Genomic DNA, 112,719 nt, shown 5'->3' on the forward strand with positions numbered 1-112,719 from the left:
TACCCCTCACACACTCCTCAACCTTGGGAGTGTGTGAGGGGTAGCACCCTTCTCTCTTGGGGTGACCTTCGTCTCTAGAAGAAAAAGCAGAATGTCCCCATTAGAATGTCCGGCCTTCGCAAAGGAGATCCGATGGCGACCGTGGGGATCCTCACAGGGGGCGGCGACGCGCCGGGCTTGAACGCGGTGATTCGCGCCGTCGTGCGCCGGTCGCTGCCGCGCGGTTACCGGATGCTCGGCCTCCGGCACGGCTGGAAGGGTCTCCTCGAGAAGGACACGGTGGAGCTCGATTCGCACGCCGTCTCCGGCATCCTCCATCGCGGCGGCACGATCCTCGGCACGTCGCGGACGAACCCGTACAAGTCGCAGGACCAGGCGAAGAAGGCCGAGGAGAACTTCCGCGCGCTGAAGCTCGACGCGCTCGTCGCGATCGGCGGGGAGGACACCCTCGGCGTCGCGGCCAAGCTGTCGGCCGCGGGGTTCCCCGTCGTCGGCGTGCCGAAGACGATCGACAACGACCTGTCGGGCACCGACATGACGTTCGGGTTCGACACGGCGGTGGCGATCGCGACCGAGGCGATCGATCGCCTCCACTCGACCGCCGAGTCGCACGACCGCGTCATCGTCTGCGAGGTCATGGGTCGCCACGCCGGGTGGATCGCCCTGCACGCGGGGATGGCGGGCGGCGCCGACTACACGCTCGTCCCGGAGCGGCCGATCGATCTCGAGGCGGTGTGCGCCGCGATCCTGCGCCGCCGCGAGCGCGGACTGAACTTCTCGATCATCGTCGCCGCCGAAGGGGCGGAGATGGCCGAAGGGGCGGTGACGAAGGACGCCGAGAAGGACGCCTTCGGCCACGTGAAGCTCGGCGGGATCGGCGCGCGGCTCGCCGAGGCGATCGAGAGGAGGACCGGGTGCGAGACGAGGTCGGTCCAGCTCGGCCACGTGCAGCGCGGCGGCACGCCGACGGCGTTCGACCGCTGGCTCGGCTCGCGCTACGGCCTCCTCGCCGCCGACCTCGTCCACGAGAAGCGCTTCGGCATGATGGCGGCGTTCACGGGGGGCGAGTTCAAGGCCGTTCCGCTCGGCGTCGTCAAGGACTTGAAGACCGTGCCCGCGGAGACGATCGACCTCGCCGCCGCCCTCTTCGCCTGAAGGAGAACGGATGTCCGAGCTGCGTCACGACCCGCTGTCGAAGCGATGGGTGATCATCGCGGGGGAGCGGAGCCGCCGCCCCGAGGACCTTTCCGCGCCGGAGGCGGCGCCTCACGACCGTGGCTTCTGCCCGTTCTGCCCCGGAAATGAGGACAAGACCCCTCCCGAGATCGCCGCGCGCCGCCCGAACGGGGGCCCGGCGAACGGCTCGGGATGGACGGTCCGGATCATCCCGAACAAGTACCCCGCGCTTTCCATCGAAGGCGACCTCGCACGGCAGGGGATGGGGCTCTACGACAAGATGCGCGGGGTCGGGGCGCACGAGGTCGTCGTCGAGTCGCCCCAGCACGACCTCCACGTCGCCGACATGGACCTACCGCAGCTCGAGGACGTGCTCGCGATGTGCCAGGACCGTATCCGCGACCTGGCGCGCGATCCGAGATTCAAATACGTCCTGCTCTTCAAGAACCACGGGGTGGCGGCGGGCGCGACGGTCGCGCACCCCCACATGCAGCTCATCGCGACGCCGGTGACCCCGCGCGCGATCGCGGTCGAGCTCGAATCGGCCCGCGAGCACTTCCACCTGAAGGAGCGCTGCATCTTTTGCGACCTCATCCAGCAGGAGATCGACGCCCGCGAGCGGATCGTCTCGATGGACGAGCATTTCGTCGTCATGACGCCGTTCGCCTCGCGCTTCCCCTTCGAGCTCCTCGTCATCCCGCGCCCGCACAATCACGCCTTCACCGACGAGCCGCGCGACCGCATGGCGGCCTTGGCGAGGACCCTGAAGGAGACACTGGCGCGCCTGAAGAGCGTCCTCCGGGATCCTCCCTACAATTTCGTCCTCCACGCCGCGCCGAACACCGACACCCTCGTCAGGCGGCGCCATTTCTGGGACACGCTCGCCTTCGATTTCCACTGGCACATCGAGATCCTGCCCCGCCTGACCCGCGTCGCCGGCTTCGAGTGGGGGACCGGCTTCTATGTGAACCCGACCGCTCCGGAAGAGGCCGCCGCTTTCCTTCGCGATGCCGTGATCTGAGCGGGTGTCGCGGGTACAATCGTAGCTTCCGCAGGAGGGGGATCAGCCGTGGCCGCTACCGGCGCGCGATCGACGCGCAGGAGAGGCGATGGAGACCGGTCCGCAGCAGCTCGACGAGCATGCCCGCTTCGAGGCGTTCTTCCCCGGAAGCGCGGATGACTTCCTGCGGCTCCTCGGCGCGTGGTCGATCCCGTTCGCGCTCCTCGACGACCGCGGCGCGATCCTCTTCTGGAACCGAGGCGCCGCGCGCTTCTATGGGCGAGCCGAAGACGAGGTCCTGGGGCACCCGTTCGCGGAGATCGTCGCCGAGGTCGCGCGCGTGCCGCAGGCTCCGGTGCCGGGAGTCCGGACGCAGCGTTACGAGGCGTCGCACCGGAGGGCGTCGGGGGAAGATCTCGCCGTCATCGTGACCCGTACCGAGCTGTCGGCCCCCGACGGCACGGAGGGCGCGTTCGTCCTCGTCACCGACCTGACCGCGAACAAGCGGCTCGAGCGCGGGCTCGCGCGCCGCGTCGCGCAGCTCTCGGTCATCCGCGAGATCGGCGAGTGCCTTCAGTCGGCGATGGGCCTCGAGCAGATCCTGAGGACGATCCTCGTCGGCGCCACGGCGAGCCAGGGCCTGAGGTTCAACCGCGCGTTCCTGCTGCTCGTCGACGAGCGCCGGGGCGAGCTGCGCGGGCGGGAGGCGATCGGTCCCGCCGATGCCGGCGAGGCGCAGCGGATCTGGTCGCGCCTCGCGGCCTCCTCGCACACGCTCCGCGAGCTGGTCGATCAATTCGAGGGCGAGGTCGACGGCGCGCCGTCGCGGGTCCTGGCGATCGCGCGCCAGCTCGTCGCGAAGCTCGACGACGAGGACGCGTTCGTGATCCGGGCGCTCCGGCGCCACGCGACGACGCGGGTCGAGAGCGGCCGCGTGCTCGGCGTCGACGAGCCGGTCCCCGAGCGGATCACCCAGATTCTGGGCATCGACACCTTCGTCGCCGTCCCGCTGACCGCCGAGGGGAGGCCGGTCGGCCTCCTCCTCGCGGACAACGCGATCACGGGGCGCGGGATCGCCGGCGAGGACATCGCGATCCTCGAGCTCTTGGGCCTCCAGGCGGCGCACGCGATCGAGAGGGCGCGCCTCACCGACGAGCTGGCGCGCCAGGTCGCCTCGCTCGCCGCCGCGACGCAGGAGCTCCGCCAGAACCAGGAGCGGATGGTCCTGAACGAGCGCCTCTCGGCGATCGGCGAGATGGCGGCCCACGTCGCGCACGAGATCCGGAACCCGCTCGTCGCGATCGGCGGCTTCGCCCGCTCGCTGCTCGAGCGCGCCCCGCGGGACCGCGAGACGACGGACGCCCTGGCGATCATCGTCGACGAGGTCCGGCGCCTCGAGTCGATCGTCCGCGACGTCCTCGACTTCTCGCGCCCCGCGTCGCCGAAGATCGCTCCGGTCGACATGAGCCGCCTCGTCCTCGAGGCCTACGAGCTGCTCCGCGGCGAGATGGATCACGCCGGGATCCAGGCGTCGGTCGAGGACGCCGACGTGCCCGACGCGGCGGTCGACCGTGACCAGCTCTTCCAGGCGATCGTCAACCTGCTGAGGAACGCCGTCCACGCGATGCCGCGCGGCGGCTCGATCCGGGTGCGCCTCCGCCGGTTCCCGCACGGCGTCGAGGTGGCGATCGCGGACACCGGCATCGGCATGTCGGAGGAGATCCAGGCGCACGCCCTGGAGCCGTTCTACACCACGAAGCACGACGGATCGGGTCTCGGCCTGACGATCGCGTCGCGCATCGTCCGGGACCATCACGGCGAGATCCGGATCAAGAGCAAGGAAGGCGAGGGAACGACGGTCCTGCTGCGTCTCCCCGCCGTACCGGAGGGCGACGATGTCTAAGATTCTGGTCATCGAAGACGAGAAGAACTTGCGTATCCTGTACAAGCAGGACCTGGAGCGTGACGGGTTCGAGGTGGTGACCGCGGCGACGGCGCGGGAAGGACTGGCGATGATCGAGAGCGAGGAGCCCGATCTGGTCGTGATGGACATCCGCCTTCCGGGCATGGACGGCCTGGAGGCGATGAGCCATCTCCTCGACCGGCGGCCGAAGCTCCCGATCGTCCTCAACTCCGCCTACTCGTCCTACAAGGACAGCTTCATGAGCTGGTCGGCGGATGCGTACGTCGTCAAGTCGGCCGACACGGGGGATCTGCGCGCGCGCGTCCGAGAGCTCGTGACCGCGCGCGCCGGGGCTTGATGACGCATCGGCGGCGGACGATTCTGGGGGACGCGCTCGCGATCGTGATGGCCGGCGGCCAGGGCGAGCGCCTCTATCCGTTGACGCGCGACCGGGGGAAGCCCGCGGTGCCGTTCGGCGGCACCTACCGGGTCATCGACTTCACCCTGTCGAACTGCCTCAACTCGGGGCTCCGGAAGATCTACGTCCTGACGCAGTACAAGTCGGGGAGCCTCGAGCGCCACGTCCGCATCGGCTGGGGGCCGCTCTTTTCCGACGAGCTGGACGAGTACATCCAGTGCGTCCCCCCGCAGCTCCGCATCGGCCAGCGCTGGTACCAGGGGACCGCCGACGCGGTCTACCAGAACGTCTACCTGCTCGAGCAGGAGCGGCCTCGCTACGTCCTTATCCTCTCCGGCGACCACGTCTACAAGATGGACTACGCCAAGCTCATCGAGTTCCACGAGGAGAAGGGCGCGATCGCGACCGTGGCCGCCGTCGAGGTGCCGGTCGGCGACGCGTCGTCGTTCGGCGTCATCGCCGTCGACGAGGAGAACCGCATCACGCGCTTCGAGGAGAAGCCCGCGACCCCGACGCCGGTCCCCGGACGGCCCGACACGGCGCTCGTCAACATGGGCGTCTACGTCTTCGACACCGACACGCTCGTCCGCGCGCTCGCCGCCGACGCGCGCCAGGAGAGCCGGCACGACTTCGGCCACGACATCCTCCCCGGCCTCGTCCCCGGCGGCGGGCTCTTCGTCTACCCGTTCGTCGACGAGAACAAGAAGAGCGCGCGCTACTGGCGCGACATCGGCACGCTCGACTCGTACTACGAGGCGAGCATGGACCTCGTCGCCGTCGAGCCGGTGTTCAACCTCTACGACAAGGAGTGGCCGATCCGCACGATGGCGCGCTACCTGCCCCCGGCGAAGACCGTCTTCGCCCAGGAGGAGCCCGGCGGCCGTCTCGGCATCGTGCTCGACTCGCTCGTCTCGGGCGGCGTCATCGTGAGCGGCGGACGCGTGGAGCGGTCGGTCCTCGGCCCCGAGGTCCGCGTCAACTCCTACGCCAAGGTCGCCGACTGTGTGCTCATGGACGGCGTCGACGTCGGCCGCCACGCACGGTTGACGAAGGCGATCGTCGACAAGGGCGTCCGCGTCCCGCCGCACTTCGTCGTCGGCGAGAACGCGGAGGACGACAAGAAGCGCTTCCAGGTGACACCGTCAGGCGTCGTCGTGATCCCGCGCGAAGCGCTTCTGGACTAAGAGGGGACAGCTTCCGAAACTCCCTCCCTTACTTTGGGTGAGTTTCGGAAGCTGTCCCCTCTGCTCTGCTACCATCCTCGGCCGGTCGCACCGAGGAGACCCCATGGCGTTGCACGACGTCGTCATCATCGGATCCGGCCCCGCGGGCCTCACCGCGGCGCTCTACACGGCGCGCGCGAACCTGATGCCGGTCGTCGTCGAAGGGCTTCTCGCGGGCGGCCAGCTCATGCAGACGACCGAGGTCGAGAACTACCCCGGCTTCCCCGGCGGGATCATGGGCCCGGAGCTGATGGAAAAGTTCAAGCTCCAGGCCGCGCGCTTCGGCACGACGTTCATTCCGGGGGACGCCGAGAGCGTCGACTTCACCAAGCGCCCGTTCAAGATCGTCACCGAGAACGGCCCGATCGAAGCGAAGTCGGTCATCATCGCGACCGGCGCGTCACCGAAGACCCTCGACGTTCCCGGCGAGAAGGAGTACGCCGGCCGCGGCGTCTCGTACTGCGCGACCTGCGACGGCTTCTTCTTCCGCAACGAGGAGATCGTGGTCGTCGGCGGCGGCGACACCGCGATGGAAGAGGCGAACTTCCTCACACGCTTCGGCGCGCGAGTGACCGTCGTCCACCGGCGCGACAGCTTCCGCGCCTCGAAGATCATGGCCGAGCGCCTCCTCGCGAATCCGAAAGCTCGCGTCCTCTGGAACTCGGCGGTCGCCGAAGTCAAAGGCGACGGCAAGGTCGTCTCGACCGTCGCGGTGAAGAATCTGAAGACGGGTGAGGTCTCCGACGAACCGTGCAAGGGATTCTTCGTCGCGATCGGCCACATGCCGAACACCGCGATCGTGAAGACGATCCTCCCGCTCGACGCCGAGGGCTACATCGAGCTCGACGGGCCGTCGTCCTACACGAACATCGAAGGTGTCTTCGCCGCCGGCGACGTGCACGACCACGTCTACCGCCAGGCCGTCACCGCCGCCGGCGCCGGCTGCCGTGCCGCGATCGATTGCGAGCGCTGGCTCGCCCACGTGGCTGCGCACGCCGAGACGCGCTAGGACGAACGTACCACCGGTGGTACGCGGGGTTTCCTACCGCGTGCGACTCGCGGCCACGAGCCGCGGCAGCGCGCGCGCTCCCAGCGCAGTTGAAAGAAACGACATCGCGAGCGAAGCCGGCAACGCGTGCTGGAAGAGCCGGCCGATGAGACGGGTGCGCCGGGTCGCCGGAGCGAAGGCTCGGTGCCAAACGCGTTCCCATCCCCGCGCCGCGACGTCGTTCAAACCTCCTCTGGCCGCTGCGTCGAGGACGAACGGGAGCGCCATCTCGGCGCCCAGAAGCGCGTGGGACATCCCTTCGCCCGAGAAGGGATCGACGGTTCCCGCCGCGTCGCCGACGAAGAGGGCGCCCGATGACGCGGCGCGACGCGTCCCGAAACGAAGGGGCCCGACGGTCTTCCATCCCGAGATCGGGGAGAGTCCGCGCAGGCGCTCGGCGAGCAGCGGATTCGTCATCATACGCTCGCGCAGGAGGCGATCGGGCTTGCCGCCCGAGCGATGGAGCGCGCGCACCGTCGCGATGAGCGCGAGGTTCAGGCGGCCGCCCTCCACGGGACCTAGGCCCGCGTAGCCGCCTTCGAAGACGAAGAGCTCGATGCGGCCGCCGAGACCGCTCGTGGCGTCGGGAAAATGAGCTTGGAACCCGAACCACGATCGCGACGTCGTCTTGAGCGGATCGCCGTGACGCGGATGAAGGGCGCGTTGAAGCACCGATCGCCTTCCATCCGCGGCGACGACGATCGGCGCCCGGTAGCGCCCACGCTTCGTCGTCACTCCGCTCACGCGTCCACCGTCGACGATCGGCGCGGTCACCGCAGTCTCCTCGTGAACGGCTGCGCCGCGAGCCGCTGCGGTCCGGAGAAGAAGCTCGTCCATGACGGCACGTGTGATGCCGATCCCGGACTGCGGAAGTGGTGACGACGCCGAGCGTCCCGCGGCGTCGGCGAGGAGGCACGCGCTCATCGCGGCCGCGCCGGCCTTCTCGATCGTGGGCAGCACGCCGAGGCGGTCGAGGACGGTGCAGCCCTCCGCCGAGAGGAACTCGCCGCACACCTTGTCGCGGGGGAAGCGCTCGCGCTCGAGGACGATGACGCGCGCGCCCTTCGCGGCGGCGAGGGCCGCGAGCGTGCTCCCCGCGGGGCCTCCGCCGACGACGAGGACGTCGGCGTCGCTCACGCGGGCACCTCGAGGAGGAGCCGGTACGGCCAGCGGTCGCGCACGGCGGCACGCTCGCCGCCGGCGTCCTTCGCGATCGCCGCCAGCTCGGCCTTCGTGAACCCGCGGAGCACCGACAGGGGCGCGTCGTGCACGAACATCGGGTGGCGCCGCGTCAGGCGCGCGCCGAGCCAGATGAACGCCCACGGAATGCCGTGGCGCTCGAGATCGTTCACGAGGACGGCGCGGCGCGCGATCCGCCGGAACTCGCGGATGAGACGGACGGCGTCGGCGTGGACGAAATGGTGGAGGAACATCGACGCGGTGACGACGTCGAAGGCGCCGTCGGCGAACCCGGTCGCGAAGGCGTCGGCTTCGCGGATCGTGATCGAGGGCTCGCCGGCTGCGGCGCTCGCCGCCAGGGCCGCGGTCGATGGGTCGCGGTCGATCCCCACGATCTCGACGCGGCGGCCGAAACGCGCCGCGTCCTGGACGATCGCCATGGGGAGGTCGGCGCCGCCGGTGCCCACGTCGAGGATGCGCGTCGTGCCGTCGGCGCGCAGGTAGGGGCGCACGGCCTCGACGACGACGCGCGAGCCGCCGAGCCAACGGTTGACCTTGCGGATGTCCGCGAGCGCGCCGGCGAGGTCTTCCTTGCGGTTGTCCGGGCGGTCCATCCACTCGGGGTCGTGACGCCGCGCGGGGACGAGCACGGCGGGATCAGGCGGCGTCGGCGCGGAGGACGAGGGCGGCGTTCTTCGAGCCGAAGCCGATGCAGTTGCAGAGCACCGTCTCGGCTCGCCGCTCGCGTCCGGCGCCGGGGATGACGTCGAGATCGCACTCGGGATCGGGGACCTCGCGGTTGATCGTCGGCGGCAGGAACGAGTCGCGCATCGCGAGGATCGACACGGCGACGCCGCCCGCGCCGCACGCCCCCTGCGGATGGCCGATCATCGACTTCAGACTCGAGGCGGGGATGTCCGCCGCGCGCGCGCCGAAGACGCGCTTGACCGCGCGCGTCTCGATGCGGTCGTTGAGCTGCGTCGACGTGCCGTGGAGGTTCAGGTAGTCGACGTCGGAGGGCCCGATGCCGGCGTCTTCGAGAGCGAGGTTCATCGCGCGCGCGGGCTCCTCGCCGTTCTCGTCGAGGCGCACGCGGTGGAACGCCTCGCAGGTCGCGCCGTAGCCCAGGATCTCGGCGTAGACGCGGGCGCCGCGTGCGCGCGCGCGGTCGCGCTCCTCGAGGACGAGCATCCACGAGCCCTCGGCGAGGACGAAGCCGTCGCGGTCCTTCGAGAACGGACGCGAGGCGCGCGCCGGCTCGTCGTTCCACCCCGTCGACATGATCTTCATGAGGCAGAATCCGGTCACGATCCCCGGACCGATCGGCGAGTCGGAGCCGCCGACGAGCACGCGGTCGGAACGGCCGTAGCGGATGAGCGACATCGCGTGGCCGATCGCGTCGGTCGACGACGTGCAGCCGGTCGAGATGACGTGCGACGGGCCGCGCAGGGAGAACTTCATCGACAGCTCGCTCGACAGCGAGCCGGGCGTCGACGAGGGGATCGTGTAGAGGCTGACGCCCTTCGGGTCGTCGAGGTAGTACTGGCGGAACTGCCTCTCGATGAACTCGAGCCCCGCGCCCCCCGAGCCGATGACGACGCCGAAGCGGCGCCGCTCGGGCAGCTCCATCGCCAGCGGGTCGAGCCCCGCGTCCTCGAGCGCTTCGGACGACGCCTTGAGCGCGAGCGGCACGACGCGCGGCACGTGCTTGAGATCGTTCGATGAGAGGACGTCCGCGGGATCGAAGCCGTCGACGATCCCGGCGATGCGTGTGGGCAGATGCGAGACGTCGAAGGCGGTGATCGGTTTGACGCCGCTCACACCTCCGCGCACGGCGGACCAGAAGGCCTCGCGGCCGACGCCGTTGGGAGAGACCGCGCCGATGCCCGTGACGACGACTCGGCGGCCCTGAACGGGACGCTCGCTCTCTGATGGGACCATGCCGGGCCAGTCTATCAGGGGTGCGGCGCCCCGTCCGTCAGGGCGCCGGCGCGCAGGAGCTTCAAGTTCACGGCGGCGCGGACGAAGCCGGGATCGAGCGCGAGTGCGTGCACGAACGACGAGTCGGCGGAAATGGCGTCTCCCGCGAGCGCCTGCGCGTAGCCGAGGTTGCTCCACGCACGTGCGTTCTCCGGGCTCTTGCGGACGACGTCGCTCCAGAACGCCGTCTCGGACAGGTACACCTCGTTGCGCCGGGCCGTCGCCGTCCCCAGCACGATCGCGAGCGTCGCCGCGGCCGCGAGGCGCGCGCGATCGGACGCGATCCTCGCCAGCGCGACGCCGAGGATCCACGCCGGCCCGATGAGCGCGACGTAGATCTCCCGGTCATTCACGACGTCGAAGCGCGGCAGGAACGAGTTCGTCGGCGCGAGCCAGAGGAAGAACCAGAGGATGCCGAATGCGATTGCCGGACGGCGCCGGAGCGAGGCGATCCCGAGCGCGAGGAGGAGGACGATCGCGATCCCCACGATCCACGAGCCCGTCGCAGGGAGTCGCGGATCCGCGTTCAGGAGATCGGGGCGGACCGCTTGGCGCGCGAGGTACGGGATCGCGACCGATTGCGCGGCGAGGTTCGCGCCGATCGAGCGAATCGACATGCTCGTGGCGAGGAGGAGGCGATACGAGGGACTTGCGATGGCCGCGATGGCGGCGGCCACGACGATCGCGAGATGGGGGAGAAGTCGAGAGGCCCGTCCCGGGTTTCTGAAGCTGTCCCCTAGCACGATCGCCAGCGGGACGACGATGACGTACTCCTTCACGGCGAGGCCGAGCGCGAAGAGGAGAGGGGAGAGCACGTGCACGTGCCCGCGTTCCCAGGCGACGAGGCTTCCGAGCGCGAAGAGCGCGGCGAGCGAGGTCGATCGGCCAGACACGTACGTGACCGCCTCGGTCTGCACCGGGTCGAGCGCGAAGACGATCGCGGCGACCGCGGCGGCGAATTGGTTGCGCCGCTCCAGCAGCAGCCAGACCAGGACCGCGTTCGCCGCGTGGATCGCGACATTGAGAGCGTGGAACGAAGCGGGGCCGGAGCCGAGCGCGTTCTGGACGGCGAACGAGAGCTTGAGGAGCGGACGGATGCCGGGCATCGACGCCGCCCACGCGGCGAGCCCGTGCACGCGCGGGTCGTGGACGATGACCGTCCAGTCGTCGAACTGGAACGGGCCGGGAAGAGCGGTAGCGAAGGCGGCCGCGACCGCGGCGGCGAGGCACGCGGGGACGGCCCAGCGGGGAAGGCTCAGGGCCAGAGGCCCTTGAGCGCCTTCTTCGCCTTCTTGCCAGCCGACTCGGGCTTCTGGTCCTGGCCCTTGTCGGACTTGGCCGCTGTCATGACGTCCTTCGCGTAGGTTCCGCAGAACTGGCCGATCTCGGTCTGATAGAAGGTGGTGCCTTCACGTCCCGCGCACTCGGCCTTGGCGATCGCCGTCGTCTGCTCGGGGCAGTTCGGTCCGAGGAACTTCAGGTCGCGCGGGTTCATCGCTTCGGTGCAGAGCTTCGCGTGGATGTCGTCGAGCTTGACCGCGCAGTAGGACGCGATGTCGGCCTTGCCGTAGGGCGCCCCCATCGTGTTCTGGGCGACGGCTGTGAAACCCTCGCGGGTCTGGATGCGGTCGCAGAAGGCGGTCTTCTGGGCCGGGTCGGTGCAGAAGCTGCCCGGCATCGTCATGTACATGAGGTTCGAGGTCTGGATCGCGGTCTGGCAGGTCTGCGTCTTGGCGTCCGTCATCTGCTGGTTCGCGGCAGCGGCCTGCGCCTCAGCGTGCGCGATCGTGGCCGCCTGCTTCTGCTTCGCGGCCGCGACGTCGCACTCCCCGATCTTCTTGCCCGAGAGCTTCATCGTCATGTCGCCCTGCTTGGCGTGGAACCTCATCGAGCCTTGATAGCTGTCGGGGCTCGTGCGCGTGATCTCGCCCTCGCCGGTCATCGACTCGGAGTCGCACTTGATCTTCCACGACGTCTTGGTCGGCGTGTTGACGACGTCGTACATCGTGCAGCCGTGATCGTCGCCGCCGACCGGTGGCTTCGACCAGCCCCGGTCGGCGCAGACCTGCGCCGTGTGGGCCGGCATCGTCATGCCCTGCATCGACATCTCGGAGGTCGACTCCCAGAGGTCGCCCTTTTCGACGGGAGCGTCCGCCGCCGAAGCCGCGGCGGTTGCGAGCAGAAGTATGCCGGCGAGTGCGATCGCGCGCGTCATGAGACCACCTCCCCCTGAGTTGGGGAGGATTCTACTTGAAGTAGTCGGCGTTCTTCTGCGTGAAGTGCTTCCACTTCTCGGGGACGTTATCGGCCTCGAAGATCGCCTCGACAGGGCAGGCCGGCTCGCACGCGCCGCAGTCGATGCACTCGACCGGGTTGATGTAGAGCATCTCGGCGTTGGTGAAGGCGTCTTCCTTCTTGGTCGGGTGGATGCAATCGACCGGGCAGACGTCGACGCAGGCGCTGTCCTTGGTGCCGATGCACGGCTCGGTGATGACGAACGTCATGGACTCAGTCTCCCCTTACGACGACTTGCGGCCCTGATGGGCGACCGCCTCGGCCGCGCGCCTCGCCGCATCCTCGTCGCCGAGATAGTAATGCCGGATGGGGGCCAGGCTCCCGTCCAGCTCGTAGACCAGTGGGATCCCCGTCGGGATGTTGAGCTCGACGATCTCCGCGTCCGAGACGCCGTCGAGATACTTCACGAGGGCGCGGAGCGAGTTCCCGTGGGCCGCGATCAGCACCTTGCGGCCGGCCGCGACCTGGGGCGCGATGACGTCCTTCCACGCCGGCAGGAAGCGCTTCACCGTGTCGGCGAGCGACTCGGCGAGCGGGATCTCGGAGGCGGTGAGGGCGGCATAGCGCGGGTCGTTCCCGGGCCAGCGCGGGTCGCTCCGGGTCAACGCCGGCGGAGGCGTCGCGTAGCTCCGCCTCCAGATCTTGACCTGCTCGTCGCCGTACTTGGCCGCGGTCTCGGCCTTGTTCAGGCCCTGGAGCGCGCCGTAGTGACGCTCGTTCAGCCGCCAGTCGCGGTGGACCGGGATCCACATGAGGTCCATCGCGTCGAGCGTGAGCCAGAGGGTGCGGATCGCCCGCTTGAGGACCGAGGTGTAGGCGACGTCGAAGGTGTAGCCGCCGTCCCTCAGGAGCGCGGCGGCCCGCTTCGCCTCGTCGTACCCCTGGGGCGAGAGATCGACGTCGGTCCATCCGGTGAACCGGTTCTCGAGGTTCCAGGAGCTCTGGCCGTGGCGAAGGAGGACGACCTTATGCATGGGGCGCGCATTGTAGCGCTTGGCGCCCCTACCACTGCCTCTCGTAGCCGACCCCCCAGCCTTGCGTCGCGGGGTCGTAGACGGGGGTGAGATGCCGGTACCAGTCGTCGCGCTGGGCGCCGTCTCGGGCCATGACCATCTCGCCCATGCTGTGGCCGAGCGTCGCCCCGACGAGGACGTCCGACGGGTAGTGCTGGCCGACGGCGATGCGCGCGAGGCCGATCAGGGTGGCGGTGCTGTACGCGACCCAGGGGACCCACTTGTGCGTGTCGTGGTACTGCTCGGCGAAGACCGTCGCGACCGAGAACGCGACCGCGGCATGGCCCGAGGGGAATGAGCCCGATCGAGGCTTGCCCCATTGGAAGAACGCCCCCGTGCTCTGGGGCCCGGGGCGGGTCCGCGCGGCGACCTCCTTGATGACGATCGTCCAGAGACCGACGTCCAGGATCGCCTCGCTGGACAGGCTCGCGGCCGAGGCCAGATCGTCGTTGCCCGCCTTGCGGGACGCGAGATAGGTCACGCCGAGCATCGCGGCGACCACCGGCGCGTTCCCGAACGTCGTGAGATCGTGCGACGCGGAAATCTGCCAGGCGCTGCGGTCGCTGGCGAAGTCGCTCTGGCGGGTCGGGTCCAGGCCCCCGCCGTTGCCCTTCGAGTTCGCGCCGAGGAAGAGCCCGGCGAGGATCGGCGCGTAGAACTGCGGCCGGCGGACCTCGTTCGGGAGCCACTCCTTGAAGAGGAATTTCTGGTCGTAGGCGAACCGCTTGAAGAGATTCGTCCGCCAGTACGGGCGATCGGCCTCTTGAACGGGGTCCGCGGCCACGGCCGGCACGGCCGCCGCGATGGCGAGGAGGGCGGCGAGGAGGCCGGAGCGAACACGCACGTGGGGAATCTAGGGTCTTAACCCTAACAGAAGCTAACGCAGGGCCCGGAGCCGCTGTAATCGGCCCGCGCGTAGAATCGCGCCCATGGCCGATCCGCCCATCGAGGAATTCGAGCGAGCCCTCGTTTCCGGCCGATTCTTCGAGGCGCACGAGATCATGGAGGATTACTGGATCGCCTATCGCGGTGACGATCGCGATTTTTATAAAGGACTGATCCAGTCCGCGGCCGCCCTCCACCACGCGGCCAGGGGAAACGCCGCGGGGGCGAGCCGCGTCGCCGCTCGCGCCCGCGCTTATCTCACCCCGTATGCGCCCCGTCACGGCGGCGTCGACGTCGACACCCTCCTCGAGCGGCTCAAAAGGAGCGCGGCATGAACGCGCGTCTCGCCCGCAAGCTCGCGCGGCTGCTCACGCGCGAGCGGGAGCTGTGGGGTTCGGGAATCGAGCGCGTGGCCGGCGTCGACGAGGCGGGGGTCGGGCCGCTCGCGGGGCCGCTCGTCGCCGCCGCGGTCGTCTTCCCGCCGGGTGTCGGGATTCACGGCGTCGACGATTCGAAGAAGGTTCCCGCGGAGAAGCGGGCGGCCCTCGCCCTGGAGATCCGCAGGGCCGCCGCGTTCTTCGCGGTCGCGATCGTCGAGCCCGACGAGATCGACCGGATCAACGTCTACTGGGCGGGGCTCATCGCGATGGCGCGCGCGCTCGAATCGCTCCCCGAGGCGCCGCAGCACGTCCTCCTCGACGCGCGGCGCATCCCCGGGTGCAAGCTGCCGCAGGAGCCGATCGTCAAGGGCGACGCGAAGTGCCACGCGATCGCCGCCGCGTCGATCCTCGCCAAGACCGTCCGCGACGAGCTGATGGTCGGCTACGAGAGCACCTATCCCGGCTACGGGTTCGGCGCGCACAAGGGATACGGCACGGCCGGCCACCGTGACGCACTCAAGCGGCTCGGCCCGTGCCCCATCCACCGGCGGTCGTTCCTCCTCGTGCCGCCGCCGACCCTCTTCGACTGACCGGGACGATGGACCGTCGATCCTTCCGCGCGGCCTGGCCCGCGCTCGTCCTCGCGGCGGCGGTGCTCCTGCCGTTCCTCGGGAAGGCCTACACGATCGACGACCCGCTCTTCCTTTACCAGGCGCGCCACGTCCTCGAGGACCCGCTCCACCCGACGGCGTTCGACGTGGTGTGGTCGCTCGAGCCGCACCGGATGTCGGCGCTCATGGCGAGCGGCCCCGGGATGGCCTACCTCCTCGTGCCCACGCTCCTCGCGGGCGGTGCCGAGTGGGTGGCCCATCTCACGCAGCTCCTCCTGCTCGCGCTCGCGATCGTCGCGACGGCGTCGTTGGCGTTGACGCTGGACGGTGACGAGACGCAGGCGCGCCGCGCGTCGTTGCTCCTCGCTGCGACCCCGGCCGTCCTCGGGATGGCGGCCACCGCGATGCCCGACGTCGCGGCGATGGCGCTCGGGGTGCTCGGCCTCGAGCGGACCGCGGCGTTCGGCCGCGATGCGCGACGAGGACAGGCGGTCGTCGCCGCGCTGTACCTCGGGGCGGCGACACTCTGCCGCTCGCACCTCGCGGCGCTCGCGGTCGTCGCGTGGCTCCTGGGGCCGAACGATCGCCGCCGATGGATCGTCCCGGTCGCAGCGCTCCTCGCGGCCGCGGCGGCGTTCACGATCACGCGCGATCCGCAGTCCCACGCGGGTGCGGGCGCCGTCGCCGGCGCTGCGGCGACGTTCGTCTTCGCGCCCGCGGTGCTCCGCAATGTCGTCTCGTTCCCGGTGCACCTCGCGCTGGCCTTCCCGTTCGCGATTGCGTGGCTCCTCCTGTGCCCGATCGCGATCGTCAGGAGCCCGGTGCTCTACGTCGCCGGTGCCGGCGCCTGGGCGTACATCCGGCTGCATCCGGAAGTCGGCCCGCAGGTCGCGGCCATCGCCGCCGGACTCGGCGCGGCGGCGCTGTTCGATCTCGCTTGGCAAGCTTTCAAGAGACGGGATCGCATCGACGGCATGCTCGCCACGTGGTGCCTCACTCCGATCGCGGTCGTTCCGTACTTGCACCTTCCGTCCAAGTACCTCTTGGCGGCGGCACCCGCGATGGCGATCGCCGTGGCGCGGCAGAAGGGACGGCTTCCGAAACTCTCCCTGGCGGTGCCGGTCGTCTGCGGCACCCTCCTCGGTGTGCTCATCTTGCGTGCCGATGCGCGCTTCGCGGGGACGGGGCGCCGTGCCGCCGAGACGCTCGTCGCGCCGGCCGTGACATCCGGGAAGACCGTCTGGTTCAACGGACACTGGGGGTTCCAGTGGTACGCCGAGCGCGCGGGAGCGCGGCCGCTGACGCAAACGCCGCCGCACCCGCACTGGGGCGATCTCGTCATCGCGAGCGGTCACGCGGAAGGTGAGTTGATGGGTGCGATGCCGAACAAGCGCCTCGTCTCGTCTCTCGACGACACGCGCCCCGGGGGACGGATCATGAGCCGCGCGTGCGACGCCGGCTTTTTTTCGAACGGCTGGGGCTACCTCCCGTGGGCGTGGGGGAGCGATTCCGTCGATCGCTACGAGGTGTGGTCGATCGAACCGGGACAGTAACCAAGTTCTTCTTACACAGAGGGGACAGCTTCCGAAACTCTGCACGTCGAGTTTTGGAAGGTGTCCCCTCTGTGTAAGAAAAACTTGGTTACTGTCCCCTAGCTCGACGCCTTTCGAGCGGCTTCCTATAATCCCCGGCCGCTCGAGGAGGGAAGCCGTGAAGATCCACGAGTATCAAGCCAAGGCGGTGCTGAAGCGGTTCGGCGTTCCGGTGCCGGAGGGCGCTCCGGCGAAAGATGCCACGGAAGCCGGCGCGATCGCGGCGCGGCTCGGGACGCCGAAGGTCGTCGTCAAATCGCAGATCCACGCGGGCGGCCGCGGCAAGGGGCGGTTCACGAGCGACTCGAAGCTCGGTGGCGTCGTCGTCACCGACGCCGCGAAGGCCGAGCAGGTCGCGAAGGCGATGCTCGGCAACGTCCTCGTCACGAAGCAGAGCGGCCCCGAGGGGCGGACGGTGCGGCGCGTCCTCGTCGAAGAGGGGATGCAGATCGTCGCCGAGTACTACCTCGCGCTCCTCTTGGACCGCGCGCTCCAGGCGCCGATCTTCATCGCGAGCGCCGAGGGTGGTACGGAGATCGAGGAGGTCGCCGCCGAGCGGCCGGAGGCGATCCTCAAGCTCGCGGTGTCGCCGGTCACGGGGTTCCAGCCGTGGATGGGGCGCAAGCTCGCGTTCGGGCTCGGCCTCGGCGACCAGGCGGGGCCGTTCACGAAGCTCGCCGGCGCGCTCTACCAGGCGTTCCTCGGCACCGACGCGTCGATGATCGAGATCAACCCGCTCGTGAAGCTCGCCGACGGGCGCATCCTGGCGCTCGACGCGAAGGTGAGCTTCGATGACAACGCGCTCTTCCGCCATCCCGAGATCAAGGAGCTGCGTGACCTCGACGAGGAGGATCCGCTCGAGGTCGAGGCGTCGAAGTTCGGCCTCAATTACATCAAGCTCGACGGCAACATCGCGTGCATGGTCAACGGCGCGGGGCTCGCCATGGGGACGATGGACATCATCAAGCACCACGGCGGCTCGCCGGCGAACTTCCTCGACGTCGGAGGCGGCGCGACGAAGGAGATGGTGACGAACGCGTTCCGCATCCTGCTCGCCGACGCCGAGGTCCGCGCCGTCCTCATCAACATCTTCGGCGGGATCATGCGCTGCGACGTCGTCGCGGAAGGGGTCGTCGCCGCGGCCAAGGACGTCGGCGTCAAGGTGCCGGTCGTCGTGCGGCTCGAGGGGACGAACGTCGAGCGCGGCCGCGAGATCCTGAAGGAGTCGGGGCTCGCGTTCCGCGTCGCCGACGGGATGCGCGACGCCGCCGAGAAGGCCGTCGCGGCCGCGGCGGGGAGGTAACGATGGCGGTGCTCGTCGGGAAGGAGACGCGGCTTCTCGTCCAGGGGCTCACCGGGCGCGAGGGCGCGTTCCACACGAAGCAATCGATCGAGTACGGAACGAAGGTCGTCGCCGGCGTCACGCCCGGAAAGGGCGGCCAGACGCACGAGGGGATCCCGGTCTTCGACACGGTCGCGAAGGCGGTCGCGGAGACGGGTGCCAACGCGAGCGTCATCTTCGTGCCGCCGCCGTTCGCCGCCGACGCGATCCTCGAGGCGGCGGACGCGCGCCTGCCGCTCATCGTCGCGATCACCGAGGGCATTCCCGCGCTCGACATGATGCGCGTCATGGCGTTCCTGCGGACGGTCCCGGAGGTGCGCCTCATTGGACCGAACTGCCCGGGGATCATCACGCCTGGCCAGTGCAAGATCGGGATCATGCCCGGCCGCATCCACAAGCCGGGTCGCGTCGGCGTCGTCTCGCGCTCGGGCACGCTCACCTACGAGGCGGTCGATCAGCTCACGCGCCTCGGGATCGGGCAGTCGACCTGCATCGGCATCGGCGGCGATCCGATCAACGGCACGAACTTCATCGACTGCCTGCGCCTCTTCGAGGCCGACCCGGGCACCGAGGCGATCGTCATGATCGGCGAGATTGGCGGGACGGCGGAGGAAGAGGCCGCGGCGTTCGTGAAGGCGCACGTGAGGAAGCCGGTCGTCTCGTTCATCGCGGGGCAGACGGCGCCGCCCGGGCGCCGCATGGGTCACGCGGGCGCGATCATCGCCGGCGGCAAGGGGACCGCGGCCGAGAAGATGAAGGCGCTCACCGCGGCGGGGATCTACGTCGTCGACACCCCGGCGGGGATCGGCGAGTCCATTCAATCGGCGCTCGCGCGCTGACCAGGAGACGGGATGATGGAGCGGACGCTCGCGATCGTGAAGCCGGACGGGGTGAAGAACCGCGTCGCAGGGCAGGTGATCAGCCGCATCGAGAAGGAAGGGTTCCGGATCGTCGCGATGCGCCTGCACCACCTGTCGCGCGCGGAAGCCGAAGGGTTCTACGCCGTCCACCGCGAGCGCCCGTTCTTCAAGGACCTCGTCGCCTTCATGACCTCGGGTCCCGTGGTGCTCATGTGCCTCGAGCGTGACGGTGCGATCGTGCACTGGCGCGAGACGATGGGGGCGACCGACCCCGCCAAGGCCGCCGAGGGCACGATCCGCAAGCAGCTCGCCACGAACATCGAGCAGAACACCGTCCACGGCTCGGACGCGCCGGCGACCGCGGCCTTCGAGCTGGGTTGGTTCTTCCGGGGAAGCGAACTCGGCTAGACTCGCCGCATGAAGGAATTGCGCCGGATCTTCGGCTACATGCGCCCGTATCTGGGGCGCATGGTCGGCGCCGCCGTGCTGCTCGCGATCGCGGGCGCGCTCATGTCCGTCGTCCTCCTGACCCTCCAGCCGATCGTCGACGAGGTCTTCCTCGGCACCGCGCATCCGGTGGCGGCCGAGACGCACGGCCAGGCGCAGCACAAGTTCGACTTCCTCGACTCGGTCAAGAAGGCGCTCCCCAAGGAGCGCTTCCTCGAGTGGGCGAGGGACCGCGCCTACCTCGAGGTGCCGCTCCTCCTCGCCGCGATCGTCGGTCTCCAGGCGGTGTTCCTCTACTTCGGCCAGTACCTCGTCATGAAGGTCGGGACCTCGGTGATCCGCGATCTCAGGGCGGATCTCCACGAGGCGATCACCTACCAGTCGCTGCGCTTCTTCCAGGCCAACCCGACCGGCACGATCCTCTCGCGGATCCTCGCGGACGTCGCGCGGCTCCAGAAGGTGTCGACCGACGTCTTCGCCGACTTCGTCCGCGTCGGCGGGAGCATGCCGTTCACGATCGGCGCGGCGCTCCTCCTCGACTGGAAGCTGACTCTCGTGGCGATGATCGCGCTCCCGCTCCTCGCGTACCCGATGATCAAGCTGTCGAAGCGCCTGAGGAAAGCGTCGACGCGCAGCCAGGAGCGTCAGGGCGAGACGGCGAGCCTCCTCGCCGAGACCCTCGCCGGGGCGAAGGTCGTCCAGGGCTTCGTCATGGAGAAGTTCGAGATCGCGCGGTTCCGCGCGGCGCTCGACCGGATGCTGGCGGCCGATCTCAAGGCGGCGCGCGCGGTCGCGCTCGCCCCCGCGGTGATGCAGCTCTTCGGCGGGATCGCGGGTGGGCTGCTCTTCGCGTACGCCGGGCGGCAGGTCGCAAAGCAGAGGATCTCCGGCGGCGAAGTCACGACGATCCTTGCGCTCCTCGGCTACCTCTTCATGTCGATCCGGCGGATGAACACGATCAACACCGAGGCGCAGCAGGCGGTCGCCGCGGCGCGCCGGATCTTCGACGTCATGGACCGCGAGCGCGAGATCCGCGACCTGCCCGGCTCGACGGTCCTGCCGGCGTTCACGCGCGAGATCCGGTTCGAGCGCGTCGACTTCGCCTACGACGCGGAGAAGGTGCTCGACGGGATCGACGTCGCGATCCGGCGCGGCGAGACGGTCGCGCTCGTCGGCACGTCCGGGTCGGGCAAGTCGACGATCGCGAACCTCGTGCCACGCTTCTACGACCCGACCGCGGGACGGCTCACGATCGACGGCCACGACATCCGCAACGCGACCCTCGAATCGCTGCGAGGTCAGATCGGGCTCGTGACGCAGGAGACGGTGCTTTTCAACGACACCGTGCGCGCGAACATCGCCTACGGGCGCTCCGACATCCCCATGGAGCGGATCCTCGCCGCGGCGAAGGCGGCCCACGCCCACGAGTTCGTCGAGAACCTGCCCGAAGGCTACGACACCGTCCTCGGCGAGCGCGGGGCGCGCCTCTCGGTCGGTCAGCGGCAACGCCTGACGATCGCGCGCGCGCTCCTCAAGGACCCGCCGATCCTGATCCTCGACGAGGCCACGTCGGCGCTCGACTCGGAGTCCGAGCGGCTCGTGCAGGACGCCCTCGACGTGCTCATGAAGAACCGGACGTCGATCGTGATCGCGCACCGGCTCGCGACGATCCGCCGCGCCGACCGCATCCTCGTGGTCGAGCGCGGGCGGATCGTGGAGGAGGGAAGCCACCGCGACCTTCTCGCGAAGGACGGCATCTACGCGCGTCTCCACGCCCTGCAGGTCGAGGGGTCCCCCGCGTGACGGGCGCCGCGCGGCGCGACCTCCTTCTCCTCCTCGCCGGCTCGCTCCTCCTCTTCGGCGCCGCCCTCGGCGCTCACGACCTCTGGAACCCCAACGAGCCGATCTACGGCGAGGCGGTCAAGGAGATGCACGCGCGGGGCAGCCTCCTCGTGCCGTACGTGAACGGCCTGCCGTTCGGCGAGAAGCCGATCCTCTCGTTCTGGCTCGGGCTCGTCGCCTCGAGTCTCCTCGGCAGTGTGTCCGAGACGTCGGTGCGGATGCCGTCGGTCCTCGCGGGAACGTCGATCGTGATCCTCACCTATCTTCTCGTCTTGCCTTACGCCGGGCGAGGTCGCGCGCTCGCCGCCGCGACCTTCACCCTGACGACGTATCAGGTCTGGTGGGTCTCGACGACGCTCCAGATGGACGTCCTCGTCGCCGCGGCGACGATCGGCGTGATCGTTCCGCTGACGCGTGTCCTCGACTTCGGCCTCGCGCCGTGGAAAGGGTGGTCGCTCGCCGGGCTCGCCGCCGGGCTCGGCTTCCTCGCGAAGGGGCCGGTCGCCTGGATCTGTCCGGCGCTCGTGATCGGCACCTACGCGGCGTTCTCGAGCAAGCTTCGAGCGTTGATGACGCCCGCCATCGCTCTCGGGGCCGCGGTCGCCTTCGTGATCGCGGTGCCGTGGTTCCTGGCGCTCGCGATGACAGGCCACGCGGACGTCCTCCACGAGGTGCTCATCCGGCAGAACTTCCAGCGGTTCACGAACCCGTGGGACCACGTCGCGCCGTTCTGGTATTACGTTCCCTACGTCTTCATCGACATGGCGCCCTACGCCTTCTTCGCCGTCCTCGCCGTGCGGCTCCCGCGCGAGGACGACGGCGAGCGCCGCCTCGCGCGGCTCGCGTGGGTGTGGATCGCCGCCATCGTCGTGTTCTTCTCCTTCTCGAAGAGCAAGCGAGATCCCTACATCGTCCCGATCGCTCCCGCGGTCGCGGTCCTCGCCATGGAAGTCCTCTCCGGGACGAGGCGCAGGCGCGCTGTCACCGCGATCGCGCTCACGCTGGCGGCGGGGCTCATCGGGGCCGGCCTTTACCTCTCGGCACGCGTCGCGCCGAAGTACCCGGATGCCACGACGACCGGACGATGGCTCGCGGCGACCGCCGTCATCGGAGGCGTGTTCCTGGGCCTCAACGCCTTCCGCAATCGCCGGGTCGCGCTCGCACTCCCCGCCCTCTGCGCCGCGGTCTATCTCGTCGTCGCGGTCTTTGTCCTTCCCGCGCTCGACGTGTACAAGTCCGCGCGGCCCCTGACCGAGGCGATCGCCGCGATGGCCGGGGACTCCAAGGTCGCGTCGTACAACTTCTGGGAGTGGCGATCGGAGTACCGGTACTACCTCGACCGGCCGATCGAGAACCTGACGACGCTCGATGCGCTCCGCGAGGCGTGGTCGGCGCCGGAGCGCCTCGTCCTGCTCGTGGAAGGCAGCAGGCTCGCGATCGCGCGCACGGTGATCGGGGATCGCGCGCCGGCGCTCACACGCGCCGTCGGGTCGCAGACCCTCTACGTCTTCACGAACCGCTGACGGAGGGCGCCGGAGCCGCGACCGGAGCCGCCTCTTCGGGCGGCGGCAGGCGGTGCGAGCGGTAGAGCAGGAAGACCGACACCGCGAGGATCCCGACGACCATCCAGACCTCGCGATTCCGGAACATCCGATCGGACGACCAGCCGAGATTCGACGCGTTCTGGTATGGCCTGAGCGTCGGGATGAGCGCGGGCACCGCCTTGAAATAGCGGTCGTAGGCGTCGCCGTGGATCGCGCGGAGGCGTGCCGGCTCGACGCGCTCCTTCCGCGGCATGTAGTAGCCGAGGAAGATCGCGTAGCCGATCGCGAGGAGGATCAGGTTGGCGAAGTACGGCAGCCGGCACATGATGCAGAGGCCGGTCATGATGAGCATGCGCCCGAGGTAGAGCGGGTTCCGTGTGTAGCGGTACGGCCCCGACGTGATCAGCTCCTTCGTCTTCAGGAGGTGGCCGGCGGCCCAGAAGCGGATCCCCTCGCCGATCGCCGCGATGACGAAGCCGAGCGCGACCTCGAACGGGCGCGGCCGGGCGAAGACGACGATCGTGACGATGAACGCGAACGTCGCGAGCAAACGCACGGCGCCGAGCGCTCGGTTGTAGTTTCCTTCGCTCATCGGGGATCGCGAGGATAGCCTACGCGCCGCGCGAGGTCGAGATTCGCCTGCGCGCGGGCGAAGCCGGGCCGGAGCTTGACGGCGCGCTCGAGGAGGGGGATCGCCTCCGCCGTGCGCCCGGCGCGCGCGAGGAGGGTCCCGGCGTCACAGAGGATGTCGGGATCGTCGGGCCGCAGTCGCGCGGCCTCGACGGCGGGCGCGACCGCCTCGTCGAACCGTCCCGTCGCGATCAGGTCGCGGACGAGGTGGACCCGGAGGTCGGCGTCGCCGGGCCGGTCGGGCGCGGCGAGCGTCAGTGTCGCGGCCGCCTCCGCGGGCTTCCCCTGGAGCTCCTGGAGATACCCGAGATTCGCACGCGCGCCGGCGTGATCGGGCTTGAGCGCCAGGACGCGCGCGAACGCCGCGGCGGCCTCGTCGTTCCTTCCCTTCTCGGCGAGGAGGATCCCGAGGTTGTTGTGCGCGATCCACGCCGACGGGTTTCTCGCGATCGTGTCGCGCCAGAGCGTCTCCTCGTCGCGGTACGCCGTCGCCCGGACGGCGGTGAGGGAGGCGAGCGCGACGACGAGCGCCGCGGCGGCTTGAAGCGTCCAGCGTCGCTTGGCGAGAAACGCGGCGAAGAGAACGATCGGGGCGATGCTGGCGAGATACTGGAAGTGATCGGCGACGAACGCATAGCGCATCGGGTAGACGTCGAAGAAGCCGAGCGCGGGTGCGAGCGTCACGACGAAGAAGGCGAGCGCGGCGAACGCACCACGCGAGAGGCGCCGGCAGAGGACGAACGCCGCGCCGACCCCCACGATCCAGATCCAGGCGAGGATCGACGTCGCGTCGATCGTCCACCGCGGGTAGATGAAGATCAGCGGATACGGCCAGACGAGCTTCGCGAGATAGAACCAGACGATGCGCCCCGAGAGCGCGAGGCGCCCCAGGAGCGACAGCTCCCATTCCGCTCCGCTCGCGCCGACCTGCGTGCGCTCGAGGTGGTGCGTGATCCCGCCGAAGAGCGCGCCGAGCGCGAGCAGGGGAGCGAGCCACAGGGCGGCACGCCGCTCGACCGTTCCCGTCTTCCACCACAGCACGATCGCCATCGCGACCGGCCAACTCGCGGTGACCGTCTTCGAGAGCAGGGCGCAGGCGAACAACAGAGCCGCGAAGAGAGGACGCGCATCACCCCGCTCGCGTCCGAGCGCCCACCCGAGGAAGAGCCGCGACGCGCCGAGGTAGAGCACGCCCGACAGCGCGTTCTTCAGCTCGGACACCCACGCGACCGACTCGACGTGCACGGGGTGCACGCCGAAGATTGCCGCGGCGAGGAAGGCGCCGGGAATCTCGAGAAGAACCAGGATGCGAAAGAGGAGCACCGCCGAGAGAGCGTGGAGCAGCACGTTGACGAGGTGGTAGCCGGCGGGCGCGAACCCCCACAGCGCATGCTCGAGCCAGAACACGGTGTGCGTGAGCGGGTAGTACTGCGGCGTGGCGTCAAGCGTAATCCACGCGGCCGCCAAGCCGTGAGGCGCGGTCAACACCGCGTTCGCCGTCACGTGACGGTCGTCGTCCCAGACGTACCCCGCCGAGAGCACCGGGAGATACGCGGCGACGACGAGCGCGACGAGCCCCGCCGCGAGCCAGCGATCGCGCGTGCTCACCGCGAGCGCCCGCGTATAACGTCCCACGCGCCCTTGATCCGCCGCCCGATCCCCCAGAGCCGCACCGCGCCCGGATCGACACCGGCGAGCGCCTCGTGCTCGGGACGGCCGGTGAAGCGCGCCCGCATGCGCGCCGCGGCGAGGCGATCTTGCGCGGCGAACCGCGCGAAGAGGGACCGACGGATCGGACCCGGCGACTCGCCAAGCACGTACGCGGCGGCGAGATCGACGACGTGCACCTCGCCCTCGGGCGAGACGAGCACGTCACGGTGGTGAAGGTCCGCGATCGCGACGCCGCGCGCGTGGAGTCCCGAAAGGATCGTGTCGAGACGGTCGAACACCGCATCCTCGGCCTCTGGGAATGACGACAGCGGCGCGGCCTCGACCCAAGCGGTAGCCAAGGCGAACGGTCCACGGCGCCCGAGGAATGGAACGAGACCCGGAGCGCCCGCCGCCGCTGAATAGGCCCGGCACTCGCGCCGCACGAACATGCGCCCCAAGGTTTGCCTGACGAGGAGCGGACGCGTGCCGAAGTCCTTGAGCGCGATCGTCTCCCCCGAGGCGAGACGGTAGACGCAGAGGTCGGCTTTCGAGAGGTTGCGTCCGGGGAGCTTGCGCAGGAGCGTTCCGTCCCCGTCCCGCATGCTAGACTCCGCGTCGACCCGCGGCTCCGTAACTCGTTTCAATCGTTGAGATAACCCAAGTTGACGGCTTCGAGGTCGCCCAACATACCACGGTGCCCGACGAGGGACGAGATCGACACCGCCCCGCGGCAGTCGATCGTCGCCGGCACCGGAGGCAAGGCCGACGTCTTCTCGATCCCGGTCGACGGCGTGCGCGTCCTCGTCAAGGACTTCCGGCCCCGCGGCTTCGTCGCGCGCCAGCTCGGCCGCTTCCAGATCGGACGCGAATCGGCCGCCTATGCGACCCTCACAGGAATGGCCGGCGTCCCCGCCTTCGCCGGCCGCATCGACGCCTACGCGCTCGCGATCGAGTTCATCGAGGCCGAGCGCCTAGCGTTCGCCGAGGTCCGCCCCGCCGACGGTCCAACCTTGATCGCGAAGCTCCGCACGATCGTCGACGACCTCCACGCGCGCGGCATCATCCACAACGACCTGCGCGGCCGCGAGAACGTGCTCCTCACGAAGGACGGAAACCTCGTCGTCATCGACTTCGCCGCCGCGGTGCACCTGACACCAGGCGGTCTCACTCACCGGCTCTTCTTTCGCTTCCTCTCGATGGCCGACGAGGCCGCGTTCCTCAAGTGGAAGGGGATGATCGCCCCCGGCTCGTACACGAGCGAAGACGTCGCCTTCCTCGCGCGCTTCGAGCGCTGGCGCGCGCTCTGGCCGTTCAACCCCAAGCGCCGCAAGAGCGCGAGGGCCGCATGACGCCCGAAGTCTCCGTCGTCGCTCCGGTCTACAACGAGATCGAAAGCCTCGACGCCTTCGTCGACGAGCTCCTCGGCGTGATGCGGCCCACCGGGATCCCGTTCGAGATCGTGCTCGTCGACGACGGCAGCAAGGACGGCTCGGCGGAGAAGATCGCCGACCTCGCGCGCCGCAACCCCGAAGTGCGCGGCATTCACTTCAAGGCGAACCGCGGACAGACCGCAGCGTTCGACGCCGGCTTCAAGAACGCGCGCGGCAACGTCGTCGTCACGATCGACGCCGACATGCAAAACGACCCGAACGACATTCCGAAGCTGCTCACGGCGCTCGACGGCCACGACGCCGCCGTCGGCTACCGCGCCACGCGCCGCGACGACGCCGTGCGGCGACTGTCATCGAAGATCGCGAACGGGATCAGGAACCGCCTCTCCGGCGACGACATCATCGACACCGGCTGCTCGCTCAAAGCGTTCCGCGCCTCGGCGCTCGCACCGATCAAGCTCTACACCGGCATGCACCGCTTCCTCCCGACCCTCGTCAAGATCGAAGGCGGCACCGTCGTCCAGGTCCCCGTCGGCCACCGCCCGCGCCTCCAGGGAACAAGCAAGTACGGCGTCTGGAACCGCGTCTTTCGCGCCTTCGTCGATCTCCTCGCGGTGCGCTGGATGAAGAAGCGGCACCTCGGGTATGAGATTGCGAAGAGGGAACCGTAGCAACCGTGAATCGCGTCCATTGCTCCAGTGGCTCGGCCGGCCAATATTGTTTATTCCATGATCTGGTGGCAGCGTGTTCTTAATCGGATGTATGGCGAGCGCGTCTACATGCAAGATGGCACTCGGATCATCTACTTTCCGAGAGAGAGCCTCTTGCGATACATCGTGCCCGATCGGCCGAGCCAGTTCATGACCCGTCGCCCCAAGGCCGCCGTTTGGATCCCACTCTCCTACAGTCCCGAGTCAAAGCAACTTCACGTTCTGATTGACGCCGTGAAGGAATGGGAAATCCCCGCGGGCCAAGAGGTCTCTCAATCCGAACTGGATGACTTGCGAAGCAAGCTCAAGATCTATGTAGGATCTGCTTCCAATCGATTTGCAATGACGTAGCGCAAGTCGCGCCGCGTGCTGCGCCAACGAATGTTTCACTGCCAACTTCTTCGATGTGAGATGCCATGAGATCGCTGTTGTGGCTGCTGTGCGCGGCCCTTGCGACGAGTACATGCAGCGGCGAAACGCTCAGGCCTTCGACCCAGCGAGACTGGACATTCCCATTTGCCGACGGTCCGGTCATTGTCCGGCTCACATCGACACCTAGTGTCGAGGATGGGGCGGCGGTTTACACCGTTCAGCTCATCGCGGGAAAGGCTGCGCCCAGCGTTACCGATGAGGCCGCATTCTTGGCGGATGTGACGGCCGCGATGGGGCACGAAGGAATGTCTCCGACCAGAATCGTCTTGATCGTCTTGGAAATACGAGAGCCGGATGTGAGCAAACGGCTCTCGATCGCTGCGTACAGTTCAAAGGAGTGGCGCGACGCGACGCCCTCTGAGTCCGGGGCGGTGGTTGCCAAACTGCTGAATTCGATACACGCCTACGAGTCCTTCAATGTCTTGTTGCGGCGTTACGGAGTGGCGGTTGAGGTCGCTCACGCCGAGCACATTTCGACGGTGCGTGCGGAGCAACTTGGGCTAAAACCCAATGGCATCGCTGCACTTCCTTCGACTGCGACGTTGGAGCTTGTGGCGCGACGAGAGCCGGCCCGACCTGTTCCCTGAAAACTCGTCCGCTTGAATACGGACGAGAGCGGTCCAGTCGGCGAAACCTACTGCCCCCCCACGCCCGCCTTCTTCCTCGACGGAATCGGCAGATCCGACGGCGCGTAGTAGCCCTTGCGGTTCGTCATGGTCACGCCGGGGCGCGCAGCGGTGACCTTGATTCCGCGCCACGAACCGTCGTGCCTCGGATCGTCGGAGGTGTACGCGAGCATGTACTGGTGCCGGAGGTCGTCGGCGACCTGCTCGAAGCTCCGGCGGAGCTGGCCCGCGCCGGGGGAGAAGACGCTCGTGCCGCCGGTCGCGTCGGCGAAGCCGCGAAGGATCGTGACGAGCGGCTTTCGGCCGTAGAAGTCGAGCTCCTCGGCGCGCGCGGTCGGGTTGTTGTCGAGCGCCTTCGCGTCGCGCGCGATCGACTTGCCGACGCCGATCGCGAAGACCATGACCTCGTTCCGTAACGCGCGCTCCTGCGCCTCTTCGGCGGTGTGAAGGCTGCCTGGCTCGAGGCCGTTGTCCGCCTCGTCGCGGCCGTCGGAGAGGACGACCATGACGCGGCGCCCTTCAAACTGCGAGAGGCGGTCCGAGGCCTTCACGATCGCGTCGTAGAGCGCGGTGCCGCCCTTGGCCTGGACGCTCTTCACCGCGGCCTCGAGCTCGCCGACGTTCGACGTCAGGTCTTGCAGGATGTTGACCTTGTCGGAGAAGGCGATGACGAGGCCTTCGTCACCGGGCTGCACGATCTTGAGGAATTCGTCGGCGGCCGTCACGGCGGACTTGAGCTTCTCGCCTTCCATGCTGAGCGAGGTGTCGAGGACGATCGCGACGCGCAACGGGCGGCGATCGGCCGAGAAGCGGTCGAGCTTTTGCGGGCGATCGTTCTCGAAGATGTGGAAGTCTTCTTGCTTGAGGTCGGTGACGTACTTGCCGCCGGTGTCGCGCGCGATCGCGTAGACGTTGACGAGCGCGACCTCCTCGGTCTCGTTGACCTGGAGGCGGCTCGTCTCGACCGTTGTCTGGATGACCGTGCCGTCGGCGAATGCGGCCGTAGCCTCCAGCGTGTGGCCTTTCGAGCCGTCGCCGAAATCCCAGGTGAAGACCCAGGGTGGGGAGGTCTTCTCTCCGGCCGGGGCGTTGTCGACGAAGAGGGAGACCCTCATCACGGCGACGCCGTTCGGCGGGGTGACGGCCAGCTCCACCTTCGACGGACCGATCAACGTCTGATGGCGGCGGGGGGAGACGAACTTGAGCGAGGAGGGCTGGTCCTGCGAGAGCGCCGGGGCGGTGAGGGCGAGCGCGATCGTCAGTGCGAGGCACCCGGCCTTCATCCCGTCATCCTCCCGGCCGCGAGACGGTGCGGCGTACTTGGAAGACCACTAGGTTACCGGAATCGTCGAAACCCCACTCGACGATCCGTCCCGGACCGAGCGTACGGGCAGCGGCCGCCAGTGTTTCCAACTGGTCGGTCGTGAGGCTGGGGCGGCCCCGCAGCTCATCGGGGAGCGGCTCTTCGATCGTCCCGGGGTGGTTCGGATCGAGGACGATCCAGGTCGCAGCAGGCACGATCTCGGAGGAGAGGATTTCTCCGGTCGATGCTCGGAGCCGGAAGAGGTCGCCGGCGACTTCGCCTTGTGCGATCGCCTCGCCGAGCCCCCACGCGGCGTTGACGGTGACGGTATCTCCGTCCGTCTCGAATACGCCGGATGGGCTCGTCGGGACGACCGCCTGGACGAGGACGGCTTGGCAGGCGGCCGAGGGGAATCCTCCGAGGTAGGCGATGGCGCGCTCGTTCCACAGGGACGCCCAGGTCGCGCGGACCGATGAGACGAGCGAGGCGGGAGAGACACCGAGACGGGAATCGAAGAGGCCGGCCAGCGTTCCCTGCGGGCCGTCCTCGATCGTCGCCGACGAGCGGACGGCGAGGCGTGAGGCCGAGAGCTCACGGGAGGCGGCTTCGATCGAGTTGCGAACGTCGCCGGGAACGGGGCTCGCGAGGATCGCGGCGCGGGCGTGCCGGGAGTCGCTCGCGCGGCGAAGCTTTTCGTCGACCTCGCCTTCGATGTGCCGTCGGTAGGCAGCCGCGGTGACGACGAAGCCGGATGGGACGCGGCACTGGTTCATGACGGCGGAGAGGCCTGCGGCCTTTCCGCCGACGTCTTGGCGCGCGAGCCCGGGAGCGAGGGGGACGACGAATCTCGGGTCGATCGGCCCCGGGGGCGATGAGGGAAGAGGGGACAGCTTCCGAAACTCCGGGGTTCGAGTTTCGGAAGCTGTCCCCTCTGCGCCGTCGCCGATCACGACCACGCCGCGCGTGCCGTCGACGACCACGAAGGCTCCCTCGACGAGGAGGTCGAGCCGCGGCAACCCAACCGACGGCTTGCCCAGCTCGCGCGAGAGAAGGCCGACGTGCGAGAGGGGAGGCGCCATACCGGTGATCGTGCCGGCGGCGGCGACGATCCGCGGCACGTCGTCGGGGACCGCGCGCTCGGCGACGAGGATCGCGCCTTCCGCTTCCCGAGGCGTCAGGTCGGGCCGGTTCCGGACGATGCGGCCGCGCGCGACGCCGGGCGCGATCGCCCTTCCTGCGAGCTTCATCCGATCAGACTACAGGAGAGACCCCCGGATCGATCGCGGGCGGCGCGGCCGGAGGCGCCGGCGGCCGCACGACGACGAGGGGCGGGCTCCGCCGCGTGCCGACGCGCGTCAAGATCAACGCACCGAACGCCACGATCTCGATCAGGAACCACAGCAGGATTCCGAAGCAGGGGACGAGCCGGAGGAGGGCGAAGGGTGCCCAGCCGAGGACGAGCGCGCCGACGAGGCTCATGTCGCGCCCGAACGCGCGGCCGATGCGGAAGCCGACCTGGTGGAAGACGCCGCACATCGCGAGCCACTTGAGGACCGTGAAGACGAGGTAGAGGAGCGCCGCGACGGGGATGCCGATGATCGTCACCGCGAGGAACAGCTCGATCATCGCGAAGAGCATGTAGCCGATGAGGCCGGCGAGGATCGCGGTGAAGAGCCGGACGGGGATCTCCTCGCTGATGAGCTTGATCCGGTCGGGGACGATCGCGGCGAGGAGCAGCGCGCACACGAAGAACAGGAAGAGGAAGAGGAGCTTGACCCAGAGGAAGAGCCCGCGGAGCAGGCTCGATCCGAGGGCGCCGGCGCCGCTCAGGCCACCGTCGAGGAACGGCAGCGGGACCTTGGTGACCTGGCCGTTCACCGTGGCGCCGTTCCGCTCGAACGAGCCGCCGACGTGGACGAGATCGCCTTCGATGAGGGTCGAGGAGGCGAGCTTCGTCGGGGACATGACGCTGACGACGTTGCCCGACACGCTCCCCGAGACGTCGAGCGTGCCCATGACGACCGTCACGCTGCCGCTGACGTGCCCTTCGATCTTCGCGTGGCCCATGACGCAGACGACGTCGCCGCTGTAGTCCTCGTCGGGGCCGATCGTGACGTCCTCGTTGTAGCCGCCGCGATCGCCGCCGCCGTGGGTGTGGCGGCGATGGGAGTCGGAGGGCGGCTCGGGCGCGTCCGGCACGACCGGCGTCGCGGGGACCGACTTCGTCTCGGCGGGCGGAGCGGGAGCGGGCTGCGGGGCCGGCGGCTTCGCCGGGGAAGACGTGGCGCTCAGGAGGACGGCGAGGGCGCCGGCGAGGGCGAGCCGCGGGACGAGGGTCATGCCTGCTCCTTCTGGCGTGCGAAGCGGAGATCGCGTCCGACGACCCAGAGCGAGAACGCCGCCATCGCCGCGATCGCGGCGGTGAGGGTGAGCTGAGCCAGCGGACGGAACGCGGCGAGCGGCCGCGCGAGGGTCTGAAGGGCGGCGAGCAGCGTGGTGAGCGCGTGCGACCACTGCTGCGCCATCGTCTCCGCCGGGCGCGAGAGCTTGGCTGCGGTGTCGGCGGTGATCGCCGTCGTCTTCGAGACCTCGACGACGACCTGGTCGAGCGACGGGCCGTGCCAGAGGGCCGACGCGAGGAGCGCGACCCCGGCGAGCGCGGCGGCGATCGCCCAGCGGACGAGCTCCGCGCGGTGCTGCGGCCCGGCCTCGGCGATCCGCATCATGACGGCGTCGGCGACGTCGACCTCGAAGGGCGCGGGCGCGCCCGCGCCCTCGAGCGACTCCCTGAGGAGCGCGTCGAGCGCATCGTCGTTCCGGAGATCGATCGGCTCTCTCACTTGAAGTGCTCCGGGTTCCGGTGGACCAGGATCTTCTTGAGGGCCTCGCGGCCGCGCATGAGGCGCGTCTTCACGGTCCCCTCGGGGACGCCCAGGACCCGCGCGGTCTCGTCGACCTTCAGGCCCTCGACGTAGACCAGATGCATGACCTCGCGGTAACGATCGTCGATGTCGGCGAGCGCCGACCTCACGAGCGACTGCCGCTCGTCCGATTCCATGTCGTCTTCCGCGCCGGGGGTACGGTCGACGACCTGCTCGGGCATCTCGGTACGTCCGCGCTCCTTCTTCATGCGGCGGGAGCGATCGACGACGTGGTTGGCGGTGAGCTTGTAGAGCCAGGTCGAGAAGGCGTGATCCGGACGGAATTGGTGGAGATTCCGGTACACCTTGAAGAAGACCTCGCTCACCACGTCCTCCGTGTCTTCGCGGCGGCATCCCGACCGCCAGGCGATCCCGGCCACCAGGTTCTGGTACCGGGTGACGAGATCGCGGAATCGCTCGGTTTTTCCGGCGAGGACGGCCTGAACGGCCCTTAGATCCTCGGCGGCCCGCTCGTCCGCGGTCTCGCCCGACGCCTGGGTGTAACGCTCCATTTACTCGAAGGTTCCCAAGACTTCAGAACCCCGTTGAGGTTCTGGCGCGCAGAGTACACTAGCGAATCCCGATGAACGCAGATCCCAAGTCGTTCAAGCCAAGGAACATCGCCGTCTTCGGCCGCGAGCTGGCCCTGGCGTGGGCCGACGGCCACGAGTCGTATCTCCCCTTCGACGACCTGCGCCGCGCCTGTCCCTGCGCCATGTGCCGCGGAACGCACGAGCCGGCGGCGGCCCCCGACCCGCTCCGGATCGTGAAGGCTCCCGTCGCGGGGCAGGTCGCGATCGCCAAGCTCGTCCCGGTCGGATCGTACGCCGTCCAGATCGTCTGGAGCGACGGCCACGACACGGGGATCTACGCGTTCGAGTCGCTCCGGGAGGCCTGTCCCTGCCCCGATTGCCGCCGCCGCAACGGAGGAGCGTCGTGACCACTCGCATCGGTCTCATGGGCTTCGGCCGCATCGGCCGCAACGTCTTCAAGATCCTGCACGACCGCGACGATCTGCAGGTCGCGGCGATCGTCGACATCGCGGAGCCGCAGGCGCTCGAGTACCTGCTCAAGTACGACACGGTGCACGGCCGCTTCGAAGCGCCGGTGTGGGTCAAGGGGGATGCGCTCTACGCGCGCGGCCGCGCGATCCGCCTCCTCCACGAGAAGGCGCCGGGCGACGTCGACTGGGCCGCGCTCGGCGTCGACATCGTCGTCGAGGCGACCGGCAAGTATCGAACGCGCGCGCTCCTCCAGAAGCACCTCGACCGCGGGGCGAAGCGCGTCGTCCTCACGGTGCCGCCGCGCGATGACCTCGACGCGCTCGTCGTGATGGGCGTGAACGACGACGTCCTCACCCCCGACGTGCGCCTCGTGAGCAACGCCTCGTGCACCGCGAACGCGCTCGCCCCGATCTGCAAGATCCTGGACGACGCGTTCGGGATCGAGCGCGGCTTCATGACGACGGTGCACGCCTACACGAACGACCAGCGCCTGGCCGACGTCCCCCACGACGAGATCCGACGCTCGCGCGCCGCGGCGGAGAACATCATCCCGACGACGACGTTCTCGCCGCAGGTCGTCGAGTCGATCCTCCCGCAGCTCAAGGGCAAGCTCGACGGCATGGCGCTCAACGTGCCGGTCCCCGACGGCTCGACCGTCGACCTCGTGACCTGGATGAAGACTTCGGTGACGGCGGAGACGGTCAACGAGGTCGTCCGCTCCGCCTCCGCGACGACGTTCAAGGGGATCGTCGAGTACACCGACCAGCCGGTGGTCTCGAGCGACGTCGTCGGCAACGACCACTCGGCGGTGTTCGACGGGCTCTCCACCTTCGTGCTCGGCGACACGATGCTGAAGACGATCACCTGGTACGACAACGGGTGGGGCTACGCGCGGCGCGTCACCGAGCTGATCGCGCGCCTCGCGGCGCTCGAAGCGGTCCCGGCGGAGAGGGTCGGACGATGACGAAGCCCAAGGTCGCGATCAACGGGTTCGGGCGGATCGGGCGCGCCGTCTTCCGCATCCTCGCCGGCCGGGACGACGTCGACGTCGTCGCCATCAACGACATCTCGCCGAAGGAGACCCTCGCGTACCTCACGCGCTTCGACACCGTGTTCGGCCGGTTCCCCGGCGACGTCACGATCGAGGGGAGCACGATGCACGCGGGCACGCAGTCCGTACGCATGCTCGAGGAGAAGGACCCGGCGAAGCTCCCGTGGAAGGCGCTCGGCATCGACGTCGTCATCGAGGCGACCGGAAAGTTCCGCAAGAAGGACGAGTGCATGAAGCACGTCGAGGCGGGCGCGGCGCGCGTCATCCTCACCGTGCCGGCCAAGGACGAGGTCGACGCGATGGTCGTCGTCGGCGTGAACGACGGGGTCTTGAGGAAGGAGCACCGCATCGTCTCGGCCGCGAGCTGCACGACGAACTGCCTGGCGCCTGTCGCGAAGGTGCTCCACGAGGCGTTCGGCCTCAAGAGGGGACTCATCACGACCGTCCACGCCTACACGAACGACCAGCGCCTCGCCGACGTCCCGCACAAAGATCTCCGGCGCTCGCGCGCGGCGAACGAGAACATCATCCCGACGACGACCGGCGCCGCGAGGGCGGTGGGGAAGGTGCTGCCCGAGCTGAAGGGCAAGCTCGACGGGATCGCGATGCGCGTGCCGGTGCCCGACGGCTCGACCGTCGATCTCGTCGCCGAGCTCGAGCGGGACGCCACGCCGCAGCAGATCAACGACGCCGTTCGCGCGGCCGCTTCGAAGCCTCCGCTCGCCGGGATCCTCGCCTACTGCGATCAGCCGATCGTCTCCTCGGACATCATCCAGGACTCCCACTCGGCGACGTTCGACTCTCTCTGCACGCGCTCCCTCGGCGGCCGCTACGTGAAGACGATCGCCTGGTACGACAACGAGTGGGGCTATTCGTGCCGGGTCGTCGACCTGATCGGCCGCCTCGCGGCGCTATGACACGGCGTGGGGGTTGCCGCGCCCGGGTTTCCCCGGTAACTTGAACGCGTCATCCGGAGCGGCCCGCCTGCTTTTGGCGGGTCCGGCAACCTGGGAGGGCATCCCAAGGTGCCAACCCCGCGGTCGTTGCGCGGGGGATGCGGGCCGAGGCCGAAGGGCCGAGGCCAAACAAGTGCCCGGCGCGGAGGACCCGCGCTCTCCGGGTGTCTTCCTCGTGGGAGGAGGCACCACATGCACCCCGATCATCACCTCTGGCGGAACGGCAGGCTCTTCTGGGTCGCCTTCACCGTCCACCTTCCGGGTTGGCGGAAGGAGCGGGTCCGACGTTCGCTCGGGACCGACGACGTCGCCGAGGCACGCCGCCGCCGCGACGTTCTCTTCGCGCACCTCGCGGGACAACCCGATCTGACGCTCTCGCTGCGCTACTAGGATTTGAGAGGGGACAGCTTCCGAAACTCGTACTTCAGAGTTTCGGAAGCTGTCCCCTCTGACTAGCGACGGTCGGGGTAGTCGGCGGCCTTCGCGGCCCACGCCTCCGCGACCTCGCGGTCGAGGAGGTGGCTCGGGCGGACGTTCCCCAGCGCGGCGAGCATCACCGAGCGCACGTTCGGGATGCGGCGCTCGAGATCGGCGAGGAGCGCCGCGACGGCGTCGCGCTTGAGGTTCGCCTGCGAGCCGCAGAGGTTGCACGGGACGATGGGATAACCCGCCGCCCCTGCCCAGGCGGCGATGTCGTCCTCTGCGCACTCGATGAGCGGACGGATGACCTCGAACTTGTCGTCGTTCGTGGTGTAGATCGGCGGCATCGCCTGGAGGCGCCCCGCGTAGAGGAGGTTCAGGAGGAACGTCTCGAGCGCGTCGTCGCGATGATGCCCAAGGGCGATCTTGTTGCAGCCGAGCCGCTCCGCGGCGGAGTACATGATCCCGCGACGCAAGCGCGAGCAGAGGCGGCAGTAGGTGCGCCCGCCGCCGTGCTCCTCGGCATCGGCCAGGACCGCGCTGTAGGTGTCCTCCCGGTGGATTTCGAATGGGACGCCCGACGCCTGGAGCCACGCACGAAGCGCGGTACCGTCGTAGCCGGGCTGCGCCTGGTCGAGATGGAACGCCACCAGCGTGAACTTCACCGGCGACTTCCGCCGCGCCTCCTCCAGGAGGTCGAGCATCGTGTAACTGTCCTTGCCGCCGGAGACGGCGACGAGGACGCGATCGCCTTCGCGGAGGAGCGCGTGCTCGTGAATCGTCTTCGCGACGGTGCGGGCGAGATCGGTGCGGAGGCGCTCCGGCGGCTTCGCCTCACGCGCGGCGCGATAGCCCTCGGGGACGATCGTCAGGAGGTCGAGCGACATCGTCAGTACGCCTTCGCGAAGTGCACCCGCTTCTTCGAGGGGTTGCCGCAGCGGACGCACTTGCCCGCCTCGTCGGGCTGGTCGAAGGCGAGCACGCGCACCGTCGCCTTCGTCTCCTCCTGGATCGCGACCTCGCACGCGGTGTCGCCGCAGAAGTGCGCCAGGAGGAACCCGCCGGTCTCGTCGAGCTGCTTCTTGAACGACGCGTAGTCGTCGATCTTGAACGTGAGCGCCTCGCGACGCGCCAGCGCCGCCGCGAGCATCTCGTCCTGGATCGCGTCGAGCATCTTCGGGACCTCGACCACGGCGTCGGCCATCGGCACGAACGCCTTCTGGCGGTTCGTCCGCCGCACGCAGCAGATCGATCCCTTCTCGAGATCCTTCGGTCCGATCTCGATGCGCAGGGGGACGCCCAGCATCTCCCACTCGTTGTACTTGAACCCCGGCGAGAGGTTGTCGCGCGCGTCGAGCTTCACGCGCAGGCCCGCGTCCTTGAGCTTCGCCTCGACCTCCTTCGCCGCCGCGAGGATGCGATCGACAGGGTCGGTTCCCTTCCAGATCGGCACGATGACGACCTGCACAGGAGCCAACCGCGGAGGAAGGACGAGCCCGTTGTCGTCGCCGTGCGCCATGACGATCGCGCCGACCAGGCGCGTGGAGACGCCCCACGACGTGTTGAACGCGTGCTGCCAGTCGCCGGCCTCGGTCTGGAACTTGAGGTCGAACGCCTTCGCGAAGTTCTGCCCGAGGTGGTGCGACGTCCCGGCCTGGAGCGCTTTCCCGTCCTGCATGAGCGCCTCGATGCAGTACGTGTGGTCCGCGCCCGCGAACTTCTCCTTCTCGGTTTTCAAACCCTTCAGGACCGGCACCGCCATGTACTCCTCGGCGAACGTCGCATAGACGTCGAGCATCCGCCGCGCCTCCTGCTCGGCCTCGTCCTCGGTCGCATGCGCGGTGTGCCCCTCTTGCCAGAGGAACTCGGTCGTACGGAGGAACAGGCGCGTGCGCATCTCCCAGCGGACGATGTTCGCCCACTGGTTCATCAGGATCGGCAGGTCGCGGTACGACTGGACCCACTTCGCGAACATCGAGTAGATGATCGTCTCCGACGTCGGCCGGATGACGAGCTCTTCCTCGAGCGCGCTCGCGGGATCGGGGACGAGCGTCGTCACCCCGTCCTTGACCTCCGCCTTCAGGCGCGAGTGCGTGACGATCGCGCACTCCTTCGCGAACCCCTCGACGTGCTGCGCTTCCTTCGCGAGGAACGACTTCGGGATGAAGAGCGGGAAGTACGCGTTCTCGTGGCCGGTGTCCTTGAACATCTTGTCCAGGACGCGCTGCATGTTCTCCCACAGGGCGTAGCCGTGCGGTCGGATGACCATGCATCCCTTCACCGGCGAGTAGTCCGCCATCCGGGATTGCGTCACCACGTCCGTGTACCAGCGCGAGGAGTCCTCCGCGCGCGGCGTGATCAGCTTGGCCATGCCTGTGCCTCCATGTCATCCTTGCGACGCTTGTCGCAGGACGAAGCGCGGATTATAGGAGGCGGGTCGCCGGAGGTTCCACCTCGCGGCGCTTTCGTGCGCTTCCTGCTCGGCGAAGCGGCGTGGCTCCTGGCCGCCTTCGCGGTGACCGTGCTCGTCGCCCAGGCGCTCCAGGCCTTGGGCGACGGCTGGGCCGATGCGGCACCCGGAGCGGCGCTCTTCGGGCTTCACGGCCTCATCGGCATCCACGTGCTCCGCGCGAACGCGCGCTCGATCGCCGCCTGGCTCGCGGTGCGCGGCAAGGACCTCGCGTGGGGCGCCGCCGGCGGCGCACTCCTGCTCGCGTTCAACGTCGTCTACGGCAAGCTCCTCGACACCGCCGGCGTCACGCCGCCGGACATGGTGGCGCTCCTCCGCGAGCTCCTCCCCATGCCGGCGCTCATCCTCTGGGCGGGCTTCCTGGCTCCGGTCGTCGAGGAGATGTACTTCCGGGGACGTCTCACCGAAGCGTTCGACGGACGCGTCGGCCCGCGGTGGTCCGGCGTCATCACCTCGGCGGCGTTCGCCGCGATCCACGGCATCCCGGTCTTCATTCCGGCATATCTGGTGTTCGCGGCGGTTCTCTTGGGGCTCCGCCGCAAGACCGGCGGCCTCATCGCGCCGATCGTCGCGCACGTCATCAACAACACCGCTGCGCTGGTATGAAGGGGACAGTAACCAAGTTTTTCTTACACGCAGAGTTCGCGTGTAAGAAAAACTTGGTTACTGTCCCCTTACCGTAACGGCACGAACCTCACCGGCAGAACGCTCTCGCGATGGAAGCCGTCCGTGCGTCGCGTGACGACGAGGAGATCTTGCGTGGCGCCGCCGACGGGGATCACCAGGCGGCCTTCGATGGCGAGCTGATCGAGGAGAGCCTCCGGGATCGCGCGCGGCGCGGCGGTGACGACGATCGCCTCGAACGGTGCCTCCTCGGGCCAGCCCGCGGAGCCGTCGCCGACGCGAAGGCGCGCGTTCGTCATGCCGAGCGATGCGAGGGTCTCCGCCGCGCGTGACGACAGCTCGGGCTCGAGCTCGATGCTCCACACGGAGGCGCCGCAGGCGTCGAGGATGGCGGCCTGGTAGCCGCAGCCGGTGCCGACCTCGAGGATGCGCGAGCCGGCATGCGGGCGCGCGAGCGCGGTCATCAGCGCGACGACGAACGGTTGCGAGATCGTCTGGCCGAGGCCGATCGCGACGGGGCCGTCGGAATAAGCGATGAGCTGCTCGGTCTCGGGAACGAAGAGGTGGCGCGGCACCGTGCGCATCGCTTCCAGCACCGCGGGGTCCTGGACGCCCCGGGCGGCGATCTGCGCCTCCACCATCCGTTCCCGCTCTTCTCGGCGGTCGTCGTCCATCCCCCTCGACGCCTCCCAGCCGGGAGCATTATCTTCCCCCGGTGCTTCCCCCGTGGAAACTGAAGGTCGGGCTCGCCCTGGGAGGGGGGGCGGCCCGGGGCATGGCCCACATCGGCGTCCTCCGCGCCCTCGTGCGCGAGGGGATTCCCATCGACATCATCACGGGGACGAGCATGGGGGCGGTGATCGGCGGCGCGTACGCGGCGCTCGGCGACATCGGCGAGGTCGAGCGGCGCATGCAGGGCCTCCTCGGGAGCGAGGAGTTCCGCAAGAACCGCGTCTCGTTCCTCCGCGAGACGAAACAGAAGCGGGGCGGCCTCGTCTTCTCGGTCAAGAATCTCATCCGGCGCGGGATCGTCTACGGCATGTCGACGATGCGCCCGTCGCTCATCTCCGCGGAGGAGTTCGCGCGCAACCTCGGGCGCATCCTCCCCGACGTCGAGATCTCGACGACGCCGATCCGCTTCGCCGCCTCCGCGGTCGATCTCGAGATGGCGCACGAGGTCGTCCTCTGCCACGGGAAGCTGCGCGACGTCGCGGCGGCGAGCGCGGCGATCCCCGGCATCCTCCCGCCGCGGCGCTTGAACGGCCGCCTCCTCATCGACGGCGGCTGGGTCGACAAGATTCCCGTGCTCCCCGCGTTCCGCCTCGGCGCCGACGTGGTCATCGGCGTCGACATCTCGGCCGACCTCGAGGACGCGAAGCGCTACGCGCGCGGCATCGACGTCGTCATGAGGGCGAACACGATCAAGGATGCGGTGATGACCGGGCTGCACCGGCGCCTCGCCGACGTCCTCATCGAGCCGGCGGTGCGGAAGATCCACTGGGCCGACTTCGACGCGGCGGCGTTCTGCATCGCGGCGGGCGACCGGGCCGCGACCGCCGCGGCGGGCAGCATCCGCGAGCTGCTCCACCACGAGCGGTTCCGCTCGATCATGCGGCCGCCGCTCGGGAAGAGGCTGGCGCAGCGCTACCTCGCCTCGTCCGATCTTCACGTGTCGGTCGAATGAGATTGCGCCGGCCGCTCCTCGGGTGCGCCGCGATCGCGCTGATCGTCTTCGTGGCCGCGGCGATCGTGCTGCCCCGGCTCGTCGACGCCGACGCGCTGCGCGCGCGCGCGGAGGCGGAGCTCTCGAAGAGCCTTGGCCGGAAGGTCTCGCTCGGGACGACGCGCCTCACGCTCTGGACTGGGCTCGCGCTCAGCGCGGACAAATTCCGCGTCGGAGAGCCGCTGTCCGGCTCCGCGGCCGGCGTGCCGCTCGTCGAGGCGGGAGCGACGTCGGTGCACGTGGCCTTCCTGCCGCTTCTCCACAGGGAGGTCGACGCGAAGTCGATCACCGTCGAGCACGCCGCGATCCTCCGGGACGGCAAGCCTCTGCTCTCCGACCTCTCGCTCTCCAGCACGCTTCACCTGGCTCCCGACGGATCGATCGACGCGGCTGGGAAAGCGACGGCGAAGGTCGATCTGCTGCCGGCAAAGCCGACGCTCGACGCACGCTTCGCCGTCGCCTTCGCGAACGGTGCGCTCGCGATCCGCTCGGCGGACGCCGAGATCGCCGGCGCGCACGTCGGCGCCCAAGGAACGATCGACGGCGTGAGCACGCCGCAGCCTCACGCGAAGCTCGACCTCAGCGCCGACCTCGGGAAGTCCAAGCTCTCGGGGCCGCTCGACGCGACGTTCGGCCCGCAGCCGGCCGGGCGCTTCGATCTCCACGCCGATCGGCTCGACCTCGCCGAGCTGGCGGACTTCCCGTCGAAGCTCGCCGGGACGGCGCCGCCCGCGGTGCCGTCCGGGGTCGCGATGACGGCGGTCCACGCCGTGATGACGATGAACGCCGGGGAGGTCCGCCTCGACGACGCGTCGTTCCAGGCGTTCGGCGGCGAGGGGCGGGGGACCGTGAGCGCGCATCCGTTCGACGCGGAGCGGGCGTTCGCCGTCGATCAGGCGGTCAGCCGCGTCTCGATCGGCGCGCTCATCGCGGCATTGGCGCCCGCGCAGAAGGGGAGCGTCGAGGGAACCGCGGCGCTGAAGGTGGCGCTGCACGGACGTGCCGGCGAGAAGGCGCTCCTGCCGACCGTCTCGGGCCCGGGCCACGTCGAGATCACGAACGGCACGATCAAGAGCGTCGGTGTCATTCAGCAGGTCATGAAGCTCCTCGAGGTCGCGGGGGCCAAGGGGATCGCGAAGAGCGACACCCCGTTCGATCGCCTGAGCGCCGACTTCGACGTCGTGTCGGGCACGGCGACGACGAAGAACCTCGAGTTCCGCTCGGCCGATCTCGACGCCGACGGCGCCGGCACCGTCGGCCTCGGTGGGGCGCTCCACCTCGACGTGCTCGGCTCGTTCTCGAAGGCGGTCTCGGATCAGCTCGTCGCGAAGACGCCGGCGCTCTCGATCCGCGTCAACGGCGAGGGGCGGCTCACCGTCCCGCTGCAGATCCGCGGGACCGCGCAGGCGCCGAAGGTCCAGCTCGATGTCGACAAGGTGCTCCGCGAAGGGGTCGTCAAGGAGTTGAAGAAAGAGGGAACGAAGAACCTCCTGAAGAAGCTCTTCGGGGGAAAGTGACGGGAGGATCCGTGGCGAAGGAGCACGTTCATCTCATCGGGATCGGCGGGACCGGGATGGCGGGGGCCGCCGGACTCTTCGAGCAGTCGGGGTGCCGGGTCACCGGATCGGACGGCCCGCTCTATCCGCCGACGTCGACGATCCTCGCCGGTATGGGGATCGAGGTCTTCGAGGGATACGACGCCGCCCATCTCACGCCGGCCCCGGACCTCGTCGTCGTCGGGAACGCGGTGAGCCGCGGGAACCCCGAGGCCGAGGAGATGCTCGACCGCCGCCTGCCGCACCTCTCGATGGCGGCCGCGATCGAGCAGCGCTTCCTCGCCGGACGCCACTCGATCGTCGTCGCCGGCACGCACGGAAAGACGACGACGACGGCGATGCTCGCGTGGGTGCTCCACAACGCCGGGCGGAACCCCGGATTCCTGATCGGCGGCCTGCCGATGGACTTCGATGCGTCGTACCACCTCGGGAAGGGGCCGGCGTTCGTCATCGAGGGGGACGAGTACGACACCGCCTTCTTCGACAAGGGCCCGAAGTTCATGCACTACCGCCCCGACACCGCGCTCATCGGAACCGTCGAGTACGACCACGCCGACATCTACCGCGACGAGGAAGAGGTCCGCCGTGTCTTCCGATGGCTCACGAACATCGTGCCGCGGCGCGGCCTGCTCGTGCGTCACGAGGACTGCCGCACGACGGTCGACGTGACGTCGCACGCGCAGGCGCGCATCGAGGGCTACGGCCTGTCGAGCGGCAACTGGCGCGCGTCGGCGATCGAGCACACGCAAGGCGGCACGCGGTTCCGCGTGACGCGCGACGGCCTCGACTTCGCGCAGATCGCGATGCCGCTCGCCGGCGAGTACAACGTCAGGAACGCGCTCGCCGTGATCGCCGCCGCGACCGAGCAGGGGCTCGGCGCGCGCGAGATCGCGTCGGGGCTCCGGTCGTTCCGCGGCGTGCGCCGGCGCATGGAGGTGAAGGGCGAGGCGGGCGGAGTCCTCGTCCTCGACGATTTCGCGCACCACCCGACGGCGATCGCGGAAACCTTGCGCGCGGTGAAGCAGCGCTATCGCGGACGGCGCGTGTGGGCGGTCCTCGAGCCGCGCTCGTGGTCGCTCCGCCGCAACGTCTTCCAGGCGCGGCTCGCCGAGGCGTTCGACGATGCGGACGAGGTCGTGCTCGCCGAGGTCTTCGGCGCCGATCAGCTCGCGCCCGCCGAGCGCCTCGATCCCGGCCGCCTCGTCGGCGATCTCGCCGCGCGCGGACGCCCCGCGCGATTCCTCCCCGGCGTCGACGCGATCGTCGGCTACCTGCAAGAGCATCTGAGGTCCGGCGACGTCGTCGCGGTCCTCTCGAACGGCGGCTTCGGAGGCATCCACGGAAAGCTCCTGGATGCGCTCGAGCTTCGCGCCGCGAGGAAGTGAAAAGAAAACGAGCCGGCGACCCTACGTCGCCGGCTCGGGCCGGACCCCGTGTGAGGGGGGGCGGGGGACGGCCGATCCTATCGAATGGTCAGTGGTGCTTGTCGTTGCCGCCGCCGTGTCCCTGATTCGGATGCGCCTGGCCTCCACCGCCCTGACGCTCCGGCTGAGGCCGCGGCTGGGGACGCTGGGGCTGAGGCTGCGCGCGCTGCGGTTGCGGCTGAGGCCGCGGCTCGAACCGCTGCGGCTGCTGCTGTGGACGAGGCGGGTCGACCCGTTGCTGCGGCTGCGGGCGCTGCGGCTCGAAGCGCTGCGGCTGCTGCCGCTGCGGCATCGCCTGCTCGCGCGACGGGACCGGCACGAACGCGTTCCTCCGCTCGGTCTGCGGCGCGATCTCCTGCGGCCGCGTCTCGCGCGGGCGGGACATGCGCTGGTAGAGGTCGCGCACGCCGTCGGTTCCGGTCGGCCGCCGGTCGAGGCCGCCATTCGGGGCGGCGTGCGAGCGCGGAGCGGTATCCGACTCCTCGAAGACGCGGCGCTGCGGCGTCCGTGACGGTGCCGCGCCACGCGGGTCTTCCAGGATGCGGCGCGGACGCGCCCACGGGTCGTTCCCGTTCCCGTTGAACGTGCGCGACCCGTTCGACGGCGCCTGAGGCCGCGCGAACGACGGCTGAGTCACCGCCGCGCGCGGGCTCACCGGACGCTGGGGCTCCGAACGGACGATGTCCCGGCGGATGTCGTTCATCGTTCGCGACGGCCGCGAGCGGAGCGCGGTCTCGTCGAGAGGCCGCATCCGGCCCGACCGGTCGAGCGCCGTTTCCTGGAACGCCTTCTGCTGCAGCTCGCGCGATCCGGCGAAGTGGCGCGGATCGACGCGCGGCGGATTGGTCACGACGTTCGCGTGGCGCAGGTCGTTCGGCGGAATCGATCCGATCGGCACCGCGTACCGGTGAACGTTCGACGCGTAGACGTTGTTGTAGTTGACGAACGTCCAGCTGCCCGGGCCGTAGTAGCCATACGCGTAGGCCCCGCCGGCGCACCCCGGGTGGCCCCAGTAGTCGAGCGGCGCCCAGCCGACGTACGCCGAGCCCCACGACCACGAGACCCAGGCACCCGCGAACACGTCGCCGGGGATCCAGGACCAGCCGTAGCTCGGAACCCACTGCCAGTTGCCGTAGTGGTAAGGCGCCCAGCCCCACGGCTCACTGGAAACCCAGAAGTAGCCGCCGGGACCGTAGTTCCAGTAGCCGCTCCCGTACGGCTGCCAGCCCGAGGGAACGCCGCTCGGCGTCCAGACGTTGCCGTAGGTCGGAACGTTGTTCCACGAGCCGTAGGTCGACAGCTCGTTGTAATAGGGCTGCACTTCCTGCGGGACCTGGCCCTGGTCGGGTTGGCCGCCCTGGGCCATCTGCTCGTTCGGACGGTAGGCCGCGTCGCGCGTCGCGCACCAGCGGTCGAACCCGTCGCTCGCGAAGGAGGTGTGAGGCTGCGGCTCCGCCGGGGCGGACCCCTGCGCCACCGACGTGCCCGTCCCGCCGCGGACGAGGACCGAGCTCTCGTTGCCGACGACTTCCGCGACGCCGCGGAGCGCGTTCACGCGGGTGCCGCCGCGCCGGTCGGCGTCGATCCGCACGTCGCCTTCTTCGAGCACGTAGATCGAGGCGTCGCGCGTGTCGATGCGGAACTCGTCCTTGCCGTTCCCGCGGTGGGCGATCCGAAGGACGCCGCCCTGAAGCACGAGGACGCTGTTGTCCTGATACTTCGCGCCGGGCTCCGGAAGGGCCTGGAAGGCGACTTCGGTCCCGTGGTCGAGCCGCAGCAGCGTGCCGTCGGCGAGCTGGACCTCGGCGCGACCGTCGCTGCGGAGCGTGTCGCCGGGGAAGATCGGTGCGTTGACTCCGGCCCGGTCGCCCGAGTCGGTGTTGCCGTCGGCGCGCACGATCGTGGCGCCGCCCTCCTCGAACCGGATGCGGCCGTAGTCGCCGTTCAAGTAGTCGTCGGAGTACGCCTGGGGCTGGGGGTCGTCCGATTGCGCGAACGCGGGGACGGCCAACCCGAGCATCAGGGTCAGGGCCGCTGCCATCGTGCGTGTCGCGGTTCTCATGGTCGTTGGTCCTCCCGACACCCTGGTGCATTGCACCCGACGTGCCACGGGGACGGTCATCGAAAACGCCGCCGTTCCGGTCGAACCGGCCGAACCTGTCCTCCGGCGCCCCTGCGAGTGTCCTGACGAGCGGACGGCGGCCCCGCGTGTTGACGGCCTTTCGAAGCGGATGGTACCGTCGCCCCATGGCGCTCCGGCCCATCGTCTTGTATCCCGATCCGGTCCTCCTGACTCCGACCGAGCGCGTGGAGACGATCGACGACGAGGTGAAGGCGCTCGTCCGCGACATGGTCGACACGATGTACGCCGCCCCAGGGATCGGGCTCGCGGCGAATCAGGTCGGGGTCGCGAAGCGGCTCTGCATCGTGGACCTCTCGGTCGGCGATACGCCGGGGGAGCTTCGGGTGTTCATCAATCCGCGGGTCGTCGAGGCGACCGGGGCCGAGACCGCCGAGGAGGGGTGCCTGTCGTTCCCCGACATCCACCTCGACATCGAGCGGCCGAAGAACGCGACGATCGAGGCCGAGGACCTCGAGGGTAAGACGTTCCGCGTCTCCGCCGACGGCCTCCTGGCGCGGGCGATGCAGCACGAGATCGAGCACCTCGAAGGGCGCGTGTTCCTCATGAACCTCTCGCCGCTCAAGCGCGAGCTGGTGAAGCGGCAGATCAAGAAGCGGATCAAGGCGGGGGACTGGACGATGACGTTCGAGCGCCCGCCCGTGCCGTGAGGGTCGCGTTCTTCGGGACCCCGGAGACGGCGGTCCCCACCCTGGATGCGCTCCTCCGGCACGGCGTCGACGTCGCCCTCGTCGTGACCCGCGCCGATCGCCCGGTGGGCCGCTCCCGCACGCCGCGGCCTCCCGCGGTGAAGGTGCGCGCCGGCGAGGTGGGGCTCCCGGTCGTGCAGCCCGAGTCGGTCAAGGATCCGGCGTTTGCCGCCGCGCTCGAGGCGGCGGCCCCCGACGCGCTCGTCGTCGTCGCCTACGGACGCCTGCTTCCGCAGGGTGTCCTCGACGCGGCGCCTCATGGAGCGATCAACGTTCATTTCTCGATGCTCCCGGCGCTCCGCGGGGCGGCTCCGGTCGCGTGGGCGCTGGCGCGCGGGGCGCGCGAGACCGGGGTCTCTACGTTCCGCCTCGACCGCGGGCTCGACACCGGCGACGTCCTCCTTCAGGAGGCTGTGCCGATCCTCCCGCGCGAGCACGCCCCGGCGCTCCTCGCGCGTCTCGCGGTGACCGGGGCGGAACTCCTCGTACGGACGCTCGATGGGCTCGCGGCGGGCACGATCGTTCCGCACCCCCAGGACGGCGCGCGCGCGACGTACGCCCCGATCCTGACGCGCGGCGACGGCGCGTGGGATCCGGGGTGGACCGCGGCCGACCTCGAGGGGCGCGTCCGAGGCTTCGATCCGTGGCCCGGCGTCTGGTCCCGCTGCGCCGGCCGCCGCCTCCGCCTCGCCGGTGCCGTTGCGCTCGACGGCGACCTCAGCGACGCCCCCGCCGGCACGCTCCTCGACGCGCTCCGGCTCGCGTGCGCGGACGGCACGGTGGCCGCGCTCGAGGCGGTCCAGTTCGAGGGGCGGCGCGTCGTGACGGCACGCGAGGCCGCCGCGGGACGGCAGCTCGCGCCGGGGGATCGTCTTGAGCGTATCGAACCCGCGGCGTGAGGCGTACCGGATCCTGAGGCGCGTCGAGGAGGCGGGCGCGTTCGCGTCGGCGCTCCTCGAGAGCCGGCCTCCCTCCCGCGATCAGCGCGATGCGGCGCTCGTGACCGAGATCGTCCTCGGCGTTCTCCGCCGGCGTGCGGTCATCGACCACGCCGTCGCGCGCGTCGCCTCGCGCCCGATCGACGGGATCGAGCCGGCGGTGAGGGAAGCGCTCCGCGTCGGGACCTACTCGATTCTCTTCCTCGATCGCGTGCCCGACTTCGCCGCCGTGGACACCGCGGTGACGCTCGTCAAGGAGGCCGGTCACGCGAAGGCCGCGGGGTTCGTCAACGGCGTGCTGCGCCGCGTCGCGAGGGAAGGCGAGGCGCTCCTTCCGCCGGCGCCCGTTCGAGGAGACGCGGCGGCGCTCGCCCTCTACCGGTCGCACCCGGCCTGGTGGGTCGAGCGCCTCGTCCGGAGGCTCGGCTGGGAGGAAGCCGATGCTCTTCTCGCCGCGGACAACGAGCCCGCGGCGACGACGCTCGCGCCGCGGGGACCCGGACTGGCCGAAGCGCTCGCGCGCGAGGGCGTCGTCACCGAGCCGTGCGCCGAGGTCCCCGGCGCGCTCCGCGTCACGAGCGGCGTGCCCCAGCAGACGGAGGCGTTCCGCGCCGGCGCGTTCTGGATGCAGGACGAAGCGTCCCAGCGCGTCGTGCGCCTCTTCGGCGATCGTGTCGGGCCGCGCGTGGCCGACGTCTGCGCCGCCCCCGGGGGGAAGTCGCTCGGCCTCGCCGCACGCCTCGCGAAGGGCGGCGTCGTCGTCGCGCTCGATCGCCATGCGCACCGGCTGCGACGCGTCGTCGCGAACGCCGGGCGCGTCGGCGTCACGTCGATCGTGACCGTCGCGGCCGACATGACGCGGGAGGCGCCGCTCGCCGGGACGTTCGACGACGTCCTCGTCGATGCGCCGTGCAGCGGGACCGGCACCCTCCGTCGCCATCCGGAGATCCGCTGGCGCCTGCGGCCGGACGATCTCCCCGTGCTCGCCGCGCGCCAGCGCAAGATCCTCGCCTCGGCCGCCGCGCTTGTCCGCCCCGGCGGGCGGCTCGGCTATGCCGTCTGCTCGCTCGAGCCCGAGGAGGGGGAGGAGGTCGTCGCGTCGTTCCTCGACGCGCACCCGGCCTTCTCCAGGACCGGCGAGATCCTCCGCACGAGCCCCGCGCATGCGCCGCAGGACGGCTTCTACGCGGTTCTCCTGACGCGGCGTTCGGAGTGAAGGTAGGATGCGCCCTCGCGGAGGTCTCTCATGAAGCGGATGTTGGGCTGCGGGATCGTCGCTCTGGTCCTCGTCGTGGTGGTCGGCGCCGTGTTCTTCTGGGGCGTCGGCATCAGCAACGGGCTCATCGCCCGCCAGGTCGCGGTCGACGGGGCCTGGGCTCAGGTCGAGAACGTCTACCAGCGGCGGGCCGACCTCATCCCGAACCTCGTCGAGACGGTCAAGGGGGCGTCGAACTTCGAGAAGTCGACCCTCCAGGCGGTCATCGACGCGCGTGCGAAGGCGACGCAGATGGTCGTCACGCCGGAGGTCGTCAACGACCCGGCGAAGTTCCAGCAGTTCCAGAAGGTCCAGGGCGAGCTGTCCGGCGCGCTCTCGCGCCTCCTCGCGGTCGCGGAGAACTACCCCGACCTCAAGGCGAACCAGAACTACCTCGAGCTGCAATCGCAGATCGAGGGGACGGAGAACCGCATCGCGCAGGAGCGGCAGCGGTTCAACACCGCCGTCACCGACTACAACACCGCCATCCGCGTCTTCCCGGCCTCGCTCATCGCGAGCCTCCGCGGGTTCAAGGCGAAGGAGTTCTTCCAGGCCGATTCGGGGAGCGAGAAGGCCCCGCAGGTGAAGTTCTGATCCGAGCGCTCCGCGGCTTCCTCGCCGCCTCGATCGCGCTCCTCGCGGCGGGGGCGGCCCTCGGCTTCGACGTTCCCGCGAAGCCCGCGGCGCGCGTCAACGACTACGCCGGCGTCCTCTCCGCCGACACGGAACGGACGCTTGGCGAGCGCCTCGCCTCGTTCGAGCAGCAGACGTCGAACCAGATCGTCGTGGCGACGATCCCGTCGCTCGACGGCGCCGTGATCGAGGACGTCGCCGTCAAGACGTTCGAGCGATGGGGGCTCGGCCAGAAGGGGACGAACAACGGTGTCCTCCTCCTCATCGCCGTCAAGGACCACCGCGCCCGCATCGAGGTCGGTTACGGCCTCGAGGACAAGCTGACCGACGCGCTCTCGCGCCGCATCCTCGAGACCCACCTGTTCCCGGCGCTCCGCGGGGGCGACTGGGACGGCGGCGTCACCGCGACCGTCGACGCGATCGTCGCGGTCACGCAGGGCACGTACGTCGCCAAGGCGCCCCCTCCGCGGAGGCGCGGCTCGTCGTGGTGGGTTCCGCTCATTCCGTTCGGGATCCTGGTGATCTTCATCATCATCGCGTCTCAGAGCGGCCGAGGCATCTCCGGCAGGGGACGCCGCAACGTCTTCCGCACAGGCCCGTTCTGGTGGGGAGGCGGCGGGTTTGGCGGAGGCGGGGGAGGCTGGGGCGGAGGCGGCTGGAGCGGCGGCGGTGGTGGCGGCGGGGGAGGCTTCGGCGGATTCTCCGGCGGAGGCGGGATGTCGGGGGGTGGAGGCGCGTCGGGATCATGGTGACGCGATGACGGCCCTCCTCGCTCCGGCCGACGAGCACCGGATCGTCGAGGCGATCCGCGCCGCGGAGTCTCGGACCTCGGGCGAGATCCACGTGCACCTCGAGCGCCGCTCCGGCGGACGGCCTCTCGAGGCCGCGCGCCGCTGGTTCGTCCGCCTCCGGATGGACCGAACACGCGAGCGGAACGGCATCCTGTTCTACGTCGCGGTCGACGAGCGTCTCTTCGCCGTCGTCGGCGACGCCGGCATCCACGAGCGCGTCGGCGTCGCGTTCTGGGAGTCGCTGCGCGACGTCCTGGCGGGATCGTTCGCCGCGGGTGATCACGCAGGAGGTCTCGTCCGCGCCATCGGCGAGGCCGGGAAGCAGCTGGCGGAGCACTTCCCCCGTCGCGGCGACGACGAGAACGAATTGCCCGACGAGGTGTCGACCTCATGAGCTGGCGAAGGGCCGCCCGGATCGGGGCGTGGATCGCCGGCAGCGCGGCGGTCGCGGGCGCCGTCGGCCTCACGTCGTTCTGCGTCGCGTTCCGCGCGGATCGCCGCAGCAGCGTGCTCGAGGTGCCGGACTGGAGCGGCAAGCCGCGCGCGGATGCGGCGGAAGAGGCGGCGGCGCTCGGGCTCGGCTTCGAGGTCGGCGAGGAGCGGCACGACCCGGCGGTATCGCCGGGGCGCGTCCTGTCACAGGAGCCGGCGGCGAAGACGAGCGTGAGGCGCGGGCGCGTCATCCGCGTCGTCGTGAGCCTCGGCGGCGAGACCCTGAGCGTTCCCACGGTCGTCGGCACACCCGCGCGCCAGGCGGATCTCGAGATCCGGCGCCAGGGCCTCTCCTCCGGATTCGAGACGCGCGTCCACGACGCCTCGGTACCGGCGGGCAAGGTCATGGATCAATTCCCGGCGGCCGGCGCGCTCGCGACATCGGGGGAGCGGGTCGATCGTCTGGTCTCCGACGGCGAGCGGCCGAAGGTCTGGATCATGCCGGACCTCCGGGGCCGCTCGTTGCGCGCCGCGCAGGAATGGATCACCCTGTGCGGGTTTCGCTCGGGGGCGGTCGCGCGCGAGCCGGCGGCGGACCGCGAGCCCGGGACGGTGCTCCGCCAGCGGCCGCTTCCGGGATGGCCGGTGGCGAAGTCGGACACCGTCCAGCTCACCGTGGCGAACTAGGAGACGAGATCTTGGGCGCCGTCATCGCACCGTCGATCCTGTCGGCCGATTTCTCGCGCCTCGGCGCGGAGATCAAAGACGCCGAGGCCGGCGGCGCCGCGATGATCCACGTCGACGTCATGGACGGCCACTTCGTTCCGAACATCACGATCGGGCCGGCGGTGACGAAGGCGGTACGGCGCGTCACGCAGCTCCCGGTCGATTGCCACCTGATGATCGAGGAGCCCGACCGTTACATCGACGCCTTCGCCGAGGCCGGAGCCGACATGATCTCGGTCCACGTCGAGGTCGCGCGGCATCTCGAGCGCACCGTGCGCGCGATCCAGGCCGCGGGGCGGAAGGCCGGCGTCGTCCTGAACCCGGCGACGCCCCTCGACTCCCTCACCGAGATCCTGCCGGCGGCCGACTTCGTCCTGCTCATGTCGGTCAACCCCGGCTTCGGCGGCCAGCAGCTCATCCGGCCGGTTCTCGACAAGGTCCGGCGCCTCCGCGCGTGGATCGATCGCGAAGGTCTCGCCACGCGGATCGAGATCGACGGCGGGGTGACTCTCGAGAACGTCGACGAGGTCGCGGCGACCGGCGTCGACATGATCGTCGCCGGCTCGGCGATCTTCGGCACGACGGACGCGAGGGGCGCGACGTCGGCGCTCGTCCGGCGGGCCGCCGCCGTCGCGGAGCAGGCGCGCCGTGTCTGAGACGACCGCCGCCCCGATCCGCGTTTCGATCACCGGAACACGCGTCCGCTACCCCGAGACCGACCGGATGGGGATCGCGCACCACACGCACTACTTCGTCTGGTTCGAGCTGGGCCGCACCGAGCTCATGCGCGAGGCCGGATGCGCCTACGGCGCCCTCGAGGACGACGACGAGGTCTTCTTCCCCGTCATCGAGGCGGGCGCGGCCTACAAGGCGTCGGCGCGCTACGACGAGCGGATCGAGATCGAGACCCGCCTGACGGCGGCCGAAGGAGCCCGCGTGCGATTCGAGTACGCCGTGCGGCGCGCCGGTGACGGCACGCTCCTCGCGACCGGGTTCACGGTCCACGCCGCGTGCGGCCCCGACGGCCGTCCGATGAGGATCCCCGAGTCGGTGCGGGCGCGGCTGGGGAGTGCATGACGAGACGAACGATCGCCTGCGTCATGCTCGCTTCGATTGCGATCACAGGGTGCGCCGGCAAGAAAAAGAAGGCCCAGTCGACGGCGGAGGTCTTGACCGCGGAGCAGACCCTCGCCCGCGCCGACGACGCGATGGCGCGCCATCAGCTCCGCAAGGCGAAGAACCTTCTCCAGGGGATCCAGTTCACGCAGGCCGAGCGTCCGACGTACGAGCCGCTCGTCCGTCTCGGCCTCGCGGACGCGACGTACTACCTCGGCGACGATCTCTCGCTCATCGAGGCGCGCTCCAAGTACCTCGATTTCGTGACCCTCTACGCCGATCACCCGCGCGCGCCTTACGCGCAGTTCCAGGCGGGCATGTGCTCGGTGAAGCAGATCTACACGGCGGCGCGCGACCAGGCGCAGACCCGGGTGGCGATCGACGACTTCGCGGAGATCGACAAGCGCTGGCCGCAGTCGCCGTACGGCCGCGCCGCGCGCCAGTTCGTCGGCAAGGGCCAGGACGTGCTCGCCGAGCACGAGTTCGTCGTCGGCACCTTCTACCGCACGAAACAGGCGTACGCCGCGGCGGCTCAGCGTTTCAAGCATCTGCTCGAGACCTATCCGACCTACCGCGCGAAGGACAAGGTTTACTACTGGCTCGGATGGACCATGACCCATGCCAGCGATACCGCGGGCGGCCGCGTGTGGCTCGATCAGGTCATGAACGAGTACCCGCGCAGCAAATACGCCTCGATGGCCCAGAAGCTCCTCGCCGACGAAGCGAAGCAGGACGCGAAGAAGCCGAAGACGGAATAGGTCAGAACAACCGGTCGTGCGCCGTCTTCGTGATCGCGGCGAGGCCGGGATACGCCGCGACAAGCTCCGGCGGCACCTCCGGCACGACCCCCTGGATGAGATGCTTGAGCTGGAGCGCGTTCGCGAGCGCCTGCCCGCGGAAGTGATTGTTCGCGATCGCGTAGACGGCGTGCGCGGACCGGCTCATGCCGCGTGCCGTCTCCGCGAGCGGCCCGAGCTCGCTCTCGGCGTAGAGGTAGTCGTAACGCGCGTCGCGGCCCGCGTCCTCGGCAAACCAGTTCGCCGCGTTCCGTCCGTGCAGGCGCAGGTACCCGACTTCCGAGGTCACGCGGGGCCGCGGGGGTGCCGTGCTCGACATCCGCGGCTGATCGACGACGCACCATCCGGCGCCGAGGCGGTGAATCCACGCGGCGGCGGCATCGTCGTCCCACGAGACATGGCGCGTCTCGACGACGACCGGCCAGCCGGACGCGGCGTCGACGAGGCGGCCGACCCTCCCGCGATTGGTTTCCGTCCAGTGGAAGGACTGCGGGAACTGGACGAGCAGCGCACCGAGGAGACCCGACGCGCGCAGCGGGGCCAATCCCTCGAACGTCGGCCTTACGACGGCCGCCGCGTCGTCCCACGGCTCGTGCGTCCACGCGCGGTGCGCCTTCGCGGTGAAGCGGAAGCCGGACCGCTTCGCGCCGCGCTTCGCCCACGACTCGGCGGTCTTCGGCGACGCGGGGCGGTAGAACGTGCTGTTGATCTCGACGACGTCGACGAACCGCGCGAGCCACGACAGACGGTCGAAGCCGCGATGCGCGGTGGCGGGATAGGCGATCCCGGCCCAATCGGGATAGTCCCAGCCCGCGACGCCGACGTAGGTCACCCCATGCGGGCGGCCGCCTCCTTCGGCGCGAGCTTCGCGTAGATCCGGTCGTGGACGGGCGTCTCGATGCCGAGCGCGTCTCCGATCCGGACGACCGCGCCCGTCCAGTCGTCGAGCTCCGAGGGCCGGCCGGCGGCGATATCGCGCTGCAGCGAGGACGTTCCCGAGGGAGAAAGTCCGGAGACGAAGGCGAGCGCCGACGCCACGGCATCGTCGGGGAGCGCGACCCCACGCGCGCGGCCAAGCTCGAAGATCTCGCGCATCGCCCCCTCGAGCATCGCCCAGAGCTCGGGGCTACCGCGCATCGTGCCGAGATCGGCGTCGGCGAAGGCGCCGACGCCGCCGACCGGTACGACGAAGAGGAACTTCTGCCACAGCGCGACGTGGATGTCCTTGGGGATCTCGGCGGAGATTCCGGCATCGCGGAACGCCTGACGCAGGCGGCGCGTGCGCGCACGCACACGGCCGTCGAGCTCGCCGAATCGGATGAAGTTCGTGGAGCCGACGCTCACGATCCGCCCGGGGCCGTCGACGCGGGTGATCGTGCCGCAGAGCCCGCCCATGACGCGGTCGAGGCCGAGCGCCGAGGTGAGGCGGTCGACGGTCTCGACACCGTTCTGGAGCGGGACGACGACGGCGCGCCGGCCGAGGACCGGCGCGAGCCCTGCGGCGACGGCGGCGACCTGCCACGACTTCACGCCGAGGATCACGACCTGCGCGTCCCGGATGGAAGCGAGGTCGTCGGTGGCGTCCTTCGGCCTCACGACGGTCGTCGCATCGTCGGTGACGAGCGTGAGACCGCGATCGCGGATCGCCGCCAGATGCGCGCCGCGCGCGATGAAGACGACGTCGTGGCCCGCCTGCGCGAGACGCGCGCCGAAGTACCCTCCCGCGCCGCCCACGCCGACGACCGCGATGCTCATCGCGCGCTCAGAACCGGAGCGACAGGCAGCTGAGGCCGCCGTCCATCTTCTGGAACTCCGACATGTCGAGGGCGACGACCTCGAGGCCGGCCGCCTCGACCGCGCGCCTCGTCTTCAGGAATCCGCCGGCGAGCAGCACACGGCCGCCGATGGCGACGGCGTTCGCGGCATACGTCTCGTCATCGGGCACCGTGACCCTCTCGTACCCCTCGAACGCCGGATCCCGGGCGAGCGCGTCGACGGCGAGCAGGCGCCGACCGCCGAGCCACGCCATGCCGCTCTTGAGGTGGAGGAGCCCGTCCGCTCGCCGCACGTCCGCGATCCGCACCGCGAACCCCTGGCGCGCCAGGATCTCGCCGAGCTGGCGCGCGCCCTCCTCGTCCGTGCGCGACGAGAGGCCGATGAAGAACGTCTCGCCCGCCGCGCAGACATCGCCGCCGTCGACCGAGCCGGGTGCCTCGATCGCTCCGGCGATCGGGACGCACGACGCGATGGTGCTCCGGAGCGAGGCGACCTCGCCGGCGCGGCTCTTCGCCCCCGGCCGCATGAGGACGGCGCCTCCCGGCGTCATGACGGCGACGTCCTCGACGAACGTCGCGTCGGGGAATGCCGCGTCGGGCGCCGCGGTCACGACCGCCACACCATGGTGCGCGAGCGCCCCGGCGTAGCGTCCGTGCTGCTCGAGCGCGCGGGCGAAGTCGGGCGCGCCGAGCCCCGCCGTCGTCAGGCCGTCGGCGAAGTTCGGCGTGGGAGGACGGACGATGGCATTTTTGAAGACCGGTTCGCTCTTCATCAGGAGCGAAGGATAGCGCCGCTCTTGGTATCGTACGCCGCTCATGGCGAAAACCGACCGTCCCTCGCTCGATCCGATCTTCCGCCCGCGCTCGGTCGCGGTGATCGGCGCCTCGCGCCGCCCGCACACGATCGGCCGCGAGATCCTCGCCAACCTCGCGGGGTTCGAGTTCACGGGGCCGGTCTATCCGGTCAATCCAGGCGCGACGTCGATCCACTCGATCCCGTGCTATCCGTCGATCGGCGCCATCCCCGGTCCCGTCGATCTCGCGATCGTCACCGTTCCGAAGGAAAAGGTCCTCGAGGTCGTCCACGCTTGCGGCCGGAAGAAGGTCGGCGGCCTCGTCGTCATCACGGCGGGCTTCAAGGAGATCGGCGGCGACGGGCGCTCGCTCGAGGCGGCGCTCAAGGCGGCGGTGCGGAAGTACCGGATGCGGATGGTCGGCCCGAACTGCATGGGCGTCGTCAACACCGAGGAGAACGTCCGCTTGAACGCCACGTTCGCGGCGACCGTCCCGGTGCGCGGGAACGTCGGCTTCGTCTCGCAGTCGGGCGCGCTCGGCGAGGCGATCCTCGCCGACGCCGCCGACAACGGTCTCGGCGTCGCGATGTTCGTCTCGATGGGGAACAAGACCGACGTCTCCGGCAACGACCTCCTCGAGTACTGGGAGGACAATCCGGACGTCCAGGCGATCCTCATGTACCTCGAGTCGTTCGGCAACCCGCGGCGGTTCACGACGATCGCGCGCCGCATCACGCGCAAGAAGCCGATCGTCGCCGTGAAGGCGGGCCGGACGGCGCGCGGGGCGCAGGCGGCTTCGTCGCACACCGGCTCGATCGTCGCGCTCGACACCGCCACCGACACGCTCCTCGAGCAGTGCGGAGTGCTCCGCGTCTCGTCGATGGAGGAGATGATCTCGCTCGCGCAGGCACTCGCCAATCAGCCGGTCCCGAAGGGCGGCCGCATCGCGATCGTGACGAACGCGGGCGGCCCGGGGATCCTCTGCACCGACGCCCTCATCGGGGCGGGCCTCACGCTCGCCGAGCTCGCGCCGAAGACCCGGAAGGCGCTCGCCAAGGCGCTGCCGCCGGAGGCGTCGACCGCGAACCCGGTCGACATGATCGCGTCGGCGGACGCCGCGCGTTATCGCGCGGCGCTCGACCTCGTGAAGAAGGATCCCGGCGTCGACGGGATCGTCGCGATCTTCGTCTCGCCGATCATGATCGACGCCTACGAGGTCGCGGGCGCGATCGCGATGGCCGCCGACGGCACGAAGCCGGTGCTCTCGGTCTTCATGGGCAAGCAGCGGAGCGCGGAAGGGGTCGCGTGGCTGCGCGACCGGCGCGTGCCGGTTTACCGGTTCCCCGAGGATGCCGCCGCGGCGATGGTCGGCCTCGCCCGCTACCGCGAGCTGCGCGACCGCCCGGCCGGTAAGACGGTGAGGTACAAGGCGGAGCCGCGTCGCGCGAAGAAGGCGATCGCCACCGCTCGCCGCGCGGGCCGCACGATGCTCGCCGCCGACGAGGTGCGCGAGGTTCTCACCGCGTACGGCCTGGCGCTGGCGCCATCGGCGCTCGCCTCCTCGGCCGGCGAGGCGATCGACGCCGCGCAGGAGTTCGGCTACCCGGTCGTTTTGAAGGCGTCGTCGGCCCGCATCTCGCACAAGTCGGACGTCGGCGGCGTCAAGGTCGATCTCAGGAACGCGGACGAGGTGGGCCAGGCGTACCGCGATCTCGTCGGCCGCCTCCGCAAGGCCGACCCGAAGATCCGTGTACAGGTCCAGCCGATGATCACGGGCGGCCGCGAGACGATCCTCGGCATGACGCGCGACCCTCAGTTCGGGCCGGTCCTCATGTTCGGTCTCGGCGGCATCTTCGTCGAGGTCATGAAGGACGTCGCGATCCGCATCCACCCGCTCACCGACGTGACCGCGCGCGGGATGATCGAGCGCATCAAGGGCTTCCCGCTCCTCGCCGGCGCGCGCGGCGACGTTCCGGTCGACCTCGCCTTCCTCGAGGAGTCGCTCCTCCGCCTCTCCCAGCTCGTCGGCGACCTCGAAGACGACCTCGCCGAGCTCGACCTCAACCCGCTCATCGTGACGAGCGACCGCAAGCGCTCGTTCATCGTCGACGCGAGGATCGCGCTGACCGCGAAAAGCTAGGGTTGAGCCGGCGCCGTTCTAGGCCGAAGCGGGGTTTTCCGCTTAAACTCGTGCGGTCCTCATGCGGGGACCGGTGGGCTCGGGATGGCATGGATCCGGGAGGCGATCGGCGCGCTCGTCGACATCGACGGCACGCTCGTCGACGTGGGGCGCGGAGCGGTGCCCGGCGCGGCGGCGTTCCTCGACCGGCTCCACGCCAGGGCCCTCCCGTACAAGATCTGCAGCAATACGTCGCGGCGGTCGCGCGCCGACGTCGTGCGCGCGCTCGCGGACGACGGCCTGCGGGTGCGCGCCGGTGACATCGTGCTCCCCGCGCTCCTCGCGAGGCGCACGATCCTCGACTCGGGCGCGCACCGCGCGCAGCTCCTCGTTCCCGAAGCGTGCGTCGCGGATTTCGCGGGGATCGAAGCGGTCGAGGAGGGAGGGGATTGGGTCGTCGTCGGCGACCTCGGGCGAGGGTTCACCGCCGACCGTCTCGACCCGGCGTTCCGCGCGCTTCGCGACGGAGCGCGCCTCCTCGCGCTGCACCGGAACCTCTCGTGGTACGCGGGGCCCGAGCGGGGATGGGTGCTCGACGCGGGGGCCTACGTGGCGGCGCTCGAGCAGGCGAGCGGTGCCGCGGCAATCGTCGTCGGGAAGCCGGCCCGCGCGTTCTTCGACCTGGCGCTCGCCGATCTCGGCCTGCCGGCCGCGGACGTCGTCATGATCGGGGACAGCATCGAGAACGATTGCGTCGGGGCGGCGGCGGCCGGCTGCCGGACCTGCGTCGTACGCGGCACCGCGTTTCGCGCAGAGACCCTCGCCGCTTCTCCGGTCCGCCCCGACGTCGTCGTCGATTCGGTCGACGACCTCACACCCTGAGGATCAGAAACCGATTCCCACGCTGACGTGCGGCAGGTTGAGGCCGATCCCGAAGTGGGGGCCGCCGTAAGGGGCCGGACCGTAGTACGGAGCCGGCGGATAGGCCGGCGCCGGCGCGTAATACGGCGCGTAGTAGCCGCCGTAGTAGGCCGGCGGCGCGACGACGACCGGGCCGTAGTACGGCGCGTAGTAGCCACCGTAGTAGCCGCCGTGCACGTGATAGCCGCCGCCGTAGTAGCCGTGGGAGTGGCCGTAGCCGCCGCCGTAATAGGCGCCGCCCGTGTGATAGCCGCCACCGCCGTGGTAGCCGCCACCGCCACCACCGTGCCAGCCACCGCCACCGCCACCACCGCCGTGATAGCCGCCACCACCGTGATAGCCGCCGCGCCCCTGGGCTGCCGAAGCCGAGGACGCCGACATGCCGAGCACGAGCGCCGGGATCGCCAAGGCCGCGGCGAAGCGGAGCAGACGAGAGTGAATGGATCGAGCGTACATCTCAGTCCTCCACGTTGATTTCCGCGGAAACCGATTGCGAGGTCCGGGCCAAGACCGGGAATCCGGAAGAACGCCCCTTTTCACGGAGCGGTCCGCTGCCGAGGACGCGGCGCTGTCCTCCTCAGTGGGCGAGGACCCAATCCGCGATCGCCTGGATGACGGCGGGGTCGACGTTTCCCGGGATCCCATACTCGGCGCCGGTCGACTCCTTCTGGACCTTCATGAAGAGGTGGTTGAGGCCGGGGAAGCTCCGGTAGGTCACGCGGCCGCCGTCGGTGCCCACCTTCTGCTGAAGGGCGCCGAAGTCGAGGTCCTTCCGGACCTGGATGTCCGCATCGCCCTGGAGGACGAGGACCGGGACCTTCACACTCTGGACCATCGCGGGTACGTCGAGCGCCATGACCTCGCGCCAGTACGCCGGAGGCGCCCCCATGAACGCGGGCGTGTCGGTCTTCGAGGCGTCGCGGATCGCGGTGAAGCGTTCGCGGAGGTCGGCGACGGTGGCGTCGATCTCCTCGTCGGTGCGGCCGGTCAGCTTCGCGCCGTAGCGGGTCTGGTCGATGACGAGCTCGTCGATGGGGCGCACCGCGGGCGCGAGCATGACGACGCCGCGGACCGCGGGGTCGATCGCGGCGACGTGCGGCGCGACCGAAGCTCCCTCGGAGTGGCCGAGGACGAAGACGCGCTTGGGATCGACCCCGGGCGTCGCGCGGAGCTGCGCGAGAGCGACCTGCGCGTCGTCGTAGTACTCCTCCTTGAGCTGGATCGTCCCCAGCTTCGCCGGATCGCGCACGGCGAAGGTGCGCTTGTCGAAGCGCAAGCTCGCGATCCCGCGCGACGCGAGGCCGCGCGCGATGTCCTGGAACGGCTTGTTCGGCCCGATCGTCTCGTCGCCGTCGTGCGCGCCGGAGCCCGAGAGGAAGACGATGCCGGCGACCGGCTTCTCCGACTTCGGAACGGTGAGGACGGCGGGAAGCGCGCCGGCGGCGCTCTTGACCGTCGTCTCCGTCTCGCCGGCGGGACGCGCCGTCGCCGCGGCCGCGGCGGCCGCCGGCTCGTACCCCTTCCGGCGGAGGACGAAGTTCTGGATCGCGACCGTCGCCTGGAGGAGCGCGCCGTCCGAGGCGCGTGCGATGAGCTCCTCGCGCACGTTCGCGATCGTGAGCGCGTAGCTGCGCGTCGCCACCGTCTTTCCCGCGAGCTTGCCGGAGCCGTCGGGACCGCGGTGGACGGTGGCCGGAAACGCCTGGAGGGCCTGCGGCACGACCGCGGTGATCGCCTTCTCCTGATCGGCGCCGAGCCCTTCGAGGCTGCGCGTCAGCACGTCGAGATGGGAGCCGAAGTTGTTGTCGAGAAGGTACGTGGGGCCCTTGGCGTCGATCGTCTCGCTCTTCGCCGGCTCGGCGGCGCCGAGGGGGGTCACCGAGAGCGTGAACTTGTCGCCCGCCGGTGCAGCCTTGAAGACGAGCTGCTGGCCCTGCGCGTCGAGGCTCAGCTCGTAACTTTTGAGGCGGCCATCCTTCGCGAGCAGCGCCGATTGCGTGAGCTTGCCCTCGCCGCCGCCGGGAGGGGTGACCGTGAGCGTGCTCGTCAGCGTCTGCTGCTCCCCGCCGGCGACGCGCCGGGCCTCCTCGGTGCCGATGGCCGTTCCCTTCATGAGGAGCTCGAAGACTTCGGGGGCCGGTGCGGCCGGCTTCGCCGGTGCCGGTGTCGCCGCCGCGCTCGCAAACGGGACGGCGATCGAGCAGACGGCGAGCGCGAAGACGAACGAGCGAAGTGTCATCGGAGCCTCCCGGCGCCAGTGTACCAAGCGCCCCGCCACGCTAAACTGCCGCCATGCGGCGGATCGCTTCCTCATGGGCCTCCTTCGCGGCCGCCGCGTCTGTGGTGGTCGCCGGCGCGTGCGGCAAGACCGGGCCGCTCCGGCCTCCGACGCCGCGCGGCCCACGCGCCCCGGGAGCGGTGGAGGCACGGCAGTTCGGGAGCGGCGTCGAGGTGGCGTTCACCGTCCCTCAGCCGATGGGCAAGGACCCGGCGCAGCAGGTGGCGCGCACGGAGATCCTCCGCGTCGACTATCCGAAGGGTGTGACGGCGGCGAACGACCCCGACGCGTTCCGCTTCCGCGGCACCGTCGTCGCGGAGGTGGGCGCCGACGTCGCCAAGCCCGGCGCGCGCATCGTCGTCCCCGACCCGACGGTGAGCGCCCTCGCCGATCACGGCATCGGGTGGACCCTCCGCTACGGTGTCCGCGTCCGCGACCACCGCGACCGGCCGTCGCCCCTCGTCGTCGCGCAGGACCTGCCGGTCGTGGGCCCGGTCGAGCCGCCGACCGGGCTGAAGGGCGAAGCGACGGCCGACGGCGTTCGCTTGAGCTGGCAAGCGCCGCAACCTGGAGCCGCCGATGCCACGTTCAACGTCTATCGCGGGCCGTCCGACGGACTCCTCTCCGAGCGGCCCGTGAACCTGAAGCCGCTCACGACGCTGACCTACCTCGACCCGACGGTGACGAGCGGCAAGGTCTACAAGTACATCGTGCGGACGGTGGCCGCGACGGCGCCGCCGTACCGCGAGAGCGTCTCCTCCCAGCCGGCGGTCGTCGACGCCTCGGACAAGTTCGCTCCCAAGGCCCCGACCGGTCTCGTCGCGGTGCAGGAGGGAAAGGCGATGCGCCTCCTGTGGAACCCGGGCTCGGAGCCCGACCTCGACGGGTACTACGTCTACCGGAGCGTCGGCGACGGCGGATGGACGAAGCTGAGCGATCTCGTGCACCAGCCCTCGTACCTCGATGCGGCGGTCGAGCCCGGGATGAAGGTGCGCTACCGCGTCACCGCGGTCGATCGCGCCACTCCGCCGAACGAGAGCGAGCCCTCCGCCGTGTCCGAGCAGACGGTTGCCGCCGAGCCCGCGGGGGCACCGTGAGCCATGGGGTCCCGTTCGCGAAAATGTCCGGAGCCGGGAACGACTTCGTCGTGCTCGACGCGTCCACGTGGGGCTCGATCACGGACCGGGTGTCCTGGGTGCGGCGGGTCTGCCGCCGCGGGCTGTCCGTGGGATCGGACGGCGTCCTCGTCGTCGGGCCCGAGGACGGCGGTGTCCGGGTCGTCTTCTTCAATCCCGACGGAGGCGAGGCGTTCTGCGGCAACGGATCACGCTGCGCGGCTCGCTTCGCGGCGGCGCGTGGGATGGCGCCCCGGTCGATGACCCTCGCGACGTACGCCGGTGCCGTCGCGGCTGAAGTGGACGGCGATCGCGTGCGCCTGGTGTTGCCGCCTCCCGTCGATCAAGGCGAGATCGTGTTGCGCGATGCCGAAGGGTCGGCGCACCGCGCGCGGCTCATCGTGGCCGGCGTGCCGCACGTCGTCCTCCGGGTCGAGGGCCTCGACAGGTGGCCGCTCGCGCGGATCGCGCCGGCGCTCAGGCGCGACCCGTCGCTCGGGCCGGCGGGAGCCAACATCGATGCCGTCGAAACGGAGAGCGGCGGGGCGGTCCGTGTCCGCACGTGGGAGCGCGGCGTGGAAGGCGAGACGCTGGCGTGCGGCTCGGGAGCGGTCGCGAGCGCGCTTCTCGCGCGGATCCAGGGGGCGGGGGAACGGGTCACCGTCGTTCCGCGGAGCGGGATCCCCCTCGTCGTCGAGCTTCCGGGCGATCCGCGGCGGCCGTCGTCGGCGATCCTCATCGGTGACGCGCGCTTCGTCTTCGAGGGCGCGTTGTCGGAGGAAGGGCTCGGGCCTCCCCCGTGAAACCGGCCTCGCGGCTCAGGAAGGTCCTCGACTGGACCCTCGGCCTCGGGCTCATCGCTCTCGGCATCGTCGGTCTCGTGCTCCCCGGCCTGCAGGGGATCCTCCTGATCCTCGCGGGGCTCGCGGTCCTGAGCAGTCACAGCCCCAGGGCGAGGCGTCTTCTCGACATGCTCAAGGCGAAGGTCAAGGCGGCGAAGGACCGCGTGACCAGAAACAAGGGGACAGGCACTAGTTAGGTTGTTTCAGTCCGGCAGCCCGCGGCGCTTGCGGTCGGCGAGCGTCTCGTCGAACGCCTGCGTCACGATCGTGCGCGCGAACGACGGCTTGGCGGCCGGGTCGAACCGTTGCGCGAGGCCGGGGTCCGCAAGGACGCGATCGACGATGTCCTTCTGCGGCACGAGATCGGTGAACGCTTCCTGCACGCGGCCGCGCGTCCACGCGAGCGTGTCGCGCATCGTGCGTGCTGCGGCGACGTCCTGCGCCGGCCCCCTCGTCGGGACGAGGAACTTGAGATCGTCGCGTACGAGATCGTTCAAGGCACCGATCCATCCGCGGATGTCGGAGTCCTTGCCGTAGGGGTTGCGATCGCCGACCAGCAAGCCGCCGATCGCCATGATCCCCGTCCCCGGGAACTCGACCCAGAGGTCGCCACGAGAGTGCGCGTGCGGCAGCGGATAGAGCAAAACCTTCCGTACCGGGTCGTCGAGCGTGAACGGCCCCGCCGCGTAGAGGACCGGAAGGACGCGCTTCGGCTCCTCCCAGCCGCTCGGATCGGCGGCGCGCGCGCGGAACTCGGCGCCAACGTCGAAATCCTTGTCCTCGAGGCTCGCCCGCGCGCTCGCCGAGGCGACGACGAGCGTCTCCGGCGGGAACGCCGACGCGCCGCCGCACGCCTCCTGGTGCGGATGCGTGAGGACGAGGTAGCGGACCGGCTTCTTGAGGTCGGTCGCGATCGCGGCGAGGAGCGCCTTCGCCGCCGCGGGCGTCGGCTGCGCATCGATGACGAGGAGGCCGTCCGCGCGCTCGACGACGATCGAGTTGGTGCCCTCGAGCCCGGGGGCGGTGTTCCGGTAGACCCGCATGCCGGGGGCGAGGGTCTCGACGTCGAAGTCACCCCGCCGGGCGCCCTCCGGCGCCGCCAGGGACGAGACGCAAGCGATCCCCAGCATCACGGTGGCCGCGGCGACACGCATAGAAGCGCGAATCTACCATCGGGTCACGGACCGGGCTACTCGACCCCGAGCCCTTTCGGCCACGCGATCGCGTAAAGACGGGCGCCGGCGAGGACGCGCTTGACGTAGATCCTCGTCTCGGGAATCGGGATGCGCTCGACGAAGCGCTCGTCGTCGGCGCGGGCGGTCGACCACCGCTCGACGCGCGCCGGGCCGCCGTTGTAGGCCGCGAGCCCCGGCGGGACCGACCCGAAGCGCCGGATGTAGTCCTGGAGATGGGCGCAGCCGAGCCTGAGATTGGTCTCGGGGTCGAAGAGGTCGTCCGGCTTGAAGGGGGCGATCTTGAGACGCGCCGCGAGCTCGGCCCCCACCGCGGGCATGACCTGAAGGAGGCCCCGCGCGCCCGCGGACGAGACGGCGAGCGGATTGAACGCGCTCTCCTGGAGGGCGACCGCGGCGAGGAGCGCCGGTGGAAGCCCGCACTCCTTCGCGGCCTTGGTGATCGCCTCGGCCGACGGCGCGGGGGCGAGGAGGCGCCAGAGCGAGACCGGAACGCGCTCGACGCGTGCGCGGTCACGGTCGCCGATCGCGCGCTGCGCGAACGCCACCGCGTCCGCGAGCGAGCCCGCCTGGCGCGCCGCGGTGGCCGCTTCGGAGGCGACCGTCATGCGCGCCGCGTCGTCGGCGCCGTCGAGCGCCGCACGATACGAGGACGACGCGGCATCCCAGAGTCCGACCGAGGCGAGCTGGCGACCGGCGGCGAGCCATCGACCGGGATTCGTCAGGGGGGCCAGATCGCCGGCGGCCGCCGGTACGGGCGTGCCGAGGCGTTTCGCCGCGAGGATCCCGTAGTAGTGGTTGCCGTAATCGGCCGCGAGGTGCTGCCATGCGTCGCGTGCGGCGGCGGAGCGGCCGCTCGCGTCCGCGATCCGCGCGCGCCAGTAGAGCGCGGTGATCTTGACGCCGTCGGGGGCGTCGGGCCTAGCGAGCGCGCGGGCGAAGCCGGCGTCGGCGTCCACCGTCTTGCCGAGCTCGTACGCGGCCCACCCTTCCCGGAGGAGGGCGAGCGGGTCGGCGTCGTCCCCGGCCGCGAGCCGGTAGCGGCGGTAGGCGTCGAGGGTCGCGGGGCTCGGGACACCCTCGCCGGCCTTCGCGAGATCGAGGAGCGCGTGCTCGCGCCAGGGCGATGCCCCTTGGCGCCCCAAGGTCTGGAGCGCGCTCCGGTAGAGGTCGTACCGGCCGGCGTCGGCGGCGAGCCGCGCCTCGAGGTAGCGCGCGCCGTCCTTCGTTCCGGCGTCTCCGGTCTTGGCGCGCACGAGCGCCGCGCGCGCTTCCGCCGTCCGGCCGAGCTTGAAGAACGCCTCCCCCGCGGCCAGCGACTCGGACGGGGTCGGCGGTGACGGGAGCGCCAGCAGATCCAACGCCTGCTGTGTCCGGTTCTCCTCGACGAGCCGGCGTGCCGCCGTGACGAGCTTCGGGCGATCGGCGGGCTCGAAGCGTGCCGCCGCATCGGGAACCGTTTCCTGGAAGGCGGTCAAGACGAGCGCCGTGTCGTCGGCGGACATCGGCGCGAGCGCGGCCTCGGCGAGGCGGCGGCGGGCGCCCGCGGGATCGCCGTTCGCGGCCAAGAGGCGGGCCGCTTCGACCGTCCCCGACGCGCTCTTCGCGTCATCGAGAACGCGGAGCGCATCTTGCCACCGCCCCTTGGCCACCGCCGATGCGACCACGATCCGCCGCGCGTCGTCGCCCGATGGAAATCCGGGGATCGCCAAGGCGCGTCGCGCGAGATCGCCGGCGCGATCCGCATCGGAGCCGGCGAGGAGCGCCCGCGCGCGGAGCACGAGCGCGAGAGGGGCGAGCGGCTCCGACTCCGGCAGCTCGCGCGGGAGCACTCGGGCGATCTCACCGTCCTTCCCTCGCGCGGCGAGACGGGCCGCCGCGAGAACGCGCGCGCGCGGCTCCCACGCCGGGGCCTTGTAGCGACGAAGGAACGTTGCGATGTCCGCGGTGCCGGCCACGTCGTCGCCCTTCGCATACGCGCGAACCGCGGCCTCGAGAGGCGGCGGCATCGTCCGGGCGTCGTTCCAGCGCACGGTGCGCTTGGCGACCCAGAGCGTTCCGGCGCCGGCGGCGGCGAGGACGAGGATCCCTGTGACGATCAGCGGTCCTCGGCGCATCGGCGGCCTCAGGAGAAGAGCGTCGGGTCTCCGCCGCCGAGCACGTGGACGTAGGCGTCGTCGAGGAGCTTCGCCCCTTCGGCGCCCAGATCGGGGAAGCGCCGCGTGAACGACTCTCGTCCGCGCTTCAGATGCTCGGCGAGGCGGCTCGTCAGATCGCGCTGGCGGCGGCCGAGGACGACCGCCTCTTCGTTGTAGAGCCGGATGTCGGTGGCGACCAGGCGCGCGTAGCGGCGAGCCTCTTCGCGACGCGGGTCGTTCTCGGCCGGGCCTGACGCGGCGACACCGCCCCATGGCGCGAGGGCGGTCGCGGCAGCGGCCGGGACCGCCGCCGCCGCAACGGAGGCGACGACCGGCTCCTCGACGACCGCGACCGGCTCGGGAGGCCGTTCCGCCGGTGCCGTGGTCACGGCGGCATCCCGGGATTTCAGGCGGCGCCAGGCGAGATCGAGCTCGAGCCGGAGGCGCGCCGCCTGGCAGAGGACGGCGAGCGCCGCCGGCGACCAGGGTGTTTCGCCTGCATCCCGCTCGGCGACCAGGATGGCGACGGTCTTCCCCGAGACGCGGAGGGGCAGGCCGACGACTTCCGCGGCCGGCGGCTGGCCGAACGCGGGAGCCGTTTCCCCGTGGACCAGAGAGCGCCACCGGACGTCTTCTTCGGCGGCCAGCGCGGCGAGCCATCCGTCGTCCGAGGGGAGCGAGGTGTCACGCTGGCGGCGGGCCGCGTCGGCCGGATAGCCGATCGAGCTCCAGCCCTTGAAGCGCCCGTCACGGAGGAGGAAGACGGAGGTTTTCGGCGCGCCGGCGGTCGCCCCTTCGAGGAGGGCGCGGAAGATCTCGCCGGGGGAGAGGAAGCTGGCGAGCTCCGCCATTTTGCGGTCGAGAAGCTCGAGAGTGGCGTCTTCGCCTTTCATCGTCGGGGACCTCATGCGGATCTTAACCGCTCTCGCCGGTCGGTTGGCGGAGGGCATCGTCCAACAACGACGCGAACTCCGCAAACCCTTCGAGAAGGCTCTTGACCTCGGGGGCGAGGCGGATCGCACGCGCGAGGTGCTGGATGGCGGCGCGCGGGTCGTCGCCCCGCGCGAGCACCGAGGCGAGGTTCAAGCGGTAGGTGGCGCGGTCCGGGGAGATCGCGACCGCGTGCGCGTAGGCGTCCTTGGCCTCTTCCAGGAGGCCGGCTCCCTCGAGGACGTTGCCGAGGTTGTTCCATCCAGCGTCGTACGAAGGGTCGAGCGCGAGCGCGCGACGGAAGGCATGCGCGGCCTCGGGCTTGCGGTCGGCGAGGACGAGGGCATGACCGTAGTTGTTCCAGGCCTCGTGGTCGGAGACGTCGAGGGTGACCGCGCGGTCGAACGCGACGATCGCATCCGTCACCCGCCCGAGGTCGAGATGGGCGCTCCCGAGGTTGTACCAGACCTCGTGCGACCTCTCGTCGAGCGCTGCCGCCCGCCCGTAGGCCGCGACCGCGCCGCCCGCGTCGCCGCGCGCCGCGCAGGCGAATCCGAGGTTGAACCAAGCCTGGAAGGAAACCGGCTCGAGGTCGATCGCGCGGCGGAAGCAGCGCACCGCCTCGTCGTAGTCCTCACGCCCGGCGTGCGCCGTCGCGAGGTTGAACCAGCACTCGTAGCCTTCGGCCTCGAGGGCGATCGCCCGCTCGTAGGCCTCGATCGCCGCATCGTGCGCCCCGAGGTGCACGTACGCGTTCCCGAGGTTGTTCCAGGCTTCGAAGAGGTCGGGACGAAGCGCCAGCGCGCGCCGGTACGCCGTGACGGCGCCCTGAGCGTCGCCGAGGGCGTCCTCGGCGTTCCCGAGATCGAACCACGCCTCGACGAGCGCGGGGTCGTGCCGGAGCGCCGTCCGCCAGGCGGCGACGGCGCCTTCGAGGTCGCCTCGACCGAAGCGGCCGACCCCTTCCTCGAGGAAGAGAACGGCATCCGCCGCGGCCGGGCTCAGCAGCCCTTGGGACGCGGGTGCGTCACCGGCGAGCTTGATCGGCCGGCGGTTCGGGGGAACCCGATCTGTCGTGGGAATTCTGTGCCGCAAGGCTCGTGAACCTCGGGCTCAGGCCGTTCCCGTAAGACGCCGCTCTTGTACCATGCTGGCCGCGATACGGTCAACGGAGCGGCGATGACGAAGCGAAGAACGCTCGCCTCCGAGCGGGGCATCGACGGAGTCGGCCTCCACTCCGGCGCCCTCGTCCGGATGCGCCTGGTCCCGGCGGCAGCCGGCACGGGCATCGTGTTCGTTCGCACCGATCTCGGCGGCGCGCGCATCGAAGCGACCCTCGACAACGCGGGACCGAGCTTCTATGCGACCGTCCTCGCGAGGGACGGCGCGAGCGTGAGCACGATCGAGCACCTGATGGCCGCGCTCTACGCGCTCCAGGTCGACGACCTCGAGATCCATCTCGATGCCGCCGAGGTTCCGATCCTGGACGGCTCGTCCCGGCCGTTCGTCGCCGCCGTCCGCGAAGCCGGTCTCACGGAGCTCGACGCCGAGCGCGAGTACATCCACGTCGTCAAGCCGATCACCGTGGCACACGACGACAAGCGGATCTCGGTCCATCCGGCTGCCGAGTACCGCGTCACCTACGCGATCGACTTCGATCATCCCGCGCTCGGCTACCAGGAGCTCACGGCGTCCTTGTGGCGCGCCGACCAGTTCGACGACAAGCTCGCCCCGGCGCGGACGTTCACCTTCGAGCACGAGGTCGAGGCGCTTCGCAAGCGCGGGCTCGCCCTCGGCGGATCGCTCGAGAACGCCGTCGTCGTCGGGCCCCAGGGAATCCTGAACCCGCCGCTCCGCTTCGCCGACGAGTTCGTCCGGCACAAGATGCTCGACCTCACCGGCGATCTCTCGCTCCTCGGCCATCCGCTCCTCGGTCACGTCGTCGCCTACCGTGCGGGGCACGACCTCCACGCACGGCTCGCGCGCGCCATCGCCGCATCCACCGGCTCCTGGTACCTCGCGCCCGCGAGCGAGCTTCCGGCGGAGACCTCGCCGTAGTGAAAAAGAGTGTCCGCCGCACCGTCCAGTGGAGCGCGGCGGGTCTCCTCGCGCTCGCCATCCTCTTCGGCGTTTACCGCTCGAGCCTGCGGCTCGCGGACGCCGGGCCGGAGATGGCGAGCAGCCGCCAGTTCCTCTGGGTCCTGACGCTCGCGATCGTCGTCCTTTCGCTCGCGTTCGCCGGGATCCTCATCCGCAACCTCGTCCGTCTCATCGTCGATCGCAAGCGCGGGATCCTCGGCGCGCGCCTGAGGACCAAGCTCGTCTTCTTCTTTCTCGCGCTCGTTCTCGTGCCCGCATTCCTCCTCTCGTTCGGCGCGGGCGCGTTCATCAAGCAGACGGTCGAAGGGCTCCTCCGCACCCCCGTCGAAGGGGTTAGCCGCCAGGCGAAGGAGATCGTCAAGGAGGCCGGGCGGCGGGAGGAGACTCGCCTCGTCGACCACGCGCGCCTGCTCGCCTCGGATCTCGCGACGGTGCCGGAACACGGCGGCGACGCGCGCCGCGTCGCGGCGATCCACTGGCGCCAGCGCGAGGGGTACGACCTCGTCGCGCTCACGGCGAAGGGCGGACTCGACGCGTTCGACGCGGCCGACCGGATCGAGGCTCCCGAGGTGGCGGCCAATGTGCGGGCCGCGGTCCTGAGGCTCGGGACGGCGGCGGCGCGGACCGCCTCGGCGTCGTTCGATTCGGTGCCGCTTCGGGGCAACGTGCTCCTCATCGCCGCAGCGCCGCTCGGCGCGTCCCAGGGAGACCGCGCGGCGGTCGTCGGGACGATCGTCCGGCCCTCCCTAGAGAACCGCGCGAGCGAGATCGACGCCGCCGAGCGCGCGTACCTCCAGTTCCGCGAGGACCGGCGCGATCTCCTCCGTCTCTACTATTCGCTCATCGCCCTCGTCGGGCTGACGATCGTCTTCGTCGCCTCCTGGATCGGCTTCTACCTCTCGCGGCGGATCACCGTTCCGCTCGGCCAGATGGCGGCCGCCTCGCGCGAGATCTCGGAGGGCAACCTCGGCGTGCGGGTCTTGACGAACGTCGGCGACGAGGTGGGTCAGCTCGTCGAGGCGTTCAACGAGATGGCGGGCCAGCTCCAGGAGAGCCGCGAGGTCATCACGCGGAACACCGCCGAGCTCCGGCGCAGCAACGCGGCGCTCGACGAGAGGCGGCGCTACATCGAGACCCTCGTCGCGCAGCTCTCGACCGCGGTCGTCTCGCTCGACCGCCTCGGCGTCGTGAGCACGGCCAACCCCGCGGCGTCGTCGATGCTCGGTCTCTCGCTCGAAGCGGGCCACGATTTCGTCGGCGCTTGTCGCGACGCGGGGCTCGATCCTCTGGCCGCCCTTCTCGACGAGTTCTCGGCGCGCGGGGCGCCCGCCCTGAGGCGCGAGCTTCTCCTCGAGCGCCACGGCTCCTCGATCGCGGTGACCGTCCACGTCTCGCCCTTGAAGGGGAGCGCCGGGAACGACCTCGGGACCCTCGTCATGATCGAGGACCTGACCGACCTCTTGGAGGCGCAGCGGGCGGCGGCGTGGCGTGAGGTCGCGCGGCGGATCGCGCACGAGATCAAGAACCCGCTCACGCCGATCCAGCTCGCCGCGCAGCGCCTGCGCAAGAAGTGGGACGACGGTGCGAACGATCTCGGCGAGGTCGTTCACGACGCGACGGCGACGATCGAGCGCGAGGTCACCGGCCTCAAGTCGCTCGTCGACGAGTTCTCGCTGTACGCGCGGATGCCGGCGCCGAATCCGGAGCCGGTCGACTTCGCGGCGATCGTGCGGTCGGTCGTCGATCTCTACCGGGTGCATCCCGGCATCGCGTGGGCGGTCCACCTGGACGACGCCCTCGGGACCGTCCGCGTCGATCGCGATCAGATCCGGCGGGCGCTCATCAATCTCATCGACAATGCGGTCGCCGCGATGAACGGGAACGGCCCGATCGAGGTGGCGGCGGGACCGGGACCGCGCGAGGGATCGGTGCGGGTCGAGATCGCCGATCGCGGCCCCGGAGTGCCGTCGGTGCTCCGGGAGAAGCTCTTCATCCCGTACTTCTCGACGAAGCCGCGCGGAACGGGGCTCGGCCTCGCGATCGTGCAGCGGATCGTCGTCGAGCACGGCGGCACGATCCGGGTCGAGGACAATCCGGGGGGCGGCGCTCGGTTCGTCGTGGAGCTGCCCGGCGTGAGCCGCCTCGAGCGCGAGGGGGCGGTGCGCGAGGCGACGAGGGGGACGGCGGATGGCGCGTGAGCGGATTCTCGTGGTGGACGACGAGCCTGGCGTCCGGTCGATGCTCGAGGCGATCCTCAAGGACGAAGGGTACGAGGTGACCGCCGTCGGCACCGGCGAGGACGGCACGCGTGCCGCCGAGGACGGCGCGTACGACGCCCTGCTCCTCGACGTGTGGCTGCCGGGGATCGACGGGATCGAGACCTTGGCGCGCCTGCGCGCCAAGGGAGTCGACGCCGAGGTCGTCATGATCTCCGGCCATGGCACGATCGACACCGCGGTCAAGGCGACGAAAGCGGGTGCGTTCGACTTCGTCGAGAAGCCGCTGTCGCTCGAGAAGACCCTCGTCGTCGTGAGGAACGCGCTCCGTCAAAGGCAGCTCGAGCGTCGCAACCGGCAGCTCCTGGCGCAGCTCGCGCGCGACACCGAGATCCTCGGCGACAGCGAAGCGGCGCGCCGCGTCAGGCGGGCGGCCGACGCGGCGGCCGCGTCCGAGGCACCGGTGCTCGTCTGCGGTGAGCCGGGAACGGGCCGGGAGACCGTCGCACGGCGTATCCACTCCGGAAGCGTCCGCAGCGACCAGGCGCTCGTTCACGTCCCGTGCGGGGCGCTCGACGCCGCGACGGGCGGCGCCGCGCTGTTCGGAGGCGGGAACTCCCCCGGGCGTCTCGCGATCGCCGAGCGGGGATCGCTCTTCCTCGAGGACGTCGACGCGCTGCCGGTGGAGCTTCAAGCCCGGGTCGCGTCGTGGATGTCGTCGCATCCGGACGTGCGCGTCCTCGCGTCGGCCGCAACGGACCCCGTCGACCTCGTCGAGCCTCTGCGCTCCCAGGTCGACGTGCTTCGGGTCGTCCTGGCACCGCTCCGCGAGCGGCGGGAGGACATCGGACCTCTCGCGCTCCGGTTCATGAAAGAGCTGGCTCGCGAGTACGGGCGGCCGGAGCGCCGGCTCGCCCCTGACGCCGCCGCGGCTCTCGTCGGCTACGCGTGGCCGGGGAACGTACGCGCGCTCCGCAACGTGATCGAGCGTCTTCTCCTCCTGGCACCGGGGGACGCCGTCCGTCTGGAGGACCTGCCGCCGGAGCTGACCGGGGCGGCGGCGCCGGCGGAGGACCTCTACGGACCGTTCGCGTCGTTGGCCGAGGGCCGGAGGGCGTTCGAACGCTACTTCGTCAGGAGAGCGCTGCGCGAGGCGAACGGCGACGCGTCGCTCGCCGCCGAGCGCGCGGGGATCGAGGAGGACGAGCTGCGGTCGAACCTCGCCTGAGGCTCAGGACGCCCGGGAGCCGGCGCGGGACGCGACGACGAGGGCCCCGGAGACGGCGAGGAACGCGGCGGCGCCGAGGAGTGCCGCCTCGAGCGAGAGAACACCGACCGTCCTCGCGCTGAACGTCTCGGGTGCCGACACCCACGCGAGCGACTGCGCGGTGACCCGGACCCACTGCGCCGCCGAGCCGAAGAGCGAGAGCCAGCCGTCGGTCTCCTCCGGCGTGAAGCGGGGGAGCGACGGCGTCGCGAGATCGAACCGCAGCGAAGGCAGGAGGCGCGCGGCAAGCGCCGCGGCACCGACGACGACGCTCGCGGAGCCAGCGATTTTGAGCCCGCGCCGGACGTTCCGCGCCAAGGGGCTCGGCCACGGGGCGCGATCGGGGAGCGCCGCCATCACGGCCTGGAAGACCCGCTCGTCCACCTCGACCGGATCGCCGAGGTCGTCGAGCGCGCCGGCGAGGCGGGATTCGCGCGCCATGACGATCCGGCACGCGGTGCACGCATGAAGATGACGCGCAAGGCGCAGCGCATCGGCGGGAGCGATCTCGCCCTCGAGGGAAGCGACGATCAGGCTCCGGTGTGAACGACAGCGGCTCACGACGTCACCTCCGCATCGAGGAGGTCCGAGAGCTGCGCCCTCAGGATCTCGCGGGCGCGGAAGATGCGGTTCTTGACGGTGCCGAGCGGAAGGCGCGTGATCCGCGCGATCTCGTCGTAGCGGCAATGCTGCCGGTGCCGGAGGAGGATGAGCTGGCGGTACGACACCGGCAGCTCGGTGATCGCGGCATCGAGACGCGCCTCGAGCTCGCGCAGGCGGAGCATGTCGTCGGGGGTCGGATCGCTGCCGGCCAGGGTAGGCGCCGCGGCGTCTTCCTCGGCCGACGGCCCGCTGAGCGAAAGGGTCCGCGGCTGCTTCCGCCGGAGCTGGTCGATCGAGCTGTTGCTCGCGATCCGGTAGAGCCACGTCGTGAAGCGGTAACGCGGATCGAACGAGTCGAGCGACACGTAGACCTTCATGAAGACTTCTTGCGCGAGGTCCATCGCGAGATCGCGCGAGCCGACGAGCCGGAAGATGTAGTTGACGAGGCCTCGCTGATGTCTGAGGACGAGCGCGCCGAACGCGTCACGGTCGCCCGCGAGCGCTTCGTCGACGAGCCGCTCGTCCGGAAGTCCCGCGAGATCCGCGGTCGTGCTCTTGAGCGCGCCTAATCCCGACTTGGATTTCGTCACCTTCGCCCCTCCGCACCCATTGGTACGCGGCAGCGCTCGAAAAAGTTTCCCGGCACCGTGCTAGGATCCGCGACCGATCTTACGGCCGCTCCTCGCGGCCGGGAAGGGGCTGGTCGTGGAAGCGCCGCGTTTGGGCGAGCGGGCACGCACCAAGCTCCTCCATCTCCTCTCCGACGATCATCCGGACCCGGTGGTTTGGGTGGCTCGCCTCCGGTCGTTCCGCGAGTTCGAGACGGCTCCCGCGTTCGCCAGCGCCGTTCAGGTTCTTTTTCAGCTCGACCTCGACGATGCGGAGGCCGAGCACCTCCTGGAGCACGTCCTCGACCACCGAGCCGCGCTCGTGACGACGCTGGGGCGGGACCCGGGCATTCGCGTCGCCGCGATGGACTATCTGTCGAACGTCGAGAAGCGGTATGCGAACCCGAAGATCGTCGAGATGGAAGAATTTGAGGAAACCGAGCGCTCGGCGCGGACCGATCCTCTGACCGGGCTCGCGAACCGCCGCGTCTTCGACGAAGCGCTCGACCGCGAGATCCGCAGGAGCCGCCGCTACGGCTGGCCCCTGACCGTCGTCATGGCGGACCTCGATCATTTCAAGGTCGTGAACGATTCATTCGGCCATCTCCTCGGCGACCTCGTTCTCGAGCGGGCCGGGGAGGTCCTGCGCCACGCCGTCCGCGAGGCGGACGTCGCGAGCCGGTACGGCGGAGAGGAGTTCGCGATCGTGCTCCCGGAGACGCCGCGGGTCGGAGGCTTCGCGGTCGCGGAGCGGATTCGGTGTCGGATCGCGCGTGCCTTCTCCGAGCGCGGCGTCGGCGGCCACGAGGTCGCCTTGAGCATCTCGTGCGGCCTGGCGACCTACCCGGACGACGGCCTGCACGCGGTCGAGATCGTCGCCCGCGCCGACGAGGCGCTCTACGGCGCGAAGCGCGCGGGACGGAATCGCGTCTGCGTCCATCATCGCGAGAAGCGCGGCGCGTTCCGCTTTCCCCTCAAAGCGACGGCGCTCGTCACGCTGGCGACGAAGGCGTCGCCGGGCGCACAAGCGGTCAACGTCAGCCGGACCGGCGCGCTCGTCGCCGGCGCGGCCGGTCTCGGCGTCGACGACCCCGTCGCGCTGCGATGGAGCGCGGGCTTCGAGGTCGAAGGGCGCGTGACGCGCGTCGACGGCACCACCGCCGGGATCGCGTTCGATCATCCGGTCGCGGAAGAGCGCGTGATGGAGCACGTCTCGCTCGCGCGTCCTCTCTCTCGCGCCGGCCGGCGGGCCCGCCGTTGATCACACGCGAAGACGCGGTGCGTCTCAAGGACCAGCTCCTCGGCCTGCTCGCGGAGGACTCCCAGAACGCCGAGCGTCTCCTGGCGAGGCTCGACGGGATCGGCCGCGAAACGGGGATCCTCGCGCACGCGGCTCTGCTCCTCCTCCTGACGGGGCTCGCGTTCGACGAGGACGAGGCGCGCGCGCATTGGGAAGCGATCCTCGAGCACCGGCACGGCCTCTCGCTCGCGCTCGGGCGCGATGCGGGACTCAGGACGGCGGTCCTCGACTACTTCATCAACGTCAACCGGCGTCTCGCCCGGCCGACCCTCATCGACGTCGCCATGGAGCGGTCCGCTTCCGGGGGAATCGACGATCTCACCGGCCTCTCGACCGACCGTCCGTTCCGTTCGGCGGTCCAGAGCGAGCTCCGGCGGGCCAAGCGCTACGGTCATCCGGTCGCCGTCGTCCTGTTCGACATCGACGGCTTCGCGGCGGTCAACGAGCGGGCGGGAACCCTCGTCGGCAACCGCCTGCTGCGCGAGGCGGCGATGGTGCTCGGGAACAAGATCCGGGACATCGATCTCGCGGCGCATCCCGGCGAGGACGAGCTCGCGGTCCTCCTCCCGCAGACCGATCGGAACGGCGCGTTCCTCGTCGCGGAGCGCTTCCGTCGCGAGCTCGAGGCGCACTTCCGCAAGCGCGATGCGAACGGCCGGCCGGCCGACCTCACCGTCTCGGGCGGTGTGGCGTCGTATCCCGAAGACGCGCTCGACGCGGAGGCGCTCATGGCCCGTGCGGCCCAGGCCCTGTATCAGGCGAAGGCCGCGGGAAAGAACGCCATCGTCGTCCACAGCGCCGAGCGGCGGCGCTTCCTCCGGTTCGACCTGCGCTCGCGTCGCTGCGACATCGAGGTGCTGGCACCGCAGGACGCCGGCGCGGCCCACGTGCGCAACCTCAGCCGGAGCGGCATCCTGTTCGCGAGCCCCGAGCCGCTCGACGTCGGGGAGGAGGTCGAGATCCGGCTCGAGAGCGCCGATCGCGACACGGGCATCCGCCCCCTCACGCTGCGCGGCCGCGTCGTCCGCCTCGAGGAGGTCCCATCGGGCGAGCGAGATCGTTTCGAGATCGGGATCGCGTTCGACGTCGATCGTGGTTACGTGGAGGACGAGCTTCTCGCGTTCCTCGAGACCGCCGGCCCGGAGCGCGAAGCACCGACGGAATGATGCGGCTCCTCGCGATCGACACGTCGACCTGGTGGGGCGGCGCGGCGCTCGTCGAGACGTCCGCCGGCGGCCCGCGGCTCGTCGCCGAGATCGGTCTCGGCGTCGACGATTCCCACGCGGCGCACGCGCTCGCGATCGTCGAGGCGCTCCTCTCGGTCGCAGGGTGGCCGAAGAGCTCGCTCGACGCGTACGTCGCCGCTCGAGGGCCGGGCTCGTTCACGGGGATCCGCGTCGCGATGGGATTGGCGCGCGGCCTCGGCCTCGCGTCGGGGCGGCCGTGCCTCGGGGTGGGCACTCTCGACGCGATGGCGGAGGCGTTCGGGCCGGCGCCGCACGACCGCGTCCCGCTCCTCGACGCGGGGCGCGGCGAGGTGTACGGCGCGCGCTTCGACCCCGCCTCGACGCCGCCGTGCGCGCTCTCCGAGCCGTGGGTCGCGGCGCCCGAGACGGCGCTCGACGGCGGCGCCTCCGTGGTGTTCGGGCCGGGGGCGGAGCGCCATGCGACGGCGCTCCGCGCGGCGGGCTATCGCGATCCGATCGGGCGCGGAGCGACCTCCGTGGCCGCAGGCGCAGCACGGATCGCGGCGCGGCTCCGAGCGGATGCCGGCGACGTCGATTTCACCCCTCTCTACGTGCGCCCGCCGGACGCCAAGCTGCCACGCCCGTGAGCGAGGACGCGCTCCGCGTGGACTCGATGACGATTGCGGAGCTTCCCGACGTTCTCGCCATCGAGCGCGCGTCGTTCGACACGCCGTGGACGGAGGAGAACTTCCGCCACGAGATCGAGCGGAACCCGCGCGCGTGGAACGTCGTCGCGCGGCGCGGCGGGACGGTCGTCGGCTTCGCGTGCGCGTACCTCGTCGCCGGCGAGCTCATGATCAACGACGTCGCGGTCGCTCCCATCGAGCGGCGGAGCGGAGTCGGGCGCGCGATCGTCACGCACCTCCTCGACGGGGCCAAGGGCCGGCGATGCCGCCGCGCGACGCTCGAGGTCCGGCCGTCCAACGTGGGAGCAAGGCGGCTCTACGAGGATCTCGGCTTCGAGGCCGTGGGGCGGCGACGTGGCTATTACTCGGACACCGGCGAGGATGCGGTCCTCATGGCGCGCTCGCTCTAGGCTATAGTCACGATCCGGGGGTGACCTCATGGAAACCAAGGACCAAGCGAACCTCCACCGCCTCGTCCAGAAGCACGAAGAATGCGAGGCGCGTCTCGCCGAGCTGGCCGCACGGCGCTTCCCGACGGATGAGGAGCAGTACGAAGAGGCGACGCTCAAGAAGCTCAAGCTGAGGATCAAGGACGAGATGGAATCCATGAAGCGTCACGGATGAAGTTGGACCCCGCCGGACGGCCCTTCGTCCTCGCCCTCGCCGCCGTCACGCTCGCCGCCTCCTTCTGGTCCCTCCTTGCCGCGCTCGCCACGGGGGCGCTCCTCGTCTTCTGCATCAACTTCTTCCGCGATCCCGAGCGGGCGGTGCCCGTGGAGGCCGGTCTCCTCGTCAGCCCCGCGGACGGCCGCATCATCCGCACGGACGCCACGAGGATCTCGATCTTCATGAACGTGTTCGACGTGCACGTCTGCCGAGCCCCCGCGTCGGGGACGGTCGCAGAGGTCGAACGGACGCCGGGGCGCTTCCTCGCCGCCATGAAGGACGATGCCTCCGAGCACAACGAGCGAACCTCGATCGTCGTCGAGGGAGACGGCATCCGCTTCCGCTTCACGCTCGTCGCCGGCCTGATCGCGCGTCGCATCGTCTGCCGCGTGGCGCCGGGCCAGACCGTCGCCCGAGGGGAGCGCGTCGGCATCATCCGCTTCGGCTCGCGCGTCGACGTCGATCTCCCCGATGGAGCGACCGCGCTCGTGGCGATCGGCGATCGCGTCGTCTCGGGCGAATCGGTCCTCGCCCGCCTCGGACCCGGCCCCGGCCAGTCCTGATACAGTGCTCGGCCTATGGCCGGCCGGCGCAAGCTCAGTCGTGGCATCTATCTCCTGCCCACCCTGTTCACGACCGGCAACCTCTGCTGCGGCTTCTTCAGCCTGATCGAGTCCGCGCACGGACGCTTCGAGCAAGCGGCCCTCCTCATCGTCGCGGCCGGGATCCTCGACGGGCTCGACGGCCGCATCGCCCGCCTCACCGGGACGACGTCGGAATTCGGTGTCGAGTTCGACTCCCTGGCGGACATCGCGTCGTTCGGCATCGCGCCGGCGTTCCTCGCCTACGAGTGGGCGCTCATCCCGTTCCACCGCGTGGGGTGGCTCGTCGCGTTCCTCTTCGTCGCGTGCGCGGCCACACGGCTGGCGCGCTTCAACATCCAGCACGGCTCGACCGACAAGAAATTCTTCGTCGGGCTTCCGTCGCCCGCGGCCGCGTGGGCGGTCGCCACCGTCGCGATCGCCTTCCCCGATCCGCCGACTCAGCTCGGATGGTCGGTCCTCGTCGGCGTGCTCGTCGCGTCCGCGGCGTTCCTCATGGTCTCGCGCATCCGTTATCGCTCGTTCAAGGGGCTCGATCTCAAGAGCCGCCGTTCGTATCTCGCCGTCCCGCTCCTCGTGCTCATCCTGGTCGCACTCCTGAGCCACCCGCGATCGATCATGATCGTCGCCGGGGCGTATCTGCTCTGGGGGCCCGCGGCGTGGTTCACCGCGTGGCTGATGCGCGGACGCGCCGTGACCGAGCGGACGGTACCGGAGGAGATGCCGCATGGCACGCGCTGAAACTCGCGAACGTATCGCCGTCCTGGGCGCGACGAGCCCCGCGGGGGGCTACCTGCGCGCCGCGCTCGCGGAGCGCGGCATCCCGGGAGAGCGGATCGAGCTCTACGGCCACGGAAGGGACGTCGCCGTGCTCTCCGAGTACGACGGCGAGGCCAGGCTCGTCCAGCCGGCGGGCGACCTCGACGCGTCGGGCTTCGCAGCCCTCTTCGTGTGCGAGGAGGGGCACGATGCGAACGCGCTGACGGCGGCGGCGGGGAAGGGATCGCTCGTCGTCGACCTCTCGGGCTCGATCGCGGCTCCGGCCGTTCCGATTCCGCACCCGCTCACCCTCCTGCTCGAGCCGCTCATGACGGCGCTCCACCGGCGCTTCGAGCTGACGCGCGCGGGGCTCTTCGTCCTGCGGCCGGCATCCGACTTCGGCGCCCCCGGCCTCGAGGAGCTGCGCGAGCAGACGGTGCACCTCCTCCGCTTCGAGTCGGCGCCGGCGGAGGTATTCGGCCGCCAGCTCGCCTTCAGCGTGATCCCCGCGCATCTCTTTCCCGCCGCCGAGCGCGGAGCCGCCGATCGCGTCGCGGCGGAGTTCCGGGCGCTCCTGCAGGCCCCGGACCTGGACCTCACGGTGTCGCTCGCGCTCGTGCCGACGTTCCTCGGCCACGCGATCGCGATCCACGCTGCGCTCCGCTCCGGCGACGCGCCGGCCGTCGCCGAGGCGCTCGCCGCCGTGAAGACCATCACGGTCGCGACCGACCCCGAGACCGGATCGACGCTCGACGCGCCGGAGGAGGCGGGGCTCGTCGTCGCGCGCATCGACGACGCCGGTGCCGGCCGCGTGCGGCTCTGGGTCCTCGGCTCCGAGCCCGGCGCGCTCGCCGCCGAGCGCGCGATGGCGGCGGCGTCCGAAGCCGGAGTGCTCGTGAACGCGTCGTGACCGCCCCGTACGAGCTGCGTCTCGCGGTGCGCTACCTGCGCGTCCACCGCGGGCGGACGTTCCTTTCGGTGATCACGATGATCTCGGTCGCCGGCGTCGCGGTCGGCGCCGCGGCGCTCGTCATCGCCCTCTCCCTCATGACCGGCTTCGAGGCCGACATGAAGCAGCGCATCCTCCGGGGGAGCGCCGATCTGCAGGTCCTGGACCGCGGCGCGGCCACCTTCGAGGACGCGGAGACGGTTCGCGCCACCGCGGCCGCGGTGCCGGGAGTCGTCGCCGCGGCGCCGGTCCTGTTCTCGCCGGCGATGATCATGAACGACAGCGGGGGATCGCCGTCGTACGCGGAGGTCGAGGGGGTCGATCCATCGCTCCAGGACCGGGTCGTCGATTTCGGGCCCGAGGCGCCCGCCGATCCGCTCAAGGCGCTCGGCGCCACGGGGGCTACCGGCCGGCCGGGCGTCGTGCTCGGCGCCGATCTCGCGGCACGCCTCGCCGTCAAGCCCGGCGACGCCGTCCGCGTCCTCGTGCCCCGCGTGATCCAGACCCCGTTCGCGCCGATCCCCAGGAGCCTCGTTCTCCAGGTCGCCGGAACGATCAGGACCGACGCGTACCCGCAGGACTCCCAGCGAGCCTACGTGGCGCTCGACGTGATCCGCCGCCTTCTCGATGCGCACGGCCGAGCGTCGTGGATCGAGGTGCGGCTCGCCGACCGGCGCCGCCTCGCGTCGCAGAAGGTCGCGGTGGGTAGAGCGATGGGCGACCGGTTCGTCGTGCTCGACCTGCTCGAGCAGAACAAGGAGATCTTGAAGGCGTTCAACACGGAGAAGCTCTTCCTCTTCCTCGCCATCGCGCTCATCGTCGTCGTCGCGTCGCTCAACATCGTGTCGACGCTCGTGCTCATGGTGAACGACAAGGTGCGCGAGATCGGAACGCTGACCGCCATGGGCGCCAAGCCGCGATCGATCGCCGCGGTCTTCATGCTCCAGGGGCTCGTCATCGGTGTGGTGGGGACCACGGTGGGGCTCACGATCGGCACGGCCACCGCGTGGTGGCTCGATGCCTACCAGATCATGAAGCTCAACCCGGACGTCTACTTCGTCTCGCACGTCCCCTTCGAGACGCGTCCTCAAGACGTGGTGCTCGTCGGCGCCGCCGCGCTCGTCATCGCCTTCTGCGCGACGCTCTATCCCGCCTGGAAGGCCGCGCGCTTGCGTCCCGTCGAGGCGATCCGCCATGAATGAGCGGATCCTCGAAGCGCGGGGCCTCGTCAAGAGCTACCGGAGCGGCGAGAAGGCGCTCCCCGTCCTGAGGGGGCTCGACCTCGACGTCGCGGCCGGCGAAGCGGTCGCCGTCGTCGGGGATTCCGGCGTCGGCAAGTCGACGCTCCTCCATATTCTGGGAGGACTCGATCTTCCGGACGACGGAACGGTCGCATTTCGAGGACGTGATCGCGTCTTTCCACGCGCGGGGGACCTGTCCGAGTACCGCAACCGCGAAGTCGGATTTATATTCCAGTTCCACCATCTGCTGCCGGAGTTCACGGCGCTCGAGAATGTCGAGATGCCGTTCCGCATCGGACGGAGGCCGGGCGATCCTTCGGGGCCGTCCCGGGAGATCTTGGAGCGGCTCGGATTGGCGGATCGATTGACGCATCGCCCCTCGGCACTCTCGGGGGGCGAGCAGCAGCGAGTGGCCATCGCGCGAGCGGTGGCGCCGGGTCCGGCGGTTGTCCTGGCGGACGAGCCGACAGGAAACCTCGACCCCGGGACGGGAGCGGCGGTGTTCGAGATGCTGCGGAGTCTCCAGGAGGAGCGCCGTTTCGCGCTCGTCGTCGCGACGCACAGCGAGCGTGTCGCGCACGGCTGCGACCGCATGCTCCGTCTCGTCGAAGGCCGGCTCCGTGCGATGGAGGAGGGCGAGGCGACGCGCTATTTCGGAGGCGAAGGGGCGGACGGGGCCGACGTAGAGTAGAACGATCGTCGGGGCTGTCCCGACGGGAGAGCGACATGTTCGAGAAGTTCACCGAGAAGGCGAAGAGGATCCTCTTCCTCGCGCGCTACGAGGCGAGCCAGCAGGGGAGCAAGGTCATCGGGACCGAGCACATCCTCCTCGGCCTCCTCAAGGAGGGCGAGGAGACGACGCGAGAGCTCTTCACGCGCGCGAACGTCTCGATGGATCTGCTCCAGGCGGAGCTCGAGCGCCGCAACCCGACCCGCGAGAAGCTCTCCACGTCGGTCGAAATCCCGTTCAGCGAGGAGACGAAGAAGGCCCTCCAGTTCGCCGAGGAAGAGGCCGAGCGGCTCATGCACCCGCACATCGGCACCGAGCACCTGCTGCTCGGCCTGCTCCGGCTCGAGGATTCGGTCGCCGGGCGGATGCTCGCCGAGCGCGGGATGCGCCTCTTCGCGGTCCGCGAGGACGCGGTCAACATCTACAAGCGGCGCGCGCTCCCGAAGAAGAAGAAGGAGACGCCGTTCCTGAACGAGTTCGCGCGCGATCTCTCCGAGATGGCGCAGCGCCGCGTCTTCGACCCGCTCATCGGCCGCGAGATCGAGCTCGAACGCGTCGTGCAGGTGCTCTCTCGCCGCCGGAAGAACAACCCGGTGCTCCTGGGCGAGCCCGGCGTCGGCAAGACCGCGATCGTCGAAGGGCTGGCGACGCGCATCGTGGACGGCGAGGTGCCGCCGTCGCTCCTCAACAAACGGATCCTGGCGCTCGACCTCTCGCTCGTCGTTGCGGGGACGAAGTACCGCGGTCAGTTCGAGGAGCGCCTGAAGGGGATCATCTCCGAGCTGACGTCCTCCGACGACGTCATCATGTTCATCGACGAGATCCACTCGCTCATCGGCGCAGGCTCGGCCGAGGGCTCCCTGGACGCGGCGAACATCCTCAAGCCGACGCTTTCGCGCGGCGAGGTGCAGTGCATCGGCGCCACGACGCCCCGCGATTATCACAAGTACATCGAAAAGGACCGGGCCCTCGTCAGGCGCTTCCAGCCGATCACGATCCGTCCGCCGGACGAAGGCGAGACGATGTTCATCCTCGAGGGAGTCAAGGAACGGTACGAGCGGTTTCACGGCGTGCGCTTCGACGAGGAGGCGCTTCGCGCCGCGGTGTACCAGTCGCACCGCTACATCACCGACCGGTTCCTCCCGGACAAGGCGATCGACGTCCTGGACGAGGCCGGCGCACGCGTCAAGCTCGGCAAGCGGATCTCCTACGGCGAGATCAAGAAGGTCGAGCAGGAGCTCCGCCGCGCGGTCGAGGGGATGAAGAACGCCCTCGCCCGCAAGGACTTCGACGAGGCGGTCGCGTACCACGACAAGGAGGTCACCCTCCGCCGCCGGCACGAGGAGCTGAAGCAGCGCTACGAGGACGAGGCCAACCGCATCCTCGACGTGACGCGGGCCGACGTCGAGGAGGTCATCGCACGCTGGACCGGCATCCCGATCCAGTCGGTGGCGCAGGAGGAGCTCGACAAGCTCCTCAATATGGAGAGCTACCTCCACGACCGGATCATCGGCCAGGAAGAGGCGATCTCGGCCCTCGCCCGGGCGATCCGCCGCTCGCGCGCCGGCCTCAAGAGCCCGAACCGGCCGATCGGCTCGTTCATCTTCATGGGGCCGACCGGCGTCGGGAAGACGGAGGTCGCCCGCACGCTCGCGGAGTTCCTCTTCGGCTCCGAGAAGTCGCTCCTGCGCTTCGACATGTCCGAGTACATGGAGAAGCACGCCATCGCCAAGATGATCGGCTCGCCCCCGGGGTACGTCGGCCACGAGGAGGGCGGCCAGCTCACGGAGCGGATCAAGCGGAAGCCCTACAGCGTGATCCTCCTGGACGAGATCGAGAAGGCGCACCCGGACATCCTGAACATCCTCCTGCAGGTCCTGGAGGACGGGATGATCACGGACGCGTACGGCGAGGTCGTCGACTTCAAGAACACGATCGTCATCATGACCTCGAACATCGGCTCTCAGCACATCGCCCGGACCTCCGGCCGCCTCGGCTTCCAGAACCCCGAGCGCGACCAGCAGTTCAAGGACCGCCGCGACATGGTCATGGGGGAGATGAAGCGGACCCTCTCGCCGGAGTTCATCAACCGCATCGACGAGATCATCGTGTTCGACGCGCTCACCGAAGAGCAGCTCCGGGACATCGTCCGCATCCTGCTCCGGCGCGTCAACGCGGCGCTCGCCGACCGGCGGGTCGAGATCGTCGTCTCCGACGAGGTCAACGACTGGCTCGTGCGCACGACCTGCACCGACCGGTCGTACGGGGCCCGGCCTCTCCGGCGCGCGATCCAGAGGTACATCGAAGATCCGTTGTCAGAGGCCCTGATCAAGGGCTCCGTGGCTTTGGGTGCCCCGATCGAGGTCTTCATGGACGGGGACAAGCCGGGGTTCCGTTCCGCCCTGCAAACGGCCTCTTCCTAGCGCTCCGCGTCACCGATGCCGCAGCCTCCACCGCCCGTGCGGCGGAGGTGTGCCTCCCGCAGTAGAATGGCGCGCCTTTTCGTCGCGGACGTGCGCCTTCGCGCGCGCCGCTCACGGGAAGGTGTGCTGAGGGTGGAGCGACGACGACCGGATGAGTCTTCGCATCGTCAAGACCGCGATCGCCGTCGGTCTGGTCGCGCTCGCCACACTCACGGCGCGCGCGCAATCCGGGACCATCGAGAGCGTACAGGTGCAGGGGCTCGTGCGCATGACGAACGAGGCGTTCGCGCACGCGTTCGGCATCCGCGCCGGCGACCCGTACGACCAGGCGCGCGTTCGCGCGGCGTTCCGGCGCCTGTGGGCGCTCGGTCTCTTCGACGACATCACGATCGATCAAGAGACCGGTGAAAACGGCGGGACGGTCCTCGTCGTCAAGGTCAAGGAGAGGCCGAGCCTGTCGTCGGTGACCTACCAGGACAACAAGGTCCTCACGCGCACGACGATCGAGGAGCGATTCAAGGACAAGAAGATCGTCCTCGACGTCGGCAAGCCGCTCAACCTCAAAACCGTGTCGGACGCGGAAGCCGAGATCCGCATGATGCTCGGTGAGAAGGGTTATCTCGACGCCCAGATCGGCCACAAGGTCGACTCGCCGACGCAGGCGACGGTCTCGGTCGAGTTCACGATCAAGCCGGGCGGCAAGACGAAGATCAAGCAGATCACCTTCGTCGGCAACAAGGTCTACAAGTCGAAGACCCTCCTCGCCCAGCTCCAGCTCACCGCGCCCTACCACTGGTTCAAGTTCTGGAGCCAGAAGGCGCTCTACCATCCGGCCAAGTGGGACCAGGACTCCGGACACATCCGCGATCTCTACCTGAACGGCGGCTACCTCGACATCGACCTCCGGCCGCCGGTCATCGACCTCAAGGAAGACTCCGCTCAGGCGAAGGCGGCGGCCAAGCAGAAGAAGAAGGCGCCCCCCGAGCCGCCTCCTCCGGCACCCTCGCCCCCCGAGGACCAATCGGAGATGTCGGCCAAGGAGAAGAAGGCGTACGCGAACGCCGTCAAGAAGGCGAACGCCGCGCAGAAGAAGTACGAGAAGGCGGTCTCCAAGGCGGAGCCGGTCATTCAGAGGTGGGCCTATCTCACCGTGCCGGTCGTCGAAGGGCCGCAGTACAAGCTCGGGGTCAAGAGCGTCAGCGGGAACACGATCTTCAGCGACAAGGAGCTCCTTGCCGACGTCTTCATCGCGCCGGGCTGGATCGTCAACAACGGCCTCCTGGACGTCGGCGTGAAGCGGATGCAGCGCCGCTACGAGGACAAGGGTTACGCGTACGCGACGGTGCGGCGCGAGATCGACCGCCATCCCGACGAAAAACTCGCCGACGTCAAGTTCGACGTGAGCGAGGACAAGCCGTACTTCGTCGACCGGATCGAGTTCACCGGGAACACCGCGACGCAGGACAAGGTCTTGAGGCGCGAGTTCCGGATCAAGGAAGGCGACCTCTTCAGCCGGACGACGCTCGATCTCTCCACCCAGAAGGTCAATCAGCTCGGGTACTTCCAGGTCAAGCCCGAGGACGTGGTCGTGCAGCCGGTCGAGAACACGAACGGGGTCGACGTCAGCGTCCCGGGGCAGGAGCAGGGGCGGAACGAGATCCAGGTCGGCGGCGGCTACAGCGGCGCCGATGGCGCGTTCTTCACCGGTTACTACTCGACCAAGAACTTCCTCGGCCGCGGCCAGATCGTCTCGATCTCGCTCCAGCTCGGCGGGCGCCGGAACCTCTACCAGCTCGCCTTCCAGGAACCCTGGTTCCTGAACCGGCCGTACACGCTGGGGTTCACCCTCTACCGCGGCAACCAGGACTACGGCGCCGCCCAGCGCAGCCAGTCGAAGGGGTTCGGCGTCGTCCTCGGAAGACAGATCGGCTACTTCCAGCAGGTGCAGATGCGCTACGACTTCCAGCGCGTCCAGTCGAACGGCTTGGCACCGCAGGTGGGCTTCGCGACGGTGCCCGGGACGACGACCCCGCTGACCTCGGTGATCGCGACCAACACGATCTCGAAGATCACGCCGAGCTGGTTCCGCAACAGCATCAACAACCCCTACCGGCCGACGGCGGGATGGTCGCTCTCGACCGACATGGAGATCGCCGGCGGTCCGCTCGGCGGCGACACCTCTTACATCCGGCCGCGGATCCTCTTCACGAAGTACATCCCGTTCTACAAGCGCATGTACTTCGGCCTCCACATGGAGGCCGGCATGATCCGGACGTGGGCCGGCGGGAGCACGCCGAACGCCGCGAACGTGAACGGGGTCCCCCGTTTTCAGCGGTTCTGGCTCGGCGGCGAGACCTACGGACCCCGGATCTTCCAGACGCGCGACGTGTCGCCGTTGCGGTGGGTCCGCCTGAACGCCTTCGGCGAGGTGATCGAGGCGACGAAGGATCCGTCGGGCCGGCCGGTGCGCGATTTCGACCTGAACGGCGACGGGGTCGTCAACCGGGCCGATCTGGTCGCCCTTGGAGGCGACCGCTACTGGCTGAGCATGTCCGAGCTCACGATCCCGTTCCAGCAGGCGGTCGAGCTCGCGTTCTTCTTCGACGCCGGGAACGCGTTGTACGAAGATACGCCTTGGTCGCTCGCCGACTACCGGGCCTCGGCGGGAGTCGAGCTACGATTCTATCTTCCGGTCTTTCCCGTGCCCTTGCGTTTGATTTACGGTTGGCCCATCCGGAAGCTGCCCGAAGACCGGACGAGCCCGTTCACCTTCTCCATCGGGCGAAGTTTCTAGACGCTGAGCTGTGAGCCGGCGAAAAGGAGTTCCATGAACCGCACCGTAGTCCTGATCGCGTCCCTCGCGGCGGCGGTGGCCGTCCCCGCGCGGGCGCAAGCCCCCGCCGCTCTCAAGATCGGCATCTTCGACGCCAACCGCGTCTCGGAGGAGACCGACGAGGGAAAGAAGATCGCCGCGAAGCTCTCGGCGTTCGGCGACAAGAAGAAGGCCGAGCTTGCGGCCAAGGACAAGGAGATCGCCGACCTCCGGGCGCAGCTCGACTCCCAGAACCTGTCCCTCTCGCCCGAGAAGCAGCAGCAGATGCAGAAGGACATCCAGCGGAAGACGCTCGAGCTGCAGCAGGGGCAGGAGGCGGCGCGCAACGAGTTCCAGATCGAGGTCTCGGACGCGCAGAACAAGTTCCAGGAACAGCTGATCCGCGTCATCAACCAGTTCGGCCGCGACGAAGGGTTCACGCTCATCATCGAGCGGACGACCGGAGGGGTCGCGTTCGCCGCCGAGGCGATCGACGTGACGACGGCCATCGTCGACAAGTTCAACGAGGTCGTGAAGCCCGCGGCCGACGACAAGGCGGCGCCCGCCGCGGCGAAGCCCGCGACTCCGGCCGCTCCCGCGCCGAAGAAGCCCTGACACGTTGAGCACGGAACGCCAGCCGGCCCGCTTCAAGCTCTCCGACCTCGCGGCGGCGGTCGGCGGCCGTGTGCTCGGCGATCCCGAGCGCACCGTCACCGGCGTCGCGACCCTCGAGGGAGCCGGTCCGGACGACCTGTCGTTCCTCACGAACCTGCGATACCGCCAGGCCGCCGACGGAACGCGTGCCGGGGCCGTGCTCGTCGGTCCCGACATAGAGCTCGCGGGCCACGATCTGCTGCAGGCGCCCGAGCCGTATCTGGCGCTCGCCGTCATCCTCGAGCGGATGCACCCGGACCGCCGGCCCGATCCGGGAGTATCCGCGGACGCCCGCGTCTCGCCCTCGGCCCGGCTCGGCGAGGGCGTCTCGATCGCGCCGTTCGCCGTCGTCGAGGCCGGGGCGACGGTCGGCGACGGAACGGCCATAGGCGCGGGCTCGTTCGTCGGCGAGAGGGTGGCGATCGGACCCGGCTCGCGCCTTTACGCGCGTGTCGTCGTGTACGCCGGCACCGCGATCGGCGCGCGGTGCGTCGTCCATGCGGGCGCGGTCCTGGGTGCCGACGGATTCGGATTCGCGACCTCGCGCGGCGTCCACCGCAAGGTTCCCCAGATCGGCCGCGTCGTCCTCGAGGACGACGTCGAGATCGGCGCCAATACGACGGTCGATCGGGGGTCGATCGGCGACACGCGGATCGGCGCCGGCAGCAAGATCGACAACCTCGTCATGATCGCGCACGGCGTGGTCGTCGGTCCGGGCGCGCTCATCGCCGCGCAGGTCGGCGTCGCCGGGAGCACGCGGATCGGTCACCACGCGATGATCGGTGGTCAGGCCGGGTTCGTGGGGCACCTCGCGATCGGGGACCGCGTCATCGTCGGCGCCCGCGGAGCGGTCTACAGCGACCTCGACGACGGGAGGTTCGTGGCCGGGAACCCCGCCATGGACCATCGAACCTGGAAGAGATCGCAGGCGATTCTGAAGGAGCTTCCGGAGATGCGCGCGCGGATCCGCGCGCTCGAGCGGCGGCTCCAAGACCTGGACGGGAAGGCGGGGAGCGAAGCGTGAGCATCATGGACATCCGGGCGATCCTGGAGAGGATCCCCCACCGGTACCCGTTCGTGCTCGTCGACCGGGTCGTCGAGGTCACCCCTCGCCAGAGGATCGTGGCGATCAAGAACGTGACCTACGACGAGCCGTTCTTCCCGGGGCATTTCCCGGGTGCGCCGGTCATGCCGGGCGTTCTCATCCTCGAGTCGCTCGCCCAGACCGGGGCGCTCCTGCTCTTCGACGAGGTTCCCGACCGCGGATCGAAGCTCGTCTACTTCGCGGGAATCGACGGCGCCCGCTTCCGGCGGCCGGTCGTCCCCGGCGACCAGCTCCGTCTCACGATGGAGATCGTGAAGATGCGGGCGAGGACCTGCAAGATGAAGGGCATCGCCACCGTTGAAGGCGAGATGGCGGCCGAGGCGGAGATCATGTCCGCGCTGGTCGAGAGGTGACGCACGTGAGCGAAGCCTGGATCGATCCCCGCGCGGTCGTCCACGAGGACGCCTCGATCGGGGCCGACGCGTTCATCGGGCCGTTCTGCGTCGTCGGAGCCGAGGCGACGGTCGGCGATCGCACGCGGCTCGAGTCCCACGTCGTCCTCGACGGAAGGATCACGCTCGGCCCGGACAACGTCGTCGCGCCGTTCGCCAGCCTCGGCGGCCCGCCGCAAGACCTCAAATACAAGGGCGAGCCGACGTCGCTCGAGATCGGGTCGGGGAACCAGATCCGCGAGTACGTCACGATCAGCCGCGGGACGTCGGCCGGCGGCGGCGTGACGCGGATCGGCGACGGCAACCTGCTCATGGCGTACACGCACATCGGTCACGATTGCCGGATCGGCAGCCGCATCGTCTTCGCCAACGCGGCGACCCTCGCCGGACACGTCGAGGTCGGCGACGACGCCACCGTCGGCGCCGCGTGCGGCGTCCACCAGTTCGTCCGGATCGCGAAGCACGCCTTCATCGGCGGCTACTCGACGATCCCGCAGGACGCGCTGCCGTTCGTCATCACCGCCGGCAACCGCGCCTCGAGCCACGGGATCAACCTCGTCGGCATGAAGCGCCGCGGGTACCCGCCTCCGACGATCGAGGCGATCAAGCGCTGCTACATGACTCTCTTCCGCTCGAAGAGGCTCCTCGCCGATGCGATCGCCGAGGTCGAGGCGGAGAGCGGGTCCATCCCGGAGGTCGCCTACTTCCTCGAGTTCGTGAAGTCGACGAAGCGGGGGATCCTCCGATGAGCGACGCGCCGATTCCCGTCGGCGTCGTCGGTGTGGGCCACCTCGGACGGCACCACGCGCGGATCTACGCCGGGATGACCGGCGTCAAGCTCGTCGCCGTCGCCGATCACGATCAGGAGCGGGCGGCCGCGATCGCGAAGGAGTTCGGCTGCGACGCCGTGCGCGACGCCTCCGAGCTGGCGGGCCGTGTCGTCGCGGCGAGCGTCGCGACGCCCACGATCCATCACCGGCTTGCCGCCGAAACCTTGCTCGCCGCCGGTGCGGACGTCCTCATCGAGAAGCCGATCGCGCCGACGCTTGCGGACGCGGATGCGATCCTCGACGCGGCCACGAAAGCCGGACGCCTCATCATGGTCGGGCACACCGAGCGGTTCAACCCGGCGATGACCGCGCTCAGCCGGGCGGTCGACGCGCCGAGGTTCGTCGAGATCCACAGGCTTGCCGGGTTCTCGCCGCGGTCGACCGACGTCGACGTCATCCTCGACCTCATGATCCACGATCTCGATCTGCTCCTCTGGTTCGACGGCTCCGATCCGGTCTCGGTCGATGCGGTCGGCGTGGCGGCCCTCACCGACAAGATCGACATCGCGAACGCCCGCATCCGGTTTGCATCCGGGTGCGTCGCCAACGTGACGGCGAGCCGCATCTCGGCGGAAAAGCTCCGGAGGATCCGCGTCTTCCAGTCGCGCACCTACGTCGCCTGCGACACCGGAGAGAAGAAAGTCGAGCGGTACCGGCTCGTCATCGGCTCCGACCGGAAGCCGGCGATCCAGCACGACGCGCTCCCTGTGGAAGACGGCGAGCCGCTCGGTCTCGAGCTGCAGGCGTTCGTCGAGGCGGTCAAGACGCGCCGGAGTCCGCCGGTCGACGGTCTCGCGGGCCGGCGCGCGCTCGAGCTCGCGCTCAAGGTGGGGGAGGCGATCGCCGCCGCGGGCGTCGTTTGAGCCTGCGGGAGTTCCTCGAGGGTGAGATCCGCGCGGGCGCGATGCCGGCCGCCGCGTGGTGGGTCGGGGACGGAACGCGGACGATCGATGAGGGCGCAGCCGGACACGCCGTGCTGACGCCGCACGAAGAGAAGGCCGGCAGCGACACCGCGTTCGATCTCGCCTCGCTCACGAAGCCGATCGCCACGGCCCTCGTCGCACTCTTGGAGGGTCTCGAACTCGAGGCCACGCTCGGCGCGTGCTTCCCGGAGCTCGCGCGGGGGCCGTTCGCGGATCGGACGCTCCGGGAGACGGGCACGCATCGCGCGAGGCTTCCGGCGTGGCTCCCGCTCTATGCGTGGGGATCGACGCGGGAGGCTTACGTTGCCGCGATCGCAAGCGCGAAGGCGGGACCCGCGGGCGAGACCGTCTACTCGGATCTCGGCTACCTCCTCCTCGGCTTCGCGCTCGCGTCGTCGTCGGGCCGGCCGCTCGATCGTCTCTTCGACGAGAGGATCGCGAAGCCTCTCGCGCTGGAACGGACCGGCTTCCCGGGAACCGGCTCACGGTTCGCGCGCGCCGCGGCGACCGAGCGCGGGAATGCGTACGAACGGAGGCTCGCCGGGGATCTGGCGGCCGGCTGCGAATTCCGGTCGGCGCTCATCCGGGGTCACGTTCACGACGGGAACGCTTGGGCGCTCGGCGGCGTTGCCGGGCACGCCGGGCTCTTCGGCACGGCGAAGGAGGTCGGATCGATCACGCGGGCGCTCCTCGACCCGCGGCCGCTCGGCGTCGGAGCGGAGCTCCTCACCCCGCTGTGGGCCGCGGACACGGCACCGGGCGCCCGTACCTTCGGCTTCCACCGGGCCGCCGATACCGAGTCGGTCCGCGGCGTGCTCCCCGACGACGCAGTCGGCCACTTCGGGTTCACCGGGACGTCCCTGTGGATCGACCGGTCCCGCCCGAGGATCTACGTGCTGCTCACGAACCGCGTCCACCCGGACGTGCCGGGGGTGGACTTCACACGCACGCGCCGGGGATTCCACGAGCGCGCCGCCGCCCTGTGACCGGCGCGAATGCCGCACGACCGGTAAAATGTCGCCGCTGATGGATGCCCCCCGCACGACGATCTCGCTCGGCCCGTTCGAGCTCTCGATCCGGCGCAACGAGGAGGGCAGGCGGGTCGGACTGCCAGGCTCGGTCGGCGTCCACATCCTGATCCTCGCGCTTGCGCTCCTCATCTCGGCGCACACCGCGAAGACGGCGCGCGAAAAGGAAAAGGTCCTCGCGCAGGAAACGCCGATCCCGATCACGTTCGTGAGCCCGATCCCGGAGCCGCAAGTCCCGAAGCCGCCGGCGCCGAAGGCGCCCCCCGTCGACATGCGCAAGATTCCACCGCAGGCGGCGAACAAGCCTCTGCGCATGCAGCCGGTTCCCGAGGTCACATCCGCGCCACGTCCGAAGACCGACGCCAAGACTCACCAGAGCTCCGGTCTGCACGATACGAGGCCGGCCGGCGGCCAGGCCGGCGGCCCGCTTCCGCAGCCCACGACCGGCGCCCCCGAAGCGCAGGCGGATGCGAATCCGGCGTCGCCGCTCGACGAGTCGAAGGATCTCCAGGGACGGCTCCAGGATTTCCGGCACGCGCTCGAGGCGCCGCGGCCGCCTTCTCCCAAGGGACCGAAAGGCGGGGGAACGGGGCTGGGCGGGATCAGGATGCCTGCGCTTCCGCAGACCGGTTATGACTTCGGCAACCTCCAGTTCGAGAACAGCGGCGAGTACGACTGGGAAGACTACGGACGCCAGATCTACTACGTGATCTGGGCCGAATGGCATCGCCAGCTCCTCGGCACGTCGAATCTCTTCGAGCGCTGGTCCGCCGAGCGTCGCATCGCCCTCTTGAATCACCAGGCCCGCGTTCGCTTCACGATCGCGCGATCGGGGCAGGTCACGGACGTCGCCGTCGAGGTCGGCTCCGCCTGCGTTCCCTTGGACGACTCGGCGGCGAACGCGCTGAAGGCGGTGATCCTCCCGCCGCTGCCCGAGGACTACAAGCGCGACTCGGAGACGATTCACGCCACCTTCCGGGCGGAAGGACCGATCCACGGCATGGGCTCGTACCTCCAGCAGCTCCGCGACTATTGCACCTGCTTCTAGGCCCCGTCGTTGACGCCCCTCGGGCGCACCCACTACGATGCGGACGTGCGCGATGAATTGATCCACGACTGGAACGTCGAAAGCGACGCCGGGCGTTCGGGCCCAGTCCTCCTCGACGATGAAACGCTCCGTGACGGGCTGCAGTCGCCCTCGGTGACCGATCCCGCGATCGAGGCGAAGCGCCGGCTGCTCCATCTGATGGACGAGCTCGGCATCGACACCGCGGACATCGGGCTCCCCGGTGCCGGTCCGAGAGCCGAAGCGGACGTGCTCGCGCTCGCCCAGGAGATCGCGGCGGCGAAGCTCCGGATCGAGGCGAATTGCGCCGCGCGCACGATGGTGCGCGACATCGAGCCGATCGCGCGCGTGACGCAGAAGACCGGCGTGCCGATCGAGGCGTGCCTCTTCATCGGCTCGTCGCCGATCCGCCAGTACGCGGAGGGGTGGGACGAGGAGTTCCTCGTCCGCCAGTCGGTCGACGCGATCGCGTACGCGGTGAAGCAGGGTCTGCGCGTCATGTACGTGACCGAGGACACCACGCGTGCCCGGCCGGAGACGGTCCGCCGCCTTTACGGGGAGGCGGTGCGGGCCGGCGCATCACGGGTCTGCATCGCCGACACGACCGGCCATGCGACCCCCGAGGGGGCACGGCGTCTCGTGCGCTTCGTTCGCGGCGTCCTCGACGAGGCCGGCGGCACGGCGATCGGCGTCGACTGGCACGGTCATCGCGATCGCGGGATGGGGCTCGCGAACGCGATCGCGGCGTTCGAGGCGGGGGCGACACGGGTCCACGGCACCGCGCTCGGCATCGGTGAGCGTTGCGGGAACGCCGAGATGGATCTGCTCCTCGTCAATTTGAGGCTCCTGGGATGGATCGACCGCCCGCTCACGAAGCTGGGCGACTACTGCCGCACCGCCTCCGAAGCGCTCGGCATCCCGATTCCGGACAATTACCCGGTCATCGGACAGGACGCGTTCGAGACCGCGACCGGCGTGCACGCGGCGGCGGTCATCAAGGCGTACAAGAAAGGCGACGCGTGGCTCGCCGATAGGATCTACTCGGGCGTGCCCGCCGCCGACTTCGGCTTCCGCCAGTCGATCCGGATCGGTCCGATGAGCGGGAAGTCGAATGTGATCTGGTGGCTTGAGAGCCGCGGCATGGAGCCGACCGAAGAGCGCGTCGACCGGATCGTCGCCGCGGCGAAGGGCTCGGACCGCCTTCTCGAGGATGTCGAGATCCAGGCTCTCGTCTGATGACGGACACTTTCCGGGCGTTCCACTTCCGCGAGGAAGTCCAGCGCGCGCTCGACGAGGCCGGCTATGAAGCGCCGACACCGATCCAGGCGCAGGCGCTGCCGCTCATCCTCGCCGGCCACGATCTCGTCGGCATCGCGCAGACCGGGACCGGCAAGACGCTCGCCTATCTGCTCCCGATCCTCCAAGCGAACCGCCCGTCGGCGGACGGTCCACAGGCGGTCGTCGTGTGTCCGACGCGCGAGCTCGCGATCCAGGTCGCGGGAGAGGCGGAACGTTTCGGCAAGCACGTGGGGTTCCGCACCGTGCTCGCCTACGGCGGGACCTCGTCGGGCCACCAGAAGCAGGAGATCAACCAGGGCTGCGATCTGCTCGTCGCGACGCCCGGACGCCTCCTCGACTTCCTCAACCAAGCGTGGCTTTCGCTGCGACGCGTGCGCTTCCTCGTCCTCGACGAGGCCGACCGCATGCTCGACATGGGATTCATCAACGACGTCGATGCGATCGTACGGAAGGCGCCGATGAGCCGGCAGACGCTCCTCTTCTCAGCGACCTTCCCCGACGAGATCAAACGCCTGGCCGACCGCTACCTCCTGCACCCGGAGACGGTCCGCATCGATGCCGTCATCCGCGTCAAGGAATCGGTCGACCACGCGTTCATCGAGGTCGCGGGCCGACAGAAGGTCGAGGCGCTCATGGCGCTCCTCGACCGCGACCGGCCGGCGAAATGCCTCGTCTTCACCGCGACGCGGGAGATGACCTCCGAGCTGACGCGGCGACTGCGGACGCGCAACCACGAGGTCGTGTCGCTCTCGAGCCTCTTGAGCCAGTCCAACCGCGAGCGCGCACTCACCGCGTTCCGCACGGGAGTGTTCGACGTGCTCGTCGCCACGGACGTCGCGGCGCGCGGCCTCGACATCGACGACATCGACCTGGTCGTGAACTTCGACGTGCCGATGCACGCCGAGGAGTACGTGCACCGCATCGGAAGGACCGGCCGCGCCCACCGTGAGGGCCGCGCGTTTACGTTCGTCTCCGAGCTCGACGCGCGCCGCGCCCGGCAGATCGAGGACCTCCTCGGGCACCCGGTCGCGCGCGAGACGATCGACGGGTTCGAAGCGGCCGCTCCCGCGGAGGGCCGCAGCGGAAAGCCTCGGGAGAGGGGACGCTCGCACGGGTCCGGCCACGGCCACGGCGGACAGCGCGGCGGCCGCGGACGAGGTCCCCGCCGTCGTGGGAGCGGGACACCGCCGGCGTCGTGACGCATCCCGGGACGCTGCGCATCGTCGCCGGACGCCTCAAGGGCCGAAAGATCCCGGTGCCCGCCGATCCGGAGCTCAGGCCGACCGGCGACCGCGTCCGCGAGGCGCTGTTCAACATCCTCGGCCAAGACCTGACCGGTTTCCGCGTGCTCGACCTCTACGCGGGTACCGGAGCCCTCGGGTTCGAAGCGTTGAGCCGCGGCGCTTCGGGTGTGGTGTTCGTCGAGGCGTCGCCGCGCACGGCAGCCGCCATCCGCCAGAGCGCCGAGACGCTGGGAGTCGCCCTCGAGTGCCGGATCTTTGCCGGCCGGGTCGAGCAGGTCCTCGATCGGACGAAGCTCGGCGGGCCGTTCGAGATCGTCCTGGCGGATCCTCCCTATCGCGAAGAGGCTGGTGCCGGCATCGTCGAGGCGATCGACGCAGGGCGCGTCCTCGGCCTCCACGGGACCCTCGTCGTCGAACGCGAGTCGCGCTCAGCCGCCCCAGAGGGGACGGTCGGCCTCAAGCGCTTCCGGACGGCGAAGTACGGCCGGACCTCCCTGGATTTCTTTAAGTATTAGAAGCATCCAGGACTGTCTGGCTCGGGCGTTGAATTCCCGACCGGCCTGCCTATATTTGGCCGCGGTCAGCTTCTTGCTCGGACGAAGGAGTCGTCGATGAGAATCCCGGTCAGGGTTGGGGTGACGGTTCTGGCCTTCCTTGTCGCGGCGCTGCCGCTCATGGCCGCCGAGGGCGAGCCCGCGTCGGCGGATTCGACGATCAAGCCGGCCGCACCGGCGGCGGATCAAGCCGCACCGGCGGACTCGACGATCAAGCCGGCGGCAACGGCGGAGGCGGCCGCACCGGCCGAATCGACGGCAAAGCCGGCGCCGGCGAAAGCCGCGGTGCCCGCGGGGACGTCGACCCGGCCGCCGAAGAACCTCAAAAAGGTCGGCGATCACTGGACCGCGTGGGATCCGCCGCAGCCCGCGGGGGAAGGCGCGTACGTCATCCAGAAGGACGACTGCTTCTGGGACCTCGCCGGAAAGTGGCTCGGCGATCCGCACCTCTGGCCCCAGGTCTGGGATCAGAACCGTTACGTGCTCGACAGCCACTGGATCTATCCGGGAGACCCGCTCTCCGTGCCGGCGAAGCCGAACGTCGTTCCGCCGGAAGGTCCGCCGCCGTCAGCGGCAGCGAATCCGACCGACACCGGTGCGGGCAACACCACCGAGACGGCGCAGGCGGCCGCGCCGGCGGCGCCGCCGGCAGAAGCTCCGGCCCCCGCGCCCGCGCCGCCCACGCGGACGACCCCTTCGATGATCCAGATGGCCGACGAGCGCGACCTCTACTGCTCGGGATGGATCGACGACCAGCACCAGCCGTCGCTCCTGAAGATCGCGGGCGGTGAGCTCGAGAAGATCATGCAGGCGCACGACGACATCGTCTACCTCAACCAGGGTCGCACTCAGGGGATTCAAGCCGGCGCCGATTACGTCGTCGTGCGCCCGGAGCGCAAGGTCGTGCACCCGGCGACGAAGGAGATGGTCGGGACCTACACGCAGCGACTCGGGCATGTGCGTGTCCTCTGCGCGCAGGAGAACACCGCGACCGCCGTCGTGGTCAGCTCGTGCGAGGACATCCGGCCGGGTGACGAGCTCCTTCCGTGGAAGGAGCTGCAGAGCCCGATGATGGACCACGTTCCGCCCATGGATCGATGCGCGGAGCCGTCCGGCCTCGCGCAGGGTTGGGTCATCGACGGCGGCCCGGATGCCCTTCTGTCGGTCGGCGGCGGCAACCTGATCTCGACCGATCTCGGTCCCGAGGACGGCATCCGCCCCGGCTCGCTGCTCACGATCTATCGCGACAACGGCGACCTGCCTCGCAAGGTCCTCGCCCAGGGCGTCGTCCTGAGCGTCGAGAACAAGACCTCGACCGTGAAGCTCGTCACCTCGCGCGTCGAAGTCCGCCCCGGCGATCGCGCGGAGGTCCTCCAGCAGTAGGCCATTCCGACGAAGGATCGATGAAGGCCCGCGGGTTCGTCCGCGGGCCTTTTCGTTTCAGATCTCCCGAAGCTTCTTGCGGAGCAGGAGCAGCTCGAACGCGAGGCCGGCTTTCGCCGCGACCCGTCTCATGAGCGGGATGTCGGGGCGGGTCATCGGGGCGTCGTCGGCATCGAGGTAGAACAGGGCGACCGTGCGTTCCTTCACCACGATCGGCAGGACGAGAACGGTCGCCGGCAGCCTTCCGCCCAGCGCCGTGTACAGGTCGCGGTTCGCCGGGAGCGCCGGGACGACGCCGAAATAGAAGTCCCGGCTCGTGAGCGCGGTGTCGAATACCGTGCCGCTCCCGGAAGGCACCGTCACCGCGCGGAGCTGTTCCGTCTCGAATGCCCGTCCGCGTCCCGCGACGCCGCGGATTCCGTCCTTGCCGGCGGCGAAGAGGCCGCACCGGGTCGCCCGCTCGCCGCAGAACGCGAAGAGAGCCTCGGCGATCTCGTCGCGATCACGCGCGGCGGCCAGCGCTTCGTCCAAGCCGTCGAGTGACGCCGGCTCCGGGGCTCGCGCCACCGCCGCTCGCGAGGCGTGCCTCGCGGGGTCGGTCTCGGAGGCGTCGCCCGCCTCGCGCGGCATGAAGTCGTCGATCTCGAACTGCGCGTCCATCGGACGCCCGTCGAGGCCGACCTCCGGCTCCGGGGACGCGGGAGCCTCCTCGGAGGGCGCTCCTGGACGGGACCGCTCGTGCGCCGGCGACTGTTCCGGGACCAGGCGGATTCCTCTCGTGCTCTCGAATTTGAGGCGGTAGTGGCGCTCGAGCGCCTGGTAGACCCGCGGCTCGGCCGCGATCCACGGCTCGACCGTGTGACCGACGGCCGCCTGGATCTCACGAAGCGCGACCGGATCGCGCGGATTCGCCGTCGCGATGCGGAGGCGGCCCTGCTCGAGGCGGAACGGGCAGACGCGGTGGCGCTCGACGAGCGGAAGGGGAATCGCCTCGAGCGCTTCCGCGGTCGCCGTGCGCAGGTGCTCCCACGACGCGTAGGGGACTCCGGCCACGTCGGTGAGCGCCTCGCCCAGGACCGGCTCGCTCACGTATCCGAGACGGAGCAGGTGCGAGTCGAGGCGCCCGCCGAAGAAGCTCTGCGTGCGCCTCGCCTCATCGATCTGGTCCGGCGTGATCCAGCCGTGCTCCAGAAGGTACTCGGCCACCCGCCTGGCGATCAACGGTTCGCCGTCCATGACACCTCAGCGCGGTTGGTTCGATCCCGACCCACCGTGTCCGCCGCGTCCACGGCCGCCGCGATCGCCACCACGATCGCCGCCGCGGCCCATGCCGCCGCGCCGCTCGCGACCGCCGCCGACCGCCGCGGGCTCCTCAGGGGCCTCGCCGCGCTGCTCCCTGAGAACCGCCTTGCGGGAGACCCTGACGCGGCCCTGTCCGTCGATCTCGATGACCTTGACGAGGACCTCGTGGCCTTCGTCGAGGACGTCGCGCACCTCGTTGATCCGGTGCTCGTCGATCTCGGAGATGTGCAGAAGACCCTCCACGCCGGGGAGGATCTCCACGAACGCCCCGAAGTTGACGACGCGCACCACCTTGCCGAGATACGTCTTGCCCAGCTCCGCCTCGGCGGTGAGCTCCTTGATGATCGCGACCGCCTTCTGCGCCGCGGTCTCGTCCGAGCTCGCGATGTCGACGCGGCCGTCGTCGTGGACCTCGATCTTGCAGCCGGTCCGCTCGACGATCGAGCGGATCGTCTTGCCGCCTTGTCCGATGACGTCGCGGATCTTCTCTTTGTTGATCTGGATCGTGATGATGCGTGGCGCGTAGGGAGAGATGCTGCCGCGGTGCGAGGGGAGCGCGGCGTTCATCGTGTCGAGGATCTCGAGGCGAGCCCGGCGCGCCTGATCGAGAGCCTTCTCCATGATCTCGCGCGTGATGCCGGTAATCTTGATGTCCATCTGGAGGCCGGTGATCCCCTTCACCGATCCGGCGACCTTGAAATCCATGTCGCCGTGATGATCTTCGGCTCCCGCGATATCGGTGAGCACGGCCCACTTCTCGCCGATCTTGACGAGGCCCATCGCGATGCCGGCAACCGGCGCCTTCTGCGGCACCCCGGCGTCCATCAGGGCGAGCGAGCCTCCGCAGATCGACGCCATCGACGACGACCCGTTCGACTCGAGGATGTCGGAGACGATCCGGATCGTGTACGGCCACTCGTCTTCCTTGGGCACGAGCGGGAGGAGCGACCTTTCAGCGAGGGCCCCGTGGCCGATCTCGCGCCGCCCCGGCCCGCGGAGGAACTTCACCTCGCCGACCGAGAACGGGGGAAAGTTGTAGTGGAGCATGAACCGCCGCAGCGACTCGCCCTCGATCCAGTCGAGCTTCTGCGCGTCGGCGGAGGTTCCGAGGGTGACGGTGACGAGCGCCTGCGTCTCGCCGCGCGTGAAGAGCGCCGAGCCGTGTGTGCGCGGCAGAACCCCGACCTCGCAGGTGATCGGCCGGATCTCGTCGAAGCGGCGGCCGTCGAGGCGGATTCCCTTGTCCAGGATCTCCTCGTGGAGGATGGCGTCCTGGAGGTCGTACCACAGCGACCCTGCGAACTTCTTCGCCTCCGCCTCCTCGGCGGTGAACCCGCCGAGCATCTCTTTCTTCAGCTCGTCGACCTTCGCGTAGCTCTCGAGCTTGCCCTTGATCCGCATCGCCGCGGAGAGCTTGTCCTTCCACGCCGCGGTGACGCGATCCTTGACGCCCTCGGGCTCGGAGGGCGCGGGCACCGCGCGCCGGGCGCGTCCCATCTCGGCCGACAGGCTCGCCTGCGCAGCGACGATGTCCTTGATCGCGTCGTGGCCGCGGACGATCGCCTCGAGCATCTCCGCTTCGGAGACCTCGGTGGCGCCCGCCTCGACCATGACGACCGCGTCGGCCGATCCGGCGACGACCAGGTCGATCCGGCTCGTCTCGAGCTCGGCATAGGTCGGATTGATGAGGTAGCTTCCGTCGGGCGTCAGGCCCACGCGGACCGCGGCGATCGGGTGCGGGAACGGAATGTCGGAGACGGCGAGCGCGAACGAAGCGCCCGTGAGCGCGAGGACGTCCGGATCGTTCTCCTGATCGGCCGAGAGCACGAGCGCGATGACCTGCGTCTCGCACGCCCAGCCGCTCGGGAACAGGGGACGGAGCGGACGATCGATGAAGCGCGAGGTGAGGACCTCTTTCTCGTTGGGCCGGCCCTCGCGCCGGAAGAATCCGCCCGGGATCTTGCCCGCGGCGTAAGTGTTCTCGCGGTAGTCGACGGTGAGCGGGAGGAAGTCGACCCCTTCGCGGGGCGATTTCGCGGCGCATACGGTGACGAGCACGACCGTATCGCCGCAGCGCACGGTGACCGCGCCGTCGGCTTGCTTGGCAATCTTGCCGGTTTCGACGATGAGGGTCTTCCCCCCGACCTGGATCTCCCGACGTCGTATCAAAGTCCTACCTCCGCGGTGCCCGCCGCACGGCGCCGCCCACCGGGTGGGCGGAGCGAGGGTGGGAGGAACTCCCTTGGTTCCTTGGTGTTCTTCATGGCTGTGTTGTCGTCATCGTCGAAGGGGCGAACATCGGCCCCGGGCCCCGGCGGACGCTCATGCACCCGCCCGCATCGTCGTGCTCGAGACGGGGCGCCATGGCTGGCCGGCCTTACTTGCGGATCCCGAGCCGGCCGATGATCCGCTGATAGCGTTCAAAATCCTTGCGCTTGAGATAGTCGAGCAGGCGGCGCCGCTTGCCGACCATCTTCATGAGCCCGAGACGCGAGTGGTAATCCTTCGCATGCGAGCGGAAGTGATCGGTGAGGTGCTCGATGCGGCGCGTGAGGATCGCGACCTGGACCTCGGGCGAGCCGGTGTCGGCGTCGTGGGTCCGGAAGTCCTTGATGAGGTCGGATTTGGCGCTGACGTCGGCCACGGTTGCCTCCTCCGGACCGTCGACGTACGCGAGCGGCCCAGATCGATGGTTCGGGCTGAAAAACAGGTTCCCGAACCGCGGGACCGTATCACACGGGCTCAGGATGGGCAACGGCGAGGACGACCCTCGGACGGAGCAGCCCAGCGGAGACCTCCCCGATCCCGATGAGGTTGCCCGTCGCCGAGCGGACGGCGACCTCGACCCCCTCGGGCGCGCCGGGAGGGTAAGGAACGGCGGTGCCCGCCGCGAAGAGCGGAGCATCCTCGGGCCGGAGCAAATTCAACCTGGGGCAGACGAGCGGCAGCTCGTCGAGACCGATCAGCGCGGCGCGCACGTCGTCGGGCCCGGCGGGCCACGGGAGCGCCGCGGCGACGCCCCACGCGCCGATGCCGATCCGGCGAAGCGTCTCGACGGTCGCACCGCACCCGAGGGCCCGTCCGAGATCGCGCACGGCGGCGCGAACGTACGTGCCGGACGACGCCGCGAGCTCGTAGTCGAAGATGCGGGGATCGCCGGTGGGCGCTACCGCAAACCGGTCGATCGTCACGGCAACCGGAGCCGCCGTCGACGGACGGCCCGCGCGTGCGAGCTTGTACAGACGTTTTCCGCCCACGCGTTTGGCGGACACCGCGGGGGGCACCTGCTCGTTCCTTCCGACGAGCGCGCTCGCGGCCCTCGCCACCTGCTGGTCGGCGGGAAGCTCACCCTCATGGCGATGCAGGATCACGCCGGTGATGTCGTCGGTCGACGTCGTCACACCGAGCACGAGCCGTCCGACGTACGTCTTCGGCTCGTGGGGGAGGTACCGCGCCAGGCGTGTCGCTCTCCCGGTGACGACGGCGAGGAGTCCGGTCGCCGCGGGATCGAGCGTGCCGGTGTGTCCCGCGCGCGCACCGCCGAGCGCGGCGCGCACGCCCGCGACGACGTCGTGGCTCGTGGGCCCGGCCGGCTTGTCGAGGAGCAGGAGGCCGTCGATCACCGGGAGTCCGGCTCGTCTTCGGGATCGTCGGCGTGAAGCTCCTGGAGGATCGCCTCGACGCGGGACCCGCGCTCGAGCGTCGCGTCGGAGAAGAAGCGCAGCAACGGGGTGTGCCTGAGCTTCGCGCGAGTCGATACGGCACGGCGGAGGAACGCGACCGCTTCGTTCAAGGCGTCGACCGCGTCGTCGCGCTCCGAGGCGCTCCCGAGGCGGGAGACGTAGACCTTCGCCTGCTTCAGATCGGGCGAGAGAACGACGCCGGTGAGCGTGACGAAGCCGACCCGCGGATCGCGGATCTCGCGGACCGCCTCCGCGAGGACCGCTCGGATCTCTTCGCCGACGCGTTCGTTGCGGCGGTGCGTCACGCGAGCGCTCCATCGTCCGCTTCGAGGAAGTCTCGCCCGGTCTCCACGAGGTGGCCAGGCACCTGCGCTTCGATCTCGCGCACGATCGTCTCGAAGAGCGCGTCGAGTGGATCCCGTCGCGGCCCCACAGTGACGACGGCGACTCCGGCGCGCTGCCACAGATCGGCATGCGCGGGGAGCTCGGACACCGCGACGTTGTGATGGGCCCGCAGCCGGTCCTTGACGCTGCGCAGCACCTGCCGCTTGTCTTTCAGCGACCGCGCCTGCGGGAGGTGGATCTCGACCGTCAGGAGCCCGATCGTCACGCGCTAGAGAGTCTGGACGGCGACCTTCTCCACCACGAAGAACTCGATGACGTCGCCTTCCTTGAGGTCGTTGAAGTTCGCGATCCCGATGCCGCACTCGAAGCCGGACTTCACCTCGCTCACATCGTCCTTGAACCGGCGGAGCGAACCCACGCGGCCGCCGTAGATGACGACGTTGTCGCGGATGAGACGCACCTCGGCGCTGCGCTTGACCGTCCCGTCCGTCACCATGCAGCCGGCGATGACGCCGGCCTTCGGCACACGGAAGAGCTGACGGACCTCGGCCTGTCCGAGGACCGTCTCCTTCGTGGTCGGCTCCAAGAGGCCGATCATCGCCTGCTTGATGTCGTTGACCACGTCGTAGATGACGTTGTAGAGCCGGATCTCGACTTCTTCGTTCCGCGCCAGGTCCGCCGTCGCTCGATCCGGGCGCACGTTGAAGCCGACGATGATCGCGTTCGATGCGGCGGCGAGGAGGACATCGGCCTGGCTGATCGCGCCGGTCGAGGCGCGGAGGATCCCCACGCGGATCTTCTCCGAGGGGATCTCGCTGACGGCCTTCTGGAGCGCCTCGAGCGAGCCCTGGACGTCGGCCTTGATGAGGACCGACAGCTCCTTGATCTCGCCCTCGGCGATTTCTCGAGACAGGCTCTCGAGCGTGCGGCGGGACGATTTCGCGAGGGCGGCGACGCGCTGCTTCTCCTGACGGAGCGCGGCGATCTGCCTCGCCTTCCATTCGTCGGCGACGCCCTGGAACAGGTCCCCGGCGGTCGGCTCGGACGCGAATCCCATCACCTCGACCGGGGTCGAGGGGCCGGCCTCGTCGACGCGCCGGCCGTGCTCGTCGGCCATCGCGCGGACCTTGCCGAAGGCGGAGCCGGCGATGAACGGGTCGCCGACGCGCAGCGTCCCGGACTGGACCAGGACCGTCGCGACGATGCCGCGGGCGCGATCGAGCTTCGCCTCGAGCACGACGCCGGTCCCCGGCTTGTCGGCAGCGGCCTTGAGATCCGCGAGATCCGCGACGAGCAGGATCATCTCGAGGAGCTCCTCGATGCCCTGCCGCTTCTTCGCGGAGATCTCGCAGGCGACGATCTTGCCGCCGTACTCCTCGACGAGCAGGTCGCGGTCCGCGAGCTGCTGCTTCACACGGTCGGGCCGAGCGTCCGGCTTGTCGACCTTGTTGATCGCGACGACGATCGGGACGCCGGCGGCCTTCGCGTGGTCGATCGCCTCGACGGTCTGAGGCTTGACGCCGTCGTCCGCCGCGACGACGAGCACGACGATGTCGGTGACGCGCGCGCCGCGGGCGCGCATGAGGGTGAACGCCTCGTGACCCGGCGTGTCGAGGAACGTGATCTTGCGCCCGCGCTCCTCGACCTGGTACGCGCCGATGTGCTGCGTGATGCCGCCGTGCTCGCTGCTGACGACGTTGGCCTCTCGGATCGCGTCCAGGAGGGAGGTCTTCCCGTGATCGACGTGCCCCATCACCGTGACGACCGGCGGGCGCGCCGAGGTGGGAGCAGCAACCTGCGCGGTCTCGATACCCGGCAGGGCATCCTGGCGCTGCTCGTCCTCGAAGGTGACGATCGACGCGTCCGAGCCGAATTCCTTGGCGAGATCGATCGCCATCTGCGGATCGAGCGGCTGATTGATGTTCGCGAAGACGCCCTTCGTCAGCAGCTTCGCGATGACGTCCTTCGACTTGCGGTTGAGCTTCTCCGCCAGCTCCTTCACCGTCACCGCCTCCGAGAGCTGGATCGTCGCCGGGACCGGCGGCAGATCGGGCTTCGGCTTCGACGGCGGCGGGGGAGCCTCCATGCCCTTGATGCGGGCGCGCCGCGCCTCGCGATCGGCCGAGGAGGTTGCCCGGCCGGGAGCGGGAGGCCGCGCCGTCGTTGCGGACGGCGGCGGCGTCGTCGTTCGCGGCGGGGCGGTTCCCGGGCGGGGCGGCTCGAAGCTCCGTGGTGGTCCGAGCGTGGGCCGGCCGACCGGCGGCCGCGCCACGGGCTTCGTGGGAACGAGCTTCGGAACGAGGCGTTTCGCCGCGAACAAGCGCGGGCGCCTGGGATCTCCGGGCCCGGGGGTTGCCGGCGGATGAGCAGCGGCCGGCGCCGCGACGGCGGCCGGCGCAACCGCGACAGGAGGGGCGGCAGCGGAGGCAGCGGGCGACGGTTCGGCCTCGCTCGGCGTCTCCACGATCGGCCCGGGAACGCTCGTCTGGGGGACCGGCTCGACGGGGGCCGCAGGGGCCTCGGGTAGCGCCTCTGCGGGGGGCGCCTCGACCTGCACCGCCGCCGCGGCCTCGACAACCGGAGCGGGCAGCTCCGCGGCCGTGACGGGTACGGCAGGTCCCTGCTCTTCGAGCAGGCGCTTCTTCTCGTTCGCGAGCGCGGTCGTGAGCCGCTCCCGCACGAGATGGGCGGTCGGCTCGTCGATCGAGCTCAGGTCGGAGTGGACGTCCTTTCCGAGACGGTCGAGCAGCTCGAGGATCAGAGCGCTCTGAACCTTGAGCTCCTTCGCCAGCTGATAGACACGGACACCCGGCACGCTTTACTCCTTGGGCGCGTCGCCCTGCTCGGCGGGCGCATCACCGGCCGCGACCGCTCCCTCGGGCGACTCCTCGGCGGGCGTCTCGGCGTCGCGCGCATCGAGCGCCTGCTCGGCGGCGTCGTGGATCTCGATCGCTTCGTCTTCGCTGATCCCTTCGATCGAAGTGAGGTCTTCCAGCGAGGCCAGGCAGATCTCCTCGATACTCCGGAAACCGGCGTCGAGGAGACGGGCGACGGTGGACTGCGAGATGCCCGGCAAGCTCGACAGCTCGCGGCTCGCCTGCGCCATGCGCTCCATCTCGGCCTCGATCTCGGCCTTCTTTTCGGCCTCGCTCTTGATGTCGAGCTTCCAGCCGACGAGTTTGGAGGCCAGACGCACGTTCTGCCCGCGCTTGCCGATCGCGAGCGAGAGCTGGTCCTCGGAGACGATGACTTCCATCTCGCGGGCTTCGTAATCGCGCGCCGAGACGCGGTTGATGACCGCGGGGTTCAACGCGTGGCGAACGTAGCCGGATGGATCTTCGTCGTACTGGACGATGTCGATCTTCTCGCCGCGAAGCTCGCGGATGACCGCCTGCACCCTGGACCCTTTCATCCCCACGCACGCGCCGACCGGATCGACGTCGCGATCCTTGGAGCGCACGGCGATCTTGGTGCGCTCGCCCGCGTCTCGGGCGACGCTCTGGATGATGACGGTCCCGTCGTAGATCTCGGGAACCTCCATCTCGAAGAGCTTCTTCACGAGGAGCTCGCTCGCGCGTGAAAGGGTGAGCTGCGGACCCTTTCCGAGGCGCTCGACGTTGACGAGCACGGCGCGGACGCGGTCGCCCGGGTTGTAGTGCTCCGCTCGCGATTGCTCGCGGCGGGGGATGATCCCTTCCGTGCGACCGAGGTCGAGGATCATGTCGCCGCGATCGAAGCGCTTCACCTGGCCGGTGAGCAGCTCGCCGATGCGGTCGCCGTACTCGCGCCAGACGATCTCGCGCTCGGCTTCCTTGACCTTCTGGTAGATGACCTGCTTCGCCGCCTGCGCCGCGATGCGCGTGAGCGGGACGTCGACGGCCTCTTTCGCCGTCTCGATGACCATCCCGAGCTCGGCGTCCTCGCGGATCTCGCGCGCCTCCTCGAGGGTGATCTCGGTGTGCGGGTCCATGAGCTCGTCTTCGGTGACGACCGTCTGCTTCGAGAAGACGCTGAAGCGGCCGGTCTCGCGGTCGAACCGTGCGCCGAAGTCTTCCTTGCTGCGGAGGTACTTCCGCGAAGCCGCGGCATAGGCCTCTTCGACCGCCTGAATAATGACGTCCGGGTCGATGCCCTTCTCCCGGCCGATCATCTCGATCGTTTGATAAAGCTCGCTACTCATGGATCGCGCACTCCCTTCGAAGCGACCTCGGGACGCACCCCTCCGACGACCGGTGCACCCGAGGTTCACGAATGCCCGTTGGGACCGAGGGACTATAGCATGCACCGGTCATCGGTCGCGGCGCCTCGAACCCGAGGAGCTAACTTCCTGTTTCATCAACACGATGTGAGCCCGCGACAAGCGCCGTTCGTCGCCCGCGGAGACGATGCGAACGGCCCCATCGGCATCGAGGCCCGCGAGAACGCCGTGCAGCTCCTCGAATCGCCCGGCGTCATCTCGAAGCTCGGCGCGGACGGCCCGGCCGGTATTCCTCCGGATGTCGTCGTCGGAGCGGATCGGGCGGTCGATGCCGGGAGACGAGACTTGAAGCTCGTACGCTTGCTCGAGCCCGGGGAGGGTGTCGATCCGCGCGTCGAGGGCGCGGCTGAAGGCCTCGCAATCGCGAAGCCCGACGCCTTCGGGACCCGCGCGATCGAGGTCGATCCGGAGGTGCGAGTGCCGCCCTTGATCGTGGAATACGAACTCGACGACCTCGAGGCCCAACGTCGAAGCCGTCTCGCGGGCGGCGGCTTCCGCTTGAGCGATCGCGCGTCGCTTCGTCTCGTTCATCGTGCCCCTTGAAATAAAAAAGGTGGGCTTGCGCCCACCTTTCGGCGAAACACGGCGACATTCTAGCGCGTCAGCGCCTCAGGCGCTCCCGAATGCTGGCGAGAGCCGGGCTTCCAGGGAATCGGGCGTCAGCGGCATTCAGAACGCGCACTGCTTCTGCCGACCGGCCGGCGCGCGCCAACGCCAACGCTTCCCCGATGTCCGCTCCGGGGCCCGGGAGCCCACGCTTCCGCGCCTCCCGAAAGGCTCGAACGGCGAGGTCGGCGTCGCCGAGCCGGTCCCATGCCGCCCCGACGGCCATCCACGCTTCGGCGTCGCTGGGCGCGACGCGATCCGTCCACGCCAGTGCGCGGCGTGCGTCGTCCGGACGACCGCTCGCCGCGAGCGCGGATGCAAGGTGCCCGATGTAGAGACCCTCGTCCGGTTGCAAGGCGTTCGCCTTTCCGAACCTCTCCACCGCGTCCGCGTAGTCCGCGCGTCCCATCGAGATCTGCCCGGCCATGTCCCAGTAGGCGTCGACCTTCGGATGGGCGGCCACGGTTTTGAGAAGAAAAGGCTCGAGGTCGAACGGCTGCCCGGCCGCGGCGTCGAGCCGGCTCAGCCGCTGCGCGATCGTGACCGTCAAGGGATCGGACTCGAGCGACTGTCGGTAGGCGCGGCGCGCGCCGTCGGCGTCGCCCGACGCCTCGAGCACGCGTCCCTGCGCCGCGACGCGGACGCCAGGCGTCATGCGAGCGGACCATGTCTCGAGCGAGCGCTTGGCCGCATCGAGGTCGCCGTGGAGGAGATTGAGGTCGACGATCCACAGGAGGCTCGACGGATCCATCTGATCCGGGACACGCCTCCATCCTTCCTCGAGACCCGCGATCGCTTCGGCGTAGCGGCCCTGCTTGGCGCGGACCTGACTGAGCATCTCGTAGGTCTTGCCCCGCTGCGATCGCTCGTTGGCGGCGAGGAGCTCCGATTCCGCTTCGGCGAGCCGGCCTTGGTCGATGTAGAGGACGGCGAGGTTCCGGTGGTAGAAGTACTGCGTCTCGGAGGCGACCGGTGCTGTGGGCGCCGGCGTTGTGCTCGTCGCCGCCTGGGGCTCGTCATCGGCGCCGCCGACGTAGCCCAGCGCCTTCAAGTTCGCGAGCATCTCGTGCATCGCCGCGGGGTCCGCGACCGATGCCGTCGCGTGCTCGAGTCGCGGCCCGACGAGCTCATAGCTCCGAAGGTGCTCGGCGGGGCGCCGCGCCAGGACCGAAGGCTCGAAGGCGTTGGTCAACAGCCGTCCGGGCATGTCGCTCGCGAGCGGCAAGCCGCTGAGATAGAGAAGCGTCGGAGTGACGTCGTAGACGCTGGCGGGGGGAATCTTGCCGGCCCGGATCCCCGGTCCGGCGAGCGCGAGCATCCCCCAGTCGCGGTGCCATTCTTCGGGCTGGCCCTTCGTCGACGGCGGGAAGTTCGGACGATCGTCGCCGGTCCGGAATCCGTGGTCGGAGAGCACCACAACGACGGCCTCCCGCCCCGCCGCGTCGAGAGTCTCTCCGAGCAGAGCGTCCTGATACTCGTAGAAGCGGGTGACCGCATTCTGAAACCGCTCGAAATCGGGCTGGGAGACGATCGTCATCTTGGGAGGCAGGTAGTGCTGGAACCCGTGTCCCATCATGTCGATCCCTTCGAAGTACACCGCCACGAATGGAGATCCCGCCCGTAGCTGCTCGAGCTCAATCCCGTGATAGCTGCGCGTTACGGCGAGGACGTGCATGACGAACGCCACCGGACTCGCAGGCTGCCCGCTGTCCTTGCCCTTGGCGTCGCGGCTTGCGGCGATCTCGGCCTGCGCGGCGCGATAGTCTTCGGGGGTGGCGGGAATGATGCGTGTGACGTCGTCGAGACCGATCTGGCTCGGAGTCACGAGCACGGCCGCAGGGTGGGGGAGGCCTCCCGCCGGGCTCACGAGTCCCGCGAGCGCCACCGCTTCATCCGGCGATTTGCTGCCCAGGGCGGCGCCGAGATAGTCGCTGACGATGAGCCCCCGCGCAGGCTCGGCGGGGAAGCTCGCCCACCAGCCGATCCACGTCGACGACCGCTGGAAATCCGTGAAGATGTTCCACAACGCCTTCACGCGGCGAAAGTCGCTCGTGATCGGTCGACGCTGCTTCCCACCCGCGTCGCGGACCAGGAAGTCGGCGATGCCGTGTTCCGTCGGCGGCTTCCCCGTTGCGACTGTCGTCCAGATGAGCGGCGAGAACATCGGATCGTACGAGCGCAGGTCGGCGCTCGCGCCGTCGCGCACGAGACGCGCCAGGTTGGGCATCCGTCCCGCGGCCATCAACGGGCGGGCGATGTTCCAGTCCGCTCCATCCCATCCGACGACGACGATGCGCGCCACCGCCGGTCGCATGAGGCGCCTTGCTTCGTCGGTGCGTGTCCGGCGCACCAGTTCGTCGCCGAGGTGGCTCGTAAAACGAAGCTGCACCACATGGACGCCCGCGGATTCGAGCGCGGCGCGCAGCGGCGCCTCCGTCGTCTCGCGGCTCGAGAGCAGAGTCTCCGTGTCGGTCCGCCGTCCGACTTCCTCGAGTACGTGTCCCGCCAGGGCTCCGACGGCATCGACCCACCCCTTGCTCCGGGCGTCGTCGGCGAGCTGCAGCGCGATCGCGTCGGCGAGCGTGTAGCTCAGCTCGAGCGAGAACTCGAGCCGGCTTCCCTCTCTTGTGGTCCACGGAACCGACTCGACGGCGACGGACCCCGGGTCGTCGAGCAAGGGGCGCGGCGCCAACGGAGCGTGAAGGGCGAGCCGGTGAGACACGACCCGCGTTCCCTCGAGGACGACCTTGCCGTGCGGGACGTGTTGGACGGACACGAGCGCGAGCAGGAGAGCGGTCCCGAGGCCGAAAGCGACGGCGATCGAGCGTCCGAGGAGCCGTCGCGTCATGCAGCGATTCTATCCCGTGGTGCGATGGCGTCGCCGGGCGCCGCCGGACTAGAATCCGCGACAGGCTGAAGTGACCCATCGGAGGATCTCGATGAGAATCGCGCTGAATCGAACGATCGCTACCCTCGCGTTCGCGTTGTCGCTGTCCGCGACGGCCGCGCTCGCCCAGCAGGCGAAGATGTACGGCAGCGTCGTGGACGATCAGGGGCAGCCGGTCGTCGGCGCGAAGGTCGTTCTCAACCCGACCGAGCAAGGATCCCACCTCGAGGTCGTGACCAAGGGAAAGAAGGCGTCGTTCCTCTTCGGCATCGTCCGAGCCGGCACGTACACGATCGACGTCCAGGCACCGGGGCTCGTGCTCGTGAGCATGGATGCGAAGGCCACGACGAAGGACAAGAAAGAGCCCGAGTGGACGAAGAACGGCAAGGTTCGGACCGATCAACCTCCGCAGCTCAAGATCGAGGACGGGATGGAGATCACCTGCGATCTCGTCGTCGGTCACGCCGCCCAGGTCGCAACCGCCGGCGGCGGCACGACGATGGCGACGCCCGACCAAGCGCTCACGATGCTGACGCAACAGGTGCAGAAGGGCGATTGCGCGGGGGCGCTGCCCCAGCTCGAAAAGTTCGCGACGGACAATCCCACCTCCGGACGCGCGTACTACCTCGCCGGCTATTGCGATGCGGTCATGGAGAAGGACGACGCCGCGCTCGTCGCCCTCACGAAAGCGCAGGAGCTCGAGCCGGCGTTCGCGGGCACGCAGACGCTCATCGGCAAGATCTACGCGAGGACGAATCGCCTCCCGGAGGCGGAGACGGCGTTCAAGAAAGAGCTCGAGAACACGTCCGCGCCGGCTGAGGTCCAGACGGACGCGCTTCTCAGCCTCGGCGCGGTCCAGCGAGACCAGAAGAAGGACCAAGACGCCATCGCGTCGTTCGAGAAGGTGAAGACCCTCGCACCGACGCGTCCGGAGTCCTACATCGAGCTCTCGGCGCTGTACGCAAAGGTCGGTCAGACGGACAAGGCGGCGGCGGTTCTCGAGGAGGCGAAGCAGGTCGGCGCCGACGATCCCGTCGCCCTCCTCAACGTCGGAATCTCGTACTACAACAAGAAGGATTTCGAGCACGCGGAGCAGATGTTCAAGCGCGTGACCGAGAGCAAGGCGACGAATCCGGATCTCTCGATGGCCTACGGACTGCTCGGCAATTTGCAGTTGCGCAAAGGCAAGACCGACGACGCCGTGGCGGCCTTCAAGAAGTGCATCGAGCTCGATCCCAACGGGAAGCTGGCGAAGGAATCCGAGGAGACCCTCAAGGCGCTGAAGAAGAAGTAGCTGCCGCCTGAGGTGTTCCTCGTGACCGGAAGATCAGCGGAGCGGTCCGGCGCGTGACCGGGGCTTGCGCTCCGGGGGCCTTCGCCGAGATCTGGACGAAGTACGTGCCGGGGGTGAGCGCCGCGCTCTCGAGCCGGACGATCGCGCTCAACTCGCCGTTCGACGAGGGACCGTAATAGACCAAGGTCGACGGGGCGGTCACCGGGCCCCCGCCCGCATCGAGGAACGTCACCGCGAACTCCGCCGATGGGTTCTCCGGTGACGTGAATCCCCTCATCCAGAACATGGCGAGCACCGGCTGCCCGACGACGAAATCGGATGCCGTGGCAGGAAGGAAGCGAGCGCCCGGCTTCACCGCGAGGGGATCGGGCGCAGCCGTTTCCGCAGGTTGGCTCAATAGCGGGACCGCCGCATCGTTCTCGAGGATCATCATCGGGCCCGTCAACGCGGGGCTCGGTGTCTTCGG

General features: G+C 69.8%; 110 protein-coding genes (1 of these 110 only partly in view). 68 read left to right on the forward strand and 42 right to left on the reverse strand.

Annotated elements, in window-relative coordinates; genetic code table 11:
- The first annotated feature begins 132 nt into the window (after positions 1 to 132).
- The 6 genes from VFV19_11610 (at position 133) to trxB (ending at position 6,729) form a co-directional block, all read left to right on the forward strand.
- A complete protein-coding gene (locus tag VFV19_11610) occupies positions 133 to 1,155 on the forward strand; it encodes a 6-phosphofructokinase (GenBank protein ID HEX4824946.1) in 1,023 nt (340 codons plus the stop codon).
- Between the two features lie 10 nt (positions 1,156 to 1,165).
- Positions 1,166 to 2,197, forward strand: a complete 1,032-nt coding sequence (gene galT, locus VFV19_11615) for a galactose-1-phosphate uridylyltransferase (GenBank protein HEX4824947.1) — start codon at positions 1,166 to 1,168, stop codon at positions 2,195 to 2,197.
- Positions 2,198 to 2,285: 88 nt separating this feature from the next.
- Positions 2,286 to 4,079: an ATP-binding protein gene (locus tag VFV19_11620; GenBank protein ID HEX4824948.1), complete on the forward strand. Its 1,794-nt coding sequence runs from the start codon at positions 2,286 to 2,288 to the stop codon at positions 4,077 to 4,079.
- On the forward strand, positions 4,072 to 4,437 hold the full coding sequence (locus VFV19_11625; protein HEX4824949.1) for a response regulator: 366 nt from the start codon (positions 4,072 to 4,074) through the stop codon (positions 4,435 to 4,437). Before VFV19_11620 ends, VFV19_11625 begins: the two co-directional genes overlap by 8 nt.
- The gene (gene glgC / locus VFV19_11630) at positions 4,437 to 5,681 is read left to right on the forward strand and encodes a glucose-1-phosphate adenylyltransferase (protein HEX4824950.1); all 1,245 of its coding nucleotides are present in this window, start codon (positions 4,437 to 4,439) and stop codon (positions 5,679 to 5,681) included. Before VFV19_11625 ends, glgC begins: the two co-directional genes overlap by 1 nt.
- A gap of 103 nt (positions 5,682 to 5,784) precedes the next feature.
- Positions 5,785 to 6,729, forward strand: coding sequence for a thioredoxin-disulfide reductase (gene trxB / locus VFV19_11635; protein ID HEX4824951.1), 945 nt, complete (start codon positions 5,785 to 5,787; stop codon positions 6,727 to 6,729).
- A gap of 33 nt (positions 6,730 to 6,762) precedes the next feature.
- Here trxB and VFV19_11640 read toward each other — a convergent pair whose 3' ends face one another.
- The 8 genes from VFV19_11640 to VFV19_11675 form a co-directional block, all read right to left on the reverse strand.
- Positions 6,763 to 7,905: an FAD-dependent monooxygenase gene (locus tag VFV19_11640; protein HEX4824952.1), complete on the reverse strand. Its 1,143-nt coding sequence runs from the start codon at positions 7,903 to 7,905 to the stop codon at positions 6,763 to 6,765.
- A complete protein-coding gene (locus VFV19_11645; protein HEX4824953.1) occupies positions 7,902 to 8,597 on the reverse strand; it encodes a methyltransferase domain-containing protein in 696 nt (231 codons plus the stop codon). Before VFV19_11645 ends, VFV19_11640 begins: the two co-directional genes overlap by 4 nt.
- A gap of 7 nt (positions 8,598 to 8,604) precedes the next feature.
- Entirely contained in the window at positions 8,605 to 9,888 is a 1,284-nt protein-coding gene (locus tag VFV19_11650; protein HEX4824954.1) for a beta-ketoacyl-[acyl-carrier-protein] synthase family protein, read from the reverse strand.
- A gap of 14 nt (positions 9,889 to 9,902) precedes the next feature.
- Positions 9,903 to 11,063, reverse strand: coding sequence for a hypothetical protein (locus VFV19_11655; GenBank protein ID HEX4824955.1), 1,161 nt, complete (start codon positions 11,061 to 11,063; stop codon positions 9,903 to 9,905).
- A 119-nt stretch (positions 11,064 to 11,182) separates the two neighbouring features.
- Entirely contained in the window at positions 11,183 to 12,142 is a 960-nt protein-coding gene (locus tag VFV19_11660) for a DUF3617 family protein (GenBank protein ID HEX4824956.1), read from the reverse strand.
- Positions 12,143 to 12,173: 31 nt separating this feature from the next.
- A complete protein-coding gene (locus VFV19_11665; protein ID HEX4824957.1) occupies positions 12,174 to 12,431 on the reverse strand; it encodes a ferredoxin family protein in 258 nt (85 codons plus the stop codon).
- Positions 12,432 to 12,446: 15 nt separating this feature from the next.
- A complete protein-coding gene (gene gpmA / locus VFV19_11670) occupies positions 12,447 to 13,196 on the reverse strand; it encodes a 2,3-diphosphoglycerate-dependent phosphoglycerate mutase (protein ID HEX4824958.1) in 750 nt (249 codons plus the stop codon).
- 28 nt (positions 13,197 to 13,224) lie between these two features.
- Entirely contained in the window at positions 13,225 to 14,079 is an 855-nt protein-coding gene (locus tag VFV19_11675; GenBank protein HEX4824959.1) for a phosphatase PAP2 family protein, read from the reverse strand.
- 85 nt (positions 14,080 to 14,164) lie between these two features.
- Here VFV19_11675 and VFV19_11680 point away from each other — a divergent pair, with 85 nt between their 5' ends.
- From VFV19_11680 to VFV19_11715, 8 genes are all read left to right on the forward strand, one after another.
- Positions 14,165 to 14,455: a DUF309 domain-containing protein gene (locus tag VFV19_11680; GenBank protein ID HEX4824960.1), complete on the forward strand. Its 291-nt coding sequence runs from the start codon at positions 14,165 to 14,167 to the stop codon at positions 14,453 to 14,455.
- Positions 14,452 to 15,090: a ribonuclease HII gene (locus VFV19_11685; GenBank protein HEX4824961.1), complete on the forward strand. Its 639-nt coding sequence runs from the start codon at positions 14,452 to 14,454 to the stop codon at positions 15,088 to 15,090. Before VFV19_11680 ends, VFV19_11685 begins: the two co-directional genes overlap by 4 nt.
- Before the next feature lie 8 nt (positions 15,091 to 15,098).
- Positions 15,099 to 16,664: a hypothetical protein gene (locus tag VFV19_11690; GenBank protein HEX4824962.1), complete on the forward strand. Its 1,566-nt coding sequence runs from the start codon at positions 15,099 to 15,101 to the stop codon at positions 16,662 to 16,664.
- A 157-nt stretch (positions 16,665 to 16,821) separates the two neighbouring features.
- A complete protein-coding gene (sucC, locus tag VFV19_11695; protein HEX4824963.1) occupies positions 16,822 to 18,006 on the forward strand; it encodes an ADP-forming succinate--CoA ligase subunit beta in 1,185 nt (394 codons plus the stop codon).
- 2 nt (positions 18,007 to 18,008) lie between these two features.
- Positions 18,009 to 18,884: a succinate--CoA ligase subunit alpha gene (sucD, locus tag VFV19_11700; protein ID HEX4824964.1), complete on the forward strand. Its 876-nt coding sequence runs from the start codon at positions 18,009 to 18,011 to the stop codon at positions 18,882 to 18,884.
- A 15-nt stretch (positions 18,885 to 18,899) separates the two neighbouring features.
- Entirely contained in the window at positions 18,900 to 19,313 is a 414-nt protein-coding gene (gene ndk / locus VFV19_11705; protein ID HEX4824965.1) for a nucleoside-diphosphate kinase, read from the forward strand.
- A 9-nt stretch (positions 19,314 to 19,322) separates the two neighbouring features.
- Entirely contained in the window at positions 19,323 to 21,155 is a 1,833-nt protein-coding gene (locus VFV19_11710; GenBank protein ID HEX4824966.1) for an ABC transporter transmembrane domain-containing protein, read from the forward strand.
- A complete protein-coding gene (locus VFV19_11715) occupies positions 21,152 to 22,717 on the forward strand; it encodes a glycosyltransferase family 39 protein (protein ID HEX4824967.1) in 1,566 nt (521 codons plus the stop codon). Before VFV19_11710 ends, VFV19_11715 begins: the two co-directional genes overlap by 4 nt.
- On the opposite strand, the gene VFV19_11720 is transcribed toward VFV19_11715, so the two are convergent.
- The 3 genes from VFV19_11720 to VFV19_11730 are packed head-to-tail and all read right to left on the reverse strand — an operon-like array spanning position 22,704 to position 25,620.
- Positions 22,704 to 23,330, reverse strand: coding sequence for an isoprenylcysteine carboxylmethyltransferase family protein (locus VFV19_11720; protein HEX4824968.1), 627 nt, complete (start codon positions 23,328 to 23,330; stop codon positions 22,704 to 22,706). The genes VFV19_11715 and VFV19_11720 overlap by 14 nt on opposite strands.
- Positions 23,327 to 25,003 (reverse strand): tetratricopeptide repeat protein, encoded by a 1,677-nt coding sequence (locus VFV19_11725; protein HEX4824969.1) that lies wholly within the window; start codon positions 25,001 to 25,003, stop codon positions 23,327 to 23,329. The genes VFV19_11720 and VFV19_11725 overlap by 4 nt, the downstream gene beginning before the upstream one ends.
- Complete coding sequence (locus VFV19_11730) at positions 24,973 to 25,620, reverse strand: hypothetical protein (protein ID HEX4824970.1); 648 nt, start codon at positions 25,618 to 25,620, stop codon at positions 24,973 to 24,975. The genes VFV19_11725 and VFV19_11730 overlap by 31 nt, the downstream gene beginning before the upstream one ends.
- Positions 25,621 to 25,680: 60 nt before the next feature.
- Here VFV19_11730 and VFV19_11735 point away from each other — a divergent pair, with 60 nt between their 5' ends.
- The 4 genes from VFV19_11735 to VFV19_11750 all read left to right on the forward strand — a co-directional run bounded on the left by VFV19_11735 (position 25,681) and on the right by VFV19_11750 (position 28,138).
- Complete coding sequence (locus VFV19_11735) at positions 25,681 to 26,367, forward strand: hypothetical protein (protein ID HEX4824971.1); 687 nt, start codon at positions 25,681 to 25,683, stop codon at positions 26,365 to 26,367.
- Positions 26,364 to 27,080 (forward strand): glycosyltransferase family 2 protein, encoded by a 717-nt coding sequence (locus VFV19_11740; GenBank protein ID HEX4824972.1) that lies wholly within the window; start codon positions 26,364 to 26,366, stop codon positions 27,078 to 27,080. The genes VFV19_11735 and VFV19_11740 overlap by 4 nt, the downstream gene beginning before the upstream one ends.
- Before the next feature lie 57 nt (positions 27,081 to 27,137).
- Positions 27,138 to 27,470, forward strand: a complete 333-nt coding sequence (locus VFV19_11745) for a hypothetical protein (GenBank protein HEX4824973.1) — start codon at positions 27,138 to 27,140, stop codon at positions 27,468 to 27,470.
- A 65-nt stretch (positions 27,471 to 27,535) separates the two neighbouring features.
- A complete protein-coding gene (locus VFV19_11750; protein ID HEX4824974.1) occupies positions 27,536 to 28,138 on the forward strand; it encodes a hypothetical protein in 603 nt (200 codons plus the stop codon).
- Between the two features lie 47 nt (positions 28,139 to 28,185).
- On the opposite strand, the gene VFV19_11755 is transcribed toward VFV19_11750, so the two are convergent.
- The 5 genes from VFV19_11755 to VFV19_11775 are packed head-to-tail and all read right to left on the reverse strand — an operon-like array spanning position 28,186 to position 32,913.
- Positions 28,186 to 29,460 carry a VWA domain-containing protein gene (locus VFV19_11755; protein ID HEX4824975.1) on the reverse strand — a complete coding sequence of 425 codons (1,275 nt, stop codon included), beginning with the start codon at positions 29,458 to 29,460 and terminating at the stop codon, positions 28,186 to 28,188.
- A 4-nt stretch (positions 29,461 to 29,464) separates the two neighbouring features.
- Entirely contained in the window at positions 29,465 to 30,727 is a 1,263-nt protein-coding gene (locus tag VFV19_11760) for a PEP/pyruvate-binding domain-containing protein (protein ID HEX4824976.1), read from the reverse strand.
- Between the two features lie 4 nt (positions 30,728 to 30,731).
- Entirely contained in the window at positions 30,732 to 31,820 is a 1,089-nt protein-coding gene (locus tag VFV19_11765; GenBank protein ID HEX4824977.1) for a hypothetical protein, read from the reverse strand.
- Positions 31,817 to 32,320 (reverse strand): hypothetical protein, encoded by a 504-nt coding sequence (locus VFV19_11770; GenBank protein HEX4824978.1) that lies wholly within the window; start codon positions 32,318 to 32,320, stop codon positions 31,817 to 31,819. The genes VFV19_11765 and VFV19_11770 overlap by 4 nt, the downstream gene beginning before the upstream one ends.
- Complete coding sequence (locus tag VFV19_11775; protein ID HEX4824979.1) at positions 32,317 to 32,913, reverse strand: sigma-70 family RNA polymerase sigma factor; 597 nt, start codon at positions 32,911 to 32,913, stop codon at positions 32,317 to 32,319. Before VFV19_11775 ends, VFV19_11770 begins: the two co-directional genes overlap by 4 nt.
- A gap of 71 nt (positions 32,914 to 32,984) precedes the next feature.
- On the opposite strand from VFV19_11775, the gene VFV19_11780 reads away from it, so the two are divergent.
- From VFV19_11780 to VFV19_11795, 4 genes are all read left to right on the forward strand, one after another.
- The gene (locus VFV19_11780; GenBank protein ID HEX4824980.1) at positions 32,985 to 33,341 is read left to right on the forward strand and encodes a DUF971 domain-containing protein; all 357 of its coding nucleotides are present in this window, start codon (positions 32,985 to 32,987) and stop codon (positions 33,339 to 33,341) included.
- On the forward strand, positions 33,338 to 34,369 hold the full coding sequence (gap, locus tag VFV19_11785; protein HEX4824981.1) for a type I glyceraldehyde-3-phosphate dehydrogenase: 1,032 nt from the start codon (positions 33,338 to 33,340) through the stop codon (positions 34,367 to 34,369). Before VFV19_11780 ends, gap (VFV19_11785) begins: the two co-directional genes overlap by 4 nt.
- Positions 34,366 to 35,373, forward strand: coding sequence for a type I glyceraldehyde-3-phosphate dehydrogenase (gene gap, locus VFV19_11790; protein ID HEX4824982.1), 1,008 nt, complete (start codon positions 34,366 to 34,368; stop codon positions 35,371 to 35,373). The genes gap (VFV19_11785) and gap (VFV19_11790) overlap by 4 nt, the downstream gene beginning before the upstream one ends.
- A gap of 231 nt (positions 35,374 to 35,604) precedes the next feature.
- Positions 35,605 to 35,802: a hypothetical protein gene (locus VFV19_11795; protein HEX4824983.1), complete on the forward strand. Its 198-nt coding sequence runs from the start codon at positions 35,605 to 35,607 to the stop codon at positions 35,800 to 35,802.
- A gap of 62 nt (positions 35,803 to 35,864) precedes the next feature.
- Here the strand turns inward: VFV19_11795 and ttcA are convergent, their stop codons facing one another.
- The gene (gene ttcA, locus VFV19_11800; GenBank protein ID HEX4824984.1) at positions 35,865 to 36,719 is read right to left on the reverse strand and encodes a tRNA 2-thiocytidine(32) synthetase TtcA; all 855 of its coding nucleotides are present in this window, start codon (positions 36,717 to 36,719) and stop codon (positions 35,865 to 35,867) included.
- Positions 36,720 to 36,721: 2 nt separating this feature from the next.
- Positions 36,722 to 38,203, reverse strand: coding sequence for a proline--tRNA ligase (gene proS / locus VFV19_11805; GenBank protein ID HEX4824985.1), 1,482 nt, complete (start codon positions 38,201 to 38,203; stop codon positions 36,722 to 36,724).
- 96 nt (positions 38,204 to 38,299) lie between these two features.
- Here proS and VFV19_11810 point away from each other — a divergent pair, with 96 nt between their 5' ends.
- A complete protein-coding gene (locus VFV19_11810) occupies positions 38,300 to 38,908 on the forward strand; it encodes a CPBP family intramembrane glutamic endopeptidase (GenBank protein HEX4824986.1) in 609 nt (202 codons plus the stop codon).
- A gap of 68 nt (positions 38,909 to 38,976) precedes the next feature.
- Here the strand turns inward: VFV19_11810 and VFV19_11815 are convergent, their stop codons facing one another.
- The gene (locus tag VFV19_11815) at positions 38,977 to 39,600 is read right to left on the reverse strand and encodes a protein-L-isoaspartate(D-aspartate) O-methyltransferase (GenBank protein HEX4824987.1); all 624 of its coding nucleotides are present in this window, start codon (positions 39,598 to 39,600) and stop codon (positions 38,977 to 38,979) included.
- Positions 39,601 to 39,641: 41 nt separating this feature from the next.
- On the opposite strand from VFV19_11815, the gene VFV19_11820 reads away from it, so the two are divergent.
- The 3 genes from VFV19_11820 to mpl are packed head-to-tail and all read left to right on the forward strand — an operon-like array spanning position 39,642 to position 43,590.
- On the forward strand, positions 39,642 to 40,610 hold the full coding sequence (locus VFV19_11820; GenBank protein ID HEX4824988.1) for a patatin-like phospholipase family protein: 969 nt from the start codon (positions 39,642 to 39,644) through the stop codon (positions 40,608 to 40,610).
- A complete protein-coding gene (locus VFV19_11825) occupies positions 40,607 to 42,166 on the forward strand; it encodes an AsmA-like C-terminal region-containing protein (protein ID HEX4824989.1) in 1,560 nt (519 codons plus the stop codon). The genes VFV19_11820 and VFV19_11825 overlap by 4 nt, the downstream gene beginning before the upstream one ends.
- An 11-nt stretch (positions 42,167 to 42,177) precedes the next feature.
- Positions 42,178 to 43,590, forward strand: a complete 1,413-nt coding sequence (gene mpl, locus VFV19_11830; GenBank protein HEX4824990.1) for a UDP-N-acetylmuramate:L-alanyl-gamma-D-glutamyl-meso-diaminopimelate ligase — start codon at positions 42,178 to 42,180, stop codon at positions 43,588 to 43,590.
- Between the two features lie 88 nt (positions 43,591 to 43,678).
- Here mpl and VFV19_11835 read toward each other — a convergent pair whose 3' ends face one another.
- Positions 43,679 to 45,691 carry a DUF6600 domain-containing protein gene (locus VFV19_11835; protein HEX4824991.1) on the reverse strand — a complete coding sequence of 671 codons (2,013 nt, stop codon included), beginning with the start codon at positions 45,689 to 45,691 and terminating at the stop codon, positions 43,679 to 43,681.
- A gap of 185 nt (positions 45,692 to 45,876) precedes the next feature.
- Here VFV19_11835 and def point away from each other — a divergent pair, with 185 nt between their 5' ends.
- From def to bamD, 10 genes are read left to right on the forward strand one after another with little or no spacing between them, the layout of a single operon-like run.
- Positions 45,877 to 46,419: a peptide deformylase gene (def, locus tag VFV19_11840; protein HEX4824992.1), complete on the forward strand. Its 543-nt coding sequence runs from the start codon at positions 45,877 to 45,879 to the stop codon at positions 46,417 to 46,419.
- Positions 46,416 to 47,357 carry a methionyl-tRNA formyltransferase gene (fmt, locus tag VFV19_11845; protein ID HEX4824993.1) on the forward strand — a complete coding sequence of 314 codons (942 nt, stop codon included), beginning with the start codon at positions 46,416 to 46,418 and terminating at the stop codon, positions 47,355 to 47,357. The genes def and fmt overlap by 4 nt, the downstream gene beginning before the upstream one ends.
- A complete protein-coding gene (gene rsmB, locus VFV19_11850; protein ID HEX4824994.1) occupies positions 47,332 to 48,612 on the forward strand; it encodes a 16S rRNA (cytosine(967)-C(5))-methyltransferase RsmB in 1,281 nt (426 codons plus the stop codon). Before fmt ends, rsmB begins: the two co-directional genes overlap by 26 nt.
- 30 nt (positions 48,613 to 48,642) lie before the next feature.
- Complete coding sequence (locus VFV19_11855; GenBank protein ID HEX4824995.1) at positions 48,643 to 49,245, forward strand: LemA family protein; 603 nt, start codon at positions 48,643 to 48,645, stop codon at positions 49,243 to 49,245.
- A gap of 32 nt (positions 49,246 to 49,277) precedes the next feature.
- On the forward strand, positions 49,278 to 50,036 hold the full coding sequence (locus tag VFV19_11860) for a TPM domain-containing protein (GenBank protein ID HEX4824996.1): 759 nt from the start codon (positions 49,278 to 49,280) through the stop codon (positions 50,034 to 50,036).
- Positions 50,037 to 50,040: 4 nt separating this feature from the next.
- On the forward strand, positions 50,041 to 50,469 hold the full coding sequence (locus VFV19_11865; protein ID HEX4824997.1) for a TPM domain-containing protein: 429 nt from the start codon (positions 50,041 to 50,043) through the stop codon (positions 50,467 to 50,469).
- Positions 50,466 to 51,194: a PASTA domain-containing protein gene (locus tag VFV19_11870; GenBank protein ID HEX4824998.1), complete on the forward strand. Its 729-nt coding sequence runs from the start codon at positions 50,466 to 50,468 to the stop codon at positions 51,192 to 51,194. Before VFV19_11865 ends, VFV19_11870 begins: the two co-directional genes overlap by 4 nt.
- 11 nt (positions 51,195 to 51,205) lie before the next feature.
- On the forward strand, positions 51,206 to 51,889 hold the full coding sequence (gene rpe, locus VFV19_11875; protein HEX4824999.1) for a ribulose-phosphate 3-epimerase: 684 nt from the start codon (positions 51,206 to 51,208) through the stop codon (positions 51,887 to 51,889).
- Entirely contained in the window at positions 51,882 to 52,310 is a 429-nt protein-coding gene (locus VFV19_11880) for a thioesterase family protein (protein ID HEX4825000.1), read from the forward strand. Before rpe ends, VFV19_11880 begins: the two co-directional genes overlap by 8 nt.
- On the forward strand, positions 52,307 to 53,107 hold the full coding sequence (gene bamD, locus VFV19_11885) for an outer membrane protein assembly factor BamD (GenBank protein HEX4825001.1): 801 nt from the start codon (positions 52,307 to 52,309) through the stop codon (positions 53,105 to 53,107). Before VFV19_11880 ends, bamD begins: the two co-directional genes overlap by 4 nt.
- Before the next feature lies 1 nt (position 53,108).
- On the opposite strand, the gene VFV19_11890 is transcribed toward bamD, so the two are convergent.
- Genes VFV19_11890 through VFV19_11900 form a run of 3 tightly spaced genes read right to left on the reverse strand, consistent with a single transcriptional unit; the run spans position 53,109 to position 55,694 of the window.
- Positions 53,109 to 53,978: a DUF72 domain-containing protein gene (locus tag VFV19_11890; GenBank protein ID HEX4825002.1), complete on the reverse strand. Its 870-nt coding sequence runs from the start codon at positions 53,976 to 53,978 to the stop codon at positions 53,109 to 53,111.
- A complete protein-coding gene (locus VFV19_11895; GenBank protein HEX4825003.1) occupies positions 53,975 to 54,901 on the reverse strand; it encodes a 2-dehydropantoate 2-reductase in 927 nt (308 codons plus the stop codon). The genes VFV19_11890 and VFV19_11895 overlap by 4 nt, the downstream gene beginning before the upstream one ends.
- Before the next feature lie 7 nt (positions 54,902 to 54,908).
- Positions 54,909 to 55,694: a hypothetical protein gene (locus VFV19_11900; GenBank protein ID HEX4825004.1), complete on the reverse strand. Its 786-nt coding sequence runs from the start codon at positions 55,692 to 55,694 to the stop codon at positions 54,909 to 54,911.
- 43 nt (positions 55,695 to 55,737) lie between these two features.
- Here VFV19_11900 and VFV19_11905 point away from each other — a divergent pair, with 43 nt between their 5' ends.
- A complete protein-coding gene (locus VFV19_11905; GenBank protein HEX4825005.1) occupies positions 55,738 to 57,855 on the forward strand; it encodes an acetate--CoA ligase family protein in 2,118 nt (705 codons plus the stop codon).
- 84 nt (positions 57,856 to 57,939) lie between these two features.
- A complete protein-coding gene (locus tag VFV19_11910) occupies positions 57,940 to 58,716 on the forward strand; it encodes an HAD hydrolase-like protein (GenBank protein HEX4825006.1) in 777 nt (258 codons plus the stop codon).
- A gap of 3 nt (positions 58,717 to 58,719) precedes the next feature.
- Here VFV19_11910 and VFV19_11915 read toward each other — a convergent pair whose 3' ends face one another.
- The gene (locus tag VFV19_11915) at positions 58,720 to 59,211 is read right to left on the reverse strand and encodes a hypothetical protein (GenBank protein HEX4825007.1); all 492 of its coding nucleotides are present in this window, start codon (positions 59,209 to 59,211) and stop codon (positions 58,720 to 58,722) included.
- Between the two features lie 121 nt (positions 59,212 to 59,332).
- The gene (locus VFV19_11920; GenBank protein HEX4825008.1) at positions 59,333 to 60,994 is read right to left on the reverse strand and encodes an alpha/beta fold hydrolase; all 1,662 of its coding nucleotides are present in this window, start codon (positions 60,992 to 60,994) and stop codon (positions 59,333 to 59,335) included.
- Positions 60,995 to 61,047: 53 nt separating this feature from the next.
- Between VFV19_11920 and VFV19_11925 the strand changes: the two genes are divergently transcribed.
- The 3 genes from VFV19_11925 to VFV19_11935 are packed head-to-tail and all read left to right on the forward strand — an operon-like array spanning position 61,048 to position 63,187.
- Complete coding sequence (locus tag VFV19_11925) at positions 61,048 to 62,130, forward strand: hypothetical protein (GenBank protein HEX4825009.1); 1,083 nt, start codon at positions 61,048 to 61,050, stop codon at positions 62,128 to 62,130.
- Positions 62,127 to 62,951, forward strand: coding sequence for a diaminopimelate epimerase (gene dapF / locus VFV19_11930; GenBank protein ID HEX4825010.1), 825 nt, complete (start codon positions 62,127 to 62,129; stop codon positions 62,949 to 62,951). The genes VFV19_11925 and dapF overlap by 4 nt, the downstream gene beginning before the upstream one ends.
- On the forward strand, positions 62,948 to 63,187 hold the full coding sequence (locus VFV19_11935; protein HEX4825011.1) for a PGPGW domain-containing protein: 240 nt from the start codon (positions 62,948 to 62,950) through the stop codon (positions 63,185 to 63,187). Before dapF ends, VFV19_11935 begins: the two co-directional genes overlap by 4 nt.
- Positions 63,188 to 63,193: 6 nt before the next feature.
- Here VFV19_11935 and VFV19_11940 read toward each other — a convergent pair whose 3' ends face one another.
- Genes VFV19_11940 through VFV19_11955 form a run of 4 tightly spaced genes read right to left on the reverse strand, consistent with a single transcriptional unit; the run spans position 63,194 to position 68,346 of the window.
- Positions 63,194 to 64,144 carry an MBL fold metallo-hydrolase gene (locus VFV19_11940; GenBank protein HEX4825012.1) on the reverse strand — a complete coding sequence of 317 codons (951 nt, stop codon included), beginning with the start codon at positions 64,142 to 64,144 and terminating at the stop codon, positions 63,194 to 63,196.
- A gap of 35 nt (positions 64,145 to 64,179) precedes the next feature.
- Positions 64,180 to 66,300 carry a transglycosylase SLT domain-containing protein gene (locus VFV19_11945; protein HEX4825013.1) on the reverse strand — a complete coding sequence of 707 codons (2,121 nt, stop codon included), beginning with the start codon at positions 66,298 to 66,300 and terminating at the stop codon, positions 64,180 to 64,182.
- 8 nt (positions 66,301 to 66,308) lie between these two features.
- Positions 66,309 to 67,214 carry a hypothetical protein gene (locus tag VFV19_11950; GenBank protein ID HEX4825014.1) on the reverse strand — a complete coding sequence of 302 codons (906 nt, stop codon included), beginning with the start codon at positions 67,212 to 67,214 and terminating at the stop codon, positions 66,309 to 66,311.
- Between the two features lie 22 nt (positions 67,215 to 67,236).
- On the reverse strand, positions 67,237 to 68,346 hold the full coding sequence (locus VFV19_11955; GenBank protein HEX4825015.1) for a tetratricopeptide repeat protein: 1,110 nt from the start codon (positions 68,344 to 68,346) through the stop codon (positions 67,237 to 67,239).
- 84 nt (positions 68,347 to 68,430) lie between these two features.
- Here VFV19_11955 and lpxC point away from each other — a divergent pair, with 84 nt between their 5' ends.
- From lpxC to VFV19_11970, 3 genes are read left to right on the forward strand one after another with little or no spacing between them, the layout of a single operon-like run.
- On the forward strand, positions 68,431 to 69,309 hold the full coding sequence (lpxC, locus tag VFV19_11960; protein HEX4825016.1) for a UDP-3-O-acyl-N-acetylglucosamine deacetylase: 879 nt from the start codon (positions 68,431 to 68,433) through the stop codon (positions 69,307 to 69,309).
- Positions 69,309 to 71,549, forward strand: coding sequence for an ATP-binding protein (locus VFV19_11965; protein HEX4825017.1), 2,241 nt, complete (start codon positions 69,309 to 69,311; stop codon positions 71,547 to 71,549). The genes lpxC and VFV19_11965 overlap by 1 nt, the downstream gene beginning before the upstream one ends.
- On the forward strand, positions 71,539 to 72,795 hold the full coding sequence (locus VFV19_11970) for a sigma-54 dependent transcriptional regulator (protein ID HEX4825018.1): 1,257 nt from the start codon (positions 71,539 to 71,541) through the stop codon (positions 72,793 to 72,795). The genes VFV19_11965 and VFV19_11970 overlap by 11 nt, the downstream gene beginning before the upstream one ends.
- A 3-nt stretch (positions 72,796 to 72,798) precedes the next feature.
- Here VFV19_11970 and VFV19_11975 read toward each other — a convergent pair whose 3' ends face one another.
- Entirely contained in the window at positions 72,799 to 73,395 is a 597-nt protein-coding gene (locus VFV19_11975) for a zf-HC2 domain-containing protein (GenBank protein ID HEX4825019.1), read from the reverse strand.
- Positions 73,392 to 74,027 (reverse strand): sigma-70 family RNA polymerase sigma factor, encoded by a 636-nt coding sequence (locus VFV19_11980; protein HEX4825020.1) that lies wholly within the window; start codon positions 74,025 to 74,027, stop codon positions 73,392 to 73,394. Before VFV19_11980 ends, VFV19_11975 begins: the two co-directional genes overlap by 4 nt.
- Positions 74,028 to 74,142: 115 nt before the next feature.
- Between VFV19_11980 and VFV19_11985 the strand changes: the two genes are divergently transcribed.
- The 23 genes from VFV19_11985 to VFV19_12095 all read left to right on the forward strand — a co-directional run bounded on the left by VFV19_11985 (position 74,143) and on the right by VFV19_12095 (position 97,878).
- Positions 74,143 to 75,306 (forward strand): GGDEF domain-containing protein, encoded by a 1,164-nt coding sequence (locus VFV19_11985; protein ID HEX4825021.1) that lies wholly within the window; start codon positions 74,143 to 74,145, stop codon positions 75,304 to 75,306.
- The gene (locus tag VFV19_11990) at positions 75,303 to 76,511 is read left to right on the forward strand and encodes a diguanylate cyclase (GenBank protein ID HEX4825022.1); all 1,209 of its coding nucleotides are present in this window, start codon (positions 75,303 to 75,305) and stop codon (positions 76,509 to 76,511) included. The genes VFV19_11985 and VFV19_11990 overlap by 4 nt, the downstream gene beginning before the upstream one ends.
- Positions 76,508 to 77,179, forward strand: coding sequence for a tRNA (adenosine(37)-N6)-threonylcarbamoyltransferase complex dimerization subunit type 1 TsaB (gene tsaB / locus VFV19_11995; GenBank protein ID HEX4825023.1), 672 nt, complete (start codon positions 76,508 to 76,510; stop codon positions 77,177 to 77,179). The genes VFV19_11990 and tsaB overlap by 4 nt, the downstream gene beginning before the upstream one ends.
- Positions 77,176 to 77,628 (forward strand): ribosomal protein S18-alanine N-acetyltransferase, encoded by a 453-nt coding sequence (gene rimI / locus VFV19_12000; protein ID HEX4825024.1) that lies wholly within the window; start codon positions 77,176 to 77,178, stop codon positions 77,626 to 77,628. Before tsaB ends, rimI begins: the two co-directional genes overlap by 4 nt.
- A 28-nt stretch (positions 77,629 to 77,656) precedes the next feature.
- Positions 77,657 to 77,842: a YdcH family protein gene (locus VFV19_12005; GenBank protein ID HEX4825025.1), complete on the forward strand. Its 186-nt coding sequence runs from the start codon at positions 77,657 to 77,659 to the stop codon at positions 77,840 to 77,842.
- A complete protein-coding gene (locus VFV19_12010; protein ID HEX4825026.1) occupies positions 77,839 to 78,447 on the forward strand; it encodes a phosphatidylserine decarboxylase in 609 nt (202 codons plus the stop codon). The genes VFV19_12005 and VFV19_12010 overlap by 4 nt, the downstream gene beginning before the upstream one ends.
- Positions 78,448 to 78,462: 15 nt before the next feature.
- Positions 78,463 to 79,227 (forward strand): CDP-diacylglycerol--serine O-phosphatidyltransferase, encoded by a 765-nt coding sequence (gene pssA / locus VFV19_12015; GenBank protein ID HEX4825027.1) that lies wholly within the window; start codon positions 78,463 to 78,465, stop codon positions 79,225 to 79,227.
- Positions 79,214 to 80,155, forward strand: a complete 942-nt coding sequence (locus VFV19_12020) for an Asd/ArgC dimerization domain-containing protein (GenBank protein ID HEX4825028.1) — start codon at positions 79,214 to 79,216, stop codon at positions 80,153 to 80,155. Before pssA ends, VFV19_12020 begins: the two co-directional genes overlap by 14 nt.
- Complete coding sequence (locus tag VFV19_12025) at positions 80,152 to 81,396, forward strand: ABC transporter permease (GenBank protein HEX4825029.1); 1,245 nt, start codon at positions 80,152 to 80,154, stop codon at positions 81,394 to 81,396. Before VFV19_12020 ends, VFV19_12025 begins: the two co-directional genes overlap by 4 nt.
- The gene (locus VFV19_12030) at positions 81,389 to 82,126 is read left to right on the forward strand and encodes an ABC transporter ATP-binding protein (GenBank protein ID HEX4825030.1); all 738 of its coding nucleotides are present in this window, start codon (positions 81,389 to 81,391) and stop codon (positions 82,124 to 82,126) included. The genes VFV19_12025 and VFV19_12030 overlap by 8 nt, the downstream gene beginning before the upstream one ends.
- 35 nt (positions 82,127 to 82,161) lie before the next feature.
- Positions 82,162 to 84,588, forward strand: coding sequence for an ATP-dependent Clp protease ATP-binding subunit (locus tag VFV19_12035; protein ID HEX4825031.1), 2,427 nt, complete (start codon positions 82,162 to 82,164; stop codon positions 84,586 to 84,588).
- A 151-nt stretch (positions 84,589 to 84,739) separates the two neighbouring features.
- Positions 84,740 to 87,382, forward strand: coding sequence for an outer membrane protein assembly factor BamA (gene bamA, locus VFV19_12040; protein ID HEX4825032.1), 2,643 nt, complete (start codon positions 84,740 to 84,742; stop codon positions 87,380 to 87,382).
- A gap of 33 nt (positions 87,383 to 87,415) precedes the next feature.
- A complete protein-coding gene (locus VFV19_12045) occupies positions 87,416 to 88,015 on the forward strand; it encodes an OmpH family outer membrane protein (protein ID HEX4825033.1) in 600 nt (199 codons plus the stop codon).
- Between the two features lie 4 nt (positions 88,016 to 88,019).
- A complete protein-coding gene (gene lpxD / locus VFV19_12050; GenBank protein ID HEX4825034.1) occupies positions 88,020 to 89,078 on the forward strand; it encodes a UDP-3-O-(3-hydroxymyristoyl)glucosamine N-acyltransferase in 1,059 nt (352 codons plus the stop codon).
- Between the two features lie 5 nt (positions 89,079 to 89,083).
- On the forward strand, positions 89,084 to 89,512 hold the full coding sequence (gene fabZ / locus VFV19_12055) for a 3-hydroxyacyl-ACP dehydratase FabZ (GenBank protein ID HEX4825035.1): 429 nt from the start codon (positions 89,084 to 89,086) through the stop codon (positions 89,510 to 89,512).
- 5 nt (positions 89,513 to 89,517) lie between these two features.
- Positions 89,518 to 90,300 (forward strand): acyl-ACP--UDP-N-acetylglucosamine O-acyltransferase, encoded by a 783-nt coding sequence (lpxA, locus tag VFV19_12060; GenBank protein ID HEX4825036.1) that lies wholly within the window; start codon positions 89,518 to 89,520, stop codon positions 90,298 to 90,300.
- Complete coding sequence (locus VFV19_12065) at positions 90,297 to 91,244, forward strand: Gfo/Idh/MocA family oxidoreductase (GenBank protein HEX4825037.1); 948 nt, start codon at positions 90,297 to 90,299, stop codon at positions 91,242 to 91,244. The genes lpxA and VFV19_12065 overlap by 4 nt, the downstream gene beginning before the upstream one ends.
- Positions 91,241 to 92,290: a serine hydrolase domain-containing protein gene (locus VFV19_12070; GenBank protein ID HEX4825038.1), complete on the forward strand. Its 1,050-nt coding sequence runs from the start codon at positions 91,241 to 91,243 to the stop codon at positions 92,288 to 92,290. The genes VFV19_12065 and VFV19_12070 overlap by 4 nt, the downstream gene beginning before the upstream one ends.
- 40 nt (positions 92,291 to 92,330) lie before the next feature.
- A complete protein-coding gene (locus VFV19_12075; protein HEX4825039.1) occupies positions 92,331 to 93,380 on the forward strand; it encodes a TonB C-terminal domain-containing protein in 1,050 nt (349 codons plus the stop codon).
- Between the two features lie 45 nt (positions 93,381 to 93,425).
- Positions 93,426 to 94,634, forward strand: a complete 1,209-nt coding sequence (locus tag VFV19_12080; protein ID HEX4825040.1) for a LeuA family protein — start codon at positions 93,426 to 93,428, stop codon at positions 94,632 to 94,634.
- On the forward strand, positions 94,634 to 95,896 hold the full coding sequence (locus VFV19_12085) for a DEAD/DEAH box helicase (protein ID HEX4825041.1): 1,263 nt from the start codon (positions 94,634 to 94,636) through the stop codon (positions 95,894 to 95,896). The genes VFV19_12080 and VFV19_12085 overlap by 1 nt, the downstream gene beginning before the upstream one ends.
- On the forward strand, positions 95,893 to 96,456 hold the full coding sequence (gene rsmD / locus VFV19_12090) for a 16S rRNA (guanine(966)-N(2))-methyltransferase RsmD (GenBank protein HEX4825042.1): 564 nt from the start codon (positions 95,893 to 95,895) through the stop codon (positions 96,454 to 96,456). Before VFV19_12085 ends, rsmD begins: the two co-directional genes overlap by 4 nt.
- 96 nt (positions 96,457 to 96,552) lie before the next feature.
- Positions 96,553 to 97,878, forward strand: coding sequence for a hypothetical protein (locus VFV19_12095; protein ID HEX4825043.1), 1,326 nt, complete (start codon positions 96,553 to 96,555; stop codon positions 97,876 to 97,878).
- Positions 97,879 to 97,935: 57 nt separating this feature from the next.
- Here VFV19_12095 and VFV19_12100 read toward each other — a convergent pair whose 3' ends face one another.
- The 10 genes from VFV19_12100 to VFV19_12145 form a co-directional block, all read right to left on the reverse strand.
- Positions 97,936 to 99,114, reverse strand: coding sequence for a hypothetical protein (locus tag VFV19_12100; GenBank protein HEX4825044.1), 1,179 nt, complete (start codon positions 99,112 to 99,114; stop codon positions 97,936 to 97,938).
- Positions 99,115 to 99,120: 6 nt separating this feature from the next.
- Positions 99,121 to 101,349, reverse strand: a complete 2,229-nt coding sequence (gene pnp / locus VFV19_12105) for a polyribonucleotide nucleotidyltransferase (GenBank protein ID HEX4825045.1) — start codon at positions 101,347 to 101,349, stop codon at positions 99,121 to 99,123.
- Positions 101,350 to 101,557: 208 nt separating this feature from the next.
- Entirely contained in the window at positions 101,558 to 101,824 is a 267-nt protein-coding gene (gene rpsO / locus VFV19_12110; GenBank protein ID HEX4825046.1) for a 30S ribosomal protein S15, read from the reverse strand.
- A gap of 88 nt (positions 101,825 to 101,912) precedes the next feature.
- On the reverse strand, positions 101,913 to 102,803 hold the full coding sequence (truB, locus tag VFV19_12115) for a tRNA pseudouridine(55) synthase TruB (GenBank protein HEX4825047.1): 891 nt from the start codon (positions 102,801 to 102,803) through the stop codon (positions 101,913 to 101,915).
- Positions 102,800 to 103,168 carry a 30S ribosome-binding factor RbfA gene (gene rbfA / locus VFV19_12120; GenBank protein ID HEX4825048.1) on the reverse strand — a complete coding sequence of 123 codons (369 nt, stop codon included), beginning with the start codon at positions 103,166 to 103,168 and terminating at the stop codon, positions 102,800 to 102,802. The genes truB and rbfA overlap by 4 nt, the downstream gene beginning before the upstream one ends.
- The gene (locus VFV19_12125) at positions 103,165 to 103,473 is read right to left on the reverse strand and encodes a DUF503 domain-containing protein (protein HEX4825049.1); all 309 of its coding nucleotides are present in this window, start codon (positions 103,471 to 103,473) and stop codon (positions 103,165 to 103,167) included. Before VFV19_12125 ends, rbfA begins: the two co-directional genes overlap by 4 nt.
- A 3-nt stretch (positions 103,474 to 103,476) precedes the next feature.
- Positions 103,477 to 106,023: a translation initiation factor IF-2 gene (gene infB / locus VFV19_12130; GenBank protein HEX4825050.1), complete on the reverse strand. Its 2,547-nt coding sequence runs from the start codon at positions 106,021 to 106,023 to the stop codon at positions 103,477 to 103,479.
- Between the two features lie 3 nt (positions 106,024 to 106,026).
- Entirely contained in the window at positions 106,027 to 107,388 is a 1,362-nt protein-coding gene (nusA, locus tag VFV19_12135; GenBank protein HEX4825051.1) for a transcription termination factor NusA, read from the reverse strand.
- Between the two features lie 108 nt (positions 107,389 to 107,496).
- Positions 107,497 to 107,997, reverse strand: coding sequence for a hypothetical protein (locus VFV19_12140; protein HEX4825052.1), 501 nt, complete (start codon positions 107,995 to 107,997; stop codon positions 107,497 to 107,499).
- A gap of 70 nt (positions 107,998 to 108,067) precedes the next feature.
- Complete coding sequence (locus VFV19_12145; GenBank protein HEX4825053.1) at positions 108,068 to 110,920, reverse strand: alkaline phosphatase family protein; 2,853 nt, start codon at positions 110,918 to 110,920, stop codon at positions 108,068 to 108,070.
- Positions 110,921 to 111,011: 91 nt separating this feature from the next.
- Here VFV19_12145 and VFV19_12150 point away from each other — a divergent pair, with 91 nt between their 5' ends.
- Positions 111,012 to 112,253 (forward strand): tetratricopeptide repeat protein, encoded by a 1,242-nt coding sequence (locus VFV19_12150; protein HEX4825054.1) that lies wholly within the window; start codon positions 111,012 to 111,014, stop codon positions 112,251 to 112,253.
- Here VFV19_12150 and VFV19_12155 read toward each other — a convergent pair.
- On the reverse strand, positions 112,231 to 112,719 hold the 3' end of the coding sequence (locus VFV19_12155) for a VWA domain-containing protein (GenBank protein ID HEX4825055.1). It continues 1,590 nt past the right edge of the window; only the last 489 of its 2,079 coding nucleotides appear in the window; its start codon lies off the right edge, out of view — the gene reads right to left on this strand; the stop codon is at positions 112,231 to 112,233. The genes VFV19_12150 and VFV19_12155 overlap by 23 nt on opposite strands.

Source organism: Candidatus Polarisedimenticolaceae bacterium, from assembly GCA_036275915.1.
Taxonomy (GTDB): Bacteria; Acidobacteriota; Polarisedimenticolia; order Polarisedimenticolales; family DASRJG01; genus DASRJG01.

What these genes read in the sequence shown, in the direction of transcription:
- VFV19_11610 (HEX4824946.1), top strand. Translation starts at nt 133, where the DNA reads ATGGCGACCGTGGGGATCCTCACAGGGGGCGGCGACGCGCCGGGCTTG.
- galT (HEX4824947.1), top strand. Translation starts at nt 1,166, where the DNA reads ATGTCCGAGCTGCGTCACGACCCGCTGTCGAAGCGATGGGTGATCATC.
- VFV19_11620 (HEX4824948.1), top strand. Translation starts at nt 2,286, where the DNA reads ATGGAGACCGGTCCGCAGCAGCTCGACGAGCATGCCCGCTTCGAGGCG.
- VFV19_11625 (HEX4824949.1), top strand. Translation starts at nt 4,072, where the DNA reads ATGTCTAAGATTCTGGTCATCGAAGACGAGAAGAACTTGCGTATCCTG.
- glgC (HEX4824950.1), top strand. Translation starts at nt 4,437, where the DNA reads ATGACGCATCGGCGGCGGACGATTCTGGGGGACGCGCTCGCGATCGTG.
- trxB (HEX4824951.1), top strand. Translation starts at nt 5,785, where the DNA reads ATGGCGTTGCACGACGTCGTCATCATCGGATCCGGCCCCGCGGGCCTC.
- VFV19_11650 (HEX4824954.1), bottom strand. Translation starts at nt 9,888, where the DNA reads ATGGTCCCATCAGAGAGCGAGCGTCCCGTTCAGGGCCGCCGAGTCGTC.
- VFV19_11660 (HEX4824956.1), bottom strand. Translation starts at nt 12,142, where the DNA reads ATGACGCGCGCGATCGCACTCGCCGGCATACTTCTGCTCGCAACCGCC.
- VFV19_11665 (HEX4824957.1), bottom strand. Translation starts at nt 12,431, where the DNA reads ATGACGTTCGTCATCACCGAGCCGTGCATCGGCACCAAGGACAGCGCC.
- gpmA (HEX4824958.1), bottom strand. Translation starts at nt 13,196, where the DNA reads ATGCATAAGGTCGTCCTCCTTCGCCACGGCCAGAGCTCCTGGAACCTC.
- VFV19_11680 (HEX4824960.1), top strand. Translation starts at nt 14,165, where the DNA reads ATGGCCGATCCGCCCATCGAGGAATTCGAGCGAGCCCTCGTTTCCGGC.
- VFV19_11685 (HEX4824961.1), top strand. Translation starts at nt 14,452, where the DNA reads ATGAACGCGCGTCTCGCCCGCAAGCTCGCGCGGCTGCTCACGCGCGAG.
- VFV19_11690 (HEX4824962.1), top strand. Translation starts at nt 15,099, where the DNA reads ATGGACCGTCGATCCTTCCGCGCGGCCTGGCCCGCGCTCGTCCTCGCG.
- sucD (HEX4824964.1), top strand. Translation starts at nt 18,009, where the DNA reads ATGGCGGTGCTCGTCGGGAAGGAGACGCGGCTTCTCGTCCAGGGGCTC.
- ndk (HEX4824965.1), top strand. Translation starts at nt 18,900, where the DNA reads ATGGAGCGGACGCTCGCGATCGTGAAGCCGGACGGGGTGAAGAACCGC.
- VFV19_11710 (HEX4824966.1), top strand. Translation starts at nt 19,323, where the DNA reads ATGAAGGAATTGCGCCGGATCTTCGGCTACATGCGCCCGTATCTGGGG.
- VFV19_11720 (HEX4824968.1), bottom strand. Translation starts at nt 23,330, where the DNA reads ATGAGCGAAGGAAACTACAACCGAGCGCTCGGCGCCGTGCGTTTGCTC.
- VFV19_11730 (HEX4824970.1), bottom strand. Translation starts at nt 25,620, where the DNA reads ATGCGGGACGGGGACGGAACGCTCCTGCGCAAGCTCCCCGGACGCAAC.
- VFV19_11740 (HEX4824972.1), top strand. Translation starts at nt 26,364, where the DNA reads ATGACGCCCGAAGTCTCCGTCGTCGCTCCGGTCTACAACGAGATCGAA.
- VFV19_11745 (HEX4824973.1), top strand. Translation starts at nt 27,138, where the DNA reads ATGATCTGGTGGCAGCGTGTTCTTAATCGGATGTATGGCGAGCGCGTC.
- VFV19_11750 (HEX4824974.1), top strand. Translation starts at nt 27,536, where the DNA reads ATGAGATCGCTGTTGTGGCTGCTGTGCGCGGCCCTTGCGACGAGTACA.
- VFV19_11755 (HEX4824975.1), bottom strand. Translation starts at nt 29,460, where the DNA reads ATGAAGGCCGGGTGCCTCGCACTGACGATCGCGCTCGCCCTCACCGCC.
- VFV19_11760 (HEX4824976.1), bottom strand. Translation starts at nt 30,727, where the DNA reads ATGAAGCTCGCAGGAAGGGCGATCGCGCCCGGCGTCGCGCGCGGCCGC.
- VFV19_11765 (HEX4824977.1), bottom strand. Translation starts at nt 31,820, where the DNA reads ATGACCCTCGTCCCGCGGCTCGCCCTCGCCGGCGCCCTCGCCGTCCTC.
- VFV19_11775 (HEX4824979.1), bottom strand. Translation starts at nt 32,913, where the DNA reads ATGGAGCGTTACACCCAGGCGTCGGGCGAGACCGCGGACGAGCGGGCC.
- VFV19_11780 (HEX4824980.1), top strand. Translation starts at nt 32,985, where the DNA reads ATGAACGCAGATCCCAAGTCGTTCAAGCCAAGGAACATCGCCGTCTTC.
- gap (HEX4824982.1), top strand. Translation starts at nt 34,366, where the DNA reads ATGACGAAGCCCAAGGTCGCGATCAACGGGTTCGGGCGGATCGGGCGC.
- VFV19_11795 (HEX4824983.1), top strand. Translation starts at nt 35,605, where the DNA reads ATGCACCCCGATCATCACCTCTGGCGGAACGGCAGGCTCTTCTGGGTC.
- ttcA (HEX4824984.1), bottom strand. Translation starts at nt 36,719, where the DNA reads ATGTCGCTCGACCTCCTGACGATCGTCCCCGAGGGCTATCGCGCCGCG.
- proS (HEX4824985.1), bottom strand. Translation starts at nt 38,203, where the DNA reads ATGGCCAAGCTGATCACGCCGCGCGCGGAGGACTCCTCGCGCTGGTAC.
- VFV19_11815 (HEX4824987.1), bottom strand. Translation starts at nt 39,600, where the DNA reads ATGGACGACGACCGCCGAGAAGAGCGGGAACGGATGGTGGAGGCGCAG.
- VFV19_11825 (HEX4824989.1), top strand. Translation starts at nt 40,607, where the DNA reads ATGAGATTGCGCCGGCCGCTCCTCGGGTGCGCCGCGATCGCGCTGATC.
- VFV19_11835 (HEX4824991.1), bottom strand. Translation starts at nt 45,691, where the DNA reads ATGAGAACCGCGACACGCACGATGGCAGCGGCCCTGACCCTGATGCTC.
- def (HEX4824992.1), top strand. Translation starts at nt 45,877, where the DNA reads ATGGCGCTCCGGCCCATCGTCTTGTATCCCGATCCGGTCCTCCTGACT.
- VFV19_11855 (HEX4824995.1), top strand. Translation starts at nt 48,643, where the DNA reads ATGAAGCGGATGTTGGGCTGCGGGATCGTCGCTCTGGTCCTCGTCGTG.
- VFV19_11865 (HEX4824997.1), top strand. Translation starts at nt 50,041, where the DNA reads ATGACGGCCCTCCTCGCTCCGGCCGACGAGCACCGGATCGTCGAGGCG.
- VFV19_11870 (HEX4824998.1), top strand. Translation starts at nt 50,466, where the DNA reads ATGAGCTGGCGAAGGGCCGCCCGGATCGGGGCGTGGATCGCCGGCAGC.
- bamD (HEX4825001.1), top strand. Translation starts at nt 52,307, where the DNA reads ATGACGAGACGAACGATCGCCTGCGTCATGCTCGCTTCGATTGCGATC.
- VFV19_11895 (HEX4825003.1), bottom strand. Translation starts at nt 54,901, where the DNA reads ATGAGCATCGCGGTCGTCGGCGTGGGCGGCGCGGGAGGGTACTTCGGC.
- VFV19_11900 (HEX4825004.1), bottom strand. Translation starts at nt 55,694, where the DNA reads ATGAAGAGCGAACCGGTCTTCAAAAATGCCATCGTCCGTCCTCCCACG.
- VFV19_11905 (HEX4825005.1), top strand. Translation starts at nt 55,738, where the DNA reads ATGGCGAAAACCGACCGTCCCTCGCTCGATCCGATCTTCCGCCCGCGC.
- VFV19_11910 (HEX4825006.1), top strand. Translation starts at nt 57,940, where the DNA reads ATGGCATGGATCCGGGAGGCGATCGGCGCGCTCGTCGACATCGACGGC.
- VFV19_11915 (HEX4825007.1), bottom strand. Translation starts at nt 59,211, where the DNA reads ATGTACGCTCGATCCATTCACTCTCGTCTGCTCCGCTTCGCCGCGGCC.
- VFV19_11920 (HEX4825008.1), bottom strand. Translation starts at nt 60,994, where the DNA reads ATGACACTTCGCTCGTTCGTCTTCGCGCTCGCCGTCTGCTCGATCGCC.
- VFV19_11925 (HEX4825009.1), top strand. Translation starts at nt 61,048, where the DNA reads ATGCGGCGGATCGCTTCCTCATGGGCCTCCTTCGCGGCCGCCGCGTCT.
- VFV19_11940 (HEX4825012.1), bottom strand. Translation starts at nt 64,144, where the DNA reads ATGCGTGTCGCCGCGGCCACCGTGATGCTGGGGATCGCTTGCGTCTCG.
- VFV19_11945 (HEX4825013.1), bottom strand. Translation starts at nt 66,300, where the DNA reads ATGCGCCGAGGACCGCTGATCGTCACAGGGATCCTCGTCCTCGCCGCC.
- VFV19_11950 (HEX4825014.1), bottom strand. Translation starts at nt 67,214, where the DNA reads ATGAAAGGCGAAGACGCCACTCTCGAGCTTCTCGACCGCAAAATGGCG.
- lpxC (HEX4825016.1), top strand. Translation starts at nt 68,431, where the DNA reads ATGACGAAGCGAAGAACGCTCGCCTCCGAGCGGGGCATCGACGGAGTC.
- VFV19_11970 (HEX4825018.1), top strand. Translation starts at nt 71,539, where the DNA reads ATGGCGCGTGAGCGGATTCTCGTGGTGGACGACGAGCCTGGCGTCCGG.
- tsaB (HEX4825023.1), top strand. Translation starts at nt 76,508, where the DNA reads ATGATGCGGCTCCTCGCGATCGACACGTCGACCTGGTGGGGCGGCGCG.
- VFV19_12005 (HEX4825025.1), top strand. Translation starts at nt 77,657, where the DNA reads ATGGAAACCAAGGACCAAGCGAACCTCCACCGCCTCGTCCAGAAGCAC.
- VFV19_12010 (HEX4825026.1), top strand. Translation starts at nt 77,839, where the DNA reads ATGAAGTTGGACCCCGCCGGACGGCCCTTCGTCCTCGCCCTCGCCGCC.
- pssA (HEX4825027.1), top strand. Translation starts at nt 78,463, where the DNA reads ATGGCCGGCCGGCGCAAGCTCAGTCGTGGCATCTATCTCCTGCCCACC.
- VFV19_12020 (HEX4825028.1), top strand. Translation starts at nt 79,214, where the DNA reads ATGGCACGCGCTGAAACTCGCGAACGTATCGCCGTCCTGGGCGCGACG.
- VFV19_12030 (HEX4825030.1), top strand. Translation starts at nt 81,389, where the DNA reads ATGAATGAGCGGATCCTCGAAGCGCGGGGCCTCGTCAAGAGCTACCGG.
- VFV19_12035 (HEX4825031.1), top strand. Translation starts at nt 82,162, where the DNA reads ATGTTCGAGAAGTTCACCGAGAAGGCGAAGAGGATCCTCTTCCTCGCG.
- bamA (HEX4825032.1), top strand. Translation starts at nt 84,740, where the DNA reads ATGAGTCTTCGCATCGTCAAGACCGCGATCGCCGTCGGTCTGGTCGCG.
- VFV19_12045 (HEX4825033.1), top strand. Translation starts at nt 87,416, where the DNA reads ATGAACCGCACCGTAGTCCTGATCGCGTCCCTCGCGGCGGCGGTGGCC.
- fabZ (HEX4825035.1), top strand. Translation starts at nt 89,084, where the DNA reads ATGGACATCCGGGCGATCCTGGAGAGGATCCCCCACCGGTACCCGTTC.
- VFV19_12065 (HEX4825037.1), top strand. Translation starts at nt 90,297, where the DNA reads ATGAGCGACGCGCCGATTCCCGTCGGCGTCGTCGGTGTGGGCCACCTC.
- VFV19_12075 (HEX4825039.1), top strand. Translation starts at nt 92,331, where the DNA reads ATGGATGCCCCCCGCACGACGATCTCGCTCGGCCCGTTCGAGCTCTCG.
- VFV19_12085 (HEX4825041.1), top strand. Translation starts at nt 94,634, where the DNA reads ATGACGGACACTTTCCGGGCGTTCCACTTCCGCGAGGAAGTCCAGCGC.
- VFV19_12095 (HEX4825043.1), top strand. Translation starts at nt 96,553, where the DNA reads ATGAGAATCCCGGTCAGGGTTGGGGTGACGGTTCTGGCCTTCCTTGTC.
- VFV19_12100 (HEX4825044.1), bottom strand. Translation starts at nt 99,114, where the DNA reads ATGGACGGCGAACCGTTGATCGCCAGGCGGGTGGCCGAGTACCTTCTG.
- nusA (HEX4825051.1), bottom strand. Translation starts at nt 107,388, where the DNA reads ATGAGTAGCGAGCTTTATCAAACGATCGAGATGATCGGCCGGGAGAAG.
- VFV19_12140 (HEX4825052.1), bottom strand. Translation starts at nt 107,997, where the DNA reads ATGAACGAGACGAAGCGACGCGCGATCGCTCAAGCGGAAGCCGCCGCC.
- VFV19_12145 (HEX4825053.1), bottom strand. Translation starts at nt 110,920, where the DNA reads ATGACGCGACGGCTCCTCGGACGCTCGATCGCCGTCGCTTTCGGCCTC.
- VFV19_12150 (HEX4825054.1), top strand. Translation starts at nt 111,012, where the DNA reads ATGAGAATCGCGCTGAATCGAACGATCGCTACCCTCGCGTTCGCGTTG.